The 113567-nt window shown below is 38.5% G+C and carries 132 protein-coding genes, 4 tRNA genes and 1 other RNA gene (1 of these 137 cut by a window edge); 82 read left to right on the top strand and 55 right to left on the bottom strand.

The window, feature by feature from the left end:
• Positions 1–29 precede the first annotated feature (29 nt).
• From AB8525_RS06640 to AB8525_RS06630, 3 genes are read right to left on the bottom strand one after another with little or no spacing between them, the layout of a single operon-like run.
• Positions 30–179 (bottom strand): hypothetical protein, encoded by a 150-nt coding sequence (locus AB8525_RS06640; protein ID WP_369150286.1) that lies wholly within the window; start codon positions 177–179, stop codon positions 30–32.
• 59 nt (positions 180–238) lie between these two features.
• Positions 239–838 (bottom strand): outer membrane lipoprotein carrier protein LolA, encoded by a 600-nt coding sequence (locus tag AB8525_RS06635; protein WP_369177001.1) that lies wholly within the window; start codon positions 836–838, stop codon positions 239–241.
• Positions 831–3095, bottom strand: coding sequence for a DNA translocase FtsK (locus AB8525_RS06630; RefSeq protein ID WP_369177000.1), 2265 nt, complete (start codon positions 3093–3095; stop codon positions 831–833). Before AB8525_RS06630 ends, AB8525_RS06635 begins: the two co-directional genes overlap by 8 nt.
• Before the next feature lie 65 nt (positions 3096–3160).
• Between AB8525_RS06630 and trxB the strand changes: the two genes are divergently transcribed.
• Complete coding sequence (gene trxB, locus AB8525_RS06625) at positions 3161–4105, top strand: thioredoxin-disulfide reductase (RefSeq protein WP_369176998.1); 945 nt, start codon at positions 3161–3163, stop codon at positions 4103–4105.
• Between the two features lie 31 nt (positions 4106–4136).
• Positions 4137–4212: transfer RNA gene (locus AB8525_RS06620), tRNA-Phe, on the top strand.
• A 73-nt stretch (positions 4213–4285) separates the two neighbouring features.
• On the opposite strand, the gene AB8525_RS06615 is transcribed toward AB8525_RS06620, so the two are convergent.
• The 12 genes from AB8525_RS06615 to AB8525_RS06560 form a co-directional block, all read right to left on the bottom strand.
• On the bottom strand, positions 4286–4447 hold the full coding sequence (locus tag AB8525_RS06615; RefSeq protein ID WP_369176996.1) for a hypothetical protein: 162 nt from the start codon (positions 4445–4447) through the stop codon (positions 4286–4288).
• A gap of 145 nt (positions 4448–4592) precedes the next feature.
• A complete protein-coding gene (locus AB8525_RS06610; RefSeq protein WP_369176994.1) occupies positions 4593–4877 on the bottom strand; it encodes a hypothetical protein in 285 nt (94 codons plus the stop codon).
• A 189-nt stretch (positions 4878–5066) separates the two neighbouring features.
• A tRNA-Ile gene (locus AB8525_RS06605) sits at positions 5067–5143 on the bottom strand.
• Positions 5144–5151: 8 nt separating this feature from the next.
• Positions 5152–6963, bottom strand: a complete 1812-nt coding sequence (gene rpoD, locus AB8525_RS06600; protein WP_369150271.1) for an RNA polymerase sigma factor RpoD — start codon at positions 6961–6963, stop codon at positions 5152–5154.
• A gap of 81 nt (positions 6964–7044) precedes the next feature.
• On the bottom strand, positions 7045–8007 hold the full coding sequence (locus AB8525_RS06595; RefSeq protein ID WP_369176992.1) for a ribose-phosphate pyrophosphokinase: 963 nt from the start codon (positions 8005–8007) through the stop codon (positions 7045–7047).
• A gap of 148 nt (positions 8008–8155) precedes the next feature.
• Positions 8156–8230 (bottom strand) — tRNA-Gln (locus tag AB8525_RS06590).
• Between the two features lie 8 nt (positions 8231–8238).
• Positions 8239–9042, bottom strand: coding sequence for a 4-(cytidine 5'-diphospho)-2-C-methyl-D-erythritol kinase (gene ispE / locus AB8525_RS06585; RefSeq protein WP_369176990.1), 804 nt, complete (start codon positions 9040–9042; stop codon positions 8239–8241).
• A 43-nt stretch (positions 9043–9085) separates the two neighbouring features.
• Positions 9086–9607: a hypothetical protein gene (locus AB8525_RS06580; RefSeq protein WP_369176988.1), complete on the bottom strand. Its 522-nt coding sequence runs from the start codon at positions 9605–9607 to the stop codon at positions 9086–9088.
• A gap of 6 nt (positions 9608–9613) precedes the next feature.
• Entirely contained in the window at positions 9614–9805 is a 192-nt protein-coding gene (locus tag AB8525_RS06575; protein ID WP_369176986.1) for a hypothetical protein, read from the bottom strand.
• 124 nt (positions 9806–9929) lie between these two features.
• Positions 9930–10475, bottom strand: coding sequence for an oligoribonuclease (orn, locus tag AB8525_RS06570; RefSeq protein WP_369176984.1), 546 nt, complete (start codon positions 10473–10475; stop codon positions 9930–9932).
• Positions 10476–11495 carry an anthranilate phosphoribosyltransferase gene (gene trpD / locus AB8525_RS06565; protein WP_369150265.1) on the bottom strand — a complete coding sequence of 340 codons (1020 nt, stop codon included), beginning with the start codon at positions 11493–11495 and terminating at the stop codon, positions 10476–10478.
• Between the two features lie 3 nt (positions 11496–11498).
• A complete protein-coding gene (locus AB8525_RS06560) occupies positions 11499–12716 on the bottom strand; it encodes an aminopeptidase P N-terminal domain-containing protein (protein WP_369176983.1) in 1218 nt (405 codons plus the stop codon).
• An 18-nt stretch (positions 12717–12734) separates the two neighbouring features.
• Between AB8525_RS06560 and AB8525_RS06555 the strand changes: the two genes are divergently transcribed.
• Positions 12735–13451, top strand: coding sequence for a 16S rRNA (uracil(1498)-N(3))-methyltransferase (locus AB8525_RS06555; protein WP_369176981.1), 717 nt, complete (start codon positions 12735–12737; stop codon positions 13449–13451).
• Here the strand turns inward: AB8525_RS06555 and AB8525_RS06550 are convergent.
• Genes AB8525_RS06550 through proC form a run of 3 tightly spaced genes read right to left on the bottom strand, consistent with a single transcriptional unit; the run spans position 13437 to position 15685 of the window.
• A complete protein-coding gene (locus AB8525_RS06550; RefSeq protein ID WP_369176979.1) occupies positions 13437–14477 on the bottom strand; it encodes a hypothetical protein in 1041 nt (346 codons plus the stop codon). The two genes, AB8525_RS06555 and AB8525_RS06550, sit on opposite strands and share 15 nt — an antisense overlap.
• Entirely contained in the window at positions 14464–14868 is a 405-nt protein-coding gene (locus AB8525_RS06545; protein ID WP_369150259.1) for a hypothetical protein, read from the bottom strand. Before AB8525_RS06545 ends, AB8525_RS06550 begins: the two co-directional genes overlap by 14 nt.
• Positions 14861–15685 carry a pyrroline-5-carboxylate reductase gene (proC, locus tag AB8525_RS06540; RefSeq protein WP_369176977.1) on the bottom strand — a complete coding sequence of 275 codons (825 nt, stop codon included), beginning with the start codon at positions 15683–15685 and terminating at the stop codon, positions 14861–14863. The genes AB8525_RS06545 and proC overlap by 8 nt, the downstream gene beginning before the upstream one ends.
• Positions 15686–15740: 55 nt before the next feature.
• Between proC and AB8525_RS06535 the strand changes: the two genes are divergently transcribed.
• The 8 genes from AB8525_RS06535 (at position 15741) to AB8525_RS06500 (ending at position 20528) form a co-directional block, all read left to right on the top strand.
• Positions 15741–16409, top strand: a complete 669-nt coding sequence (locus AB8525_RS06535) for a phosphoglycolate phosphatase (protein ID WP_369150257.1) — start codon at positions 15741–15743, stop codon at positions 16407–16409.
• A gap of 16 nt (positions 16410–16425) precedes the next feature.
• Positions 16426–16575, top strand: coding sequence for a hypothetical protein (locus AB8525_RS06530; protein ID WP_369150108.1), 150 nt, complete (start codon positions 16426–16428; stop codon positions 16573–16575).
• 6 nt (positions 16576–16581) lie between these two features.
• On the top strand, positions 16582–17823 hold the full coding sequence (bioA, locus tag AB8525_RS06525; protein ID WP_369176975.1) for an adenosylmethionine--8-amino-7-oxononanoate transaminase: 1242 nt from the start codon (positions 16582–16584) through the stop codon (positions 17821–17823).
• A gap of 73 nt (positions 17824–17896) precedes the next feature.
• Positions 17897–18223, top strand: coding sequence for a transposase (locus AB8525_RS06520; RefSeq protein WP_369176973.1), 327 nt, complete (start codon positions 17897–17899; stop codon positions 18221–18223).
• A gap of 59 nt (positions 18224–18282) precedes the next feature.
• Positions 18283–19260, top strand: a complete 978-nt coding sequence (locus AB8525_RS06515; protein WP_369176971.1) for an IS3 family transposase — start codon at positions 18283–18285, stop codon at positions 19258–19260.
• Entirely contained in the window at positions 19223–19633 is a 411-nt protein-coding gene (locus AB8525_RS06510; protein WP_369179077.1) for a hypothetical protein, read from the top strand. The genes AB8525_RS06515 and AB8525_RS06510 overlap by 38 nt, the downstream gene beginning before the upstream one ends.
• Positions 19569–19781 carry a S26 family signal peptidase gene (locus AB8525_RS06505; RefSeq protein ID WP_369176969.1) on the top strand — a complete coding sequence of 71 codons (213 nt, stop codon included), beginning with the start codon at positions 19569–19571 and terminating at the stop codon, positions 19779–19781. The genes AB8525_RS06510 and AB8525_RS06505 overlap by 65 nt, the downstream gene beginning before the upstream one ends.
• Positions 19782–19784: 3 nt before the next feature.
• On the top strand, positions 19785–20528 hold the full coding sequence (locus AB8525_RS06500) for a hypothetical protein (protein ID WP_369176968.1): 744 nt from the start codon (positions 19785–19787) through the stop codon (positions 20526–20528).
• Between the two features lie 27 nt (positions 20529–20555).
• Here the strand turns inward: AB8525_RS06500 and AB8525_RS06495 are convergent, their stop codons facing one another.
• Entirely contained in the window at positions 20556–20738 is a 183-nt protein-coding gene (locus AB8525_RS06495; RefSeq protein WP_369176966.1) for a hypothetical protein, read from the bottom strand.
• Positions 20739–20742: 4 nt separating this feature from the next.
• Here AB8525_RS06495 and AB8525_RS06490 point away from each other — a divergent pair, with 4 nt between their 5' ends.
• From AB8525_RS06490 to AB8525_RS06455, 8 genes are all read left to right on the top strand, one after another.
• Positions 20743–20946: a hypothetical protein gene (locus AB8525_RS06490; RefSeq protein ID WP_369176964.1), complete on the top strand. Its 204-nt coding sequence runs from the start codon at positions 20743–20745 to the stop codon at positions 20944–20946.
• A gap of 57 nt (positions 20947–21003) precedes the next feature.
• On the top strand, positions 21004–21768 hold the full coding sequence (locus AB8525_RS06485; RefSeq protein ID WP_369176963.1) for a hypothetical protein: 765 nt from the start codon (positions 21004–21006) through the stop codon (positions 21766–21768).
• 35 nt (positions 21769–21803) lie between these two features.
• The gene (locus tag AB8525_RS06480) at positions 21804–22070 is read left to right on the top strand and encodes a DNA cytosine methyltransferase (RefSeq protein WP_369176961.1); all 267 of its coding nucleotides are present in this window, start codon (positions 21804–21806) and stop codon (positions 22068–22070) included.
• A 195-nt stretch (positions 22071–22265) separates the two neighbouring features.
• A complete protein-coding gene (locus AB8525_RS06475) occupies positions 22266–22928 on the top strand; it encodes a transposase (protein WP_369149933.1) in 663 nt (220 codons plus the stop codon).
• 340 nt (positions 22929–23268) lie between these two features.
• A complete protein-coding gene (locus AB8525_RS06470; protein ID WP_369176960.1) occupies positions 23269–24285 on the top strand; it encodes a DUF4917 family protein in 1017 nt (338 codons plus the stop codon).
• Positions 24286–24413: 128 nt separating this feature from the next.
• On the top strand, positions 24414–25880 hold the full coding sequence (locus AB8525_RS06465) for a MotA/TolQ/ExbB proton channel family protein (RefSeq protein ID WP_369176958.1): 1467 nt from the start codon (positions 24414–24416) through the stop codon (positions 25878–25880).
• Positions 25880–26665 (top strand): hypothetical protein, encoded by a 786-nt coding sequence (locus AB8525_RS06460; protein ID WP_369176956.1) that lies wholly within the window; start codon positions 25880–25882, stop codon positions 26663–26665. Before AB8525_RS06465 ends, AB8525_RS06460 begins: the two co-directional genes overlap by 1 nt.
• Positions 26655–27329: an OmpA family protein gene (locus tag AB8525_RS06455; protein ID WP_369176955.1), complete on the top strand. Its 675-nt coding sequence runs from the start codon at positions 26655–26657 to the stop codon at positions 27327–27329. Before AB8525_RS06460 ends, AB8525_RS06455 begins: the two co-directional genes overlap by 11 nt.
• A gap of 162 nt (positions 27330–27491) precedes the next feature.
• Here AB8525_RS06455 and AB8525_RS06450 read toward each other — a convergent pair whose 3' ends face one another.
• From AB8525_RS06450 to priA, 5 genes are all read right to left on the bottom strand, one after another.
• Positions 27492–28352 (bottom strand): IS3 family transposase, encoded by an 861-nt coding sequence (locus AB8525_RS06450; RefSeq protein ID WP_369179028.1) that lies wholly within the window; start codon positions 28350–28352, stop codon positions 27492–27494.
• An 11-nt stretch (positions 28353–28363) separates the two neighbouring features.
• Positions 28364–28690 (bottom strand): transposase, encoded by a 327-nt coding sequence (locus AB8525_RS06445; RefSeq protein WP_369150253.1) that lies wholly within the window; start codon positions 28688–28690, stop codon positions 28364–28366.
• Between the two features lie 82 nt (positions 28691–28772).
• Entirely contained in the window at positions 28773–29264 is a 492-nt protein-coding gene (locus AB8525_RS06440) for a PIN domain-containing protein (RefSeq protein WP_369176953.1), read from the bottom strand.
• Entirely contained in the window at positions 29261–30418 is a 1158-nt protein-coding gene (locus AB8525_RS06435) for a helix-turn-helix domain-containing protein (protein WP_369176951.1), read from the bottom strand. The genes AB8525_RS06440 and AB8525_RS06435 overlap by 4 nt, the downstream gene beginning before the upstream one ends.
• 218 nt (positions 30419–30636) lie before the next feature.
• Complete coding sequence (gene priA, locus AB8525_RS06430; RefSeq protein WP_369176949.1) at positions 30637–32601, bottom strand: primosomal protein N'; 1965 nt, start codon at positions 32599–32601, stop codon at positions 30637–30639.
• A 53-nt stretch (positions 32602–32654) separates the two neighbouring features.
• Between priA and ybeY the strand changes: the two genes are divergently transcribed.
• Positions 32655–33104 carry an rRNA maturation RNase YbeY gene (ybeY, locus tag AB8525_RS06425; RefSeq protein ID WP_369176947.1) on the top strand — a complete coding sequence of 150 codons (450 nt, stop codon included), beginning with the start codon at positions 32655–32657 and terminating at the stop codon, positions 33102–33104.
• Here the strand turns inward: ybeY and tilS are convergent.
• Together tilS and AB8525_RS06415 are read right to left on the bottom strand one after the other, a co-directional pair.
• Positions 33073–34293, bottom strand: a complete 1221-nt coding sequence (gene tilS / locus AB8525_RS06420; RefSeq protein ID WP_369176945.1) for a tRNA lysidine(34) synthetase TilS — start codon at positions 34291–34293, stop codon at positions 33073–33075. The two genes, ybeY and tilS, sit on opposite strands and share 32 nt — an antisense overlap.
• Positions 34274–35224 (bottom strand): acetyl-CoA carboxylase carboxyltransferase subunit alpha, encoded by a 951-nt coding sequence (locus AB8525_RS06415; RefSeq protein WP_369176943.1) that lies wholly within the window; start codon positions 35222–35224, stop codon positions 34274–34276. Before AB8525_RS06415 ends, tilS begins: the two co-directional genes overlap by 20 nt.
• Positions 35225–35536: 312 nt before the next feature.
• Between AB8525_RS06415 and AB8525_RS06410 the strand changes: the two genes are divergently transcribed.
• The 3 genes from AB8525_RS06410 to AB8525_RS06400 are packed head-to-tail and all read left to right on the top strand — an operon-like array spanning position 35537 to position 37716.
• Positions 35537–36214, top strand: a complete 678-nt coding sequence (locus AB8525_RS06410) for a TIGR00153 family protein (RefSeq protein WP_369176941.1) — start codon at positions 35537–35539, stop codon at positions 36212–36214.
• 9 nt (positions 36215–36223) lie between these two features.
• The gene (locus AB8525_RS06405; RefSeq protein WP_369176939.1) at positions 36224–37492 is read left to right on the top strand and encodes an inorganic phosphate transporter; all 1269 of its coding nucleotides are present in this window, start codon (positions 36224–36226) and stop codon (positions 37490–37492) included.
• Complete coding sequence (locus AB8525_RS06400; protein WP_369176938.1) at positions 37489–37716, top strand: BolA family protein; 228 nt, start codon at positions 37489–37491, stop codon at positions 37714–37716. The genes AB8525_RS06405 and AB8525_RS06400 overlap by 4 nt, the downstream gene beginning before the upstream one ends.
• On the opposite strand, the gene AB8525_RS06395 is transcribed toward AB8525_RS06400, so the two are convergent.
• Complete coding sequence (locus tag AB8525_RS06395) at positions 37713–37895, bottom strand: DUF1289 domain-containing protein (RefSeq protein ID WP_369176936.1); 183 nt, start codon at positions 37893–37895, stop codon at positions 37713–37715. The genes AB8525_RS06400 and AB8525_RS06395 overlap by 4 nt on opposite strands.
• A 20-nt stretch (positions 37896–37915) precedes the next feature.
• Between AB8525_RS06395 and AB8525_RS06390 the strand changes: the two genes are divergently transcribed.
• From AB8525_RS06390 to AB8525_RS06375, 4 genes are all read left to right on the top strand, one after another.
• Positions 37916–38068, top strand: a complete 153-nt coding sequence (locus AB8525_RS06390) for a hypothetical protein (protein ID WP_369150519.1) — start codon at positions 37916–37918, stop codon at positions 38066–38068.
• A gap of 57 nt (positions 38069–38125) precedes the next feature.
• On the top strand, positions 38126–39418 hold the full coding sequence (locus tag AB8525_RS06385; RefSeq protein ID WP_369176934.1) for a DEAD/DEAH box helicase: 1293 nt from the start codon (positions 38126–38128) through the stop codon (positions 39416–39418).
• A gap of 329 nt (positions 39419–39747) precedes the next feature.
• On the top strand, positions 39748–40068 hold the full coding sequence (locus AB8525_RS06380; protein ID WP_369176932.1) for a hypothetical protein: 321 nt from the start codon (positions 39748–39750) through the stop codon (positions 40066–40068).
• A 167-nt stretch (positions 40069–40235) separates the two neighbouring features.
• The gene (locus AB8525_RS06375) at positions 40236–40382 is read left to right on the top strand and encodes a hypothetical protein (protein WP_369149988.1); all 147 of its coding nucleotides are present in this window, start codon (positions 40236–40238) and stop codon (positions 40380–40382) included.
• A 19-nt stretch (positions 40383–40401) separates the two neighbouring features.
• Here the strand turns inward: AB8525_RS06375 and ssrA are convergent.
• Positions 40402–40747, bottom strand: a transfer-messenger RNA (tmRNA) gene (ssrA, locus tag AB8525_RS06370).
• 23 nt (positions 40748–40770) lie between these two features.
• Positions 40771–41955: a tyrosine--tRNA ligase gene (tyrS, locus tag AB8525_RS06365; protein ID WP_369150234.1), complete on the bottom strand. Its 1185-nt coding sequence runs from the start codon at positions 41953–41955 to the stop codon at positions 40771–40773.
• Positions 41956–42543: 588 nt separating this feature from the next.
• Here tyrS and AB8525_RS06360 point away from each other — a divergent pair.
• Positions 42544–42753 (top strand): hypothetical protein, encoded by a 210-nt coding sequence (locus AB8525_RS06360; RefSeq protein WP_369150233.1) that lies wholly within the window; start codon positions 42544–42546, stop codon positions 42751–42753.
• Between the two features lie 192 nt (positions 42754–42945).
• On the opposite strand, the gene AB8525_RS06355 is transcribed toward AB8525_RS06360, so the two are convergent.
• Positions 42946–43587 (bottom strand): adenylate kinase, encoded by a 642-nt coding sequence (locus AB8525_RS06355; protein ID WP_369176930.1) that lies wholly within the window; start codon positions 43585–43587, stop codon positions 42946–42948.
• 166 nt (positions 43588–43753) lie between these two features.
• On the bottom strand, positions 43754–44353 hold the full coding sequence (gene grpE, locus AB8525_RS06350; protein WP_369176928.1) for a nucleotide exchange factor GrpE: 600 nt from the start codon (positions 44351–44353) through the stop codon (positions 43754–43756).
• Positions 44354–44430: 77 nt separating this feature from the next.
• Between grpE and AB8525_RS06345 the strand changes: the two genes are divergently transcribed.
• The 3 genes from AB8525_RS06345 to AB8525_RS06335 are packed head-to-tail and all read left to right on the top strand — an operon-like array spanning position 44431 to position 47084.
• The gene (locus AB8525_RS06345) at positions 44431–45246 is read left to right on the top strand and encodes an NAD(+) kinase (protein WP_369150230.1); all 816 of its coding nucleotides are present in this window, start codon (positions 44431–44433) and stop codon (positions 45244–45246) included.
• Positions 45247–46911, top strand: coding sequence for a DNA repair protein RecN (gene recN / locus AB8525_RS06340; RefSeq protein ID WP_369176926.1), 1665 nt, complete (start codon positions 45247–45249; stop codon positions 46909–46911).
• 26 nt (positions 46912–46937) lie between these two features.
• Positions 46938–47084: a hypothetical protein gene (locus AB8525_RS06335; protein ID WP_369149988.1), complete on the top strand. Its 147-nt coding sequence runs from the start codon at positions 46938–46940 to the stop codon at positions 47082–47084.
• 91 nt (positions 47085–47175) lie between these two features.
• Here AB8525_RS06335 and AB8525_RS06330 read toward each other — a convergent pair whose 3' ends face one another.
• Positions 47176–48462, bottom strand: coding sequence for an NAD(P)/FAD-dependent oxidoreductase (locus tag AB8525_RS06330; protein ID WP_369176924.1), 1287 nt, complete (start codon positions 48460–48462; stop codon positions 47176–47178).
• Positions 48463–48570: 108 nt separating this feature from the next.
• Between AB8525_RS06330 and AB8525_RS06325 the strand changes: the two genes are divergently transcribed.
• The 11 genes from AB8525_RS06325 (at position 48571) to AB8525_RS06275 (ending at position 55814) form a co-directional block, all read left to right on the top strand.
• Positions 48571–48729, top strand: a complete 159-nt coding sequence (locus AB8525_RS06325) for a hypothetical protein (RefSeq protein ID WP_369150227.1) — start codon at positions 48571–48573, stop codon at positions 48727–48729.
• Between the two features lie 97 nt (positions 48730–48826).
• A complete protein-coding gene (locus AB8525_RS06320; RefSeq protein WP_369176922.1) occupies positions 48827–49156 on the top strand; it encodes an ATP synthase subunit I in 330 nt (109 codons plus the stop codon).
• 2 nt (positions 49157–49158) lie between these two features.
• A complete protein-coding gene (atpB, locus tag AB8525_RS06315; protein WP_369150223.1) occupies positions 49159–50037 on the top strand; it encodes a F0F1 ATP synthase subunit A in 879 nt (292 codons plus the stop codon).
• Between the two features lie 25 nt (positions 50038–50062).
• The gene (atpE, locus tag AB8525_RS06310) at positions 50063–50302 is read left to right on the top strand and encodes a F0F1 ATP synthase subunit C (RefSeq protein ID WP_369176920.1); all 240 of its coding nucleotides are present in this window, start codon (positions 50063–50065) and stop codon (positions 50300–50302) included.
• 31 nt (positions 50303–50333) lie between these two features.
• Complete coding sequence (locus AB8525_RS06305; RefSeq protein WP_369176919.1) at positions 50334–50804, top strand: F0F1 ATP synthase subunit B; 471 nt, start codon at positions 50334–50336, stop codon at positions 50802–50804.
• 10 nt (positions 50805–50814) lie between these two features.
• Positions 50815–51363, top strand: coding sequence for a F0F1 ATP synthase subunit delta (locus AB8525_RS06300; protein ID WP_369176918.1), 549 nt, complete (start codon positions 50815–50817; stop codon positions 51361–51363).
• Between the two features lie 26 nt (positions 51364–51389).
• A complete protein-coding gene (gene atpA, locus AB8525_RS06295) occupies positions 51390–52931 on the top strand; it encodes a F0F1 ATP synthase subunit alpha (RefSeq protein ID WP_369176916.1) in 1542 nt (513 codons plus the stop codon).
• A 13-nt stretch (positions 52932–52944) separates the two neighbouring features.
• A complete protein-coding gene (gene atpG / locus AB8525_RS06290; RefSeq protein ID WP_369176915.1) occupies positions 52945–53808 on the top strand; it encodes a F0F1 ATP synthase subunit gamma in 864 nt (287 codons plus the stop codon).
• A 39-nt stretch (positions 53809–53847) separates the two neighbouring features.
• A complete protein-coding gene (gene atpD, locus AB8525_RS06285; protein WP_369176914.1) occupies positions 53848–55227 on the top strand; it encodes a F0F1 ATP synthase subunit beta in 1380 nt (459 codons plus the stop codon).
• Positions 55228–55641: a F0F1 ATP synthase subunit epsilon gene (locus tag AB8525_RS06280; protein WP_369176913.1), complete on the top strand. Its 414-nt coding sequence runs from the start codon at positions 55228–55230 to the stop codon at positions 55639–55641.
• Between the two features lie 23 nt (positions 55642–55664).
• Positions 55665–55814 carry a hypothetical protein gene (locus AB8525_RS06275; protein ID WP_369150368.1) on the top strand — a complete coding sequence of 50 codons (150 nt, stop codon included), beginning with the start codon at positions 55665–55667 and terminating at the stop codon, positions 55812–55814.
• Here the strand turns inward: AB8525_RS06275 and AB8525_RS06270 are convergent.
• The 9 genes from AB8525_RS06270 to rpmH form a co-directional block, all read right to left on the bottom strand.
• Positions 55811–56110, bottom strand: coding sequence for an MGMT family protein (locus AB8525_RS06270; RefSeq protein ID WP_369176911.1), 300 nt, complete (start codon positions 56108–56110; stop codon positions 55811–55813). The genes AB8525_RS06275 and AB8525_RS06270 overlap by 4 nt on opposite strands.
• Positions 56107–56628: a 3-deoxy-manno-octulosonate-8-phosphatase KdsC gene (gene kdsC / locus AB8525_RS06265; RefSeq protein WP_369176909.1), complete on the bottom strand. Its 522-nt coding sequence runs from the start codon at positions 56626–56628 to the stop codon at positions 56107–56109. Before kdsC ends, AB8525_RS06270 begins: the two co-directional genes overlap by 4 nt.
• Positions 56597–57115 carry a 1,6-anhydro-N-acetylmuramyl-L-alanine amidase AmpD gene (ampD, locus tag AB8525_RS06260; RefSeq protein WP_369176907.1) on the bottom strand — a complete coding sequence of 173 codons (519 nt, stop codon included), beginning with the start codon at positions 57113–57115 and terminating at the stop codon, positions 56597–56599. Before ampD ends, kdsC begins: the two co-directional genes overlap by 32 nt.
• Entirely contained in the window at positions 57115–58452 is a 1338-nt protein-coding gene (locus tag AB8525_RS06255) for a pentapeptide repeat-containing protein (protein WP_369176906.1), read from the bottom strand. The genes ampD and AB8525_RS06255 overlap by 1 nt, the downstream gene beginning before the upstream one ends.
• 328 nt (positions 58453–58780) lie before the next feature.
• Positions 58781–59629 carry a TauD/TfdA family dioxygenase gene (locus AB8525_RS06250; protein ID WP_369176904.1) on the bottom strand — a complete coding sequence of 283 codons (849 nt, stop codon included), beginning with the start codon at positions 59627–59629 and terminating at the stop codon, positions 58781–58783.
• Positions 59622–61247: a membrane protein insertase YidC gene (gene yidC / locus AB8525_RS06245; protein ID WP_369150187.1), complete on the bottom strand. Its 1626-nt coding sequence runs from the start codon at positions 61245–61247 to the stop codon at positions 59622–59624. Before yidC ends, AB8525_RS06250 begins: the two co-directional genes overlap by 8 nt.
• A 13-nt stretch (positions 61248–61260) precedes the next feature.
• A complete protein-coding gene (gene yidD, locus AB8525_RS06240; RefSeq protein WP_369150186.1) occupies positions 61261–61488 on the bottom strand; it encodes a membrane protein insertion efficiency factor YidD in 228 nt (75 codons plus the stop codon).
• On the bottom strand, positions 61488–61838 hold the full coding sequence (gene rnpA, locus AB8525_RS06235; protein WP_369150185.1) for a ribonuclease P protein component: 351 nt from the start codon (positions 61836–61838) through the stop codon (positions 61488–61490). Before rnpA ends, yidD begins: the two co-directional genes overlap by 1 nt.
• Positions 61838–61978, bottom strand: coding sequence for a 50S ribosomal protein L34 (gene rpmH, locus AB8525_RS06230; protein WP_369176902.1), 141 nt, complete (start codon positions 61976–61978; stop codon positions 61838–61840). Before rpmH ends, rnpA begins: the two co-directional genes overlap by 1 nt.
• Before the next feature lie 109 nt (positions 61979–62087).
• On the opposite strand from rpmH, the gene dprA reads away from it, so the two are divergent.
• From dprA to trpB, 14 genes are all read left to right on the top strand, one after another.
• Positions 62088–63155 carry a DNA-processing protein DprA gene (dprA, locus tag AB8525_RS06225; protein ID WP_369150183.1) on the top strand — a complete coding sequence of 356 codons (1068 nt, stop codon included), beginning with the start codon at positions 62088–62090 and terminating at the stop codon, positions 63153–63155.
• A 6-nt stretch (positions 63156–63161) separates the two neighbouring features.
• Positions 63162–63650, top strand: a complete 489-nt coding sequence (locus AB8525_RS06220) for a DUF494 family protein (protein WP_369176901.1) — start codon at positions 63162–63164, stop codon at positions 63648–63650.
• Positions 63650–65995: a type I DNA topoisomerase gene (topA, locus tag AB8525_RS06215; protein WP_369176899.1), complete on the top strand. Its 2346-nt coding sequence runs from the start codon at positions 63650–63652 to the stop codon at positions 65993–65995. The genes AB8525_RS06220 and topA overlap by 1 nt, the downstream gene beginning before the upstream one ends.
• A gap of 36 nt (positions 65996–66031) precedes the next feature.
• Positions 66032–66889 (top strand): DNA adenine methylase, encoded by an 858-nt coding sequence (locus AB8525_RS06210; RefSeq protein ID WP_369176898.1) that lies wholly within the window; start codon positions 66032–66034, stop codon positions 66887–66889.
• 1 nt (position 66890) lies between these two features.
• Complete coding sequence (locus tag AB8525_RS06205) at positions 66891–67496, top strand: hypothetical protein (RefSeq protein WP_369176896.1); 606 nt, start codon at positions 66891–66893, stop codon at positions 67494–67496.
• Positions 67477–68364, top strand: coding sequence for a type II restriction endonuclease (locus AB8525_RS06200; RefSeq protein WP_369176894.1), 888 nt, complete (start codon positions 67477–67479; stop codon positions 68362–68364). The genes AB8525_RS06205 and AB8525_RS06200 overlap by 20 nt, the downstream gene beginning before the upstream one ends.
• Positions 68365–68418: 54 nt before the next feature.
• Positions 68419–68649 carry a helix-turn-helix domain-containing protein gene (locus tag AB8525_RS06195; protein WP_369176893.1) on the top strand — a complete coding sequence of 77 codons (231 nt, stop codon included), beginning with the start codon at positions 68419–68421 and terminating at the stop codon, positions 68647–68649.
• A complete protein-coding gene (locus AB8525_RS06190) occupies positions 68621–69373 on the top strand; it encodes a TRM11 family methyltransferase (RefSeq protein ID WP_369176891.1) in 753 nt (250 codons plus the stop codon). The genes AB8525_RS06195 and AB8525_RS06190 overlap by 29 nt, the downstream gene beginning before the upstream one ends.
• A gap of 30 nt (positions 69374–69403) precedes the next feature.
• Complete coding sequence (locus tag AB8525_RS06185) at positions 69404–69583, top strand: hypothetical protein (RefSeq protein ID WP_369176889.1); 180 nt, start codon at positions 69404–69406, stop codon at positions 69581–69583.
• 241 nt (positions 69584–69824) lie between these two features.
• The gene (locus AB8525_RS06180; RefSeq protein ID WP_369176887.1) at positions 69825–70007 is read left to right on the top strand and encodes a sulfur relay protein DsrC; all 183 of its coding nucleotides are present in this window, start codon (positions 69825–69827) and stop codon (positions 70005–70007) included.
• A gap of 10 nt (positions 70008–70017) precedes the next feature.
• Entirely contained in the window at positions 70018–70728 is a 711-nt protein-coding gene (locus tag AB8525_RS06175; protein WP_369150172.1) for a hypothetical protein, read from the top strand.
• Positions 70728–71336: a phosphoribosylanthranilate isomerase gene (locus AB8525_RS06170; protein WP_369176886.1), complete on the top strand. Its 609-nt coding sequence runs from the start codon at positions 70728–70730 to the stop codon at positions 71334–71336. The genes AB8525_RS06175 and AB8525_RS06170 overlap by 1 nt, the downstream gene beginning before the upstream one ends.
• Positions 71337–71443: 107 nt before the next feature.
• On the top strand, positions 71444–72598 hold the full coding sequence (locus AB8525_RS06165) for a Fic family protein (RefSeq protein ID WP_369176884.1): 1155 nt from the start codon (positions 71444–71446) through the stop codon (positions 72596–72598).
• Positions 72591–73796: a tryptophan synthase subunit beta gene (trpB, locus tag AB8525_RS06160; protein WP_369176883.1), complete on the top strand. Its 1206-nt coding sequence runs from the start codon at positions 72591–72593 to the stop codon at positions 73794–73796. Before AB8525_RS06165 ends, trpB begins: the two co-directional genes overlap by 8 nt.
• Here the strand turns inward: trpB and AB8525_RS06155 are convergent.
• Complete coding sequence (locus tag AB8525_RS06155; RefSeq protein ID WP_369176881.1) at positions 73793–74959, bottom strand: MFS transporter; 1167 nt, start codon at positions 74957–74959, stop codon at positions 73793–73795. The genes trpB and AB8525_RS06155 overlap by 4 nt on opposite strands.
• On the bottom strand, positions 74959–76317 hold the full coding sequence (gene glmU / locus AB8525_RS06150) for a bifunctional UDP-N-acetylglucosamine diphosphorylase/glucosamine-1-phosphate N-acetyltransferase GlmU (protein ID WP_369176880.1): 1359 nt from the start codon (positions 76315–76317) through the stop codon (positions 74959–74961). The genes AB8525_RS06155 and glmU overlap by 1 nt, the downstream gene beginning before the upstream one ends.
• Before the next feature lie 61 nt (positions 76318–76378).
• Between glmU and rpmE the strand changes: the two genes are divergently transcribed.
• From rpmE to AB8525_RS06105, 9 genes are all read left to right on the top strand, one after another.
• Complete coding sequence (gene rpmE, locus AB8525_RS06145) at positions 76379–76591, top strand: 50S ribosomal protein L31 (protein ID WP_369150161.1); 213 nt, start codon at positions 76379–76381, stop codon at positions 76589–76591.
• 105 nt (positions 76592–76696) lie between these two features.
• Positions 76697–77731, top strand: a complete 1035-nt coding sequence (gene hemE, locus AB8525_RS06140; RefSeq protein WP_369176878.1) for a uroporphyrinogen decarboxylase — start codon at positions 76697–76699, stop codon at positions 77729–77731.
• A 2-nt stretch (positions 77732–77733) separates the two neighbouring features.
• Positions 77734–79101 carry an AAA family ATPase gene (locus AB8525_RS06135; protein WP_369176876.1) on the top strand — a complete coding sequence of 456 codons (1368 nt, stop codon included), beginning with the start codon at positions 77734–77736 and terminating at the stop codon, positions 79099–79101.
• The gene (locus tag AB8525_RS06130) at positions 79094–79585 is read left to right on the top strand and encodes a hypothetical protein (RefSeq protein ID WP_369176874.1); all 492 of its coding nucleotides are present in this window, start codon (positions 79094–79096) and stop codon (positions 79583–79585) included. Before AB8525_RS06135 ends, AB8525_RS06130 begins: the two co-directional genes overlap by 8 nt.
• On the top strand, positions 79573–80376 hold the full coding sequence (trpA, locus tag AB8525_RS06125) for a tryptophan synthase subunit alpha (protein WP_369176872.1): 804 nt from the start codon (positions 79573–79575) through the stop codon (positions 80374–80376). Before AB8525_RS06130 ends, trpA begins: the two co-directional genes overlap by 13 nt.
• Before the next feature lie 2 nt (positions 80377–80378).
• Positions 80379–81218: an acetyl-CoA carboxylase, carboxyltransferase subunit beta gene (gene accD / locus AB8525_RS06120; protein ID WP_369176870.1), complete on the top strand. Its 840-nt coding sequence runs from the start codon at positions 80379–80381 to the stop codon at positions 81216–81218.
• On the top strand, positions 81211–81630 hold the full coding sequence (locus AB8525_RS06115) for a peptidylprolyl isomerase (RefSeq protein WP_369176869.1): 420 nt from the start codon (positions 81211–81213) through the stop codon (positions 81628–81630). Before accD ends, AB8525_RS06115 begins: the two co-directional genes overlap by 8 nt.
• Positions 81627–82550, top strand: coding sequence for a 4-hydroxy-3-methylbut-2-enyl diphosphate reductase (gene ispH, locus AB8525_RS06110; protein ID WP_369176867.1), 924 nt, complete (start codon positions 81627–81629; stop codon positions 82548–82550). The genes AB8525_RS06115 and ispH overlap by 4 nt, the downstream gene beginning before the upstream one ends.
• A 46-nt stretch (positions 82551–82596) precedes the next feature.
• The gene (locus AB8525_RS06105) at positions 82597–83538 is read left to right on the top strand and encodes a carbohydrate kinase family protein (protein ID WP_369176865.1); all 942 of its coding nucleotides are present in this window, start codon (positions 82597–82599) and stop codon (positions 83536–83538) included.
• Positions 83539–83582: 44 nt separating this feature from the next.
• On the opposite strand, the gene mfd is transcribed toward AB8525_RS06105, so the two are convergent.
• Positions 83583–87023 carry a transcription-repair coupling factor gene (mfd, locus tag AB8525_RS06100; protein ID WP_369176863.1) on the bottom strand — a complete coding sequence of 1147 codons (3441 nt, stop codon included), beginning with the start codon at positions 87021–87023 and terminating at the stop codon, positions 83583–83585.
• A gap of 6 nt (positions 87024–87029) precedes the next feature.
• Positions 87030–87629: a nucleoside triphosphate pyrophosphatase gene (locus tag AB8525_RS06095; RefSeq protein WP_369176861.1), complete on the bottom strand. Its 600-nt coding sequence runs from the start codon at positions 87627–87629 to the stop codon at positions 87030–87032.
• Between the two features lie 49 nt (positions 87630–87678).
• Between AB8525_RS06095 and folA the strand changes: the two genes are divergently transcribed.
• Positions 87679–88164, top strand: a complete 486-nt coding sequence (folA, locus tag AB8525_RS06090; RefSeq protein WP_369179026.1) for a type 3 dihydrofolate reductase — start codon at positions 87679–87681, stop codon at positions 88162–88164.
• 41 nt (positions 88165–88205) lie between these two features.
• Here folA and AB8525_RS06085 read toward each other — a convergent pair.
• The 4 genes from AB8525_RS06085 to AB8525_RS06070 form a co-directional block, all read right to left on the bottom strand.
• A tRNA-Leu gene (locus tag AB8525_RS06085) sits at positions 88206–88291 on the bottom strand.
• A gap of 6 nt (positions 88292–88297) precedes the next feature.
• A complete protein-coding gene (gene secG / locus AB8525_RS06080; protein WP_369150144.1) occupies positions 88298–88639 on the bottom strand; it encodes a preprotein translocase subunit SecG in 342 nt (113 codons plus the stop codon).
• A 2-nt stretch (positions 88640–88641) separates the two neighbouring features.
• Complete coding sequence (gene tpiA, locus AB8525_RS06075) at positions 88642–89391, bottom strand: triose-phosphate isomerase (RefSeq protein ID WP_369150142.1); 750 nt, start codon at positions 89389–89391, stop codon at positions 88642–88644.
• A 56-nt stretch (positions 89392–89447) separates the two neighbouring features.
• The gene (locus AB8525_RS06070; protein ID WP_369150141.1) at positions 89448–89966 is read right to left on the bottom strand and encodes a YqhA family protein; all 519 of its coding nucleotides are present in this window, start codon (positions 89964–89966) and stop codon (positions 89448–89450) included.
• A 118-nt stretch (positions 89967–90084) separates the two neighbouring features.
• Here AB8525_RS06070 and dnaA point away from each other — a divergent pair, with 118 nt between their 5' ends.
• The 7 genes from dnaA (at position 90085) to AB8525_RS06035 (ending at position 98810) form a co-directional block, all read left to right on the top strand.
• Positions 90085–91383, top strand: coding sequence for a chromosomal replication initiator protein DnaA (dnaA, locus tag AB8525_RS06065; RefSeq protein WP_369176860.1), 1299 nt, complete (start codon positions 90085–90087; stop codon positions 91381–91383).
• 213 nt (positions 91384–91596) lie between these two features.
• Positions 91597–92700: a DNA polymerase III subunit beta gene (gene dnaN, locus AB8525_RS06060; protein WP_369176858.1), complete on the top strand. Its 1104-nt coding sequence runs from the start codon at positions 91597–91599 to the stop codon at positions 92698–92700.
• Between the two features lie 23 nt (positions 92701–92723).
• Complete coding sequence (locus AB8525_RS06055; protein WP_369176856.1) at positions 92724–93812, top strand: DNA replication/repair protein RecF; 1089 nt, start codon at positions 92724–92726, stop codon at positions 93810–93812.
• 74 nt (positions 93813–93886) lie between these two features.
• Positions 93887–96289 (top strand): DNA topoisomerase (ATP-hydrolyzing) subunit B, encoded by a 2403-nt coding sequence (gene gyrB / locus AB8525_RS06050; RefSeq protein WP_369176854.1) that lies wholly within the window; start codon positions 93887–93889, stop codon positions 96287–96289.
• 25 nt (positions 96290–96314) lie between these two features.
• The gene (locus AB8525_RS06045; RefSeq protein ID WP_369176852.1) at positions 96315–97202 is read left to right on the top strand and encodes a phosphoribulokinase; all 888 of its coding nucleotides are present in this window, start codon (positions 96315–96317) and stop codon (positions 97200–97202) included.
• 74 nt (positions 97203–97276) lie between these two features.
• Positions 97277–98587 (top strand): chromate efflux transporter, encoded by a 1311-nt coding sequence (gene chrA / locus AB8525_RS06040; RefSeq protein ID WP_369176850.1) that lies wholly within the window; start codon positions 97277–97279, stop codon positions 98585–98587.
• Positions 98588–98660: 73 nt separating this feature from the next.
• Positions 98661–98810 carry a hypothetical protein gene (locus AB8525_RS06035; RefSeq protein WP_369150108.1) on the top strand — a complete coding sequence of 50 codons (150 nt, stop codon included), beginning with the start codon at positions 98661–98663 and terminating at the stop codon, positions 98808–98810.
• Between the two features lie 206 nt (positions 98811–99016).
• On the opposite strand, the gene AB8525_RS06030 is transcribed toward AB8525_RS06035, so the two are convergent.
• The 4 genes from AB8525_RS06030 to AB8525_RS06015 are packed head-to-tail and all read right to left on the bottom strand — an operon-like array spanning position 99017 to position 102135.
• Positions 99017–99586, bottom strand: coding sequence for a UPF0149 family protein (locus tag AB8525_RS06030; RefSeq protein WP_369150130.1), 570 nt, complete (start codon positions 99584–99586; stop codon positions 99017–99019).
• Positions 99583–100539 carry an aspartate carbamoyltransferase catalytic subunit gene (locus tag AB8525_RS06025; RefSeq protein WP_369150128.1) on the bottom strand — a complete coding sequence of 319 codons (957 nt, stop codon included), beginning with the start codon at positions 100537–100539 and terminating at the stop codon, positions 99583–99585. Before AB8525_RS06025 ends, AB8525_RS06030 begins: the two co-directional genes overlap by 4 nt.
• Entirely contained in the window at positions 100539–101003 is a 465-nt protein-coding gene (ruvX, locus tag AB8525_RS06020) for a Holliday junction resolvase RuvX (protein ID WP_369150127.1), read from the bottom strand. Before ruvX ends, AB8525_RS06025 begins: the two co-directional genes overlap by 1 nt.
• Complete coding sequence (locus AB8525_RS06015; protein ID WP_369176849.1) at positions 100951–102135, bottom strand: lytic murein transglycosylase; 1185 nt, start codon at positions 102133–102135, stop codon at positions 100951–100953. Before AB8525_RS06015 ends, ruvX begins: the two co-directional genes overlap by 53 nt.
• Positions 102136–102163: 28 nt before the next feature.
• Between AB8525_RS06015 and AB8525_RS06010 the strand changes: the two genes are divergently transcribed.
• The 3 genes from AB8525_RS06010 to AB8525_RS06000 all read left to right on the top strand — a co-directional run bounded on the left by AB8525_RS06010 (position 102164) and on the right by AB8525_RS06000 (position 104290).
• Complete coding sequence (locus AB8525_RS06010) at positions 102164–103126, top strand: FAD:protein FMN transferase (protein ID WP_369176847.1); 963 nt, start codon at positions 102164–102166, stop codon at positions 103124–103126.
• Positions 103127–103265: 139 nt separating this feature from the next.
• Positions 103266–103439 carry a hypothetical protein gene (locus AB8525_RS06005; protein WP_369176845.1) on the top strand — a complete coding sequence of 58 codons (174 nt, stop codon included), beginning with the start codon at positions 103266–103268 and terminating at the stop codon, positions 103437–103439.
• Between the two features lie 200 nt (positions 103440–103639).
• Positions 103640–104290, top strand: coding sequence for a phosphatidylcholine/phosphatidylserine synthase (locus tag AB8525_RS06000; RefSeq protein ID WP_369176844.1), 651 nt, complete (start codon positions 103640–103642; stop codon positions 104288–104290).
• Positions 104291–104309: 19 nt separating this feature from the next.
• Here the strand turns inward: AB8525_RS06000 and AB8525_RS05995 are convergent, their stop codons facing one another.
• Complete coding sequence (locus AB8525_RS05995; protein ID WP_369150122.1) at positions 104310–104477, bottom strand: hypothetical protein; 168 nt, start codon at positions 104475–104477, stop codon at positions 104310–104312.
• A 54-nt stretch (positions 104478–104531) separates the two neighbouring features.
• On the opposite strand from AB8525_RS05995, the gene AB8525_RS05990 reads away from it, so the two are divergent.
• The 4 genes from AB8525_RS05990 to AB8525_RS05975 all read left to right on the top strand — a co-directional run bounded on the left by AB8525_RS05990 (position 104532) and on the right by AB8525_RS05975 (position 107074).
• Positions 104532–104957 carry an adenylyltransferase/cytidyltransferase family protein gene (locus tag AB8525_RS05990; RefSeq protein WP_369150121.1) on the top strand — a complete coding sequence of 142 codons (426 nt, stop codon included), beginning with the start codon at positions 104532–104534 and terminating at the stop codon, positions 104955–104957.
• A 211-nt stretch (positions 104958–105168) separates the two neighbouring features.
• Positions 105169–106413: a replication-associated recombination protein A gene (locus AB8525_RS05985; protein ID WP_369176842.1), complete on the top strand. Its 1245-nt coding sequence runs from the start codon at positions 105169–105171 to the stop codon at positions 106411–106413.
• Positions 106410–106802 carry a fluoride efflux transporter CrcB gene (gene crcB, locus AB8525_RS05980; RefSeq protein WP_369150118.1) on the top strand — a complete coding sequence of 131 codons (393 nt, stop codon included), beginning with the start codon at positions 106410–106412 and terminating at the stop codon, positions 106800–106802. Before AB8525_RS05985 ends, crcB begins: the two co-directional genes overlap by 4 nt.
• Positions 106803–106825: 23 nt before the next feature.
• Positions 106826–107074, top strand: coding sequence for a hypothetical protein (locus tag AB8525_RS05975; RefSeq protein WP_369176840.1), 249 nt, complete (start codon positions 106826–106828; stop codon positions 107072–107074).
• Between the two features lie 8 nt (positions 107075–107082).
• On the opposite strand, the gene gshB is transcribed toward AB8525_RS05975, so the two are convergent.
• Positions 107083–108042, bottom strand: a complete 960-nt coding sequence (gshB, locus tag AB8525_RS05970; protein WP_369176838.1) for a glutathione synthase — start codon at positions 108040–108042, stop codon at positions 107083–107085.
• Positions 108043–108434: 392 nt separating this feature from the next.
• On the opposite strand from gshB, the gene AB8525_RS05965 reads away from it, so the two are divergent.
• The gene (locus tag AB8525_RS05965) at positions 108435–113279 is read left to right on the top strand and encodes an inverse autotransporter beta domain-containing protein (protein WP_369176836.1); all 4845 of its coding nucleotides are present in this window, start codon (positions 108435–108437) and stop codon (positions 113277–113279) included.
• Between the two features lie 212 nt (positions 113280–113491).
• Positions 113492–113567 carry the 5' portion of a hypothetical protein gene (locus AB8525_RS05960; RefSeq protein ID WP_369150110.1) on the top strand. It continues 125 nt past the right edge of the window, so the window shows 76 of its 201 coding nt (coding positions 1–76); it begins with the start codon at positions 113492–113494; the stop codon falls past the right edge of the window.

Below are 113567 nucleotides of genomic sequence, written 5' to 3'. Positions count from 1 at the left end.
GAGTATATTGCTTGTTAGTAAAAAAGTAATTATTTGAGACCTTTGCATAAATAGGGATGATTAGCAAAATGACAGATTTTATTAAATTGGAAATTTTTTAAATCCACTCCTAGCAGGGCTAAGGGTGTTTTTAAAAAGTTTGTAATTTGATGAAAGATGGCGTTTTGATGATTATTCATATTTATGCAAAGGTCTCTATTTAATAAAAAACCCTGCTTTTGCAGGGTTTTTTATTGGACTATCTAATCACATCAAAGTCTGGATTAAGTCTCAACTCAAAATCTTCTGGATTAATCTTAGTGTTGACTTGCATATTATCAAATGAAATGTAAATAACCTGTTCCAGTTCGTTTTCTAATGAGATGGCGGACAGTTGGTTGCCAACAAAACCAAAACTGAGAGGTCGGGTACTTTGATTGGCGAGATACCAGTCAATACCGCCTGATGAGTAGGAATATTTAGGTGTGGTTTTAAGAGTGCTGGGTTTATTGATGAGCCAGTAGAGTGGGGTTTTTGAGAAGTCTTTTATTTTTTGCAATACGGCTTGCTCAAGTTCGGTGTCAACTAGCCATAGTTCATCATTATTGAGTATCAATATTTGTTCGCTTGGCTGGGTAGAATGCCAGCGCAGTTGTTGCGGGCGTTGAAAAGTGAATTTACCTGAGGTTTCGCTGATGAATATATCGCCAGCACTATAGGTGGTTTGGGTAAAGTTAGATTTTAGAGATTCTAATGTGTTGAAAAAATTAGAAAATTGTGTTCTCTCACTTTCAGCGAGTACGATATTACCCAACAGGATGGTTGTTAAGATAAGTGTTTTTGATAGTTTTTTAATCATTGTTAATTGGTTCTGGTGCCAACACTTGGCGGTTACCCGCATTGTTCATGCTGCTGACTACGCCAGCAGTCTCCATATCTTCGATAATACGCGCAGCACGATTATAGCCGATGCGCAATCGTCTTTGTAGGCTTGAAATAGAAGCCCTGCGTGAAGAAGTTACAATTTGGACGGCTTCATCATACAGTTCATCCATTTCACCATTGGTATTTGTGTCAGTGCCTTCGTGTGATTCAGCAGATTCACTGTGTGCATTAACAACGCTGTTCAGATAATTAGTTTCGGAATGTTCACGCAAAAATCCCACCACGCGCTCAATTTCTTCATCGCCAACAAATGCACCATGCACACGCACCGTATGTGAGATTCCTGGTGTCGTGTAAAGCATATCGCCCATGCCAAGTAATTGTTCGGCACCGCCTTGGTCAAGAATGGTACGAGAGTCTACTTTTGAAGACACCTTAAAAGCAACACGCGTTGGAATGTTGGATTTAATTAAACCCGTAATCACATCAACACTTGGGCGCTGAGTGGCAATAATAATATGAATTCCCGCTGCACGCGCTTTTTGTGCAAGGCGAATAATCAACGCTTCCACGCGTTTTGCCTTAGCACGGTCTTCTTGTGCTAAGGCACCGAGCATATCGGCATATTCATCAACCACTAACATAATCAGTGGCAACTGCTCTAATTCAGGGGCAGTTTCCCCTTCTTTAGCAGTATTTTCATTAAAGGACGGGTCTAACAATGGCCCACCTTCTTTTTTAGATTTGATGAGTTTTTCGTTAAAGCCATCGATATTACGCACTCCAAACTTGGCCAATAATAAATAACGACGCTCCATTTCATTCACACACCACCACAAAGCAGAAGCCGCCTGATTCATATCAGTAATGACTGGCGTTAGCAAGTGTGGTACATCGGCATAGCAAGATAATTCAACGATTTTAGGGTCAATCATAATCATCCGCACTTGCTCTGGCGTGGCTTTATATAACACACTTAAAATCATTGCATTCAACCCAACAGACTTACCCATTCCCGTTGCACCTGCAACTAATAGATGTGGCATTTTTGCTAAATTTGCAACGATTGGATGTCCGTTAATGTCTTTACCTAAAGCAACAGTGAGCATAGAAGTAGAATTATTAAATTCATCAGAATTGAGAATCTCTTTGAGTCCAATCATATCGCGTTCAGTATTTGGAATTTCTAAGCCTATGACAGGTTTACCAGGAATAACATCAACAATACGCACACTTTCCACCAATAAAGAACGCGCTAGGTCTTTGCTCAAATTCATAATTTGTGACACTTTTACCCCTGCTGCCAATGATAACTCAAATTGTGTAATAACAGGACCAGGTGTGACGGTGGTAATAGTGACATCAAAGCCAAAATCTTTGAGTTTTTCCTCAACTTGTCGTGACATTTCTTCCAATTCTTTGTCGGAATAGCCTTTGGAAGTGCTGTTAATTTCATCAAGTAGCGATAAATCGGGCAAACCGCTGAGTGTTTTATTTTTAAATAGATTAGAACTCGGTGGCACACTGTCAATTTTTTTAGGTTTTTTAGCCGATTTTATTTTTTTTGTCATGCTTTGTTTGGAGGCAACCATAACTTTGGAGGCTTGTTTTGCTTTTGCCCTCCTCCTATTTTCCTTAATTTTTTTCAATAATGTACCAAATATAGTGCCACTAGCAACAACAACTTTGATCCACGAAATACCACCCGCAATCGTCAGGCTAATCATAATGATACCTAAATACACAATCGCCGAGATTGAGCCAAACAGCACGCCAATATATTCGTGCACCAACTCTCCAATCCAACCCCCTGCAATTGCCCCTTCTTCAGTAAAATTTTGCGCTAATAATGCTGCAGAAAAAGCAATAAGCAAAATTACTGCAATAAATCGAATCCAAGCCACAACAGGTTTGCTCGGCATTTTTTCGGCATTTTTATGCGTTCTATAACCCGACCAAATTAACGCAATCGGTATCACATAAGCACTATAACCCAAGACTGATAAACTAATATCGCTTAAATATGCACCGATTATGCCAGCTAAATTAATCACCGAATCACCCAGTACCACACTGCTAGACCATGGATTTTCCGTTGAAGAGTGTGTCACAAGTGCCACCAGCCAAATCAGTCCAAATACTGTCAGAGTAATAAAAATGACTTCATTGGTGGTGTGTGAACGAGGTTCTTTGATGCGTTTAGGGCGAGTAGATTTGTTATTTGTTTCCAAGGCGATTTACACTTACTTTATAATAGAATGTTTAATTTGTATAAGTATATAGGATTGACATCAAAATGAGTGAAAAAAAACATTGTAAAGTATTAATTATTGGCTCAGGCCCAGCAGGTTATTCTGCGGCAGTTTATGCAGCGAGAGCAAACCTTGCTCCCGTGATTGTAAGCGGGATGGAGCAAGGTGGACAGTTGATGAGCACCACAGATGTGGATAATTGGCCTGGTGACAACGACGGCGTGCAAGGTCCCGACTTAATGATGCGAATGCAAAAACATGCCGAACGCTTTAATACTGAAATTATTAACGACTATATTAAAGAGGTTAATTTTTCCTCTCGTCCATTTGTTTTAAACGGTGCAGACGCCACTTATACAGCTGATGCCGTGATTATTGCCACGGGAGCCAGTGCGCGTTATTTAGGCTTAGAATCAGAAGAAGCCTTTAAAGGCAGAGGCGTCAGTGCGTGTGCTACTTGCGACGGCTTCTTTTATCGTGGGCAGAAAGTTGCTGTAATTGGCGGCGGTAATACGGCAGTTGAAGAAGCATTATTTTTATCAAATATCGCTGACCATGTGACGATTATTCATCGTCGAGATACATTTTCCAGTGAAAAAATTCTATCTGACCAGTTAATTGAAAAATCAAAAACAGGCAACATCACCATTGAATATAATCAAAATCTTGATGAAGTATTAGGTGATGATGCAGGAGTAACAGGTTTAAGATTAAAAAATAACGATGGTAGCACCAAAGATATTGATGTTCACGGTGTGTTTATTGCCATCGGCCACACACCTAATACAGGTATTTTTGAAAGCAGTGTAGAAATGAATCACGGCTATATCCAAGTGCAAAGTGGTACACAAGGAAACGCCACACAAACCAGCGTCGAAGGCGTATTCGCAGCAGGCGATGTTGCTGACCACATCTATCGTCAAGCCATCACCTCAGCAGGCTCAGGCTGTATGGCAGCATTAGATGCTGAAAGATTTTTAGGGGAGTAGTTATTTAATGGGTATAATTGCTGTTTTTTAAGGCCACATAGCTCAGTTGGTAGAGCAAGGGATTGAAAATCCCTGTGTCCCTAGTTCAATTCTAGGTGTGGCCACCATATTCTAAAAGAAGCTTGCAGAGATGCGAGCTTTTTTTATGCCAAGCAGATGTGTGCTTTGTCCGCTTTGATGTCAATTAGGTGCTACTATGAGACCTTTGCATAAATAGGGATGATTAGCAAAATGACAGATTTTATTAAATTGGAAATTTTTTAAATCCACTCCTAGCAGGGCTAAGGGTGTTTTTAAAAAGTTTGTAATTTGATGAAAGATGGCGTTTTGATGATTATTCATATTTATGCAAAGGTCTCACTATATTAATACACAAAGAAAATACTTATCAATGCTGCATTTAAAAACCTCATAACAATAGGGTTTTTAATCTATATTATATATATTTTATATAATAGACTTGTAATATTGTAAAGGTCTGATATAATTACTGGCATGTCGCCATTCTCCCCCAAGAATTTATCCTCTCCTCAAGAGATAAAAATGGTGACATGCTAATTTTAAAAGCACTATTAACTATCCAGTTATTAGTGCTTTTTTTATTTATCAAAAATTCAAGAAATAGCATGAGACCTTTGCATAAATAGGGATGATTAGCAAAATGACAGATTTTATTAAATTGGAAATTTTTTAAATCCACTCCTAGCAGGGCTAAGAGTGTTTTTAAAAAGTTTGTAATTTGATGAAAGATGGCGTTTTGATGATTATTCATATTTATGCAAAGGTCTCAGCATATATACTATTTCTTGTGCAACTTCCAGTAGTCTAATGGACAATAAACTTGCCTTATAATTCGGAAATGTAAGAAAGTCAAAAACACTAAGGAATAAAGCCTGTTAAATAGCAACAGGCTGTAAACAATGAAATACTATAAATAACTAGGTAAATCAATGCTTTAAAATGGTGGGCCTACTTGGACTTGAACCAAGGACCAATCGATTATGAGTCGATTGCTCTAACCAACTGAGCTATAGGCCCGTAAAGGGTTATTCTAAGAAGCTTTGCAATTTGTGTGCTCTGGATGGATGTCTGAGTTTACGCAGAGCTTTAGCTTCGATTTGACGGATACGCTCACGCGTCACATCAAATTGGCGGCCGACTTCTTCTAAGGTATGATCGGTGTTCATATCAATACCAAAGCGCATTTTTAATACTTTCGCCTCTCTTGGCGACAAGTTAGCGAGTAAGTCGCCCGTTGTTTCTCTTAGGCTTTCTTTAGTAGTAATTTCCACTGGCGAAGATAGATTGGTATCTTCAATAAAATCACCCAAATTTGAATCTTCATCGTCCCCAACAGGAGTTTCCATGGATAAAGGCTCTTTAGCAATCTTTAAAATCTTAATAATTTTACTTTCTGGTAATTCCATTTCTACTGACAACTCTTCAGGTGTAGCCTCTCTACCATATTTTTGCAACAATTGACGCTTCACACGATTGAGTTTATTAATGGTTTCAATCATATGTACTGGAATGCGAATGGTGCGTGCTTGGTCAGCGATTGAGCGGGTAATTGCTTGACGAATCCACCAAGTTGCATAGGTTGAAAATTTGTAACCACGACGATATTCAAACTTGTCAACAGCTTTCATTAAACCAACATTACCTTCTTGAATTAAATCTAAGAATTGCAAGCCACGGTTAGCGTATTTTTTAGCAATTGAAATTACCAAACGCAAGTTGGCTTCAATCATTTGTGATTTTGCTACTTTCGCACGGCGATCGCCACGGCGATATAATTTATTGATTGCTTTTAGCTCGGAAATAGTGAGTTGCATCTCTTCTTCGTGGTCGCGTAGATTTTTTTGCGCATAATAAATTTTGTCTTCACTGCTGGATAATTTTTCCTTTACTTTGGCATCTAATTTGGCTTTTTTCAACCAATCAAAATTCGTTTCATCACCCGAAAATAATTCAAAAAATTGCTTGCGTTCCATATCGGCATATAAACAAGCACTTTGGATAATTTTTTCTTGTTTTTTGACTTTGTCAACACGGTCGCAAACAACCTCTATCATCGTAGTCACCAATTTTGGTGATAGGCGTAAATCTGACAAATGCCTTGATAGTTCTGTGCGTGTGGCAACTGTTTTTTGGTCATAAGCCCCGTATTTTTTACTGGCATTTTGATATTTTTTAGAAGACTTTACAATTTTGTCAAAACGCACATACACTTGCTCCTCGTCTGGACCCGTATACTCCATCTCTTCCATATCTGCATATTCTTCATCATCGTCATACTCACCTGCATCAAAGGCTGCTTTTTTCTTGGCAAAATCTTGCGCGTCATTTTGATAACCAATAATAACATCGGTCATCTTACATTTACCTTCTTTAAGTCGTGTATGTGCTTTGAAAAAGTAGTCAGTAATGGCTGGGTAAAGTGTAATTGCTTGCATAATTTCAAAAATACCTGCTTCAATTTCTTTAGCAATACGGATTTCATCTTCCTGCTCTAGTAAATCCACTATGCCCATTTCACGCATATACATTCTAACTGGATCGGTGGTTCTGCCAAATTCTGAGTCAAGTGCAGCAAGCGCAGCAACCGCTGCTTCCGCAGAAGTAGATTGTGCTTTTGCACCTGATTCTACAACCAAAGTATCGGCATCAGGAATAGTTTCAGAAACTACAATATCCAACTCTTCCAAAATGGTCACAATTGGTTCAATTTGTTCCTGTGTCAGTAAGTCCTTCGGTAATAAATCATTCAGTTCGGAATAAGTTAAATAACCTTTGTCCTTACCAATCATAATGAGTTTTTCGAGTGTTTGTTTATGTGCTTTTGTTGTAGTTTTCATAAATGATTTTTATTTGACGATTGGGCAGAAGAAGTGATTATACATATATAGGGGGTTAAGTTTATATTTCAAGTACGATTTTTATTCCGCATCAGAGAAAATAGTGCTGATGGATTGCTCTTCGCTAATACGTTTAATGACTTCTGCCAATTTTGGTGCAAAAGATAATTGTCTAATTTTATCGCAACTGGTTGCTGAATCTGATAAAGGAATAGTATTGGTTGCCACTAGCTCATCCAATTCTGAGTTATTAATATTGTCAATTGCCTTGCCAGATAAGACGGCATGTGTCGTATAAGCAACCACTTTTTTAGCACCTCTTTCTTTGAGAATTACCGCCGCTTGACAAAGTGTACTTGCTGTATCGACCATATCGTCAATTAGCACACAAGTTTTACCTTTCACTTCACCAATCACATTCATTACTTCCACTACATTGGCTTTAGGGCGGCGTTTGTCAATAATTGCCAAATCTGCATCGTTCAATTTCTTAGCCGCTGCACGCGCACGCACCACACCGCCAACATCTGGCGACACCACAACGATATCATCATAATTTTGCGCCATAATATCGTCTAATAAAACAGGTTGAGCATAAATATTATCAATCGGAATGTTGAAAAACCCTTGAATTTGGTCAGCATGTAAATCTACTGTTAAAATTCTATCAACGCCTGCTGCTTCAATCATTTTTGCCGCTAATTTTGCCGTAATCGGTACACGCGTCAGCCGTGAACGACGGTCTTGACGAGAATAACCCAAGTAAGGCACAACCGCCGTAATTCTCGACGCAGAAGAACGCTTCAACGCGTCTACCATAATCAATAATTCCATCAAAGTCTCTGCTGGCGATGGTCCACAAGTCGGTTGCAATACAAACACATCGCAACCACGCACATTTTCTAAAATTTCAACTTGCGACTCCCCATCACTGAATTGACTAACAAGCGCCTTGCCTTGCACAACCCCAAGGTTTGAAATAATTTCGCCAGAAAGTTGTGGATTAGCATTGCCGCTAAATATTTTAATTTTGTCAAGTGACATAAACTTTAATGATAACTAAAAAGTGCCCAAATTATACTGTATTTACGGGATAAATTCTTCAATAGACGAAGAAATTTAGCCATTTAAAAATGACTAAAAAATCTTGCAAAATTAAACGAAGTCAGTAAAGACAACGCAAAAATAGAATTGGCTGGGCTGGCAGGATTTGAACCTGCGCATGACGGGATCAAAACCCGTTGCCTTACCGCTTGGCGACAGCCCAATTAAGGATTAACTTTCGTTAATAGTTGGCGAGGTATCAAGTGCTTTCGCAACAAACCCCGCCCATCGCTTTGGCACATTTTTCAGTGCTACCAAAGCATCTTTCTCATCTTTAAACTCCACAAAAACACAGCAACCTGTGCCTGTCATCCTTGGCGCATAAAGGGTATTTTTAGCTGATTTTAAATGCGTTAACGCTTCTAAAACCTCACCCTCCAATTCTATAGCAGCCTCAAGACAATCATTTCGTGGATTGATTAACTCTGAGAAAGGGTGCATTTTCCCTAGAATAGGAGTCATTGTCAATGCTTTATGCGAGAAAATTTCTTTAGTTGAAATATGTTTATTAATAGAGACGACTAAAAAAGTGTGTTTTGGTAATGCCATCGGTGTCAAAATATCACCCACACCCTCCGCCCAAGCACTATGTCCAGCAATAAAAATTGGCACATCAGCCCCTAATGACAAGCCAATTTTTGAGAGTTCCTGAGTAGAATATTGCGTGCCCCATAATTGATTGAGTGCAATTAATGTGGTTGCAGCATTTGAGCTACCCCCGCCCAATCCACCCCCTGCAGGAATTTTTTTCAACACTGAAATATTGACACCCAATGTTGTTTTTGTGGATTTTTGTAGTGCTTTGGCTGCTCGAACAATCAAATCATCCGCTTCCGACACATTTTCGTTGCCAGAAATACGAGCAATAACCCCATCTGTTCTAGTTTCAAAACACAATTCATCGTAATAATCTAACAACTGAAAAATACTTTGCAGGTTGTGATATCCATCTGAGCGTTTAGAATTGATGTGCAAAAATAAGTTAATTTTTGCAGGGGATTGCCAAATTTTAAGATTTTTATTGATTTTCTTCGGCGTGTTTATATAAGCATTTGTAAGTTAAATAGAGACCAACTTCCCCTGTTTTTTCAAACAGAATCCCATCGCGTATTAAATTGATTGTTTGTTCTGTGAGTTTAGGGCGCTTAGCATTAACCAATGTAAGTTTTACATCAAGAATGCCAATCATAACTGAAAGGATTATTCTAGAAGCGGTGGTTAAGCCACCCCTTTCTAAGAAGCTTGATAAAGTTTTTGCAAGAAAGAAAATAATTTTAAATTCATCAATAGAGCCTTTTGGCACAACTGAAAAGTCATTCAGGTAGGTATTAATTTTATCAGAAGTGGCAATAAATATTTCTTCAGAGGAGAAATTAATGCACCTTTCAAAATCAGTTTGAACTTTATCCAATGCAACGGAATCGTGCTGGATGCCTGTAATTTGTGTATAACCTTTATAGGCATGAGGCAAGGTGTTTGTAAATACTTTTAAGAATCTTTGATAATGAGGTTTATATATCGTTGTAATCGGGTCGGACATTGCTACCTAAATCGATAGAAAATCATCGTTTAAGTGTTTGCCATCTTCTAAAGAAATAAGAAAATTTTCATCAATTGAATTTGAGTTTTTTCCACTTGTGTCAAAATAAAACTTCGGCTCTGCTTTTATTGCAATGTTGCCAATTCTTTCTGCAGATTCTTGTGCGAATTTAATACTTTCTTGGGTTGGTAAATTCATTGGTTATCCTCTAATTATGTTTTGCGATAATTCTGCACTTGTATTTGCTAATTTTGTAGTAAAGCTCTAAATTCAGTGTTTCGGTGTCTAACAGTGCAAATAAAAGAATAATATTATACCAAAATTAAACTTGAATAAAAGTTTTTCTATAATGTTTAAGTTCTCTGATAGATTCATGAATATCTGCCAATGCTAAATGCTCAGATTCACCTTCTCGCACTAGGGCAGCGTCAGGCTTCCAGCGTTTAATTAACTCTTTTAAAGTGCTGACATCAATGTGGCGATAGTGAAAAAACTTTTCCAGAGTCGGCATCGTATTATACAAAAAACGCCGGTCTTGGCAAATGGTATTGCCACACATTGGCGATGCTCCTTTTTCCACCCATTCTTTTAAAAAATCTATGGTTTCAATTTCGGCTTGTTGAGTAGAAATGCGGCTTTCTTTAATGCGTTTAACCAAGCCAGACTGATTGTGATGTTCGGTATTCCACTCGTCCATTGCGTTTAAAGTTTCATCACTTTGATGAATCGCAAGTGCAGGGCCTTCTGCCAAAATATTCAAATCTTTGTCAGTTACAATGGTCGCAATTTCGATAATCACATCGCTTTCAGGTAATAAGCCCGTCATTTCCAAATCAATCCAAATTAAATTAGTTTCTCTATCTGACATTTAACACCCCGTGCTTTCTTTGACGAAGTCATCAAGTTTTTGATGTGCAGCGCCACTGTTTAAAATTTCTATCGCTTTATCGATACCCTGTTGCAATGAATCAGCCATGCCCGACACATAAATCGCTGCACCTGCATTCAAAGCAATAATATTTTTACCCGCACCATCTTTACCGTCCAATGCATTTTGAATTAACACCAATGAGCTTTCTGCATCATCTGCTTTAATTTCATTCAAATCACCAAGGGGTAATCCAAAATCTGTCGGATTAATTGTATAAGTTGTCACTTTACTGTTTTTTAATTCTGCAACAAAAGTATCGTCGGCAATTGAAATCTCATCCAGTCCATCCTTAGAATGTACCACCATTACATGTTTAGACCCTAAACTTTTCAGAACATTTGCAATTGGTTCAACCAATGTTTTATCGTAAACACCCATCACTTGATGGGGTGCTTTGGCTGGGTTAGTCAGTGGACCTAAGACATTGAAAATCGTGCGAACTGCTAAATCTTTGCGGGTATCAGCAACATGCTTCATTGCTAAATGGTGCGCAGGAGCAAACATAAAACCAACACCAATTTTCTCCACGCATTTGCCAATTTCTTCTGGTGTCATATAGAGGTTAACCCCCGCTGCTTCCAAAACATCAGCACTGCCAGATTTAGAGGAAATACTGCGATTGCCATGCTTAGCAACCTTTGCTCCTGCTGCTGCCACAACAAAAGCGCAGGCGGTTGAGATATTAAATAAACCTAACCCATCACCCCCTGTGCCACAGGTGTCAACCAAATGTGTTGTATCATGAACCTTAACTCCAGATGCCAGTGAGTGCATTACCTTTGCTGCTGCTGTTATTTCTTGAATTGTCTCACCTTTCACCGCCAAACCGACTAAAAAACCACCATTTTGAACACCTGTAGTTTTGCCCGTCATAATATCACTCATCACGCCGTGCATTTGCTTTTCGCTCAAATCTTGCTTAGCAATCACGGCTTTTATCGCTTCTTGTATATTCATTTTTTATCTCATCAATCCTTCTATCTCATCAATTTCTTTCGCCAATCCCTGCGTCAACACACGATTTCCACCTTTGGTAATCAGCACATCATCTTCAATACGAATACCAATATCCCAATATTTAGGGTTAATTTTATCACTCTTACGGATGTAAATACCAGGTTCAACTGTGGTTACCATCCCCACTTCGTATTTCCTATCCTGATTACCTTGCTGGTAACGCCCGACATCATGCACATCCATCCCAAGCCAATGCCCTGTGCCATGCATATAAAACTGTTTTAAATCGCCATTTTTTGCCAAAATCCCTAAGTTAATCAAGCCCTGTTGAATGATTTGTGAAGCAATTTTATGTGGCGTGGTAATGACTTCATTTGGTTTTATTGCAGCAATCGCTGCGAGTTGTGCATCCAATACAATCTGATAAATTTGTCGTTGTGCATTACTGAATGTGCCATTAATCGGAAAAGTGCGGGTAATATCCGCAGCATATCCTTGCACTTCACACCCTGCATCAATTAACAATAAATCGCCATCATTTAGCACCTGATTATTTTTAATATAATGCAACACACACCCATTTTTTCCCCCTGCCACAATGGGTGTATAAGCATGTTCAGCATTATATCTTCTAAAATTTCCATCAAAAATACTGCCCACTTCATACTCAAATAAATCGGGTTTAGCTTGCTGCATTGCCATTTGATGTGTTTCCACTGAAATATCTGCAGATTTTTGCATTAAGGCAATTTCATCGTCATCTTTAATAAGACGCATTTCATGTAAATATTTGCCCAACGACTGTGTTTTCGTCGTCGCCAAACATTCCATAATTGTATCGTCTAATGCACATGGTTTAAAATCATAATACACCGTAGTTGCATTTTTTATCAACTGTGGCAGTTGTGTTTTTAACGCACCAATCGGATAAGCTTGATTTACCTTCAAAATCTCTGGTGCAGCATCAACCCCCAAACGCTCTCCATCCCAAATCTCTCGTTTCTGGTCTTTTTCACGCAAAAAAATCGTATAATCCTCCTGCGAAAAAACTGCCACTGCCTCAGGCTCAGTAAACCCCGTCAAATACCAAAAATCACTATGCGGACGAAACGGATAATGTACATCGCCATTACGAAGTTGCTCTAAATTAGTCGCAACAATAACCAAAGCCCCTGCCCCTAATTGATTTAATAATTTCTGTTGTCTATGCTGATTTTTCATTTGTATAATTATAGACTGATGAAAAACCCACGACTATATCAAAACACCCAAATTAATGTTGATGAAAAATTGACATTAGATGCCTACGCATCACATCATTTGGCGAAAGTATTGCGTTTTCCGCAAGGAAAAAATATCACTTTATTCAATGGCGACGGGGCAAATTACACCGCAGAAGTGCTTCAAGCGAAGAAAGAATGTGTTGTCAAAATCTTAGAGAAAACTGAAAATTCATCCGAATCAAAACTCAATATCACCTTGGTGCAAGGTATTGCTAAAGGTGAAAAAATGGATTTTCTAATGCAAAAAGCCGTCGAACTCGGCGTCAATAAAATCATTCCCATCTTCACCGACCATTGCATCGTTCATCTAAAGGGTGATAAATTAACAAAACGCCGCCAACATTGGCAAAAAATTGTCATTAGTGCCTGCGAACAATCAGGCCGCTCCGTCATCTCAGAAGTTATTAACCCAATGAAATTAGATGACTTCTTGCAACAACCCATCACCCATGGCTTCGTCTTACATCACCGTTGTGAAAAGACTCTGTTAGATATAGAGGCAACGAATGAAGCCACCATCCTAATCGGCCCTGAAGGCGGCTTCAGCGAAATAGAAATCACTCAAGCCACCCAAGCAGGCTACCAATCTTTATCGCTTGGCTCTCGTGTACTCAGAACAGAAACGGCATCATTGGCAGCGATTGCCAATATGCAGTTGTTATGGGGTAGTTAAGAGTTTCAAAGCGTCCTGTATTGGAACTAAAGTATTAGACAATTTTTTGCGAATGGCAGAACCTGCGAGACTGTGGGCAGAGATTGTGCTGACGACTAATTGCTCGCTGACGCTTGCTAATAATAGGCGAGCTTTGATTTTTTCGTCGGTCAAGCCTAAATTTTCTGCAACTTGTTGGGCTTGATTTTGGCATTGTTCAATAGAGGCGAGGGGGCGAATCATTGGGTGGGCGACATAATTACCTAAGATTTCTAAAGTGCGGTATAAGACATGTTCTTGGTTGATTTTTTTCAAAATAATGGCAATGGTTTTTAGCATAATCTGCCCTTGTTTACTGTTGATGCAATCTAATTCTTTAATATCGCTATCCAAAGCAATCGTGTCATCACTATTGGGTAAATTATGGGTATTTCTCTCAATAAATCCGACTAAAAAAGCAGTTTTTCTTTGCCCTTGTTTCCACAATCTATCTTTTGCTTTTTGAGAGATTAAATCGCCTTGTAATAATAAGTTAGTGGTGTCAATCAGTTGTGTTGTATCATCAGTAAACGGTAGAAACTCTAATAAATAATGTGCAATTTGTTTGCCAACAGGGTGCTTAACGACAAACTTTCGAGTGAGCAAAAATCGTCCGATTTCCGCTTGTTGGTCGGTATTAGTGGCACACCACCAAACCAAATCTAATACTTCATCGTCTAAATTTTGAGAATTTGATACGGCAACTACGGCTTCGATATTGCCAATTTTTAACAATGATTTTAGATTGGCAGATTCTACTTGCCCCATTCTTGACCAGCGTTTTAGATAGGATGGGTAGCCGCCCATACCGCCCAAAATTTGAGTGACTAGTAATTTTTGCACGGCTTCAATATATTTGCTGCTGTCTCCAGTTGGAGTGAGGGCGATGGTTTGTTCTTTTTTGTCTGCAGTTAAGCCGACCACGACTAGTTTATAGACATCAATACGAATGGCATCGCAGGTTGCCATTAACACATTGAGTTTGAGTGTATCTTCAGGTGTGAGCATTGAAATATTTATTGATTTGTGAGAGAGATGCTGATGCTAAAGCATCTTTAAAAATAACGATAGAACTTTTGCCAGTGCTAATAATAGCTAAAAAATTAGATTGGTATTCAAGGTGAAAAATAGAATATTGTTGAGTGGAATTATCATTTTTTGTTACAGTCAATTTATCCACATCTAGCGATATTCCCACAACAGATTTTGGATGAGTAAGCCATAAAAATCTCGGGAAAAAATAAATTAACCACAGTGATAAAGCGATACTAACAGTAAGACTGAACCAAATATTATAAAAATAATGCCATGCTGAAAATATGCCCAATAAATAGACAACAAGACTAGAAGCCAGATAAGTTTTTGATGTTTGAATTTTAATATTTAGCGTATCACTCATTGTCTAACTCAAAGCCTATTTTTTGAGCACGGTCAAAAGCAGAGCGCATTGCGCGAGCAACCACCGCTTCAAAATCTTGATTTTGAAAAGATTCAATTGCCGCTTGTGTTGTGCCATTTTTTGAGGTTACTTTGGCACGCAGTTGATAAGGGGAGCCCTCACTTTGGTCTGCCATCATACTTGCACCTAATGCTGTTTGAATGCTGAGTTGCTTGGCAGTTTCTTCATTAAGCCCCAATGCAGTGCCAGTATGTGCCATAGCTTCAATCATCAAAAAGAAATATGCTGGACCACTGCCTGAGAGTGCTGTTACTGCATCTAGCATTTGTTCGTTTGCCACCCAAAAACACTTGCCAACAGAGCCAAGAATTTGTTCGGTTAACACCTTTTGTTCAGCACTAACTGCCTCATTTGCCATCATACCCGTTGCTCCCATACCCAATAATGCAGGGGTGTTGGGCATAGCACGCACAATAGGTGCCCAACCAAGCCAGTGGGCAATACTGGTTGATTTAGCACCAGCAACAATAGAAATTATGAGCGGCTTGTGAATAATATGTGCTTGCAACTCCTTGCAAACCGTTGCAAGGATTTGTGGCTTAACGGCAAAAACAATCACTTCACATTGATTAGCCAGTTGCGTATTATCGCTAAAGGTTTCAATACCAAAGTCTATCTCCCTCTGTGATAATAGGGTTGCGTTTTTGTCACTCACTTTGATGTTTTGTGCCGAAAATCCGCCGTCAATTAAACCAGAAATTAACGCATACGCCATATTTCCTGCACCAATAAAACCGATTGTTGTTGTCTTTTCCATTTAAAATAACTTGCTCAACTATTAAGATTGACTATTCTACCTAAAAAAGGATAATATGAAAAAATTTAACCCAAAACTAATTATGATTGATGTTGATGGCACTTTAGTTGACAGTGTGCCAGACTTGGCTTATTGCGTTGATGAACTAATGGTGGCAATGGGTAGAGAGAAATGGGGTGAGGCAAAAGTGCGTCACTGGGTCGGTAATGGTGTGCCAAAATTGGTAGAGCGTTCGTTGACGGGTGAGTTGGAAGGTGTAGCTAACAAGGATGATTATGATAAGGCTTACCCGATTTTTTTAGCGTTGTATGCAGAAAATACTTCGGGTCGTTCGTCGTTATATGCAGGGGTAAAAGAAGGTTTGGATTATTTGCAAGCACAAGGCTACACACTAGGCTGTGTAACTAATAAAGCCGAGCAATTTACCTTGCCAATTTTAAAAGATCTGGGTGTTTTTGATTATTTTGATATTGTTATTTCAGGCGATACTTTGGCTAAAAAGAAACCCGACCCATTACCACTTTTCCATGCAGCAGAATTTTTTGGCATTGACCCAAAAGACTCAATGATGTTAGGCGATTCAATCAGTGATGTTAAAGCCTCACGCGGGGCAGGGTTTGAGATTATTTGTATGTCATACGGCTATAATCACGGCAATGATATTGCTGATGCTAATCCCGATTTGGTGATTGATTCCATGGTTGAGCTCAAACAATACTTATAGAGACCTTTGCATAAATATGAATAATCATCAAAACGCCATCTTTCATCAAATTACAAACTTTTTAAAAACACCCTTAGCCCTGCTAGGAGTGGATTTAAAAAATTTCCAATTTAATAAAATCTGTCATTTTGCTAATCATCCCTATTTATGCAAAGGTCTCTTATAAATGCTTTTGCACACATTTGACCAACAACACATTTGGCATCCCTATGCCAAAGTCCCCAACAGCGTCCCCCCACATTTGGTTGAATCTGCTGATGGCGTTTATTTAACGCTGGCGGGGGGTAAACGAGTGATTGATGGGATGAGTTCGTGGTGGGCAACCATTCATGGCTATAATCATCCTGTTTTAAATCAAGCGGTTAATAAACAATTAACAAAAATGTCGCATGTGATGTTTGGTGGCTTAACCCACCAACCCGCCATCGACCTCGCTAAAACCCTCATCGAAATCACGCCCGACAACTTAACCAAAGTATTCTTCACCGACTCTGGCTCCATCGCCGTTGAAGTCGCCTTCAAAATGTCCATACAATATTGGCACAACAAACACCAGCCTAATAAGCAAAAATTCATCACCATTCGTGGCGGTTATCACGGAGATTCATTTGGTGCAATGAGCGTTTGCGACCCTGATAACGGTATGCATCATTTATTTAACGATATTTTGACACAACAATATTTTGTCAAAAGCCCTTCAATGGTGGCAATGGACGAAGCACTTGCCGATTTAGAACAAACCTTAATTAAAAACGCCCATTCAATCGCCGCCATGATTTTAGAGCCCGTAGTGCAAAGTGCCGGTGGAATGAGAATCTACAACCCACAATATTTAATCAAAGCAAAAGCACTATGTAAACAACACAAAGTGCTATTTATCTTAGATGAAATTGCCACAGGTTTTGGCAGAACAGGTGAACTATTTGCCCTAGAATATGTTGACATTGAACCCGATATTTTATGCCTTGGCAAAGCCCTAACAGGCGGCTATATGACCCTCGCCGCCACCCTCACCAGCGATAAAGTTGCCACCAGCGTCGCCACTTTAATGCACGGCCCCACCTTTATGGCAAACCCACTCGCCTGTGCCGTGGCAAATGCCAGCATTGAACTATTACTCAATCAACCATGGCAAGACAACATCGCTCGCATTGAAAAACATTTTTACACACATTTATCCCCACTTAGTCAAAATGAAAAAGTAGATAATGTCCGTATTTTAGGCGCAATCGGCGTGATTGAAATGGCAGATGAAATTGACATTCAAAAAGTCCAAAACCAACTGATTGAAAACGGCGTTTGGCTTCGACCATATGGTAAATTACTCTACACTATGCCTGCGTTTATCATCACCGATGAGGAACTTTTGACGCTTACTAAAGCGATTAAAACAGTTGTTAAGTGTTGGGAGTAACTTAGTTTTTTAAAAGGGTGGTGAAACTCCCCCAATAAACTGGACACTAAATTTTAACATTTAGGAGTCCAAAATGACAAGAAAATACACAGCCTTCACCAAAGCCTTTAAACTAGAAACCCTAGCACTAGCAAATCAACCAAATACTTGCATTGCACAGCTTGCAAGAGATTTAGGTTTACGCAGAAACATGATCTACAAATGGAGGATTGAATTGAAGCAAAAACAAGATAAAGCCTTTAAAAGAACCGCCGATACTGCCAACACAGCACATCACAAAGCAACACATTCGGCGTTATTAAAGCAAAACAAACAACTTGCAAAAGACCTTAAACTGGCTCAAATGGAGGTAGAAATCCTAAAAAAGGCTCAAGCCTTCTTCAAAGGTCAAAACAGTTAAGATTTAAGTTTATCGCCTCAGAGGCGATAAACTACCCAATCACTGTTTTGTGTCGCTGTATGCAGGTATCCAAGAGCGGATACTACTACTGGAAGCATACACCACAAAGCCCTAGAAGTAGGCAGAACGATAAAATCGTATTACAAATCATTCAAGCCTTTAAAAATAGTAGGCAAACCTATGGTTCGCCTAGGATTTATCACGAACTAAAAGCCCAAGGCGTTAAGGTTAGCCTGAATAAGGTGGCGAGGCTGATGAACAAAAACAACATATATGCCCATTTTAGTATTCGCCATAAAAAGGCAAAAATACCTAGAAACAATATTAACTTTGCTAATAGAGACCTTTGCATAAATATGAATAATCATCAAAACGCCATCTTTCATCAAATTACAAACTTTTTAAAAACACCCTTAGCCCTGCTAGGAGTGGATTTAAAAAATTTCCAATTTAATAAAATCTGTCATTTTGCTAATCATCCCTATTTATGCAAAGGTCTCAATAATATACTGAACAGGGAATTTATTGCAACAACACCCAATAGCAAATGGGTAAGCGACACTACCTTTGTTTGGACGCAGCAAGGTTGGTTGTATTTAGCAACTGTGATTGATTTATACTCACGCAAAGTTGCTGGTTGGTCAATGGGCAAGAATAATGACACAGCGCTCGTAATTGACGCCCTGAGCATGGCAATCAAAAACAAGCCAAGACAACAGCAAGTATTGCTACATTCAGATCAAGGTTCTACTTACAGGGCTTATGAGTATTTAGCATTATTTAAAGCAAATAACATTACCCAAAGCATGAGTAGAAAAGGAGAATGCTATGATAATGCAGTTGCTGAGAGCTTTTTTAACACACTCAAAACCGAGCTAGTCAATCAACAAACCTACCAAACCAGAGCGCAAGCAACAAGTGCAATCTTTGAATATATTGAAGTGTTTTACAACAAGATTAGACGACATTCAACGGTTGGTTATTATTCACCCAGTGATTATGAACAAGCGTTTTATAAGGAGAATCACCCAACTTAACAAAAGCCTTTTAGGCTTAAGTTGGGTTGGCTTCGCCAATTTGGGGGGGCAAGCCCCCAAACCCCATTGTTCAATCAAAAAGAACAAGGGTATAATTTATCAAAGTGGTGTCCAGTCAAGTGGGGGAACCGCAGCCTGTCCCCATTTATTCCCTGACTCTCACATGGGTACAGTTTTTTGGAAAAGTGATAAAAGTCCAGAGAAAAATGACTTTGTTTATTTTAATTTTCAGCACGAATTATTGCCAAAAAATTTAAAAGTTTTATCTAAAAAAATAGTCTGTATTGGAGGTGAGAGTCTAAAAATTGATGACCAATTTATTACATGCCAGGATAAAAAATATCCAATCAAACGCAATAAAAAAAACAGGTAGCGGAAAGACGATAAAACAGTTTTATTATGATGACATTGTACCTCAGAATAAAGCCATTTTATGGGGGTCAAATATTGAAAGTTTTGATAGTCGATACTGGGGATTTATTGATTATAATAAACTTAATAAAATGAAATTAATTTGGTAGAAAATGTTTATTGCAAAGTATCAAGATGAATATATTAATGCTATTATTTTTTTAGAGCGGTTCGGTGCTAATTTTAAAGAGCACAAAAGAAAAAATATAGTAGCAAAGTGCCCAAGTTGTGATTACGACCTTACTCTGTGTGCCGCTTCTAGCGATACCATAACAACTCATTTTTCTCATTCAAAACAAAATACCAACTGCCCTATTGTTAATGCCAATAAAAGAAAAATACTTCACTTAAGTAAATTTGAAAAACACCCTATATCTAATTTAAAGCTAAGACATAAAATTGCTAATGATAACGAACTATTATTAAATATTTATATTCGCTGCAATGTATTGTCTAATTGGGAAAGTGATAAGGGAAATTTAAGCGTAGATCAATTCTGCCAGTTGCTTATATTGTCAGTAGAGGCAAATATTTGGAGGTTGAAAGAAATGTCAATTATCACACTGCCTTATATTTTGGTCCAATTAAGTGATTATCCTATACAAGTTGCCAGATATGATATTCAAAAAACAGATAAAAATCAATTTAGATTTATCCTTTCGCAAAAAGACAAAAGAGATAAAACAAAGGCTTTTACTAATTATTTCCTCCATAAAAATACGCTAACTGGGGATTTCATTAAAGGCTGCAATATCCCTACTCCTCCAGTTGAGAATATTACACAAAGAACAATTGATTTTTTTAGAAAAAATATTGGAAACAAGCTGTTTAAAGTAGCACCTAAAATACTTTTTTAATATAATAATATAAAAACTATTATATTATTATGTATAATTAATACTATGAAAAATGTTAATCATATAGAGACCTTTGCATAAATAGGGATGATTAGCAAAATGACAGATTTTATTAAATTGGAAATTTTTTAAATCCACTCCTAGCAGGGCTAAGGGTGTTTTTAAAAAGTTTGTAATTTGATGAAAGATGGCGTTTTGATGATTATTCATATTTATGCAAAGGTCTCATATAGTAAATAATAAGCAACAAGCGATATTCTTGGCTAAAAAACAACTGCCAGAGCTGGTTTATGATGTTGTAAATTTAGAAGGTATTAATTACACCATCCCCGAAATAATGACCCTGCTTGACGGCATTACCGTTGGTGGTAGAAAGCAAGGAGACGAGCTTATTGCAAATATTTTTATTAGATTGTGATGGCATTACTCAAGATAAGTTGATTTACAATGCTGTTTTAAAAATAATACAATAATAATGAAAAATATTAATATAAAAACAACACTATTTACAATCTCAATGTTAAGTACATTTTTTTTACAAGGTTGTGGTGGTGCATATAATGTCAAAGATATAAGTAAATATGATTCTGCTATTAAATTAGCAGAGGTCGGAACAATGGAATTATCTAGCAAAGGCGACAATACATTTTTTAAAAGACCTAACAAGCTAGAAACACATGGCAATATAAACAGATTCTCTACTGCTTTTTTTTCAACAAAAGGGGTTTATGCTGTATATGATAGTTTTGAGAGTTATTGTCTGGGTATTAATGGTCTTTATGAAACACACTATAGCAATAGATTATGCTTAAATAAGAAAAATAAAAATGAAGGATATTTTTATCTTGATATTATTACTATTCAACACATTGGGAGTATTCCAAAAGTTCGTATTATTGTATCGGAGCCAATCAATAAAAAACCATCGACATCGATACTAGAAATTGCTAAAAACAACGCAGTTGCACAATCCTACGAAAGAGCAAAAAGAGCAAAGGAAAAAAATATGTTACTGGATAAGGAAAAATTAGAAGCTAAAAAAGATTTAGCAAGTTCAACACACGGTCGTGTTATTAAAATTGGAACCAAAATTTGTAATGTTTTTAATGATGCTCAAAAAGGCTTTACAGAAAAATTTGCCAATAACAAAATCCAAATTCGACTACTAGAAAATGGGAAAATAATTTGGGATGATACATTTAGTTGGTATGCCTGTAAAGGAAAAAATCTTGGAATTTAAAAAGGATGTTAAACTATTAATGCCTTCCAACTAAAATGCTAGTACTAAGTCTATTCACTGGTGCCGGCTTACTTGATAAAGCATTTCGTGAGCAAGGCTTCTGTGTTGTTTCAGCTGGAGATATTATTTATGGCCAAGATATTCGTGATTTTCATACTATAGCAGGCAAGTTTGACGGGGTTATCGGTGGCAGTCCGTGCCAAGATTTCAGCGGCTTAAAGCGAAACAAAACAAACTATTCTCAAGAAATGTTAGATGAATATATCCGAGTAGTTAAAGAAGCTGACCCTTCATGGAAATAATGGGGACAATAATGGGGACAGGCTACTTTTTATGATATGAAAATGATGGGGACAGCAAATGATGGGAAATGATGGGGACAGGCTACTTTTTATGATATAATTCCCCACTTTTACCCCAACACTTGAAAATGATGGAAATGATGGGGACAGGCTACTTTTTATGATATAATTCCCCACTTTTACCCCAACACTAAAATGCCACGCATACCAAGAGGTCAAACCCAAGGCGGAATCTATCATATTATCAATAGAGGAAATATGCGTATGCAAGTTTTTGATGATGAGGATGATTACGAGTTTTTCCTAAAATTATTAAAAACAGGGCTAGAAAGAGAGAATATTGAGTTACACGCCTATTGTCTAATGCCTAATCACTTTCATTTATTACTTGTACCACAAGGTGAAAATAGTCTGAGTAAATTTATGCAATGGGTGATGACTTCTCATGTGCGTTATTATCATAAGAAAAACAAAACCTCAGGACATATTTGGCAAGGTAGATTTAAAAGTTTTATTGTTGAAAAAGACAGTTATTATCTAACTTTGATGCGCTATATAGAGGCTAATGCGTTAAGGGCTGATTTAAGCAAAACAGCACAAGATTGGCAATACGGGTCATTATCAGAAAGAGTTTTTAGAAATAGAAAGATATTGAACAAGCCTTATGGAGAACTAGATAACTGGGTGGAATATGTCAATACGCCACAAACTCAAAAAGAAATAGATAAAATCAGAAACAGTATTAATAGACAAGCACCACTTGGCAATGAAAACTGGGTTATAAAAATGGCAAAGAAGCATGGTTTGCTGTCAACTCTAAAGGCTAGAGGAAGACCAAAAAATAAGAAAAAACTATGATAAAAGTAGCCTGCCCCCATTTATTTTCCATTTATTTTGAATATGTATGATTTTGAAGGCAATAGAACTGGATATGTTCCTAGCCGTTGAAATACGAAATTTAATCCCTATATATTATCTGATTATATTATTAAACAAGGATAAAAGTTATGGCTACTAAAACAAAATGCAGACCTACACGCACTACTAAAAAACCAGGGCCAAAAACGGTAAAAGTACCAGCACATACTCGCTCTAAGCCAAAGTCTTTACCGAAGTGTAAATAACACCTAACAAATCATTCCATCTGACCGCTGACGCGTCAGGTGATTTCAGGCGTTAGCACAAAATGGAGAAATAAATGCTTACATTCAAACAAGCAATGGATGAAGCTCAAAAATATAACAAAAGGCATGCACTGCTGGGCAATGGCTTTAGTATCTCCTGCCGCCCACATATTTTTGTTTATGAGAAATTATTTGAAAAGGCGGACTTTAGCAAATTATCACTAAGTGCAAAGTTGGCATTCGAAGCCCTTAAAACACAAGATTTTGAAAAAGTCATTAAAGTCCTCCGTGATGCAAACGCTGTTCTTAGTGCTTATAGTGGAGTGAAAACAAGCTTGATAGAACAGTTGAAAAAAGATGCAAATGGGCTTCGAGAAGTTCTTGTTCAAGCTATTTCATCAAGCCACCCAGAATGGCCTGGAGAAATTACTGATGAAGAATACACTTCTTGTAGAACATTCCTTTCGAGCTTTAACAATGTTTATACGCTAAATTATGATTTACTTTTATATTGGGCAGTAATGCACAATGATGATGGAGAAAAAATTAAATCAGATGATGGCTTTAGAAAACCTGAAGATGAATTTGACTCCGAGTATGTTGTTTGGGAAGCTGAAACAAGTAGAAGTCAAAATATATGGTATCTACATGGGGCTTTACATGTTTTTGATGCAGGATCAGAAATTCAAAAATATACATGGATAAATACTGGGCGACGGTTAATAGAGCAAATACGTGATGCATTGGAAAGAGATTATTTTCCTCTGTTTGTATCAGAGGGTACAAGTAATGAAAAACTAGAACGTATAATGCACAATGAATACCTTGCCAAAGGCAAGAGGAGCTTTTCGAGTATACAAGGAGCACTATTTATTCACGGGCATTCACTAGCAGAAAATGATGAGCACTTTTTGAAAGCAATAGAGAAAGGGAAGATAAAGCATCTTTATATAGGGCTATATGGAGATGAAAACAATGAGTCCAATAAAATCATTAAAACAAGGGCGAAAAGAATGATTAATAATCGAGCACAATCAAAACCCCTTCAGGTTTCATTTTATGATTCTCAATCAGCACAAGTATGGGGCTAAAGTGCTAACAAATAGCTCCAGCGGACAGTTTAAAGCGTCACTTATTTTGCATTCGCAAAAATGTGCCACTTCAAACTGCCGCTGAGCAAGGCGTTATAATTTTCTCACACAACAAACACACATAAAATATGTCCATTGAAAACATTACTGTAATTTCCATCACTTTTTTATTAATGTTTTGGCTTTTTTGGAAAGATCTTTCTAGCCATAAAGGCGACAACCATCAAGATTTTAAATCTATCCTTGTTAGTGCTGGCGTTCTAGGAACATTTATAGGTATTTTTATTGGTTTATATGGTTTTGATAGTAATAATGTTGCAGACAGTGTTCCAAAATTACTAGATGGGCTGAAAACAGCATTTATCACTTCTATTGTCGGTATGTTTTTGGCAATATTACTTTCCATTATTCAAAAAAATAAAAGTGGAGATGTTGCCGAAGATGAGATTACAGCTTTAAATAATATTGGCAAACAATTAGATAAGTTAAATTCTATTGATAGTAAATTAACATCTTTGGGTGATATTAAAAAGAATACTGAAATATTACCTCTTATCAATACAAAATTAGATTCAATTGATACCAATATAAAATCTTTATCTTCTGATATATCAAGCGTTAAAGATGAGTTAAAAATAAATCAAAAGGATTTGTTTGAATTTTTAAAAGAAAAGTTATCTGAAATTGACAACTCCTTAAAAGAAGCAGTTCAGACCTTGTCAAAAGGTGCTACTGAAGAAATTATTAAAGCACTACAAGATGTTATCAAAGATTTTAATGATAACCTTACAGAACAATTTGGTGATAATTTTGAACAGTTGAATGAGGCTGTTTTAAAAATGATTGAATGGCAAGACGCTTATAAAAATTCTGTGCAAGAATTTGAAGAACAGTTAAAAATAACTGTAAAAAACACAAATGAAAGCCATCAAAATACAACAGCATTGGTAAAAGAATTTGCTGAAACCAATTTAAAAAGTTTGCAAGATTTTGTCAATGAAAACAATCAGGTATTATTAGAAAATATAGACAAAATTAATACCACAACAACTCAGAATACTGACACGCTTATTACAAAAGTGGGGGAGTTTTCTAGTGAAATAAATAACTCTTTAAAAGAAAGCGTTGAACAAAATGAGCAAGCTAACGGAAAAATAAAAGAAAGTTTAATTCAATTATTTGAACAAACCAAAAATGCCGCCTTAACCACAGAAAATAATGCAAAAATAATTAGTGAAATGACAGGTAATTATGCCAAGATTGCAGATGTTAGCGACAAATTAGAAATTGTTATTAGCACTAATCAAAATCAAATACAGAATCTAGAAAAAAGTTTAAAGGTTTTTGCAGAAATTAGCGGTGAAGCAAAAGGCATTACCAGTGAATTAAAAAGTTTTTCCGATGAAATACAGAAATCTTTAACAAATCAATCCGAAGCACTAACGAAATTAACCGAAGAGATAGAAAGACAATTACCAGATTCATTAGACATATTAAATAAATCACTTACTTCTTTAACTACACAATTTTCCACTGATTACGAAAGCTTTTTAGAGCAGGTTTCTAAACTTATGAAAGCAAATAATATTAACTAATGAAAATTACAGGTTTTAGCGAATTGTGGCGAGCAGTCAATAAAGTAAAAATTGATATTATTGCCAAAACAGAAATAACATTGTTTGAAAATGAAGGTTTAGATACCGATTTAAGTGATGTTTATACTAGCCAAGAAGGTGAGTTATTTACAGTTTTAAAAGATGGTTCAATTAGAAAAACGATTGTACATATTTGTGATATTTCAAATTATAAAGCAGAATGGGCTTTGCCAAAATTTCATATTTTTGAATGTGAAACTTTAACAAAAATGCGAAATACAAATAGAGGGCATAGATACAAAAAGGCTTCAAGAGGCGATGGGCAGTTTTGGATGATACACTCTTCAGGAGGACAATATGAGTATTTAAACATCTGTAATTATAATTGCCTAGAACAGCATAATTCAATATATGACCGTCAAACAGTAACAAACTTTGATGTCAAGTCTTATCTAGATACGCCAATCCAACATATTCAACCGTATATTGCCAATGAGTTAGATATGACAACTATTCCAAGTAGTTATGCTGATAATTGGCAAAATATCTCAATAGAAAGAAAGCGGTATTACAAATGGATATGTCAAGAGTGTTTTTACAATTTAAATGATTGTAAAAAATATTTACATACTCATCATATAAATGCTGATATAACAAACAATAAGCACGAAAATTTAAAAGTTCTGTGTATTGAATGTCATGCAAAAGAATTTCAACACGGACATATTAAGCAAAAATCAGAATATAAACAATTTTTACAAATAAAAGAAAACTATGCAAGCTAATAGAGAATGGATAAGTATCTCAGATATGATGGCTGGGCTAATGATGGTATTTTTATTTATTGCTGTATTGTTTATGAGTGAAGTGCAGAAAGAACAAAAGGCTATTAAAGAAATAGCAGAGAGTTATCAGAATATTCAACAACAATTGTATAGGGATTTAAATCAAGAATTTAAAAAAGACCTTGAAGCTTGGGATGCTGAAATTCTAAAAGACAACACAATTCGTTTTAAATCTCCAGAGATTTTATTTGATACCAATAGCAGCAAACTCAAGACACTTTTTATCGCCGTATTAAATGACTTTTTCCCAAGATATTTAGATATTTTAACCAACAATAAGTATAAAAAACAAATTAAAGAAATTAGGGTTGAGGGTCATACATCATCTATATGGAAAAATGCTACAAGAGAGCAGTCATATATAAATAATATGTCTTTATCGCAAAATAGAGCGAAGTCTGTTTTGGTTTATAGTTATAACATTACAAATTCAGTAAATAATAAAATATTTTTAGAAAATGTTTTTCGTGCCAATGGTATGTCATTTTCTAATTTAATTAAAAAAAATGGAAAAGAAAATATACAAGCCTCTCAAAGAGTAGAATTTAGAGTAATAACCAAAGCGGAAGAAAAAATTTATGAAATCATTAACAAATTACAATAATGAAAATTATAGAATCAAAGGGGTCAGTATGCGGTTCCCCCACTTGACTGGACACCACTTCAATAAATTATACCCTTGTTCTTTTTGATTGAACAATGGGGTTTGGGGGCTTGCCCCCCCAAATTGGCGAAGCCAACCCAACTTAAGCCTAAAAGGCTTTTGTTAAGTTGGGTAATTCTCCTTATAAAACGCTTGTTCATAATCATTGGGTGAATAATAACCAATCGTTGAATGTCGTCTAATCTTGTTGTAAAACACTTCAATATATTCAAAGATTGCACTTGTTGCTTGCGCTCTGGTTTGGTAGGTTTGTTGATTGACTAGCTCGGTTTTGAGTGTGTTAAAAAAGCTCTCAGCAACTGCATTATCATAGCATTCTCCTTTTCTACTCATGCTTTGGGTAATGTTATTTGCTTTAAATAATGCTAAATACTCATAAGCCCTGTAAGTAGAACCTTGATCTGAATGCAGTAATACTTGCTGTTGTCTTGGCTTGTTTTTGATTGCCATGCTCAGAGCGTCAATTACGAGCACTGTGTCATTATTCTTGCCCATTGACCAACCAGCAACTTTGCGTGAGTATAAATCAATCACAGTTGCTAAATACAACCAACCTTGCTGCGTCCAAACAAAGGTAGTGTCGCTTACCCATTTGCTATTGGGTGTTGTTGCAATAAATTCCCTGTTCAGTATATTATTAGCAAAGTTAATATTGTTTCTAGGTATTTTTGCCTTTTTATGGCGAATACTAAAATGGGCATATATGTTGTTTTTGTTCATCAGCCTCGCCACCTTATTCAGGCTAACCTTAACGCCTTGGGCTTTTAGTTCGTGATAAATCCTAGGCGAACCATAGGTTTGCCTACTATTTTTAAAGGCTTGAATGATTTGTAATATGATTTTATCGTTCTGCCTACTTCTAGGGCTTTGTGGTGTATGCTTCCAGTAGTAGTATCCGCTCTTGGATACCTGCATACAGCGACACAAAACAGTGATTGGGTAGTTTATCGTCTCTGAGGCGATAAACTTAAATCTTAACTGTTTTGACCTTTGAAGAAGGCTTGAGCCTTTTTTAGGATTTCTACCTCCATTTGAGCCAGTTTAAGGTCTTTTGCAAGTTGTTTGTTTTGCTTTAATAACGCCGAATGTGTTGCTTTGTGATGTGCTGTGTTGGCAGTATCGGCGGTTCTTTTAAAGGCTTTATCTTGTTTTTGATTCAATTCAATCCTCCATTTGTAGATCATGTTTCTGCGTAAACCTAAATCTCTTGCAAGCTGTGCAATGCAAGTATTTGGTTGATTTGCTAGTGCTAGGGTTTCTAGTTTAAAGGCTTTGGTGAAGGCTGTGTATTTTCTTGTCATTTTGGACTCCTAAATGTTAAAATTTAGTGTCCAGTTTATTGGGGGAGTTTCAGTGTGTTATTTTTTTGTTAAAACTGATTTTTTAATTAATTACACACTGACCCCAATTATTAAATGACCAGCCCTCATCTTTCATAAATTGTTCTAAATTTACACAACAAACATTAAACTTTTGACATACATTGGGAATTTTTGCGGCATTAGATTTGAGTTTTTCTTCGGTTACAACGCAAATATCTAGTATTTTTGCTCTGGCTATTAAATAAGGGTCTGCAACTTCTTTGCCTTGCAGTCTAGCTTTCTTACTAATTAAATTCTGAAAATGCTCGATTTCAAATATTTCTGTTATAAAGTCAGTCTCATTATTAGTCGGCATATCAAAAATATTATTTGTCATAACAAAATCAGCCAATAAATCCCTGCCATTTTCTAATTCTGTTTTAACAGCTCTAACAGAGATTATTTTCCCATTATCCACATACTCGTCAAATTTTTCCCAAAAAGAAGGGAATTGATTTCTATAATAATGGTTAAAAATCTTAATTAGGGTATTGGAGTCGAAAACATAAATCATAAGCGACCCCCTTCTTCAAAAATTAAGGACTCCATTTTTGGAATACGCCAAGGCTTAATATCTAAATAATCAGCCAACTGCTGAGTGGAAATATTGTTGTTATAATATTGAGAAAACGCTGTCTCCATATAAGTTTCACCTAAATAAACCCTTTTAGTGTAATCAGAATTACCGCCTAATTTTTTGTTATTTTTTTGCTCATTAAAAGAATTTTTCCATTCTTTAACTTGTTGAGCGTAAAAATTAGCGGTTATTTTTTGATTATCTAAAAATTTCCTTAGAATTACTTCACGACTAACGGCAAATTTATTGGCAATATTTGCCAAAGTTGTATCATTTATTTGGCTATTAAGGTAGTGTTTAAACGCCTCATCTGGGACTAAAAATTTGCCAGAAAAAGCGTTACAGAATACTTCTATTCTCTTATCGGTTTCAGATAATTTATTCGGATAATCTTGATTGCTAGATAGCATTTCAATCCCGTCAATACCAAATAAAAGGTGTGCTAACTCATGAAACAAAGTGAAAACTTGCCTAGAAGGCGGCAAACTATTATTAATATAAATAATAGGAAAAATATTATCATACAAACAAAATCCAGAAAAACCTTCATCCTTAAAGGCATCCTTAAAAACAAATATTCCATATTTTTCTAAAGCATTACGCCAAGCCTTAAAAGCAACTTCTGGCCTTTTGTATGTCTTTTGCTTCTCTAAATTAATCCCTATCAATAACCTAAGCTCATTTGCAACATCATCAATTGATTTATTACTAACATCAATTGAGTGTAATAGTATTTTTTTAGCGGGATTAACGCCATTATTTAACTCAAACAAGTTCATTTGCATTACCTTTGCTTTTCTAATGATATAGCGCAAAGACGGCTGAATATAACTCGCCTCTTGTTCTGGTAAAGTTCTAAATGACTGGCTAATTGGATTCTCTTGTGGCGCCTTTGGAAAGAAAAATAATGCCGTAGGGCGTTTATACTTATTGGCTAACTTTTCTAATTGTGGAAATGAAGGGCTGGATGCACCATCCTCCCAATCTTGTATAAATTGAGGTTCTTTTCTAAAATACTTGGCAATATCATCAAGTGAGAAACCAGATTGTTCTCTTGCCCAGATCAAAATTTTTGGATTAATGCCCTGCATAATTTATTTTATTTTGAATTTTTCTCGTTCCCACGCTTTGCGTGGGAACGAGGGAATCAGTAATAATTTTTATTATGCGTATGTTACGGTAAAAATACTTTAGTGGGGAGGTTTTGACGCTTGGAAAAACGCGGGACAAGGCTGGAAAAATGTGTAACAAGGCTGGAAATGTGTGGGACGAGGTTGTTGCATGTTTTTAAAAGTGATTAAAACGGTTGTTATTCGATGGGGTTGATGTCTAGATACCAGCGTACTTTATTTTTGAGTTTTAGTGTGTTTGTGTGTTGGTTGAAGGTTGAGAGCATTTGGTGCAGTGCTTTTCTGTTGTTGGATTGTAAGTAGAGGTTGAAATAATAGTAGTCTGCTTTTTTAAAGGTGCTATTGGCGACGGGACCCCAGATTTCTACGCCTTCTATTTGAATGCGTTTGAGTAGGTTGGCGGCATCGCGGAGGAAGTTTTCTGCCATTTGTTGGTTTTTGGCATTGGCACAGAGGAGGGCTTGTTGGGAGAAGGGGGGCATCATTGCTTGGGTGCGTTGTTTGAGTAGGATGGCGGCAAATTGGGTGTAGCGATTGGAGAGGACGAAGTTAAAAATGGGGTGTTCGGGGTAGCGGGTTTGGATGGCGACTTCGCCTTGTTCGCCGCTGCGACCGGCACGACCGGAGACTTGGATGAGTAGTTGGGCTAAGTATTCTGTGCCACGGAAATTGTTGGATAATAAGCCGCCATCAATATCTAATACACCGACCATGGCGAGGTTGGAGAAATCGTGTCCTTTGGCGAGCATTTGGGTGCCGACGATGAGGCAGGGGTTGCCTGAGTTGATTTGTTCTAAATGTTGTTCAAAGGCTTTTTTGCGGCGGGTGGTATCGCGGTCAATGCGAATAATGGGGGTGTTGGGAAAGTGTGAAGAGAGGGTTTCTTCTAGGCGTTCGGTGCCATAGCCGAGTACTTCTAATGTGTGTTTTCCGCAATCGGGGCAGGCTTGTTGGGGCATTTGTTCATCGCCACAATGGTGGCATTTTAGGCGGTTAATGTGGCGATGGTAGATCATGCCTGCATCGCAGTGGTTGCATTGGGCTTTCCAATCACATTCTGTGCAGAAGTAAACGGGGGCATAGCCGCGGCGATTGATGAATAGCATCACTTGTTTGTTATTTTTTAGGTGTTGTTGCATTTTGCCGATTAATAATGCGGAGAGTGCGTTGCCGGTTTCCGTGCGCATATCGATTAAACTGACTTTGGGTAGTAAAGCACCGCTGGCGCGTTTGGTGAGTTTTAGGCGGGTAATTTTTTTGTCCATTACTTGTTTTAACATTTCTAATGATGGCGTGGCAGTGCCGAGGACGACGGGGATGTTGGCTTGCTGGGCACGCACAAAACATAAGTCTCTGGCGGAGTAGCGGAAACTGGATTGTTGTTTGAAGGAGGTGTCGTGTTCTTCGTCAATGATAATTAAACCCAAATTGGGCATGGGGGCAAAGAGGGCGCTTCGGGTGCCGAGGACGACGCCTGCTGTGCCGTTTTTTGCCATTAAATAAGCGTCTAGTTTTTGTGTTTCATTGCGTTGGGAGTGGATAGAGACGATGCAGGTGCTGAGTCTGGCTTCGAAACGAGAGACCATTTGGGGGGTGAGTCCAATTTCAGGCACTAAGACGAGGACTTGTTTGCCTTGGTTTAATACGGTTTGGGCGATACGCAAATAAACCTCAGTTTTGCCGCTGCCCGTTACCCCGTGTAGTAAAAAGCCGTGATAGATGTCTAAATGCGTTTGGATTTGATGGATGGCGTGTTGTTGTTCGTCGCTAGGTTGGAAATCAGGTTCGCTGGTTTTAAGCGGTAAGCCGATGATTTTTTTGATAATAGCTGGCTTGCCAATGCGTAGGTTTTTTGGCAGTGCAGTTGCAATCACTTCGCCGATTGGGTGATGGTAATAATTGGCTGACCAGCGTAAAAATTTGAGCATGGGCGTGTCAAGTATGGGCGTGTCGTCTAATATTTCTGTTACGCTTTTTAATTTTTCAAAGTCACTTTTATCTTTGATTGCAAGCACCACGCCGACCACTATTTTGCGTCCAAACGGCACTTTGATCCGAGTGCCAACTGCTACTATTTGATCACACAAGTAATCAAAAGTTTGGTTTAGTGGCACTGGAATGGCAACTTCAAAAATGAATGACACGATTGTAATTAGTTGATAAAATAAAACATTTTAGCAACAAACCTATTCAATATATGGTGGTTATTCAAAACAGTATTAATAAAGTGTTGATTGAGGAGCAAAATCTGCTGGATACTTTGCAAAAGGTATTGGTGGATTTGGGTAAAGGTGAGAGTGAATTGTTGATTCGGCTGGTGGATAAAAGTGAAATTCAAATGCTGAATAAAACTTATCGTGGTAAAAATCAGGCTACCAATGTGCTGTCGTTTCCGAGCGATTTGCCTGTGGAAATTGAAGAGCCTATTTTGGGTGATGTGGTGATTTGTGTTCAGGTGGTGCGGGAAGAAGCTGATGCACAAGGTAAAACTTTTGTTCATCATTTAATACATATGGCAGTTCATGGGACTTTGCATTTATTGGGTTATGACCATATTGAAGATGATGAGGCGGTAGTGATGGAAAGTTTAGAGATTAAAATTTTGGGGGCGTTGACTATTGAGAATCCTTATTTGACTTTGATTTAACTTCGTTAACAACTTGTTGAGCATAACCGATGCGTTCTATTGCTTGCAGTTGGTTATTCACATAATACATCTTTAAAGTAGGGCGTTCCCAGGGGGGGATGCCAGCTTCTTGCAGGACTTTTTTTAGAGATTGGGCATGGTTTTTATTGGGTAGTGTAATGCGTTGTCCTGCTTGACGATAGCGAATAGAAAAATTATCTTGGTCTTTAAATTCGGTGTAGTAAGTGCAATCCACTGTCCCTGCTGTTGTCTTTTTTATTGTTTGATTATTGATAAAATACAGTTGATTTTGATAGCGACGAATTTCAAATTCCCCCCAACGCACGAGTGGCGTGGCATCTTCTTTAGCGTGGAGTAAACCTAGGATTTGTTGCATTATTTTATCGGTGGGTGCTAAAAATTCTAAGTTTGATAAATGGTAGCGAAGGATATTTTTAATGCGATAAGGTTTGAGTTGCAATAAACGCGTAACATTTAGGCGTTTGTTTGTCATTAACTGTTGTTGCTTGATGTCTGATTTTGCCAAATCTTGTGTGAGTTGCAAAGATTCTGATTGGTGTTTGGCGCTGCGGGCTAAGGTGTTGTGGATATTTTGATACACCGTTTCTAATTTAGGTAGAATCGCCAGTCTTACAAAATTACGGCGAAAATTTGTATCGGTATTACTGTCATCCTCCACCCATGACAGCTGATGGTCTTGGGCATATTGAAGGATGTCGGCTTTGTTAATATTGAGTAATGGGCGGTAATGTTCGCCAGCACCTAAGGCTTTGGATTTTGGCATAGCGGACAGTCCTGCTGCGCCAGCACCACGGAATAACTGTAATAATAAGGTTTCTGCTTGGTCGTTTTTGTGGTGGGCAGTGCATAACACATCATTTTCTTTTAATTGGGAAGATAAGGCAAGATAGCGCATTTTTCTTGCGTTTTCTTCGATATTAGAGGATTTATCTAAATCTAAGTCAATATTGATACAATCAATGTTGTGTGTTTGACAGAGTGTTAAGCAGAATGCTTGCCATTTGTCACTGTGTTGTGAGAGGTGGTGGTTGCAATGCACGGCACGCAATTGGTGCGGATAATGCTGTTGTAAATAATGTAACAAGACCACGGAATCGATGCCACCACTCAACCCAAGGACAATTTTTTTACCTTCTAAAAAGGTATCTTTATCCTTGAAACTTTCCAAAACTCAGGATTTTGTCTGCGCGTTGTTGCACCAACTGGTCAATATTAATGGCTGTTACTTCTGCCAGTTGTTGTTTTAAAGCATCTTGGAGTATTTGTTTGGCTGCCTTAGGGTCTCGATGGATGCCGCCCAATGGTTCATCAATAATCGTGTCAATCAAGCCTGCTTGTTTGAGGTGGGTGCTGGTGAGTTTGAGTGATTCTGCGGCAACACTCGCCTTGGCTGCATCTTTATACAGGATAGAGGCACAACCTTCGGGCGAAATGACCGAATAAATACTGTATTCAAACATCATCATTCTATCTGCTACGCCAATTGCCAATGCACCGCCCGATCCGCCTTCGCCAATGACGACAGAAATAATTGGGGTTTTCATAGTGGACATTTCAAATAAATTTTTGGCAATGGCTTCAGATTGCCCCCGTTCCTCTGCACCGATACCCGGATAAGCCCCCGGAGTGTCAATAAAAGTGATAATGGGTAATGAGAATTTTTCTGCCATTTTCATTAGTCGTAAGGCTTTTCGATACCCTTCTGGTTTAGGCATACCAAAATTATGTTTAATTTTTTCCTGTGTTGTGCGTCCTTTTTGTTGACCAATAAACATCACAGTCGCATTTCCCAGTTTAGCAATACCGCCAATAATCGCAAGATCATCCGCATAGGCACGGTCGCCATGCAGTTCAGTAAATTCATCGAACACCGAATCAATATAATCCGCTGTGTAAAGACGCATAGGATGACGGGCTAATTGTGCCACTTGCCAATCCGACAGCGAAGAGAATATTTTTCTTGTCAATATTGCACTTTTGTCTTGTAATGCTTGTATTTCCTCGGAAATATCCACTTTATCTTTGACATTGTGTAATGCTTCAATTTTGCCTTCTAAGTCAGCAATAGGTTGTTCAAAATCAAGGTAATCTAAGTTCATGTTGGGTTAAGATTTAGTATTTTACAATACGACGAATTATATCATTAAATTATTAATTGAGACCTTTGCATAAATATTAATAATCATCAAAACGCCATCTTTCATCAAATTACAAACTTTTTAAAAACACCCTTAGCCCTGCTAGGAGTGGATTTAAAAAATTTCCAATTTAATAAAATCTGTCATTTTGCTAATCATCCCTATTTATGCAAAGGTCTCTAATTAAAAAAGACTTGACATCTGTGACTATTTGTTGAAAATTCACTCTATTCTATTAGTTTAAACTTAAATCATAAATTTAAAGGGGAAAATATGCCAAAAAGTATCATTGACGGACTGTTCGGAAAATCACCAATTAGCCCACTACAACAGCATATGACTAGCGTTCATTCGTGCATTTCTTTGCTGAAAAGTTTTATGATTGCTATCGATAAACAAGAATGGGAAAGTGCACAAGAAATTAGAAAAGAAATTGGACATAAGGAAGGAGAAGCGGATATTTTGAAGAAAAAATTGCGTGCAAAATTGCCTTCAACCTTTATGATGCCGTTTTCTCGTCGTGATTTATTGGATTTATTATTGATTCAAGATTCAATTGCTAACACCACCAAAGATGTTGCAGGATTAATCATTAATCGCAAAATGACTTTGCCAAAAGCCATTTCTGTTGATGTGATTGAGCTCACTGATGTGTGTATCCAAACTTCGGCAGCGGCATTGAAAGCGGTGAATGAATTAGATGAATTAATGGAAACCGCCTTTGGTAATAGAGAACGCAAAGTAGTGAGTTCTATTATTGATGATGTGAATGAACTGGAAAGCAAATCAGACAAAATCCAGCACGAAATCCGCACCAAATTATTCCCGATAGAAAAAGATTATCTGCCCGTTGATGTGATGTTTTATTATCGTGCTATTGAGTGGCTGGGTGAACTGGCAGATTCTGCCCAAAAAGTCGGTTCTCGTTTAGAAGTATTGCTCGCCAAATAAGAGGTTATTATGGATATTATTGCAAATTATGGCGATATTTTATTAATCCTTGCAGTTGCTTTTGGGTTATTTATGGCGTGGGGTGTGGGTGCGAATGATGTGGCAAATGCGATGGGTACTTCGGTTGGCTCAGGGGCAATCACTGTCAAACAAGCGATTATCATTGCTGTTATTTTTGAATTTGCCGGTGCAGTGTTAGCAGGGGGCGAGGTAACGGCAACGATTCGCAAAGGTATTTTAGATGCCAATATTTTTACCAATGACCCGCATTTATTGGTTTACGGTATGTTGGCATCACTATTGGCAGCTGGCGTGTGGCTGATGGTTGCCTCTTCTTTCGGCTGGCCAGTCTCAACCACGCATTCAATTGTGGGTGCAATTGTGGGTTTTGGCGCGGTAGGCGTTGGTATTGATGCGGTTGCTTGGGGTAAGGTCGGTAAGATTGCGATGAGTTGGATTGTTTCCCCAGTTTTGGCGGGTAGTATCGCTTTTGCACTGTTTAAAAGTTTGCAAAGTTTAATTATTGATACGGCACATCCCTTTGAGAACGCTAAAAAATATGTGCCGTTTTATATGTTTTTAGTGGGTTTTGTGATTTCTTTAGTAACTATTTTTAAAGGACTTAAACACATTGGTTTGGAATTTGAAACCAGCACCAGTTATATGCTGGCATTTGGATTTGGACTATTGGTTGCCTCTATCGGCACTTTGATTATTCGCCGCATCCATATTAACCCCAACGAAAATAAAGATTTTCACTTTACTTCAATGGAAAGAGTGTTTAGCGTATTAATGGTTATCACCGCCGCCGCCATGGCATTTGCACACGGATCAAATGATGTGGCAAACGCTATTGGACCACTAGCAGCAATCTATGGCGTGATTGAAAGTGGGGGCTTAATTGGCTCTAAAAGTGCCTTGCCAGTCGGTATTTTATTGGTTGGTGGTGCAGGCATTGTCCTCGGTTTAGTCACTTACGGACACAAAGTTATTGCCACAATCGGCACGGGCATTACACAATTAACCCCCTCTCGGGGCTTTGCCGCTACTTTAGCCGCTGCCGCAACCGTCGTGATTGCCTCAGGCACAGGTTTACCCGTATCCACCACGCAAGTTTTGGTCGGTGCAGTTTTGGGAGTGGGTCTAGCACGAGGAATGGCAGCACTCAATACCAGGGTGATTAACAAAATCTTTTTATCGTGGTTGATTACATTGCCAGCAGGTGCATTGATGTCAATCTTATTTTTCTTTACGCTCAAAGGAGTATTCGGCGCATGACATTAACAGAAGTCCAGGCAAAACTTGAAGCAGGCATTCAACATTCAACGGTAACAATGGAAGGTGACGGCTGTAATTGCTCAACCTTGGTAGTTTCCCCTATTTTTGAAGGTATGTCGTTATTAGCCAGACAAAAAATGGTATTGGCTGCCGTGCGTACAGAAATTGACAGTGGTGAATTGCACGCATTAAGCATTAAAGCACGCACACCAGCAGAAGTTTAGCCTTCAAAGTCGTCTATAACACGATTTTTTAGGTCTTGCATAATCGCTTTCCGCATTGCGTCTGAATAATTAACCCAGTGGCTAATTTCATCGCTATTGCGTTTACAACCGACGCAAAAATTCTGTTTGTTGTATTTACAGATACCGATGCAGGGTGATTGAATCATTTGAGTGCTCATATTGAGACCTTTGCATAAATATGAATAATCATCAAAACGCCATCTTTCATCAAATTACAAACTTTTTAAAAACACCCTTAGCCCTGCTAGGAGTGGATTTAAAAAATTTCCAATTTAATAAAATCTGTCATTTTGCTAATCATCCCTATTTATGCAAAGGTCTCATATTATAATATTATTGGGGTTTAGGTCAAGTAAAATAGCCGCTTTTATTTTATCGTATTATTCTCATGGGTTTTTCCAAATTAGGTTTATCAGATTCTATTCTTGACGCAGTGACTAAAAAAGGTTACGACCAACCATCGCCCATTCAAGAGCAGGGCATCCCTGTTATACTAGCAGGCAAAGACATTATGGCCGCCGCCCAAACAGGCACAGGAAAAACCGCAGGTTTCACCCTGCCAATTTTGCAAATTTTGTCAAAAGGCACGCCTGCAAAATCCAACCAAGTACGCACACTGATTTTAACCCCAACACGCGAACTCGCCGCCCAAGTGCAAGCCAGTGTTACCGATTACGGTAAGCAATTACCGCTTAAATCAGCCGTGGTTTTCGGTGGCGTGAAAATCAACCCACAAATGCAAAAACTCAGAAGTGGCGTGGATATTTTGGTAGCAACCCCAGGCAGATTATTAGATTTATATTCACAAAATGCCGTGAAGTTTGACCAATTAGAAATTTTTGTGATGGACGAGGCGGATAGAATGTTAGATATGGGATTTATTCACGATATTAAACGAATTTTAAAGGTTTTACCGACAAATAGACAAACTTTAATGTTTTCCGCTACCTTTTCAGATGAAATCAGAAAACTCGCCAAAACACTGGTTGATAACCCAGTAGAAATTTCAGTTACCCCAAGAAACACCACAGTGAAATCCGTCAAACAATGGATTCACCCCGTTGACAAATCCAAAAAACAAGCTTTACTAACGCACCTTATCCAAGAACACAGTTGGTATCAAGTATTGGTATTCAGTCGCACCAAACACGGTGCCAATCGCATTGCCACACAACTCGGCAAAAAAGGCATTACCGCCGCCGCCATTCACGGCAACAAATCCCAAGGTGCAAGAACGCGTGCCTTAGCAGATTTTAAAGCAGGCAAAGTCAATGTCCTAGTCGCCACCGACATCGCCGCCCGTGGCATCGACATCGTTGAACTTCCCCATGTCATCAATTTTGACCTACCCAATGTCCCCGAGGATTATGTCCATCGCATCGGCAGAACTGGTCGTGCTGGCTCAAAAGGCGAAGCCATCTCATTAGTCAGTGCCGATGAAGCCAAACAACTTTTTGACATCGAACGCCTCACCCAGAAAAAACTAGAACGCATTATGGTCGATGATTTTATCCCCAGCCATGATGTGCCTGAAACGGGTAAAAAATTACCCCCCTCTAAAAACACAAAACCCAAGAAAAACAAAGCCCGAAAAAAACCAAGATACGGCAAAGACAGTAACTCTGCTGAAAACAAAAATAAGCCAAAGAAAAGCTTTTGGAATAATAAATCTAAGTCCTAATTCAAAGATAGGACTGGTGTTAGATTTGTAGAGACCTTTGCATAAATAGGGATGATTAGCAAAATGACAGATTTTATTAAATTGGAAATTTTTTAAATCCACTCCTAGCAGGGCTAAGGGTGTTTTTAAAAAGTTTGTAATTTGATGAAAGATGGCGTTTTGATGATTATTCATATTTATGCAAAGGTCTCAAATAATCAAAATAACACTCTAACTCTAATTATTTATTGTTAAAAACAGATACGACAAAGAGTATACTATCTTAATAATTTCTGCTTTTGGATTAAGGTATTTACTTTTTGAAAGTAGCATAATAAGGGGATAAAAAAATGTATCAATTAAAGTTTGTAGTGATTTTAGCGTTAGGTTTATCGTCTATGGGAGTCAGCGCTTATGTTGGGGTTTTTTGTGCAAAAGATAAGGAATCAACGGCGGGGGATAGTTATGGATGTTGCCATAATGCGAATTGGGATAGAGGAGGTATGCTATGGGTTAATATGGCACCCTACTATGATACCTGCCCAGGAGAGAGTTTTATCAGCTTTGCATGTAAAAAAGACACGGGGGTTGTTGCATCCAATCCGCCGAATATAACCGTGGTTCAAGATTGCAATAACCACGGTTACCCGTATATAAAATTCTCAAATTAACTTTATTCAAAAGTAGATTGGAATAAAGGAAAAATAGTACCATTTTCAAAAAAAATAATTGCACTAAATAAAAGCTTAGATTAGCGGTAGTTTTATTGAAGAACTTTAGATTACGATAAAATGCTTAATTGTAAGACATTTAGAGTAGTAGAGACCTTTGCATAAATATGAATAATCATCAAAACGCCATCTTTCATCAAATTACAAACTTTTTAAAAACACCCTTAGCCCTGCTAGGAGTGGATTTAAAAAATTTCCAATTTAATAAAATCTGTCATTTTGCTAATCACCCCTATTTATGCAAAGGTCTCTAGTAAAAAAAATATATGAATTTGGTGGAGATGGCGAGAATTGAACTCGCGTCCGAAAACCTTCAAACAAGGAATCTACATGCTTAGCTTGGTCTATTGTAGTTAGCAACTTGCCACCCGACCATCAGGGATTGCAAGTGCGATCCCAGTAAGTTTTAACCGAATTATCCTGAAAAAACAATCCTAGCGAGTCTGTAATCGACCGCTGTCCAAGAAGCACAGACAACTTCAAGGGAGCGGCTAGCTATGCAGCTAGAGCGTAGTTGTTTTCGTTTGCAACTATCTTTTTTGAGAAACGGTTACGAGTTATTCTCATCCTCGGCATGCATCCTTGAGATCCAACTCCTCGTCGAAGCCATGTCATCCCCTTGGAAAAATTGGATTATACACTTTATTGAATAGTTATTCTTGCAAATTTGCGTTTGCCGACTTGATAAACGGCTATGCCTATTTCTGGGGTGAGACCTTTATCGGTTATTTTTTCACCGTTAATTTTAGCCGCACCTGCTTTAATCATTTGATAAGCATTTGAGGTGCTGGGGCAAAGTCCAGCGTCTTTGAGTAAATTGGCAATTTTGATACCTGCGTCAAAAGTGAATTCTGCCATTTCATCGGGAATTTGATTTTTAGAGAAGCGCTCGATGAAGTTTTGTTGCGCTTGTTTGGCAGCATTTTCATCGTGGAAACGGGTGATTATTTCAGCGGCTAAGATAAATTTAATATCTCTTGGATTTTTTCCACCTTCCATTTCTTGCTTTAAATTTGCGATGGTTTCTAAACTCTCAAAACTTAAGAGTTCAAAATAACGCCACATTAATTCATCCGAAATGGACATAATTTTGCCAAACATTTCATCGGCTGCATCATCAATACCGATGTAATTGTCTAAGGACTTTGACATTTTTTGCACGCCGTCTAAACCTTCTAAAATCGGCATTGTTAAGATAACCTGTTGCTCTTTGCCGTAGCGTTTTTGTAATTCTCTACCCATCAATAAATTAAACTTTTGGTCGGTACCGCCGATTTCCATATCGCTTTCAAGCACAACAGAATCGTAGCCTTGTACAAGTGGATATAGAAATTCATGGATGGCAATATCATTGCCATTTTTGTAACGAGTATCAAAATCATTGCGTTCCAACATTCTAGCAACTGTGCGCATTGATGAAAGTTTGATAAATTCCATTGGGGTTAATTTATCCATCCACTGAGAGTTAAAAATAACCGTTGTTTTTTCTTTGTCTAAGATTTTGAACACTTGTTCTGTATAACTCTTGGCATTTTCTACTACTTGCTCACGAGAAAGTGGGGGGCGAGTTTTACTTTTGCCTGTCGGGTCGCCAATCATCGCAGTGAAATCACCGATTAAAAATTGAATTTCATGCCCCAAATCTTGCAACATTTTGAGTTTATTGATTAACACTGTATGCCCTAAATGCAAATCGGGTGCCGTTGGATCAAAACCCGCTTTAATTTTTAAAACTTTTTTGCGTTTGAGTTTATCTTTAAGTTCTGCAAGTGGCAAGATTTCATCAGTGCCTCGTTGGAAAATTTCTAATTGTTGTTTTAAATCCATTTTAATCCTTGTTTTTCGTATTCGTATAATTTGCCATCGTTAAAGATGAGCGCGTGGTTGTTCTTTATACAAGCCTATTTTAATCCCTGTGTCTAATTTTTTAGGTTTTTCATACGACACAATTTTGTGCAATATTTTTTGTGTTTTCTATTGTATTCAATCACAGAGCTTTCCCCCTTTGATTACAGTGCTTATTTTAACCAAAGTTGTCAAGTTGATGATTAAACTTTGCCCTACACAACAAAAAGACAACCTTCCAATCTAAAACTAAAAACCCAACACATAACCCCCTTTCCGCCTTGACAAGGTTCGACCTTGTCAATGGTTGATAGAAATCCCAGTATATAGTGTTTTCAATGCTATTGCTACTGGCGTTGCCGTTGATGCGTTGATTGAGCCTTAATACGCTGTAACTTGATGGTGTCCCATTAAATGGTGTTGACATTACCTGTGAAGTCAGCGCCTGTGGCGGTGCGGTGTTCTTTATCTAAGCCCAGGGGTTTGGTTTATCGGAATTAAGAGACTTTTACTCTTTAAATAAACACGCATGACTGAGGTGCTGTTATTATGTGAGACCTTTGCATAAATATGAATAATCATCAAAACGCCATCTTTCATCAAATTACAAACTTTTTAAAAACACCCTTAGCCCTGCTAGGAGTGGATTTAAAAAATTTCCAATTTAATAAAATCTGTCATTTTGCTAATCATCCCTATTTATGCAAAGGTCTCTATGTAAGTTTCATAAGTTGGCTATTATCCACACAAAAATATGGATATGTGGGTTTTTGGTGTTAATTTTATTGCCTTGTTAGATTTTAATAATCAGTTTGGATAAGGCTGGGGAAACTGGTGGTTTAGTCTGTCGATGCTTGTCAAAGGGGTTGGGTTTATCACCTTAGTTCTATTGTTCTGCTCTATATCTTAAATTAAACCATAAAAAACCCAAACAGTTGTTTGGGTTTTTTGTTTTCAATAATTAAAGATTAATTAGCTATTGATTCTTTCTTGAATTGCATTAATAACTGCCTCAGATGAGGTTGCATCAACACTCAATAACAGGCCTTCTTTTTCGTAGAAACCCACTAAAGGTGCAGTTTGGTCGTTATAGACATTTAAACGATTACTGATGGCTTCTTCTGTTTCGTCGTCGCGTTGAACTACTGGCTCGCCACATTTATCACAAACGCCTTCAACTTTAGGTGGGTTGGATTTGACATTGTAAATTTCACCGCAACCTGTGCAAGTGCGTCGTGTGGTTAAACGGTCAAGAATGACATCACGAGGCACATCGATTTCAACTGCAGCATCTAATTTTTCACCCATTTTCTCAAGTAATGTTTTTAATGCTTCTGCTTGTGGAATAGTACGCGGGAAGCCGTCTAGCAAGTAGCCAGATTTACAATCGTCCTCTTTAAGGCGTTCTTCCATAATGCCCATAATTAAATCGTCAGACACTAGGTCGCCTGCTTTCATTGCTGCTTGAGCCTGTTTGCCAAGTTCAGTCCCCGCGGCAACCGCTCCACGCAAAATATCGCCTGTAGAAATTTGAACCGAGCCATCAATTTTAGTTAGTAATTTAGCAACAGTGCCTTTGCCTGCACCTGGTGCGCCTAAAAGAATTAGTTTCATAATGTTTTCCTTAAAATAATTAATAAAATTAGCCCTTTTTTATAATGTCAGGCAAAAACGAGTGGGAATTATACCATAGCACACTTTCCGAACTCTAATACAATTTACAAATGGGGTGAAGAATGATACTGTTTCTTAATCGGGGGGGGGTCTATCTTTTTGGAATCTATTGGACGACTACGACCATTGCTGGGCGGATTAGGCGACCGTTTAGTGTAAAGCCAACTTGCACTACCTCTAAAACAGTGTTGGATTTTTTATCGGGCATAGGTACCATTGTTACGGCTTCGTGGTATTCGGGATTGAATGTTTCGTCTATTGGGTTGATGGATTCAATGCTGAATTTGGCTAGGGTGGATAGGAAAACTTTGTCGGTCATTTCTAGTCCTTCAAGGATACTTTCAATGGTTGCACTTTCTTCTTTTGCAGTTTTTAAGCCCATTGTTAATGAATCTTTGACTTCGAGTAGGGCTTTGGCGAAGTTGTCTAAGGCAAATTTGTGGGCGTTTTCTAAATCAATGGCGTTGCGGCGTTTCATATTTTCCATTTCTGCTTGAGCACGGATGACTTTTTCATAACTGTCTTTGGCGGATTTTTGGGCTTCTTCTAGTTGTGCTTGTAAATCATCGTCTGTTGATATTTTGGACGCATTTAAAATGGCGTCTTCGATGTTATTTTCCTCTGTTGCTGCAGCTTCTGTTTGATTTTCAACTGTTTCATCAGCCACTTCTACTTCTTTTTGGTTTTCTGTTGCTTTTTTTGTCATAATTCTGTCCTAATTCGTGTATATTTCGTTTGCTATATAGGCACTATTTTAAATAAATCAACTGCGAATAAATAACTATGTTTAATACAATCGGAATTATCACCAAACCCAACGACCCTAATAGTGATAGAAAAGCACTAGAATTGGGGGCTTTGCTTGAGGAAAGAAGCGTTACTGTAGTGCATGGAGAGCAGATTGGCGAACAGGCAGATTTAATCATCGTGGTTGGAGGCGATGGCTCGCTACTGAATACAGCACGAACTTTTGTGGATAAAAAAATTCCGATATTAGGGATTAATTTAGGCAGACTTGGATTTTTAGCCGATGTGCCTGCGACCAAAATGCAAACTATTGTAACTGAAGTGTTAAATGGTAATTTTATTCAAGAAAAGCGTCATTTATTATCGTGCCAAATTAAACAAAACGGTAAAGTGCTGGGGCAATACTTGGCGTTGAATGATGCGGTAGTACATAGAACTGAAACTTTGAAAATGATTGAGTTTGATTTGTTGATTGACGGTAAATTTGTCAGTAATCAACGCGCTGATGGGCTGATTGTTACTACGCCCACAGGTTCAACTGCTTATGCACTTTCAAGTGGTGGTCCGATTATGCATCCTGGATTGGACGCGATTGGTTTGGTCTCTATTTGCCCGCATACTATGAGTCATCGCCCATTGTTGGTACCGGGTAAAAGCGAGGTGGTGGTGCATATTAGAGAATCTGATGTAGGGGCAACGGTTAATTTTGATGGGCAAACTTCGGTGCCGATTGTGGTGGGGCAAGCTATTCATTTGCGTCAGCATCAGAGTTTGATTCATTTATTGCATCCGCAAGATTATGATTACTTTGAGATTATTCGTTCTAAATTGCACTGGGGTGCGAAATTATAAATGTTATCTCAACTCTCGGTTAAAAATCTCGCTGTTGTTGAAACATTGGACTTGTCTTTTGAGTCTGGTATGAGTGCGGTAACGGGCGAAACAGGGGCGGGGAAATCTATCCTTTTGCAAGCTTTGAATTTAGCACTCGGTCATCGTAGCGATTCGACACTTTTGCGTCATGGTAAGGACAAGGCCGAAGTCAGTGCGGTGTTTGAGGTGGCTAATCAGCAAAAAATACAAGATTATCTCAAAGAACAATCGCTGGATGAAGATGGGGAATGTATTTTGCGTCGAATTGTGATGGCTGATGGGCGCTCAAAAGCCTTTGTGAATGGGGTAAGTGTGCCGTTATCGGTGTTGCGTGGTGTGGGCGAGTTGTTGATTGATATGCACGGGCAGAACGAACATCAATTATTATTGCGTACCGATCAACAACAAGATTTGCTTGATACTTATGCGCAAAATTCTGTGGCGTGTGCGGCATTGAATGTTATAGTGGCGGACTATACTGCGGTGAGCAAACAGATTGACGAACTCAGCAATAATCAAGAATTAAAACAGCAACAGCAAGAATTATTACAACATCAATTAGATGAATTAGACAGTGCAGTGTTGGTGCAAGATGAGTTAAATACGATTGAGCAAGATTTTAAAATGAGTGCGAATTCTGCCAGTTTAATTGAACAAACTTCGGGTGTTCTCAACCAACTTGAGCAGGAAAATGGGGCGAATGTGCAACTGATGGCACTCAGTCACTCGCTCAATCAGGTGGTAGATACTGACGAAAAATTAGCCCCAATTGCCGAGTTAATATCAAGCGCTCAGGTGCAGACTCAGGAAAGTATCTATGAACTGACGAATTATTTGAGTGGCTTGTCGTTTGATGAAGAAACAACCAAAAATTTAGAATCGCGTTTGGGTGAGTTGCACGATTTGGCGCGTAAACATTCTTGTCAGATTATGGAATTGATTGAAGTTAAGGATAAAATTGCGGGCGAATTAGAAGTGATTGGGGGTGCAGAGCTGTCGATAGACGATTTAGAGCGACAAAAGTCGACTTTGGTAGAACAATATAATGAAAAAGCCGTAGCGTTGAGCAAGGTGCGTGTTGAAAAAGCTGAACTGTTATCAAGTTTGGTGACTGACGCAATGCAAGTTTTGGGTATGCTGGGTAGTGCGTTTACCGTTGACTTGCCGAAGAAGGTGGAAGGCGTGCATTACAATGGCAATGAGAGTGTTGATTTCTTGGTAAAAACTAATATGGGTAGTGATTTTAAAGCCTTGAAAAAGGTTGCGTCGGGGGGCGAGTTATCACGGATTTCTTTGGCGATTTCAGTTGTCAGCAGCGACAGCGAATACACGCCGACTTTGATTTTTGATGAGGTCGATGTTGGTATCAGTGGTGCTGTTGCCGAAGTCGTCGGGCAAAAACTCAAACAGTTAAGCGGGCATTATCAAATCATTTGTATCACTCATTTGGCACAAGTTGCTGCCTTTGGACATCAACATTTGCGTGTGCATAAATCGCAGGAAAATGAAGGCGCACAAACAACAGTAATGCAATTATCTGATGATGAGCGTGTTGACGAGATTGCACGTATTTTAGGAGGTGCAATAATTACTGATAGCACCCGTTCTACTGCAGCAGAAATGATACAACTTAGCCTAGTTTGATTGCCTTTAGAGACCTTTGCATAAATATGAATAATCATCAAAACGCCATCTTTCATCAAATTACAAACTTTTTAAAAACACCCTTAGCCCTGCTAGGAGTGGATTTAAAAAATTTCCAATTTAATAAAATCTGTCATTTTGCTAATCATCCCTATTTATGCAAAGGTCTCTAGGTATCTCTAACAACCTAAGATGTTTAAAGGTGATTTTATACACTAGAGCAAAAAACCGCCTAAACAAGCGGCTTTTTTTAGTCGGAAAAACTTACTCCTTCTTCAAACGCTCAATCCCTAACATCTTAAAGATATATTTTTGATAAGCAGGCTCTGTGTTGCCTGTTTTCATATTACGAATAAAAAATTTCTCAAAAGCAATCTTAGCAAGATGCATCATTTTACCTTTTTTCGCCCAAGTCACATTTCTCGGTGGAATCTGTGGCATCGCAACAAACGCTGCACCCGTGTCGCCCATATCTGCGATACAAACAGCATTCCAAGTTGGAATATTTGACGGCTCTTTACCGTTAATCATATCTTCGATATTGTGGACAACAGCGGTTACCATGGATTCAATCATATAGCCCGTTTTCGGCGTACCGCACATAACAGGGGTTGCTTCAACAGGGGGGATGGCAATATTGACACCAAGTGAGAAAATATTATTTTTAACGGGGGACTGATGATATTCGTTGACGAATACAAAGCCTCGTGGGTTGACAAAGCCAGAGTCAACATCTGCTAAATTAGCAACGGTATCAACACCTTTAAAAGCAGGTAATAACATTGTGTAAGCACTTGGAATTTCTACACTTTTAACACTTTCTCCATTGTCATCGCATTCATCAATAACCACCTTATCTGCTTGTACAGAAGCCACTTTAGAGTTAATGTGCCATTTAATGTGTCGATGGCGACATTCAGCTTCTAGCAAGCCTTTAGAATCACCAACACCGCCCAAACCTAAATGACCAATATAAGGCTCGGGAGTGACAAAAGTAATGGGACACTTGTCACGAATACCGCGTTTTCTCAAATCAGTTTCCATGATGGTTGCAAATTCATACGCAGGACCAAAACAAGAAGCACCTTGTACGGCACCGACAACGATTGGACCACCACCGTTTTCACAAAAGTCTTCCCATTTTTGGTGGGCTAACTCAGCATGTGCCGTGGTACAGATGGAGACACTATGTCCATCTGGGCCTAAGCCCTCCACTTCATTAAACGCTAATTTAGGACCTGTTGCTAACACTAGATAATCATAATCAACAGTCTGATCACCAACCATCACTTGGTTTTCATTTGGTTTAATTTGGGTAGCTTCACCAACAATCAAATTAATTTTTTTGCGTTTTAATTTAGGCTCAAGCTCAAAACTAATGTCATTTTCAGAGCGCCAACCAACGGCTACCCATGGATTTGAAGGGATAAAGTTAAAGTTTGGGTTATTAGAAATAACCGTTACTTCGTGATTTTTTCCCAGTGTTTTCTTGATATCATAGGCAAAAGGTAATCCGCCCGTACTTGCTCCAATAACGACAATATGTGCCATAGTTAACTCTCCTTTTTATTTTAAAAGTGACATTATTAATTATATTGTGCTAACTGTCAAATACATTAAAACATTATTGTATTTTAATGTAGAGACCTTTGTATAAATATGAATAATCATCAAAACGCCATCTTTCATCAAATTACAAACTTTTTAAAAACACCCTTAGCCCTGCTAGGAGTGGATTTAAAAAATTTCCAATTTAATAAAATCTGTCATTTTGCTAATCATCCCTATTTATGCAAAGGTCTCGTAGTTAAAAAATGATAAATTCCTTGAAATTATCTTCAACCTTTATTATCTAAACTGTATAATTCTGAATTTTGTGAGTTTGTGGTTTTGGATTTTGGCAATAAATAAAGCAATGCCAAAGGTTCAGTTAGTCGTTATGTTGGCGTCTATTACTTACTTTTCCACAATAGATGCGGGGATTTCTGCACTTTATGGGGGCATAATTGGTTTGATTAACACAGCGTTAATTGATCGACATACAAACAAGCAAATAAAGGATATAACTATTAGTGCCCAAGCAGGGGTTGGGATGATGGCCATCAGTGTGATAATGCGAATGGCAATCGTGGTGAGTTTGACTTTAATCGGATATTTTAGTTTTGGATTGAATGCAGAGGCACTCATTATTAGTTTGGTTTCAGGATTAATTAGTTTTTTATTGGATAAGGTTTTACAAAAATAACAATGTCAGCAGGAAATGAGCTTATCGCTTCGGGCGATTATATTAAACATCACTTACAGAATTTGACTTATGGTCAAAATCCGGATACTGGTGTTTGGGAATTAGCACATACCGCAGCTGAGGCTAAGGCAATGGGCTTTATGGCATTACATTTAGACACTTTAGGGGTTTCATTCTTACTAGGTGCTGTATTTTTATTCTTTTTTTATCGTATAGGTCAAAAAATGACCACCGATACACCATCAGGTGCACAAAACTTTATTGAAAGTGTGATTGAGTTTATTGATGAAAATGTGCGGGGTTCGTTTAACGGCAAAAACCCATTGGTTGCGCCTTTGGCATTAACAGTATTTATTTGGATTGTGTTGATGAACACGATGGATTTAATCCCCGTTGATTGGGTGCCACAAATCGCTCAACATATTGGCGTGTTCTTTGGTGCTGACCCGCATCATGTCTTTTTTAAAGTCGTACCAACCACAGATCCAAATGCAACTTTCGGCTTGGCAATTGGCGTATTCTTGTTGATGTTGTTTTATAGTATTAAAATTAAAGGTTTTGGCGGCTTTACTGCAGAATTAACCTTACATCCTTTTTCGTCTGACAATATATTTCTTAAGATTTTATTGATACCGGCTAACTTTTTCTTAGAATTTGTTTCCTTAATTGCAAAGCCTGTATCGCATTCACTGCGTTTGTTTGGTAACATGTACGCTGGTGAGATGATTTTCATTTTAATTGCATTATTGCCATTTTGGATTCAATGGACATTATCATTGCCGTGGGCAATTTTCCACATTTTGATTGTATTACTACAAGCCTTTATCTTTATGACATTGGTAATTGTGTATATGGATATGGCACACGACGAAAGCCATTAATTTTTTAAAAAATAGGAGTAAGAAAATGACAGAAGTACAAGCAACATTATTTTTAGCGGGTTCAATCTTAATGGGTTTAGGTGCATTAGGTGCGGCGGTAGGTATCGGTATCTTAGGGGCAAGATTTTTAGAGGGTGCAGCGCGTCAACCAGAGCTTATCCCAATGCTTAGAACGCAAATGTTCATTGTCATGGGTCTAGTAGATGCAGTACCAATGATTGCGGTAGGTATCTCAATGTATATCTTATTTGCGGTTACCGGTTAATAACTTTTTATTTGAAAGCAAGGTTTAAGTTATGAATATTAATTTGACAATGATTGGGCAATTAATTATGTTCGCCATGTTTACATGGTTCTGCATGAAGTTCGTATGGCCGCCGATTGTTGCCGCTATGGAGGCGCGTAAAAAGCGTATCGAAAGTGGTTTGATTGCAGCGGAACGCGGTTTGTCTGAGCATAAAGAGGCACAGCAAAAAGCACAAGAAATGATTAATCAATCAAAAGACCAAGCGGCTGCCATTATTGCCAATGCAACAAAACAAGCATCGGGTATGGTTGAAGATGCCAAAGACACTGCTTCTCAAGAGGCGGAACGCATTAAAACACAGGCACATGCTGAAATTGAACAAGAGTCAAAACGCGTGCGTAACGAATTAAAAGACCAGGTGTCTATTTTGGTTATGCAAGGTGTGGGCGCAGTTTTAGACAAAGAAGTAGATGGCGAAACCCATCAGGGCATGCTGACAAAACTGTCACAAACTTTATAAGGATTAAGCAGTGGAATTAACAACAATCGCCAAGCCTTATGCCAATGCAGTTTTTGAAATTGCACAGCAGGGCAAGTCTCATTCAGACTGGAAAGCAGTGTTAGAAGTGGGTACATTGATTGCAGAAGATGCGATGATGTGTGCATTTGTGGCTTCGCCCAGTGCCAGTAAGTTAAAAAAGGCAAAAGCGGTAATTGCGGTGTTCGAATCTTCCTTAGATAGAGCATTAAGCAAAAAAGAAAAAGCCTTTATTGGTTTGTTATTAGAAAATGGGCGACTGAGTGTATTGCCAAGTATCTTAGCGTTATTCAATGCCAAGACGGGTCTTGAGAGTGATGCGAAAGTATTTCAGATAACGAGTGCCTATCAATTAAGTACAGAAGAAGAAAAGAAAATTGTTAGCGATTTAGCAGATAAATATAATACCACAGTGCGTATTAACACAATGGTAGATAAAAATTTGGTAGGTAGTATAGTGATCAAAGAAGGTGACAAAGTAATTGACTTGTCGGTCAAGGCGCGTGTAGATGCGCTGAGTTCGTGTTTGTCAATCAATTAATTTAAAATTTTAAAAGAGGAAGGGTTATGCAATTAAACGCCAGTGAAATTAGTGATTTAATTAAAAAACAAATAGAGGGCTTTGATTTTGCAGCGGAAGCACGCACAGAAGGCACAGTAATCAGCGTGAGCGACGGTATTGTTCGTATTCACGGCTTAGCTGATGTGCAGTTTGGTGAAATGCTTGAGTTTCCAGGCAACACATTCGGTATGGCACTTAACTTGGAGCAAGATTCCGTTGGTGCGGTTGTTTTAGGTGAATATCTACATATTTCTGAAGGCGACACAGTGAAGTGTACTAATCGTTTGGTAGAAGTGCCTGTTGGCGAAGCAATGTTAGGTCGTGTCGTCAATCCATTAGGCAAAGCCATCGATGGTAAAGGCGATATTAAAACCCCGCATTCGCGTCCATTGGAAGTGATTGCACCGGGTGTGATTGACCGTCAATCTGTTGACCAACCCATTCAAACGGGTGTTAAGGCGATTGATGCGATGGTGCCAGTCGGTCGGGGTCAGCGAGAGTTAATTATTGGCGACAGACAAACGGGTAAAACTGCCGTTGCAATTGATGCCATTATCAACCAAAAAAACACCGGTGTTAAGTGTGTGTATGTTGCAATTGGTCAAAAAGATTCCTCTGTAGCAGCGGTTGTGCGTAAATTAGAAGAGCATGGGGCAATGGAAAATACCATTGTCGTCAATGCAGGTGCTTCTGATTCGCCCGCATTACAATACATTGCACCGTATGCAGGTTGTTCAATGGGTGAGTATTTCCGTGATATTGGCGAAGATGCACTCATTGTATATGATGACTTAACCAAACAGGCTTGGGCTTATCGTGAAGTATCCTTGCTATTGAAGCGTCCACCGGGTCGTGAAGCCTATCCAGGGGATGTATTCTACTTGCACTCTCGCTTATTGGAACGCGCCTCGCGAATTAATGCAGATTATGTAGAACAATTAACCGATGGTAAAGTGAAAGGCAAAACAGGATCATTAACCGCTTTGCCAATCATTGAAACTCAGGGTGGCGATGTATCCGCATTCGTACCAACCAATGTAATTTCTATTACCGACGGTCAGATTTTCTTAGAAACGGACTTGTTCAACTCAGGGATTCGCCCAGCGATTAATGCTGGTTTATCCGTCTCCCGAGTCGGTGGTGCAGCACAAACTGACATCATTAAAAAATTAGGTGGCGGTATTCGTCTTGACCTTGCACAGTATCGTGAATTAGCAGCATTTGCACAGTTTGCATCTGACCTTGATGCAGAAACCAAAGCACAAATTGACCGTGGTCAGCGAGTAACAGAATTGATGAAGCAAAACCAATACTCGCCACTCTCAGTGGCTGAAATGGCGGCGTCATTATTCGCAGCAAACTCAGGTGCATTAGATGATATTGAAGCCAATAAAGTGGTTGATTTTGAAGCGGAGTTAATCGCTTATATGGGTGCAAATCAAACCCCATTAATGGATAAGATTAACGAAACAGGTGACTATAACGATGCCATTATTGCCGAGTTACAAGCAGCAATTGATGACTTTAAAACAAATCATACTTGGTAGATAGAGCAGAATAATGGCAAGCGGAAAGGAAATTAGAACGCAAATTGCGAGTATTAAAAATACGCAAAAAATTACTTCGGCAATGGAAATGGTCGCAGCGTCTAAAATGAAAAAAGCACAAAACAGAATGTTGGCATCTCGCCCTTATTCTGACAAGATTTCTCAAGTGATTGGGCATTTGGCTTACGCACATTCAGAGTTTAAGCACCCCTATATGAAAGAAGCGGGTGAAGTGAAACGAGTGGGCATCATTATTATTTCTAGTGATCGTGGTTTGTGCGGTGGTTTAAACACCAACCTATTCAGAAGTTTATTAAAGCAAGTAGTGCAATACCAAGCCCAAGGTATCGAAGTTGATATTTGCACCATTGGTAAAAAAGCCACTGCATTCTTTAAAAATACTGGATTAAGCATTAAATCAGTATTGACAGATTTAGGCGATGCCCCTCATTTTGACGACCTATTAGGCACCGTCAAAGTGATGCTAGATGCGTATGACGCTGGGGAAATTCAGCAGTTATCCGTTGCCTATAACAAGTTTGAAAACACCATGACACAAGTGCCAACAGTAACACAGTTAGTGCCAATGGTTGCAGGGGAAGTAGACGGTATGGAACATCATTGGGACTACATCTACGAGCCAGATGCAGAAGTGGCATTAAGTGCATTATTAGTGCGCTACATTGAGGCTTTAGTTTACCAAGGTTTGGTTGAAAATATCGCTTGTGAGCAGTCATCAAGAATGATTGCTATGAAAAATGCAACAGACAATGCAGGCGATATGGTGCAAGATTTAGAATTGGTTTACAACAAAGCAAGACAGGCGGCAATTACTCAAGAAATCTCCGAGATTGTAAGTGGTGCAGCTGCTGTATAAATATTAATTAGTGAAAGTTTAAAAAAGAGGAAAAGTAAAATGAGCAACGGAAAAATTACACAAGTTATTGGCGCGGTTATCGATGTCGAATTTGCAGAAGGCAGTATTCCAAATATTTACGATGCCTTATTAGTAACCGAAACAGGGTTAACCTTAGAAGTGCAGCAGCAATTAGGCGATAATACTATTCGTGCCATTGCAATGGGGACTTCTGAGGGACTAAAACGCGGATTAGAAGTAACCAATACGGGTTCAGCAATTAAAGTGCCAGTAGGCACTAAGACTTTAGGCCGTATTATGAATGTATTAGGCGAGCCGATTGATAATGCTGGCGACATCAATCCAGAAACAGAATGGGAAATTCACCGTTCTTCCCCTGCTTATGATGAATTAGCCCCTGCAGCAGAATTATTAGAAACTGGCATTAAAGTAATCGACTTAGTTTGTCCATTCGCTAAGGGTGGTAAAGTGGGCTTGTTCGGTGGTGCTGGTGTTGGTAAAACTGTTAATATGATGGAACTTATCCGTAACATTGCGATTGAGCATTCAGGTTACTCTGTATTTGCTGGTGTTGGCGAGCGAACTCGCGAAGGTAACGACTTCTATCACGAAATGAAAGAATCAAATGTCCTAGACAAAGTGTCGCTAGTTTATGGACAGATGAATGAGCCTCCGGGAAATAGATTGCGTGTTGCTTTAACAGGTTTAACAATGGCTGAATATTTCCGTGATGAAGGTCGTGATGTGTTATTATTCATTGACAACATTTATCGTTACACATTAGCAGGTACGGAAGTCTCCGCACTCCTAGGTCGTATGCCTTCGGCAGTAGGCTATCAACCAACACTAGCATCAGAAATGGGCGCATTGCAAGAGCGTATTACTTCCACCAAAAAAGGCTCAATTACTTCAATCCAAGCAGTCTATGTGCCAGCAGATGACTTAACTGACCCATCGCCAGCAACAACTTTTGCGCATTTAGATGCCACGGTTGTTCTGTCTCGTCAAGTAGCGGAATTGGGTATTTACCCTGCAGTAGATCCATTAGACTCTACCTCTCGCCAACTAGACCCACTTATCGTTGGAGAAGAACATTACAATGTCGCTCGTGGCGTTCAAGGTGTGTTGCAACGCTATAAGGAACTAAAAGACATTATTGCGATCTTAGGTATGGATGAATTATCTGAGGAAGACAAGCAATCCGTTTCTCGTGCTCGTAAAATTCAGCGTTTCCTGTCTCAGCCATTTTTCGTAGCAGAAGTATTTACAGGTGCAGCAGGTAAATATGTATCGCTCAAAGATACTATCTCTGGCTTTAAAGCAATTCTTGATGGCGAAATGGACGACTTACCAGAACAAGCTTTCTATATGATGGGCTCTATTGACGAAGTGCGCGAAAAAGCGGCGGAGAGTGCGTAAATGACTATCCATGTTGATGTTGTCAGTGCAACGGAATCACTCTATTCGGGTGCAGCAAATTGTGTATTTGCCCCCGCATCAACGGGTGAGTTAGGTATCTATCCAAAACATGTCGCCCTGCTATCAACATTAAAACCAGGTGAAGTTCGCATTGAAACTGACAAAGGCATAGAATCTATTTATGTTTCTGGTGGTATCGTTGAAGTGCAGCCTGATATAGTCACCATCTTCTCTGACACGGCAATCCGTGCTGGAGATTTGGATGAAACCAAAGCCTTAGAAGCCAAACAACGAGCAGAAGAAGCAATGTCTGATGCCGAAGGCAGTCAAGATATTTCTTCAACCCAAGCGGCACTTGCTGAGTCAATGGCACAATTACAAATGATTGGTAAAATGCGTGGTAAAAAAGTTTAATAATTAGAGACCTTTGCATAAATATGAATAATCATCAAAACGCCATCTTTCATCAAATTACAAACTTTTTAAAAACACCCTTAGCCCTGCTAGGAGTGGATTTAAAAAATTTCCAATTTAATAAAATCTGTCATTTTGCTAATCATCCCTATTTATGCAAAGGTCTCAATTAGACACAGATTTTCTTAAAATCTACAATTTTCCCTTTCTTCACAAAAACGCCTTCTTCTTGAAGGCGTTTTATTTTTAGGTTAATGTCATAAGCGAAACCGCCCAAATCTCCGTTTACACTCACGACACGATGACAAGGCACTTCGGGTGCGAATGGGTTTTTGTTCATGGCACTACCAACGGCACGATACGCATTAGGGCGGTTAATGAGTTTGGCTAGTTTTCCATAGGTCGTTACTTTACCGGCAGGGACTTTTTCTGTTAAGGTGGTGTAGCACAGTTGTTGAAATTCGGTCATTGTAGATATTTTGCCATTGCTTGGTCAAAATTTCCTTGTGCTTTAAGGATAAAATCACAAATTTCCCGCACTGCACCGTTGCCGCCTGATTTTTCCGTGGTTAAGTCGGCGTGTTGTTTTACCAAATCGTGTGCATTGGCAACGGCAACGGCAAAACCCACTTTAGTCATCACGGGCAAATCAATCACATCATCGCCTACATACGCCACCTCAGTGGCAGATAAATTCAGTTTTTGCAATAAATCATTAAATGCCACGACTTTGTCTGCTTGCCCTTGATAAAAATGCACAATGCCTAAATTTTCCATTCGATGTTTAACGGCATTTGATGTTCTGGCAGAAATCACAGCAGGTTCAACGCCATTGTCTTTGAGCATTTTAATGCCATGTCCATCGAGTGCATTAAAGCGTTTGAATTCGGTGCCATCTTCGGTGAAATACAAACCGCCATCGGTCAAAACACCATCGACATCAAAGATAATGAGTTTAATTTTTTTTGCTAATTTGTCTGTGCTCATCTATTTTGCTCCAATTAAATGCACGCCCTGGGTCGGTTTTTCTGCCGGGGGCAATATCGCTATGTCCAACAATGTATTTTATGGGATATTGCTGGCATAAATCCGCTAAAATTTTATTCAATTGCTGATATTGTGCCTCAGTATAGGCAATATCATCCGCCCCTTCGAGTTCAATGCCAATAGAAAAATCATTGCAATTGTCCCGTCCACGATAAGAGGATACCCCAGCGTGCCAAGCTTTATCGGCAAAATCTACAAACTGAATGCACTCGCCATTGCGTTTAATTAATAGGTGACTGGATACTTTGAGATGCTGGATACTGGCAAAATATGGATGTGCAGAAGGGTCGAGTTGGTTTTGGAAAAAATCTTCAATATAACGACCGCCAAACTCACCGGGTGGCAAACTGATATTGTGAATCACCAGCATATCAATCTCAGCCGTCCGCTTGCTGAAATTGGGTGAGTGAATGTGTTTAAATGTCATTATTTTTTCATTGCCTTATGATAACAATTTAGCCACTCGTCTGCATCTTGTTGGCTGTATTTTCCTGTGCTTGCTCCTGATAAATCTAGTGTTTCTGAGGCAGATTTAATGCGTTCAATTGCCTCAGTAGCACACATACTACTAACTGCCTTTAACTCAGCAATAAGTTGCGATTTTTGCGTGTCATCAAGTGCTTTGTACATTAGACCTCGGATTTCTTTAGTAGTGTCTTGATCGATTTGTTGCTCTATTCTTTGTTTAAAATCGACGTAATGTACATTTGTATGAGCCCCTTGTAATCGTGCATTATTCAAATTCGCCCCTTGTAATTGTGCCTCCCTCAAATCTGCCCCTTGTAATTGTGCGTCCCTCAAATTCGCCTTTTGTAATCGTGCATTATTCAAACATGCCCCTTGTAATTGTGCAAACCTCAAATTCGCCCCTTGTAATTGTGCAAACCTCAAATCCGCCCCTTGTAATCGTGCATTCAACAAATCCACCCCTTGTAATTGTGCACATACTAAACCTGCTCCTTGTAATTGTGCCTCCCTCAAATCTGCCCCTTGTAATTGTGCATTACTCAAATTCGCCCCTTGTAATTGTGCCCCCCTCAAATCTGCCCCTTGTAATTGTGCATTATTCAAACATGCCCCTTGTAATCGTGCATTATTCAAACATGCCCCTTGTAATTGTGCATCCCTCAAATTCGCCTTTTGTAATTGTGCACCCCCCAAATCTAATGTTTTGCCATAAGTGCAGTGGTGTAGATAGGTTTTACTTAAATTTACGCCTAACAGACTGATGTTATTGGTGGGAAAATTATGATTAATCAGTAAATTAAACCACTCTTCGCTGGCAATAATATTAAGTTGCTTGGTGAATTGGCAACTGTTTATCGCAATTGTTATATTTTCAAATTCACCCTCGTTTACTTGCTTTAGAATTTTTTGATGTTGAGTTGCTAAACTGGCACGAAAAATCTCGTATGCACCCCGTCTCAAGCTGTCACCATATTCGCCTTTGAGATAAGCACGCAAGGAGTGCAGAGCGGATATTTGCAGGGCGATTTTGTTGCCTTGATTGTCTTTATCACCCTCAATATTGCCCGTTGCCCAGCGTTGTAGTTGTTGAAACTCTTTGAGATTGGTGTCTTTTCTGGCATTTTCTAATTCTAATAATTTATTTTTGTCACGGAATGCCCAAATAATAAAAGCAATAGGTGCTGTTATTATGAGAGTAGTGATAGAAATAATACTTTTTACACCTATTGTGATGTTTTTGAGAATTTCCCACTCATAAGGATTTTCGTAAATAAACCAAAAAAATACAAGTGACAATACAGTGAACAATATAACCAAGAGTATTCTTATTCCAGTGGAAGGTAAATTTGTGTATTTATTATGTTTTTGTTGTAATTTTTTGATTTTTGTGTTGTGTACTATTAAACTTCTAAACCCGTAAACAAGAAAACACAGACTTCCAAAAAGAACTATGAAAATCGATATAAGACATTCAGGAAAAAACTTAAGTAATATTGGAAAAAATACACTAATTAATGTTAATAAGAATAAAAAAACCACTTCAGTAGTTGACTTATTAAAGCGTTCTGCAAATAAGTATAAATGGTCTTGAATAAACTCAAAGAATGGTTTTTTTATGCTGTTTTTAGATTCGTTCAAAATACCGCCCCCTTAAAAGTAACCGTGGACTGCGTTCATCATCAACAAACCCACTGCGTTTGTGAATCACATTATTACATATAATCCCTTGATTTTGCGTTATTAAATGTTGAAAATGATAAGGACTACCTTGCGCTAAAATCTCATCTAACAATGCCACCGCTGCACGCACTTCATCGGCAAATTGCACATTTTTTTTGCGTTGCGTATAACGCAAATACAGTCGCTTATTGTCCTGCATAAAAATCGCACCCGTTGACTCAGGGCGTAAAATTTTGCCTTTTTCACTGTGTGCGGGGATGGTCATTGCATTGGTTCGGGTCAGTAGTGCGGCGGCTTCTGGGCTTTGTTGGCGTAACAAAATATAGAGTATTTCATTGTCCAGCCAGCTATTTTCTCCGCCACTGCTAGCAGGATTGACACAGAATAAACTAAAACTGCGAATGCGTTGCTCAGGCGGGTTGTAATAGCCGTCGGTATGCCAGCCGATGGCTTTGTTTGTATAGGGGATAAATTCGCCTTGTTGTGGGTTGCTGGTGGGGGTGATGTGTGCTAAGGTGTCGTTATTCACAAATAGGTGGCGGTCATATGCTTTTAAGCCCAGTTGTTGATTTAAGTGGACGATTGCGTGGCTGTAATCTGCTTGGGTTTGGGTTTGAATGAGGGCGAAATTATTTTGCTGGCAAAGGCTTTGGATTTTGCTTTTTTCTGCTGTCGTTAGTGTCAGCGGATTGTGTATATCAACAATACAGGGGTCAAGTTTGCTGGCTGCCTTGGCTAATTTTTCATCTCGCCAAAACTGATAATCGGATAAATTGGTTAAAACATTAGCCATTCATACGCTTGTTAATGGTCCATTGTTGTGCAATAGAGAGCGTATTGTTAAATACCCAATAAAGTACCAAACCTGATGGGAACCATAAAAACATAACGGTAAACACGAGAGGCAATGCCATCATAATCTTGGCTTGCATTGGGTCAGGTGGTGGCGGGTTGAGTTTTTGTTGCACAAACATTGAGATGCCCATAACGATGGGGAGGATGTAGTAGGGATCCATAGCGGATAAGTCTGATAGCCACCAGAATGCGGTTTGGCGTAATTCAACTGTGTCCAGTAGCATCCAGTAAAAGGCAATGAATACGGGGATTTGCACCATAATCGGCAAGCAACCTGAGGCAGGATTAATTTTTTCTTTTTTATACAGTTCCATGGTTTTTTGCCCCATTTTCTGTTTGTCATCGCCATAGGTTTCTTTGAGTTTTGCCAATCTGGGTGCGAGTTTTCGCATGCCTGCCATTGAGCGATAAGATTTTTCACTGAGTGGATAAAACACCAGTTTAAGCAATAGCGTAATAATAATAATTGACCAGCCCCAACTGCCAATAAAATCGTTAATCTTATGTATGCTCCAAGATAAAGGATCTGCTAAGATGTCTAGCCAACCGTAGTCTAGTGTGTAGTGTAAGCCTGTTGCTACTTTTTCAATCTGACCATATGTCTTAGGTCCGATATACAATTTGTTGGTATCCAGCGTTAGGGTAGTGCCAGCGGCGACATTGGTTTGTTGGTTGGCATTGGTGAGTTTGTAAACTTGGTTGCTGGTGCTAGCAGAAAAATGTTGGACCTGGGTTTGGTCGGGAATCCACGCTGCCATAAAGTATTGTTGCACCATTGATATCCAGCCACCTTCGGCTTGTTGTGGCTTGAAATCTCCCCAGTCTTCAAAATCATTTTTTTGCACGCTGTCGGCTACTTTGTCATACACAATACCGCCACTAAAGGTAGGCATCATTAGATTGGATTTGTCAATGGCATTGCGACTCAAACGCACATAGGATTTAACGGGGATGGCTTGGCTGGAATGGTTGCTGATTTGATAATCGACGCCCACAACATAACTGCCTTTTTTGAAATGATAATTTTTTACCACTTGGATGCCGTCTTTACCCTGCCATGTGAGTGGCACTACCAATTCATCGGTATGCATTTGATAGTGGGTATTAGTAGAATTAAAGCGAGATAAGTGGGTCGGTAACAAATTATTACTGGACGCTAAGCCACTTTGTGCTTGGAATAATTGCCCTGCTTTGTCGCTTAATAGCTGGAATTTGTCTTCACCGCCTATTTTGATAGGATAATCGTTTAAGAAGGCATTTTGAATGGTGCCGCCCTTATGGCTAATCTCTACTGTCAACAAATCCGTTGTTACCGTGGTAAACCCGCCTTTTTGGGTGACGCTTGGTGCAGTGGGCAAGTCAATTTCTGCTGTTTGCTGTATGTCCATCGTCGGCACATCGGTCTTGGTTGCAGTTGTCGTTGCATCTAAATGGGTTTCGGTTTTATAGACTGTGTTGCCATTTGCATCTTTAGTTTGCACAATCTGCCATTTATCCCAAAGAATAAAAACCGTCAGAAAAATAGCAAAGCCTAAAAATAATTTTTGATTGTTCATAATAATATTACCTTTAATGTAAATGTTTTTTATCTGGCACTGGGTCAAAACCGCCTTGATGCCAGGGATGGCATTTGCCAATGCGTTGAATACTCAGACGCAACCCTTTGAAAAATCCGTGTGTTTGCACAGCCTCATAAGCATATTGCGAACAAGTGGGGTCAAAACGGCAATTAGAGCCCAATAAAGGGCTGATGAATAATTGGTAAAATTTAATCGGAAGTAATAATAAATATTTCATCAGTCTTGTGTTACCTTTTTCATTAAATCCAATAATTCTGCAGATAAAATAGCATTTTTTACCGACTTTGAACGCCTTGCCATCACCACAAAATCCCAGTGTTCCAACTGCTGTTTTTGCACTCTAAAAGTTTCTCGTGCAATGCGTTTATATCGGTTTCTATCGACTGCCAAACGATGCACCTTCTTCGAAATAGCCAGCCCTAAACGGGGTGTATATGCATTAATAGGTTTTGCAACAATTTGCCAATATTTTCCTTTTGCGAATTTACCGCCTTTAAAAACAGTGGCATATTCATTGGCTTTAAGAATTTTGGCTTCTTGCCCTAACCCAAAAGACCGAAAAGACATTAGGCAGTTAAACGCTTGCGTCCTTTCCTTCTACGGGCGTTAATCACTGCACGACCCGCTTTGGTACTCATTCTTGATCTAAAACCGTGGGTGCGTTTGCGTTTAATAACACTCGGTTGGAAGGTTCTTTTTTGTTTCATAATTATATACAGTCAAATAAAAATGGGCAATTTTACCATAAACACGGTGTTACAATAAAAATATAGCAATTTTTAGAGCAAGTGGAAAATGGATTTAGTTTATTGGTTAATGCTATTAAAAGCACCCCATGTTGGCACACGCACTTTTTATAAGGCCTTGCAAATTTTTGAAACCCCTGAGCAAGTATTCTCAGTCACCCACTCTGCCCGTAAAGAGAGTGGTGTATTTCGTCAAGATGCACTGGATTTTTTAACAACAAACGACACCACCTTGGTGCAAGCCGATCTCGACTGGGCAAAAGCGGGCGATTGTCATATTCTGACTTTAATTGACAAAAACTACCCGGAACAACTGAAAACCATTTCCGATCCACCGCCCTTGCTCTATGTCAGAGGCGATATTGCTTGTTTATCATTGCCACAACTCGCCATTGTCGGCTCTCGTAATCCCAGTTCTGGTGGTCAGGAAAATGCCCAAACCTTTGCCAGTACCTTGGCAAAATTGGGCCTGGTAATTACCTCTGGGATGGCAAGTGGTATTGATGCCAGCGCACATATTGGTGCGTTAGAAGCCAATCAACCAACTATTGCCGTGTGTGGCACGGGGCTGGATAGAATTTATCCCGCAAAGCACAAATCTTTGGCACACCAAATTGCCAAAAAAGGCGCGTTAATTTCTGAATTTTGTATCGGCACTTCACCCATTGCCAATAATTTTCCAAGACGAAATCGCATTATTAGTGGGCTGAGTTTAGGCACTTTGGTGGTTGAAGCCAGTGTTAAAAGTGGCACGATGATTACTGCAAAACTAGCAGCCGAACAAGGCAAAGAAGTGTTTGCCATCCCGAGCTCTATCCACAATCTTTTAGCAAAAGGCTGCCATCAACTCATCAAAAATGGGGCAAAATTGGTGGAAAATATTGATGATATTTTGGATGAATTACAATTTGAGCCATTAAACATCCTACAAAAAAATAATCCAACTATTTCTAAAAAAGAGATAGACAGCACCCCCTTTATACTATTAAAATACCTGAGTTACGATGCAATGAGCATTGACGAAATAGTAGAAAAAAGCGGACTTAGTCCCCAAATCATTACCCAAGAGTTGCTTTTATTAGAACTCGACAATGTAGTGGCAAAGGTTAATGGCTCTAGTTATGCGCTAACTAAATGAGGTTTTATGACAAATAATAATATTCTTGATGTGCTAACTTATATGTTTGATTATCTGTTTGAGATCGCAGACGAATCAATCAATGAAATCGACGACATCGCCTTAAAAGCACACCTTTCAGACGCTGGTTTTGAAGTAACCCGCATTGACAATGCACTTGACTGGTTAGAAAATATTGCCACCTCACAAGACGGCAAAGTGCAAGTATTTCCAAATACTCAAGGTGGTATGCGTATTTATAGCAGTGCAGAAAAAATCAGATTAGACGCTAAATCTCGTGGTTTTCTATTATTTATGGAAAATATAGGGCAAATTACCGCCATCCAACGCGAAATTGTCATTGAGCAAGTAATGTCATTAGATGAAAATTCCATTCACCTTGACGACCTAAAATGGATAGTGATGATGGTCATCGGCAACAGCAATGTGGACGAAGTTTCAGCAGAATGGCTCGAATCTATTGTTTTTCTTGACGACAATAGGATCGTGCAATAATGTCAAAAAATCTGGTCATCGTCGAGTCCCCTGCCAAAGCCAAAACCATTGAAAAATTTTTAGGCAAAGATTTTACCGTTAAATCCAGTATCGGTCACATCCGCGATATGCCTAAAAAAGGAATGGGCATTGACATTGAAAACAACTTTGAACCTACCTATGAAATCACCAGTGATAAGAAAAAAGTCGTTGCTGATTTACGCAAATCCGTCAAAATTGCTGAGAAAGTTTATCTCGCAACAGACGAAGACCGTGAAGGGGAGGCAATCGCTTGGCACCTGCTCAAAGCCCTTAATTTACCCGATAACACACCCAGAATTGTTTTCCATGAAATCACCAAGGGGGCAATTACTAGCGCCATCACCCAGCCTAGAATTGTTGACCAAAATATCGTTGACGCTCAACAAGCCCGTCGCATCATCGACCGCCTAGTCGGTTTTGAAATCTCTCCCGTCTTATGGCGTAAGGTTGCAGGCGCTCGCTCCGCAGGTCGTGTGCAATCGCCAGTGATGCGTTTGGTCGTTGAAAGAGAAAGGGAAATCACAGAACATATTGCTAAAAATACCTATAAAGTCAAAGCCGAATTAGTCAACAATGCTGGCGAAATTATCGATGTTAAACTCAGTAAAGACTTTACCAGCAAAGACGAAGCATTGACCTTTGCCAACGCACTTTTAAAGAGTGATTTCAGCGTTGCCTCTATTGAAAAAAAACCCTCAAAGCGCTCACCAAAGCAACCTTTCATCACCTCTACCCTGCAACAAGAAGCCTCGCAAAAACTAGGCTTTTCAGTCAAACAAACGATGACACTCGCACAAAATCTCTACCGAGAAGGTGCAATTACCTATATGAGAACCGACTCATTCACTCTATCAGAAGAGGCAATTTCGGCCGCCGAAAAAGTGATTAAGCAAGAATTTGGCGAGCAATATCATCATGCCAGACGCTATAAAACCAAAGACGCTGGTGCCCAAGAAGCTCACGAAGCCATTCGCCCGACCGACTTAACCAAGCCCAGTATTTTTGGCATTGAAGACCAGGCTGCCAAACTCTACAGCCTAATCTACAAACGCACTCTAGCCTCGCAAATGAGTGATGCACAATTAGAAAGAACGCAAATAAAAATCAACCTTTCAAATCGCGATGAGCAATTTTTAGCCAACGGTGAAGTGCTGGCATTCCCAGGCTTCCTACGCGTCTATGACTACCTATCATCAGAGGACAAATTATTGCCAAACCTCGCCCAAGGCGATAATTTAAAGTTAACCAGTTTTACCGCCAGAGAAAGTTTCTCAAAAGCAAAACCGCGTTACACCGAAGCCTCGTTGGTGAAAAAAGTCGAAGAAATGGGCATTGGCAGACCCTCAACTTTTGCTACGATGGTTTCCACTGTGCAAGAGCGAAATTATGTTACCAAAGAAACCAGAGAAGGTGTCAAACGCGAATACCAACTGATTGAAATCAACGACGGCATTATTGCCCAATCTACCCCCGTTGAAACAACAGGTGCAGAAAAAAACAAACTGTTTCCCACCAGTGTTGCCTATTTGCTTACCGATTTCTTAGTCAAATATTTTGACGATATCATCGACTATCAATTTACCGCAAAATTAGAAAGCGACTTTGACACCATTGCCACCAAAAACACTCCATGGCAAGGTGTGGTCAAAAATTTCTACACCCCTTTCCACAAAAAAATTGAAGGCGCCGAAGACATTTCCAGAGAAGAAGTCAGCGGTATGCGTGAACTCGGCACCGACCCAAAAAGCGGCAAACCCGTCAGCGTTCGTTTCGGCAGATACGGTGCATTCGCCCAAATCGGTCACAAAGACGACGAAGACAAACCCTTATTTGCCTCACTTCGCGGCTCACTCAATATTGAAACCATCACTTTTGACGAAGCCATAGAACTCTTCAATATGCCCCGCACCGTTGGCGAAACCAACGACTTCGGCATCATCAAAGCCAACTACGGCCGCTTCGGTCCCTACCTACAATACGGCAAAAAATATGTCTCCCTCAAAGAACTCACCCCCGAAGAAGTTACCCTAGAAGAAGCCCTAATCCTCATCAAAGCTAAAGAAAAATTCGACGCCGAACGCATCATCAAAACCTTCCCCAACTCCGAAATCCAAATCCTCAACGGTCGCTTCGGTCCCTACATCTGGAACGGCAAGAAAAAAGGCAAAGGTCAAAAAAACATCACCATCAAAAAAGTCTTCGGCGAAAAAGAACCTGCCGACCTTACTCTAGAGGAGTGTAAAAAAGCGGTTGCTGGTAAACTCAAGCCTAAAGCCAAACCTACAAAGAAAAAGGCAGTTAAGAAAAAAGTTGTTAAAAAATAGACTAAAATTTAAGGAAGTTTTCTCGATGTTTATCTTATGTCAAAGTTTAAAAACAATCAACCCCAAGCCAAGCCATTTTTAAAATGGGCAGGCGGCAAGCGTGGCTTGATAAAACAACTGTTTGCTAAATTTCCAACAGAGTTTAATAATTACCATGAGCCATTTTTAGGGGGTGGCGCAGTGTTCTTTGAACTTTATTCAAGGGGAATGTTAGAAGGTAAAAAAGCCTATCTTTCTGATATAAATTCAGAACTTATTAACACTTATCAAATTGTAAAAAATAACCCTGAAAAACTCATAACCGAGTTAGTGCATTATAAAAATAATCACGATAAAGAACTTTACTACAAAACCAGAGAGTTAGACAGGTCAAACAACTTTAAAACATTGCCAAAACTAGAAAGAGCAGCACGATTTATTTACCTTAATAAAACTTGCTTTAATGGGTTGTATCGGGTTAATTCTAAGGGCTATTTCAACACCCCAATCGGCAGTTATAAAAATCCAAACATTGCCGATAAAGAGGTGATTTTAAATGCCAGTGAAGCGCTACAAAGTGCAATCATTTCTAATCAGACTTTTGATAAAACATTAAACGATGCCAATCAAAATGATTTTGTTTATCTTGATCCACCTTACTACCCACTTACTGAAACCACCTCTTTTACTGCTTATGATAAAAATGTCTTTTTAGATGAGAAACAAAAGCAGTTATTTAATATGTTTCAAAAACTACATCAAAAAAAATGTATTGTCATGAAAAGCAATTCAGATACAGATTTTATTAAAGATTTATATCAAGGGTATGTAATTGACTTTGTGCAAGCCAATCGTTTTATAAATAGCAAAGGCAATGGGCGTAGTAAAATTAATGAAGTTTTAATAAGGTGCTAGTGTGAATTGTGATGACTTAAAAAATGGCTTTAAACTAATTGATAAAGTAGATTTTTTTGTTCAAACAAATACTGGGAATTGGGAACAAGACAGAAAAAACATTAGAGATAGTGTTATTGAGTTATTTAAGTCTGAAGAGGTGGGGACAGGAAGAGGGGAAAAATCTGTAAGAGTTATATATTGCGTAGAGAAAACACATAATAATGAAATTGTATATTTACAACGACCTGCCTACTTAAATAAAGGCTTTGACTTTACTGTCAATGTCAAAACATACAAATTTAAAGCACCAACAGAAAAAAACCCTAAAAGAGAAACAAAAACCCCAAGACATGATAGCGTGTATTTAGAATTGCAAGCTATCAATAAAAAAGACAAAAAGTTAATGGGAGAAGCTATAAAGAAAATTTACAATTGCGAAGATCCTAGAAAAATTTTGAAAGATAAAAAATTTGCGCCATTAAAAAATGGTTATATTGGCAATGTTGAGTATGAAACACTATTAAAAACTATAAAATGGCTATTTATAGAGCAAGATATAACTTATTGGAGTTTCTCTGGAAGAGCGATGTTTAAAAATGGAATAGATGAAAATGTACAATTTTAATGATTTAAAAACGACATTCCAAAAATCAATATTCACATGGGGTTACTTTACCGATTTTGAAAAAGTTAAACTAAATATCAAGAAAGTTGAGATTGAGCTTAATATTTTAAACAGTTTGATTGGGAAAGACGACATAGAGAGTGCCTTTATATCGCTAATCAAGCAATACCCAAATATCAGAACAGCACTGCCACTTTTAATTGCCACTAGAAAAATTAAACTCAAAGACACGCCAATTGTTTCAGATGTAAATACACTGATTTCTGAAAATAAGTCTTATATTTTCTACGACACTCTTAATGCAAAAGTAGAGCAAGAATTGGGCATATTTTTTGATGAAAGCGGGATAAAAGATATTTTTCAGAATCGACATATTAAAAACCTAATTGATTATTGCTTTGGTGTTGAAGTTGGGCTTGATTCTAACGGGAGAAAAAATAGAACGGGCATATTAATGGAAAATATTGTTTCCAGTTATTTGGCTGGTTTTTGTGGTGTAAATAGAAACTTTAGTTTTATAGAGCAAGCAACACAGATGAGTATTAAAGACAACTTCAATTATGATATTCAGACTGATAAAAATAGCAGAAGGTTTGATTTTGCCTTATATAACAATCAGACTGACAAACTATATTTAATTGAAGTTAATTATTACGGCGGTGGTGGTTCTAAATTAAAAGCAACAGCTGGCGAATATCAAACATTAAATGATTTTGTTAAATCACAGGGTATAGATTTTATTTGGATTACTGATGGACAAGGTTGGCTAACTGCCTTAAATCCTTTGGAAGAAACTTTTAATCATAACGACCATGTTATTAACCTCAGTATGCTGAAAAGCAACGCTTTAAATGATATTTGTAAATAAATTAGTATCTTTTGTATATTATTATGTTTACAAAATAAAAAATAGGTTATAATTGTGTTAGAAAAGGATATTAAGATTGAATTGATAAAGAGAGGTGTGAAGCCTAGTGATGTTTATAAGGCATTAGGACTTGAGAGGGCACATTTTTATCAGGCAATCAAAAGTTACAACATGAATAACAAAACTTTGAAGAAAATTTTGGATTACTTGGGGCTTGAAATATCTTTTGTTTTAAAACAAAAAGGTGGCTTGAATAATGCAAAAAATAAAAAAACTGAATCCTGAGCAATTTGAACAAGAATGTGCCACAGTGTGGAGTTTTCCTCGGCGTGGTAATTGGGCAACCCATAAAAGCACCTATAGAGGGAATTGGGCACCAGAAGTTGTTAGGAATTTAATCGTAAGGTATTCAAAGCAAGGGGATTATTTACTTGACCCTATGGTTGGTGGTGGGACAACTGCGATTGAATGCAAATTATTAAACAGAAATCTTTTGGCACTTGATATAAATCCGAATGCAATCAAAATTACAGAAATTGCACTTGATTTTGAGAGTGAATTTAGCCCAATTATAAAAACAAAAATTAATGACAGTAGAGACCTGTCTATATTGAAAGACGATAGCATTGATTTTGTACTTAACCACCCGCCTTATGCCGATATTATTAAATATTCTGATAAGAAAATAGAACAGGATTTGTCTAATATTCATGATTTAGATATGTTTTGCAATGAAATGGAAAAGGTGGCAGAAGAGTTTTACCGGATATTAAAGCCTGGTAAATATTGTGCTATTTTAATTGGCGATACTAGGCGTAATAAAATGTATCAGCCTTTGGCATTTAAAGTAATGCAAAGGTTTTTTAATGTTGGATTTGAATTAAAAGAAGATATTATTAAACATCAACATAATTGCAAGGCGACTGGCTTTTGGGTTAATAAAAGTAAAGATTATAATTTTTTGTTAATTAAGCATGAGCATTTGTTTGTATTTAAGAAAGTAAGGTAGTTTTGAAAAATAATAAAAAAGGAGTGTGTTATGTATGATTATCAAATTGTTTGCTTAAATGGAGCCAACAGAACAAAAGACGAAGAAACTACAGATGCAACAGCAATTCATCCAATAAGTGAAGCGTGTGAAGTGTTTATTGAGAAATTTTGTCAAGAAAATAGTATTGTGTGTTTAGGGGGGGTGTTGCGTTTGGTAAAGGTTTGTTGAGAAATTTAACTTATGCACTAGAAGAAAATGATTTTAAAGAAAATTGGACATTTTTTAGCGACACATATTGACTTCTTTGGATGTTTTAACTTATACCATTTATAAAAAATAATGCTATAAAAACACTAATATTTATCTGTTTTAGCGTGCTAAAACAAACAATTATCAGCACTTTTTAGTGTCATTACTTTTTGAAAATGGTATGAGGTAAAATGGTGTTTTTAGAATACAACAAGAAATTATGTTATTAATTAGCGAAGTGATGATTGCAAATCCAGGTTTGGATACTTTTGAGGATTTGGTGTTGGTGTTGAAAACGATTGCCGAGGGGTCGGATGAGCGATTTTTTCAGATGGATGTGAAGCCAGATTATGGTGATACGCCTGAGAATTGGGAAGATCGCTTGGAAGCGGCTTTTTACTAGGAGGTGGTGTGTGGGATTTAAATATTTGAATAAAGGTGAGGATATTTTCGATGGGGATGATGGCGAGGATGTTTATGCTAACGAAGAGCAGTTGACGGCACGACTTCACTATTTTGAGGGGCAACTTGCTGAGATGAATGAGGGGACGCTGGTTGAAGAACGGATTAAGGCGTTGTTGGAAATTGGACGGATTCAGGTTGAACGATATAAGGGGGCAGATGCTTGGGAAAAGGCATTTACCGCATTTAGCCTTGCACAGGAAGACGAGTTGTGGGAGTTGGCAGTTGAGGCTTGTGATGTGATGTTTTTATCAGAAGGGCCTGATGCGTTGGTGGCACTTGGGCATGCGTTGTGGTTGGGGATTACTTTTCCGATTGACCCTGAGATTACGGTGGCAATGTTACAGCATTTGGTGGAAGAATCTCCTGAAGAGGCGGATACACGGGCGGTGGCGGCAACAGTGGCACATTATATTACCTCAATGCGTTGTGGCGAGGACGATGATTTGACTTTTTTCACCTCGCAAATGTTGGCGAGTGTGGCAGACAAGCATTCACATGTGACAGACCAATCGACCTTTGATTTATGGCGTAGAACTTTGGAACTAGATAAACCAGAGGTATTTTTAAAGAAATTATCAGGGGCAATCGACCAGTTAGTGGATGACAAATGGTGGATTGATAGGGACAAAATTAGAGACAAATTAGATAGTGAGGCTTAATGAAGCCAAAAATTAAAGTTTGTGGATTTACTCAAGCTGGTAATGCACGAGAGGCTTCGCTTCTTGGTATAGATGCTGTCGGTTTAGTGTTTTATGACAAATCGCCACGCTATGTTGAAGTGAAAACTGCCTTAGAAATTGTCAATACACTGCCACCATTTATTAATCGTGTGGGTTTATTTGTGAATGCAAATTCTAGTTTTATTGATGAGGTATTGTGCGAAGTGCCGTTGGATACTTTGCAATTTCATGGTGATGAATCGCCCATAGAGTGCGGTCAATACGCCATGCCATTTATTAAGGCTGTGCGTGTTCATCAAGACACTGACCTTGTCAAAATGGCGGATGATTATCACCAATCTTGTGGCTTGTTGCTAGATGCTTTTAATAAAAACACCTATGGCGGCACAGGTGAAGTTTTTGATTGGGGCTTGGCAAAAGTAGAACTTGATTTACCGATTATCTTGGCAGGGGGGCTAGACTCTAATACGGTTGCTGATGCCGTCAAGCAAGTTAATCCTTATGCAGTGGATGTGTCTAGCGGTGTGGAAAGTGCAAAAGGCGTAAAAGATATTGATAAAATAAAGCAGTTTATAGCAGAATGCTAATGCCTTTTATTTCTTTTTTAGATAAAATAAAGAAATATAACTATTCTTATTTCTTTTTTAGATAAAATAAAGAAATATAACTATTCTTATTTCTTTTTAGAAAAGATATGAAAATAACAAATTTTAAGGCAGGCAACATAGAAAGCATTTACTCTTATGATTATGAGTACTTTGTGCCAGAAAAAATAAATCATAGCTTTGAGATTGACAATAGCAAGGTCAATGTTAAATTTGAAACAGCTGCAAGGCTTATTGGCGAACTTAATGCAATGGCACGATTAGTGCCAAATATTGATATTTTTATTTTAAGTTTTATAGGTAATGAAGCAACATTGTCTAGCAAAATAGAAGGTACAAAAACTGAAATAGATGATATTTTTAAAACTAAGGAAGACATAAAACTAGAAGATAAAGACGACTTAGAAGAGGTTATGTTGTATATACAAGCCGTTAATTCTGCTATTGAAGGTTTAGACAAAACTCCAATTAGCACTAGATTAATTAAACAGGCGCATAAAACATTATTGTCTTCTGGTCGTGGAAAAAATAAAATGCCAGGTGAATTTAGAACAACACAGAATTGGCTAGGACCATCTTTAAAAAATGCAGAGTTTATTCCTGCCCACCAAAGTCTTGTTAATGAATTAATGTCAGATTTAGAGAAATTTTTACATAATCAAGATATTTTGGTACCTGATTTAATAAAAGTTGCAGTCGCTCATTACCAATTCGAAACCATACATCCTTTTTGTGATGGCAACGGTAGAATCGGTAGAATGTTGATACCCTTGTATTTAGTTGATAAACAATTATTGTCCAAACCATTACTTTATATGTCTGTATTTTTTGAGAAAAATAAAACTTTATATTGTCAAAAATTAATGCGGGTTAGGCATTTCAATGATTTATCAGGGTGGCTTTTGTTTTTTTTAACAGGTGTAGAACAAACCGCAAAACACAGCATTAAGGTTTTGACTAATATATTAAATCTTAAGGAAAAATTAACCAGTAAAATAAGTAGTAAAACCAACAGAGTAACTAACAATTTAAAATTATTAGAAAAGTTATTTCAAGAGCCTTTTATCAGAGTTAAAGATGTTGAAATTGGTCTTGAAGTATCTTCTTCTGTTGCCAAAAATATAGTTGATGACTTAGTTAGAGTTGAGGTTTTAAAAGAGTTAACAGGCAATAAGCGTAATCGTATATTTGTTTTTTCGTCTTATTTAGAATTATTAAAAACACCATTTCCAGAATATGAATAGTTACAACTTACCAGATGATAAAGGCCACTTTGCACAATATGGCGGTGTTTTTATCGCAGAAACTTTAATGACCGCAGTTACCGAATTAAAAGATGCTTATGAAAAATACAAAAATGATGCGGACTTTTTGGCGGACTTTAAAGACGATTTGAAGCATTATGTAGGACGCGAAACACCACTTTATCATGCGAAAAATCTCAGCGAAAAACTTGGCGGTGCGCAGATTTATCTCAAACGAGAAGACCTCAATCACACTGGCGCACATAAGGTCAATAATGCCATTGGTCAGGCACTATTAGCAAAACGCATGGGTAAAACTCGCATCATTGCTGAGACAGGTGCTGGTCAGCATGGCGTGGCAACGGCAACAGTTGCGGCTCGCTTAGGGCTGGAATGCGTGGTTTATATGGGCGAAGTTGATGTGGCGCGTCAGGCTCTCAATGTCTATCGCATGAAGCTTCTGGGTGCAACTGTTGTGCCTGTAACTTCTGGCTCCAAGACTTTAAAAGATGCACTAAACGAAGCGATGCGTGACTGGGTAACCAACATTGATAACACCTTTTATATTATTGGTACAGTTGCAGGGCCACATCCTTACCCAATGATGGTGCGTGACTTCCAAAGCGTGATTGGCTGTGAAGCCAAAGCACAATTTGCCGAGCAAGTTGGCGGTTTGCCTGATGCACTCGTTGCTTGTGTGGGTGGCGGCTCAAATGCAATTGGTTTATTCCACCCATTTATTGACGATGAATCGGTTGAGATTTATGGCGTTGAAGCGGCGGGTCATGGCATGGAAAAAGGGCCAAGCGCACATGCGGCACCACTTTGTGCAGGTAGTGTGGGTGTATTACACGGCAATCGCACCTATTTAATGGAAGACAAAAATGGTCAAATCATTGAAGGACATTCAATTTCAGCAGGTTTGGATTATCCCGGTGTTGGTCCAGAACACGCTTATTTAAAAGACTCAGGTCGTGCTCAATATGTAGCAATTACCGATAAAGAAGCGCTTGATGCTTTCCACACACTGACTAAAGTTGAAGGTATTTTGCCAGCATTAGAGTCTTCTCATGCAATAGCATACAGCATCAAACTTGCTAAAGAACTTGACAAAAATAAAAATATTATTGTCAACCTTTCGGGGCGTGGCGATAAGGACATTCACACCATTGCTGAAATCGAAGGGATTGAGTTTTAATACTTTACCTTTAAAGAATGCCATAAAATGATTAGTTGTATAACCAGTAAAGGCACAGTTGATAGCAATACCACTTCCCAACCAAAGTCAAATACCAACCATCCAGCCGATAGTGATGCCAGTGCTTGCAAACTGAAAATTAAAAAGTCATTTGCCGATTGTACTTTTAATTTTTCCGCTTCATTGTAGGACTGTGGTAATAAACTAGTGCCGCCAATGAATAAGAAATTCCAACCTAAACCCAACAGAATGAGTGCCGTCCAATAGTTCGTAAATGCGTGTGATGAAAAGGCGATTGCAACGCAAATAAAGAAAAATAGAACACCTATCATCATCATTTTTCTGAGTCCGACTAATTTGACTACAATTGGCGTGAATAATGAAGGCAAAAACATCGCAATCACATGTGATTGAATCACGAATTTGGTGTGTTCCAAAGAAAAACCATCTATCACATGCATACTCATTGGCGTGGCTGTCATTAGGTAACTCATCACCACATAGCCCACCGCAGCACTTGACATTGCCACAATAAAAATCGGCTGTCTCATAATTTCTAATAGACTTCTACCCGCTGTATTTTGCTTTTCACCAATAATATTAATGGGTTGATAAAACCACAATATAAAAAAAGCGATGCCAAAACACCCACTAAGCAAAACAAAAGAGCCAACAAAGTCAGTGGAGAATAAATCCATTCCTGCCGTTGCCAATTCTGGGCCGAGAAAAGCAGAAACCAATCCGCCACTCAACACAACGGAAGTAGCTGTGACGCTCAAATTTTTATCCACACTTTCAATAGCGGCAAATCTAAACTGATTAGCTGTTGCAGTAGTAGTGCCAAATAAAAAACTGGATAAACAAAATAAATAAAAAGACTGCATTTGCAACGCAACGATTGCCAAATAAATATTTAAAATAGTGAAAATGCAGACACCAAGAAAGGTTTTATATCTGCCAATAATGAACATAATGCGATTAATAGGCACGATACCGCTGGCGGTGCCTATGACTAATAATGCTACGGGTAGCGTTGATAAACTCTTGACAGGTGTTAAGGCGCTGCCGATGATGCCGCCTAAAAAAATCATAAATACATTCAGCGACATAAATAATGCCAAACTGCCTGCCAATAGCCAAACATTGCGGGGCAGTGAATACATTACTTCTTGCCAGGTTTATTCCAGTTTTTAAGACTCATTTGCTTAGAGCGACTGAGTGTTAATTGTCCCGCTGGGGCATTTTTACTAATGGTTGAGCCAGCACCAATAGTAGCATTTTTGCCGATATTGACGGGGGCAATGAGTTGTGAATCTGAACCAACGAATGCACCCTCTTCAATAATAGTTTGATGTTTGTTAACACCATCATAGTTGCAAGTGATGACACCAGCACCAATATTGACTGCCTCACCCATCAGCGTATCACCCACATAACTGAGATGTGAAATCTTTGCATTTTTGCCAATACTAGATTTTTTGACTTCAACAAAATTACCGATTTTAGCATTTTCACCAATAGTTGTTTCGGGGCGAATACGGGCAAATGGACCGATAGATGCACCATCATTAATCACTGCATTTTCAATAACAGAGTTTGACAAGATTACTACATTATTGCCAATTTTAGCGTTTTTTATGATGCAATTCGGTGCAATTGTCGTATTATATCCCAAAGATACATCACCTTCAACCAGGACATTGACATCAATTTCACAGTCTTGTCCAAAACTGAGCAAGCCACGACAATCAAAACGCGATGGATCTTTTAAAGTCAAGCCATCTTGCATAAATTGAATAGCTTGATTTTGTTGAAAAGTTCGTTCTAATTTTGCTAATTGTATTTTATCATTCACGCCTGCTACCTCAAATTCGTTTTCTGCAATGACTGACGCAATAATTTTGCCATCATTCACAGCCATTGCGATAATATCGGTTAAATAAAATTCACTTTGGGCATTGTTTGTGCCTAATTCGCCCAAATATATCCTTAATAAGCCACTATTGACCGCCATAATACCTGTATTCACCTCAGAAATAGCAAGTTGCTCATTATTAGCGTCTTTTTGCTCAATAATGGCTTGAATTTGGTCGTTTTTACGCAAAATTCGTCCATAACCCGTTGGATTTTCCAAAATAATGGATAATAATGCTACGCCACTTTCTTGCGCATGGGCAATTAATTTTTTTAGAGTGGATTGTTCAATTAAAGGCACATCGCCATATAAAATCAAAGAAATTGAGTCATCGTCAATCTGTGGCATTGCCTGTGCAACGGCATGTCCTGTGCCTAATTGTTCAACTTGTTCAACCCAATTGATTGATGCATCATTAATCGTCTGTTGCACTTGCTCGCCACCAAACCCATACACTACATATACTTTTGAGCAAAGTTGCTGTGCTTGAATCAGCACATGTTCAAGCAAAGTTTTATCCGACAGAGTTTGCAAAACCTTGGGTTTAGTGGAATTCATGCGCGTGCCTTTGCCGGCAGCGAGAATGATTGCGTTAATATTGTTCATAATTGTATTTTATAGTATATAATATGCTCTCTTTGAGATTTACGATAAAACCGTTATAGATATGAAAACAGATATTCACCCAAATTATGAAGCAGTAAAAATAGTATGTTCTTGTGGCAATACTTTTGAATCGCGTTCAACCATCGGTAAAGAAGAGCTACATTTAGATGTGTGCTCTTCTTGCCATCCTTTTTACACAGGTAAGCAAAAAATTATGGACAGTGCAGGTCGTGTTGAGAAGTTTAAATCTCGTTACGGTGCGTTCAAGCGATAAACAAAAATCATTCAATAAAAAGCCACCTATTTGTGGCTTTTTTTATGCCCGAACACTGAGCAAAATCGCTATAATTACACACCAATTAATCCATTTACCTAGAACATGTCATTTGATTATATAAACGCCTTACAAAAAAAGCCAACTTCCCGCACCCCAATTTGGGTGATGCGCCAAGCAGGACGCTACTTGCCAGAGTATCGTGCCACACGCAAACAAGCAGGTGATTTTATGTCATTATGCAAAAATAAAGAGTTGGCGTGTGAAGTAACGATGCAGCCGATTGATAGATTTGACCTAGATGCAGCAATTTTATTCTCAGATATTTTGACAATTCCTGATGCGATGGGTTTGGGCTTATATTTTTCAAAGGGCGAAGGCCCGAAATTTAGCAACCCAATTAAAACTCTAAAAGACATTGAGAATTTGCCAATTGATGTGAATGATGATTTAAGCTATGTATTTGATGCGGTTTCGACCATTAAAACAGCGCTCAATAACCGCGTACCATTGATTGGCTTTAGCGGCAGTCCATGGACTTTAGCCACTTATATGATTGAAGGTGGTAGCAGCAAAACCTTCGCCAATACTAAAAAAATGCTATTTAACGAGCCAAAAGCACTGCACTTGCTGTTAGATAAATTAGCCGACAGCGTCATCGTCTACCTTAACCAACAAATTTTATCTGGTGCTGATAGCGTGATGGTTTTCGACACTTGGGGCGGTGTATTGTCCAAGCAAAATTACCTAGATTTTTCATTAAATTATATGGCAAAAATTGTTAAAGGTGTCAAAGCACAACATCCTAACACCCCAATCACCCTATTCAGCAAAAACGGCGGCAAACATTTAACCCACATTGCCGATACTGGCTGTGATGGTATTGGCATTGATTGGACAGTTGAACTCAATGTCGTGCAAGCAGAAGTAGGCGATAAAGTTGCTATTCAAGGCAACCTTGATCCTGCCGTGATGTATGCCACACCCGAAATTATCGAACAAGAAGTGAAAAAAGTTTTATCTCAATTTAAAGGCAATACAGGGCATATTTTTAACCTCGGTCATGGCATTACCCCTGATGTTGACCCTGAAAATATGCAAGTATTGGTGGATTGTGTGCATCAATTTAGCAAGAGGTAACAATGAAATTAGATATTGAAGTTAAAAATTTAGGTAAATTAAAAAAGGGCACAGTAAAAGTTCGCCCTTTGACTGTGCTAACTGGCGAAAATGGTACGGGTAAGAGTTTTTTTACTAAAGTGCTTTATTCGGCGTTCAACACACTCAATACCAATGTTTTACATAGAGATATTACCCTTGATATGTCGTTAATTGATAGTAAGTTAACCGTACTGAAATTGTCAATTCAGCGTATCAGTCAAAATGACAGGCGACAAATTAACAACTTGAGCAAGTCTTTGTCAATATTACAAGATGACTTGAATAAATTTAAAGATGAAAGTGCAACCGTTTATTTTTTAAATACGATTGCCTTATACGAGCAAACAGATAAATTTTTAGCAGAGTTTGAAAGTTATTTAAAAGAGATAGAAAAAAAACCTATCAAAATAAAATTAGCAAAAAAAACCATTCAAGAATTAGAGCACGCCTTCGAACTGTTAAGAGAAAAGTTAAAAAATAGTCAAAGTAGCCATATTACTGCCTTAAACAATGCACTTTGCGATGAAATTAGAGATAATTTTCAAATTACAGACCTATCAGAATTAATTTCTTTTGGTGAAAAAGAATGCAAAATCCAATCTACAGAAAAAGATTTTACTTTAACTCTTCGTAGTAACAGTATTGTTAGTAATGTTAGTGATAATTTTATCGCACAAATCAATCAGTTCTCAAGGGTAGTTTTTTTTGAATCTCCCGCCTATTGGAGTGTCAGAGATGCACTCAATAAGTCGAAAGAAGTGGAACAAAAAAATGATTTAACAGGTGTCTCAAAATATTTTTATGATTTGGACAAAATCCTTAACACCAAATCAAAAAATCCACCGATAGAAGAAGTTTCAGAATTAGCGACTGAGTTAAAAACAGAAATTGGTGGCGAATTTATTTTTGATAATGGTCACTTGTCATTTGAAGATGACAATGGCAACACAATTGATAAAAATCTCATTTCCTTTGGTATGACCAATTTAGGCATGATTCAAGCACTCTTAAAAAATAATGTCATCAGCAAAGGCTCATTTGTGTTTTTTGATGAGCCAGAGACAAATTTACACCCTGCTTGGCAAGTTTTATTAACCAAGGTTTTGATTAAGTTGGCAGAAAGCGGTGTTAATGTGGTGATGGCAACGCACAGTTTAGACATGATTAAGTCTTTAGAAGTTCACACTAAAAGCAAAGATGGTGATTTTATTGCGGTCAATCATTTCACCAAAGAGGGTGGTTTATTTGGATTTGACTCTGATGATATTACTGAAAATTTAATAGAGTCTAGAGAAGAATTGTCATCTTCATACAAAGACCTATATATAGAAGACGCAAAGAATGGCTGATTTAACCGACTATTGCAAAACAATTCAGCACGCTGAAAAAGACGGAAATAGAGAAGCAGCAGATTGTAAAGCGATATTATTTGATAGGCATGATGGCGGATTTGTTGTTTCCTTGGATAAAAAATACAGCCAAATATGCCAAGTTGATTATATTGAAATAATAGAAAATGGGGTTATTCTAATTGAATTAAAAGATTTAAAAGAACAATTAAAATCAAAGACGCCAAGGGATATATTAAAAAATCTTGGCAAAAAGTACACGGAATCTATTAAGATTATTCGGAAACATATTAATCAACTCGTCATTCCTATTCTCTATTGTGTAGTAGTTAAGAATGATACCGATATTGTTATTTTGGATAATTTTTTTCCAATTAAAAAAATAAAAATAAAGTTTAAAAGACCAGAATATTTCGTTATTTGCAAAACAAATGAGATTTGTGCTAAATTAGCAACATTAGATACCAGATTATGTCAAGAATAAAAAATACCTTTCAGAACCTAAAAAAACAAGGGCAAAAAGCCTTTATCCCCTTTATTACCGCAGGCGATAGCGGCTTAGATAATACTTTTGAACTCATGCAAACATTGGTTGCAAATGGCGCAGATGTGATTGAACTCGGTGTGCCGTTTTCTGATCCAATGGCAGATGGTCCAGTGATTGCAAAATCGCACGAGCGAGCAGTGGTAGATGGGGTAAGTTTGCGTGATGTTTTGGCGTTGGTTGCGAAATTTAGACAAACTAACAACACAACGGCGATTGTATTGATGGGCTATCTGAATCCAATTGAAGTATTTGGTTATCAAGCATTTGCTGATATGGCAAGTGAAAGTGGTGTGGATGGTGTATTGGTAGTGGATATGCCACCTGAAGAAGCACGGGATTTAAAGGCGTGTTTGGATGGTGCGAATATTGACTTTATTTTCTTAGTAGCGCCAACCACGACTAATGAGCGCTTGGCAGCTTTAGCCAATATTGCTTCTGGCTTTGTTTATTTTGTTTCACTCAAAGGCGTTACTGGTGCTGGGCATTTGGATATTGATGCTGTGAATACAAACATAGATAGAATCCGCCAGTTCATCAACTTGCCTGTTGGTGTTGGCTTTGGGATTAAAGATGCAGCAACTGCCAAAATGGTTTCCAAATCAGCAGATGCGGTAATTGTGGGCTCATCATTGGTATCATTTGTTGAAAAATATAGTGAGAATAAGGATAAAATGTTGGCAAATGTTGGTGCGTTGGCAAACGAGATTTCAAAAGCAATTAAGGAGTAACGATGAGTTGGTTAGAAAAAATATTACCCTCGATTACCAGTGTGGTGAAGAAAAATATTCCTGAGGGTTTATGGAGTAAGTGCCCTAAATGTGAAGCCACGCTTTATGCAGAGGAATTAAAAGGCTTAAATTATGTTTGTCCAAAATGCGACCATCATATGCGCATCTCTGCCCGTGTGCGGCTCGATAGTTTTTTAGATGAACAGGGGCAAACAGAAATTGCACCTGATTTGGTTGCAGTTGACCCTTTAAAATTTAAAGACCAAAAGAAATATAAAGAACGCCTTCTTCAGGCACAAAAAATCACCAATGAAAAAGACGCTTTAGTGGTAAAAAGTGGCACACTATATGGAATGGACATTGTTGTGACTGCCTTTGATTTTAAATTTATGGGCGGCTCAATGGGTTCTGTGGTGGGCGAAAAATTTGTCCGTGCAGCACAACTTAGTATGGACACTGGTGCACCGCTGGTTTGTTTTTCGGCGTCAGGTGGTGCGCGTATGCAAGAAGGCTTATTTTCGCTTATGCAAATGAGCAAAACGGCACTAGCACTAAAATTACTGAGCAACAAAAAAATTCCATTTATCTCAATTTTAACCGACCCCACCATGGGCGGTGTTTCTGCTAGTTTTGCTATGCTTGGCGATATTCACATTGCTGAGCCAAATGCACTGATTGGTTTTGCTGGTCCCAGAGTAGTGGAACAAACAGTGCGAGAGGAATTGCCATCTGGCTTTCAACGCAGCGAATTTTTGCTTGAAAAAGGGGCGATTGATATGATTGTCCATCGCAAGGACTTACGCAATAAAGTACACCAACTGCTACAAGCATTACATGGCTAAATACAAAATCCTCTACAAACTTACCCACGCAAACGGTGAATTGGTCGATGCCTCGCTTGACATCCCTTTTGAATTTGAAGTTGGTGATGGGCAACTTGACCCTTGCCTAGAATCTTGCATTGAAGAAGCACAAGTGGACAAATTACAAACCTTCTTATTAAGCGCTAGTGAGGCCTTTGGTCAAGCTGACGACAGTGCCATTCAAGTTATGAATCGTGCTGAATTTCCTGAGGAACTAGACATCAAGCTTAACAATGGCGTTGAATTTAAAACGCCCACAGGGGATTCCTATGCGGGTTGCATTGATAAAATTGAGGGTAATGACATTACCGTAAACTTCAACCACCCCTTAGCGGGATGCAATGTTTCCTTTCAAGTAGAAATACTTGAAAAATCTGAAAGCTCTCAATGAAAGTCCTACTTGCCAATCCACGAGGCTTTTGCGCAGGAGTTGAGCGTGCCATTGAAATCGTTGAGCGTGCATTAGAGTTACATGGTTCGCCTATTTATGTGCGTCATGAAGTAGTACATAACAAGTTTGTTGTCAATAATTTAAAGGCGAAAGGTGCTATTTTTGTGGAAGAAATCGATGAAGTGCCAACAGGAAAAGTGGTGATTTTTAGTGCGCATGGCGTGTCAAAAGCAGTGCGCAAACAGGCCCTAAAGATTGGCGCCATTATTTATGACGCTACCTGTCCACTAGTCACCAAAGTCCATAAAGAAGTAGTGCGCAAACAAAAACAGAACCATCAGGTCGTCTTAATTGGACACGAAGGGCATCCCGAAGTAGAAGGCACACTTGGGCAGTCAAATCAAGGTGCAAATATTGCGCTGATTGAAACTGTTGCAGATGTGGATAAGTTAAATTTGGACAACAAACAACTTTCTTATACAACACAAACCACCCTATCCATTGACGATACCCAGCAAATTGTCAATGCACTTAAAGACAAGTTCCCTGAGATTAAATCACCACAAAAAGACGATATCTGCTACGCCACACAAAACCGACAAGATGCCGTTAAAATACTCATGCAGGATGCTGATGTGCTATTGGTATTAGGCTCTAGCAACTCCAGCAACTCAAACCGCTTGAGAGAAATTGCTGAAAAAATGCAAAAAAATGCCTATCTTATCGATGACGCAAACGAAATTCACTCAGACTGGCTAACAGGTGTCAACACTATCGGTGTAACAGCTGGTGCATCAGCGCCTGAAATATTAGTACAAGAAGTCATTGATTATTTGCGCGGCCATGGTGCGCAAGAAGTGGTTGAAGTCGATGGCGTAAAAGAAAATACACACTTTCCAATACCGGAACAGCTAAGATAACCCTTGACAAGGTCGAACCTTGTCAAATAAAAAAAGGAGAAATACTATGTCAAAAACAGCACTCATTTGTGGCTCTTACGCCTTTGATTCTATTATGGTTTTTCACGACCAATTCAAAAACCACATCTTGCCCGACAAGGTGCATATGCTCAATGTCTCATTCTTAGTGCCAACGATGCGCAAAGAGTTTGGTGGTTGTGGTGGCAATATCGCCTATAACTTACATTTACTCGGTGCCAGCTCCATACCAATGGCAACCGTAGGCGAAGATTTTGCACCCTATATGAACTGGATGGAATCTCATCATATGAATACCGCGCATATAAAAGCAATTAAAGACGCTTATACAGGCCAAGCCTTTATCACCACCGATATGGATGACAACCAAATTACCGCCTTCCACCCAGGGGCAATGAGCGAATCACACCAAAACAAAGTCAGCGATGTTTCTGTGGCTGATATTGGCATCGTCTCGCCTGATGGGCGCGATGGCATGATTCAGCACGCCCAGCAATTTAGCGATGCACACATCCCTTTTATCTTTGACCCAGGTCAAGGAATGCCGATGTTCTCAGGCGCAGAATTAATCACCTTTATTAAACAAGCAAACTATGTAGCGGTCAATGACTATGAATCACAAATGCTACAAGAAAAAACAGGCTTAGATTTAACAACCGTCGCCTCAATGGTAAATGCGCTCATCATCACCAAAGGTGGTGAAGGCAGCGAGATTCACACAGGCAACGAAGTGATTAACATTGCCCCAGCAAAAACGCAATCCACTCAAGACCCAACAGGCTGTGGCGATGCTTATCGTGCTGGGCTGTTATACGGCTTAATGAACGATATGGACTGGAAAACCACAGGTCAACTCGCTGGACTTTTAGGTGCAATTAAAATTGCACATTTAGGCACGCAAAATCATCAGTTTGATTTGACAGAAATTGAACACTTATATCAACAAAATTATGGCGAACCTTTGTTTTGAATTATAATAATCGCTTAAAGACACTCCGCCTGACCGCTAACTCGCTAGGTTTCTAAAGTTTTTAACAGGTCTTCAATTAACTCAATCCGCTCAATGGTTTCAGGCATCTCGCGCTTAAAAATTAACTGATTTTGTCCTTTGAGTTGATAGTTGTTGGGCTGGGTTTGCACCAAGTTGATGATTTTAATGGGTTCAATGTTAATTTTGTCTGAAAAAACAATGTGTGCTTTGTCGCCATAGATTGAAATTTTATCAACGCCAATTCTTTCACAAAAGAGTTTAAGTCGAGTAGCAGCAAATAGGTTTTTAGTGGGATCTGGCAATAAGCCAAAACGGTCAATCATTTCAATGGTTAAGTCTTTGAGCTCGTCATTGTCTTTGCCATTGGCGATGCGTTTATATAAAACCAAGCGCTCATGCACATCACCCAAATAAGTATCGGGAATAATGCAAGCAAGCCCAGTATCAATATTAACTTCATGGTTGATGGGGTCATTTAGGTTGATTTTTTTGCCTGCACGCATCGCATCAACTGTGCGTTTAAGCAAGTCATGATAAAGGTTAAAGCCAATCTCGCTAATTTTTCCCGACTGGTTGTCGCCCAGTAAATCGCCTGCACCACGAATCTCTAAGTCATGGTTGGCAAGCATAAATCCAGCGCCCAATTCTTCCAAAGATTCCACCGCTTCTAAGCGTTTTCTAGCGTTATTGCTGAGTGATTGGTGGGATTTGATGACTAGATAAGCATAGGCTCTATGGTGTGAACGACCTACCCTGCCACGCAACTGGTGCAATTGTGCCAAACCAAAGTTTTGTGCGTTGTTAATGATGATGGTATTAGCATTTGGAATATCAATACCCGTTTCAATGATGGTGGTGCAGACCAAAATCTGAAAGCGACCGTGATAAAAATCACTCATAATTTGCTCTAATTCACGGCTGGGCATTTGCCCATGAGCGATACGGATATGTACATTTTTCATTAATGTCTTGAGTTTCTCTGCCATATTATCAATGGTGTCAATGTCATTGTGCAAAACAAATATTTGACCGCCACGGTGCATCTCGCGAGAGCAAGCCTCTTTAATCGCATCATCGTCCCATTCTTTAACAAAGGTTTGAATCGCACTTCGCCCTTGTGGTGGCGTAGCAATAATTGAGAGCTCTCTAAGCGATCCAAGTGCCATATTCAGCGTGCGTGGAATTGGGGTGGCAGTCATGGTGAGAATGTCGCTGCGTCCACGCATTTTTTTCAATGTTTCTTTCTGTTTAACGCCAAATCGGTGTTCTTCATCAATAATCACCAAACCCAGTTGTTTGTATTTGATACTGCCCTGAATCAACTTGTGTGTGCCGATAACAATATCGCAAGTGCCAGCGAGCAGTTTTTGCTTGATTTGCGTTTGTTCTTTGGTGCTTTGAAAGCGTGACAAGGCAGCGATTTCAACAGGATAGTTAATAAATCTATCTTTGAAAGAGGCATAATGCTGGTTGGCGAGTAGCGTGGTCGGCACCAAAATGGCGACTTGCTTGCCAGATTCAACCGCTAAGAATGCAGCACGCATGGCAATCTCAGTTTTACCAAAGCCGACATCGCCACATACCAGCCTGTCCATTGGCTTATGTGATTGCATATCCGCCAATACCTCGCCCATGGTTTTGAGCTGGTCGGGGGTCTCCTCAAAAGGAAAACTGGCAACAAACGAGTTGTAAGCATCGTCTGGCGCAGGAAAGGCAAAGCCTCTTTGCGACGCGCGTTTGGCATAGATTTCTAGTAATTCAGCGGCAATGTCATACAGGGCTTCATGTGCTTTTTGCTTGGCTTTAGTCCATTGGTTGGTGCCGAGTTTGTGCAGTGGTGCAGTCTCTGACGATGCACCAGAATAACGAGAAATTAAGTTAAGCGAGGTCATTGGCACCATCAGTTTTGAGCCTTTGGCATATTCCAACATTAAGAAGTCTTGCGTTAAACCGTCAAAAGTTTGTGTTTTTAGCCCTAAGTACCGTCCCACACCATAACTTTCATGCACAATAGGATCGCCAATTTGAATTTCCACCAAAGATTTAATCGCTTCATCAAAATCCTTGTGTTTGGCTCGCCGCCGTCTTTGCTGTTTGACCACATCGGCACCGAACAAATTAACTTCGGTAATAATGGCAATATCTTCGGTTAGCAAGCCCTCACTAAGTTCATCGTTGGTGATACAAAGTTTTTTATCGCTATTCAAAAAGCCTTGCCAGCCCTCAACTGGATTGGGATTGAGTTGGTGACTAATAAGCAAGTCACTCAGCACGCTTTGTCGCCCCTTGGATTCACAAACAATCAAAATCTTGCCACTAAATTTTTTCTCAAAAACTAGAAATTTATTTAGTGGCACTTTGTTTTGTGCGTTGATATTCAGCGGTGGCAACAACCTGCTGTCAAAATTCAAATGACCTAACTTTTCCTCGCTTTTTGAACTGCCAATCAATAATTGTTGTCGTTGTTTGACTTGACTAAATAACTGCTGCTGCTCAATAAAAACTTGCTTAACAGGCAGTGGCAGTCTGTCAAAATTCTCACTGGCTTGTTGGTATCGGCTGTCGATTTCATCGTAAATTAACGCTACCCGTGAACTGAAACCTTCGTTGGTAGCAATAATGCTGTCGTTTGGTAGATAATCAAATAAGGTATTGGTGCGGGTAAAAAATAACGAAAGATAAAACTCAATGCCGATTGGTAGGCGTGATTCAGTAACTTCATCAAAAATAAAGCCGTTAGTATGTCCGAAAGTCTTTTGATAGTTTTCTTTAAAAATCTTGATACTATTTTGGTCAGTGGAAAATTCTCTGGCGGGCAATAAAGAAATTTCTTGCGTTACTTCGGTAGAACGCTGTGTTGAAACATCAAACAGGCGAATAGATTCAATTTCTTGGTCAAACAAGTCTAAGCGACACGGCAGTTTTGCACCCATCGGATACAGGTCTATCAGAGAGCCTTTGATACTAAACTCGCCATGCTCCATTACCTTCGTTACTCGGTTATAGCCGATTTTAAATAAGCGTTGGACGAAAGTTTGCAACTCTAGTGTGTCGCCAACTTTCAGGCTAAAACTGTATGCTTTGCTAAACGCTAGCGGACATAATTGCTGTGTTAGCGATTCTAGCGTAGTAATGACAATACCGTGTTTAAGATTAGGTAGTTTTGATAAGGTATTGAGTCGGCTTGAAGTAATATCTGGATGCGGGGAAAAATGGTCAAAAGCCAACACCTCCCAATTATCAAACCTCAGAATCTCCAAATCAGTATTATAAAAATGTAGTGATTTAAACAACTGGTCAAAATGACTGATGTCGTTTGCCACTACCAAAATAACTTGCTCTTGGTGTTGTGCAAATTCAATCAACGCCAACGCCTGTGCACTGCCGTGGAGCGCGCCCCAATAGAACTTTTGTCCAAATTCAAAGGGAGTGATATTTTGCTCTTGTGGATAGAGATAGGACATAGGAAGCTAGCCTTTTATGCCATTAATGCCTTCGTTTTTCAGCATTTTGGTTAGTTGAATAAGTGGCAGACCAACGATTGCATCGGCATCCTCTGCCTCAATGCGTTCAAAAAGACTGACACCCAAAGGCGTTTCAGATTTAAAACTACCTGCACACTGATAAGGCTGATCTATACGCAGATAATTTTCAATTGTTTCTGCATCCAACACCTTGAAAAATACCTTGGATATATGGACAATTGTTTGCATTCTATCCGTTTTTGTATTTAAAAGCATCAAACTGGTTAAAAAAGTAACCACATTCCCAGAACTTTTTTCAAGTTGCCGAACAGCGTTTTCGTGGGTATGTGGCTTGGTCAAAACCACATCATCAACCCCCGTGCCATCAGCCAGCGTTGCCACCTGATCTGAAGCAATAATAAGCCCACTATGTGTTTTTGCCACTTTGCGTGCTTTTTCCTGTGCCAAGCGAAATACCAACTGCTCAGGCGTTTCATTCTCTTGCCTAGATTCATCAATATCAGGAACAACAATAGCAAACACTACCCCCAATTGATTAAGCAATGTTTTCCTAAACGGCGAAGAAGAAGCAAGAATTAACGACACAGTAGGCAAAGTGTTTGTAAAATGAATGCTATTTTACTTTATTTATATTATGCGCTTATCAATTATCGTCGCAATGGACGACAACCAACTCATTGGCAAAAACAATGCTTTACCTTGGCATCTGCCAGCAGATTTAGCGTATTTTAAAAAAACCACCACCGGTAAAACCGTGCTAATGGGGCGTAAAACCCACGAATCCATTGGCTTCCCCCTCCCTAATCGTCGCAATATCATCGTCAGTCGCAACCCCAATTTCCAAGCCGATGGCTGCGAAGTCGTCCCCAGCATCAACGACGCATTATCCCTCGCCAAAAATGACGATGAAGTTATGATTATGGGCGGCGCCTCATTCTATCAACAAATACTCCCCAGTGTTAATCGCCTCTATATCACCCAAATAGAGGGGAAATACGACGGCGATGCCTATTTCCCTGAATTCGATCGCAATGACTTTGCTGAAACCTTCAAAGAGTCTCATGCTCCTGACGAAAAAAATAAACACACCTATCACTTCACTATTTTAGATAGGAAATAATAAGTTATAACATAGTTCGTTTGTAATACAAAGTCAAAAAATGGTGCCGATGGCGAGAGTCGAACTCGCACGAGCGTAGCTCACTACCCCCTCAAGGTAGCGTGTCTACCAATTCCACCACATCGGCAATAATTTATTTAGGAATGTCGCTGTCCTGAGTGTCCATTATTGGCACATCAAGTTCTAGTGCTGGAAGCACTTTTTCCATAACGCTCTGAGGCTTTTCTGTTTCACCAGTATTTTCATTAGTGGCTAAATAAGCTAATGATAAACTGGTGATAAAAAAGCCAACCGCAACGCCAGCAGTTAGCTTGTAAATAAATGAATTTGCACCACGAGCACCGAATACAGAGCCTGACGCGCCTGCACCAAAAGCTGCACCTGCATCAGCGCCTTTGCCGTGTTGCATTAGAATAAGTGCGATTAAGCCTAAAGCCAATAGCACATGAATAATTAAAATAACTTGAAATGACATAATTAACCTGCTTTACAAATACTTAGAAAATCTTCTGGTTTGAGAGATGCGCCGCCAATCAAACCACCATCAATGTCTTCACAAGCAATTAATTCTTCTGCATTGGCAGAGTTCATGCTGCCGCCATAAAGAATAGGGGTTGATTGTGCGATGTCTGCATCATTTTCAGCCAATAGGCTACGAATAAATGCGTGTGTGTCTTGCGCTTGTTGTGGTGTGGCAGTAACACCCGTGCCAATCGCCCAAACAGGTTCATAAGCAATAATAATATTTTTAAAGGCTTTGATACCCACTTTGGCAATAACTGCGTTGATTTGACGGGCAACCACGACTTCGGTTTTGCCAGATTCTCTTTCTTCTAACAATTCGCCGATGCAAAATAATGGGGTTAGTTCATTATCAAGTGCCACTTGAACTTTATCAGCAACGATTTCATCGGTTTCACCATATAGACTTCTACGCTCTGAATGTCCAACAACGACATATTTAACGCCAAAATCTTTAATCATATCTGCACTCACTTCGCCCGTGAAAGCACCCGAAGCATTAACATTTAAATCTTGTGCACCGAGATTTAATTGAGAATGTGTGGCTAATGCCTCAACTTGGGACAAGTAAGGGAAAGGTGCACAAACAATTACCTTTGAATTTTTTACCTCAGGTAAGCCTTCAAGAATGCCCAATACCAAAGTATTAACGCTTTCTTTTGAGGCATTCATTTTCCAGTTGCCGGCTACGATTGTTTGACGCATAATGATTATATGTTGTAAAAATGAGTAATGTTACGCTAAATAGCGTTAAAAATCAATTAATGCGATGATTTTGAACTGAAATAAAGTGCCAAAGAAACCATCAAAATACCGAAGGCAAAATATACTAAATCAAGTGCCTCCACAAAGGTCATCGACAGCGAAACTTCAAAAAAGGTAACAACTAAAATCATTAAAATAACTTTTGCCAATTTTGATTTCAAGTCATCTAATGAATTAATCACCAATACCTTGGAAGACCTGTCACTCTCTTTGGCATCGTCAATATCGCTAATAAATAACTCATACAAGCCCAGTGAAAATATCAATAAAATAGTTGCCAATAAGAATCCATCAATCGCACCAACGGTATGTGCCACCATTTCTATTTTTAAAGTTTTTCTAACCTCAACAGTTGCCTCCAAATAATCGCCAATATGCACCAGTAGTGTGCCAGCATCAACCGCAGTAACAACAAATAACAATAATGACAACAACAGTGAAGAAATAACAGCGACAAGCACCATTAAGCGTGAATTCCATAATATTTTTTCAAAAAATTTTTCAAGTAATTCCATTTTCATTAAACCTTAAAAATCAATAGCGGTAAAGTATATCAGTATTTGTTCCAATTTACATCAAAACTTTGTAGTGACAACGACTAAAATAGTTACCTTAATCAGTTTAAAAATTAATATGCCAACAGCTTGGAAAAATTGCCTTAAAATTCTAAAAGACACTGTACCTCTTACAGAATATAGCGTTTGGATTCAGCCGTTAAAGGTATCAGAGAAAGAAGGGGTTTTAACCATATTAGCGCCCAATGTTTCAGCAGTAGATTATCTTAAAAAAAATTTAAAACAGAAAATTAAGGTCGCTGTCGCACAATACGACAAAAATCTTAAAATTGAGATTGGCATTGAAACACAAAAAATCAAAAAAAATACAAAACACGCAACACCTTTATTTTCAGAATACACTTTTGATAATTTAGTAATGGGTACTGCCAATCAAATTGCCTACGGCGCTATTCGACAAATCGCTGAAAACCTTAAAAAATCTCCTTACAATCCTTGTATTATTTACGGTGGCTCTGGATTGGGGAAAACTCATTTAATGCAAGCAGCAGGGCATTTAGTAAAATCACAAGACCCAAAAATCAAAGTAATTTACGCGCCTGTTATGGATTTTGTTAGAAACATTACTACCAGCTTGCGCCACAAGACTATTGAAAATATCAAAACCTATTACCAATCTGCTGATTTATTATTGGTAGATGATATCCACTTAATTGCCGGTAAAGAAAAATCACAAGAAGAGTTTTTTCATATTTTTAACTTTTTATTTACTACTAAGAAGCAAATTATTTTCACTTGCGATCAGCCACCAACCAACATTAGGTCCTTAGAGGATCGCTTAAAAACAAGATTTGCACAAGGATTAAATTTATCTCTCGCTCCGCCTGAGTTGGAAATGCGCGCTGCTATATTGCTAAAAAAAGCAGAAAATAAAATCATTAACATCAATCTAAATGAGGATACAGCACTTTATATTGCCAGTAATATCACTTCAAATGTACGTGACCTAGAAGGAGCACTGCTCAAACTTAAAGCATTTGTTAACTTCTCTAAACAGAACAATTTGATTATTACCAAAGAAGTTATCGATATAGCACTTGAGGATTTAATTAAGCCAAAAATTAACAATATTGATATTAATGATATTCAAAAAGAAAGTGCCAAACATTATACTGTCACTGTCTCTGATTTAAGTTCTCAAACTCGAAAACATCATATTGTTTTGGCTAGACAAATGGCGATTTTCATCACCCACGAAATGACCAACTTTTCACTATCTAAAATTGGAAAACATTTTGGAAATAGAGATCATTCCACAATTTTACACTCCATTAAAAAAATTAAAGAAAAAGTGGAAAATGACACTGAAATAAGAAATGAATACGAGTTACTCAAACTAAAATTAGCCAACTTATAAACAATATCCCCAAAGTGTTTTCCAATTCATTGTGAATAACTTTAATAACTTAACAAATAATTTAAAATTATGCACATTTGTTATCGTTTTTACATAAAATAAGACATTATTATCAACCATTTAATTATTTGTTTTTTCAAGAAAATAATTAGTTTTCAACAGAAAACAGGTTAACTAATATTAATAATAACTATTTAATTAAGAGAAACTTTTATGAATATACAACTTACCGTCAAAGAATTATTAGGACCCTTGCAATCTGTTATTAGTGTTGTTGAAAAAAATCAAACACTTCCTATTCTCTCCCATGTACTTATTCAATTAAAAGATGGGAAGTTAACATTAACTACAACCGATATGGAAATTGAATTGCGTGCATCAAAAAAAATCCAAGCCAAAGAAGAAGCTTGTTTTACAATTTTTGCAAAAGATTTAATTGATATTGTTCGTAAACTTACAGAAGAAACAATCATTGAATTTATAATTGAAGAAACTAAAATTTATATCAAAGTCAATAACAATTCATTTGAATTAAATACTTTTAACACAAAAGATTTCCCTTCATTACCAAAAATTAAAGACAGCGAAATTATTCATATTAAACGACTTGTTTTAAAAGAACTTATTGAAAATACAGCATTTTCAATGGGTAATCAAGATATTCGTGCTTATTTAAACGGTTTATATTTTGAAGTAACAAAAGATAATATCATTGTCGTTGCTACTGATGGTCATCGTTTAGCTATTGGTGAGATTAAACAAGAGAATGAATTAACCAATAAAAAAACTGTTATTTTGCCAAGAAAAGCAGTATTAGAATTAATTAAAATCCTTAGTAAAGATGAAAATGCCAATGTAGATATTCATCTTTCAGACAATTACTTTTACTTAACCAGTGATAGTATCACTATTATCAGTCGTTTAATTGATGGTAATTTTCCTAATTATTTACAAGTTATTCCAACAGATTATGAAAATACTGTTGTTATTAACCGTCAAAGCTTCTTAGATAATCTGCAACAAGCCTCTATTTTTGCTGATGAACGCACTAAAGGTGTTAAATTAGCATTTAAAGGCAATCAAATTAATATATTCTCACATTCAGAGCGAGGCCAAGCAAAAACTAAAATTGATATTGATAACTTTAATAAAGAAATAGAAATTACTTTTAATATCCATTATCTTATTTCTATTTTAGAAAACCTTACTTCTGATAATGTAAATATGGTTATACCTAATGGTGAAAACCAATCTTGTTTATTAAGTAGTATTGGTGATGATACTTATCAATATGTAGTTATGCCAATGCGGGTTTAACTCATTAACACTTAAAATTTTGTATGGCTATTATTAACAAATTATCCATTCATCAATTTCGTAATTTAAATACTCAATTTATCACCCCTTGTAAAGGAATTAATTTATTCATTAGTGATAATGCTCAAGGGAAAACTAATCTAATTGAAGCCATTTATTACTTAGGCCATAACCGTTCATTTAAAACAAAAAATCTGAAAGACATTATTAATTTTGAATCTAAATTATTTCAACTTAGTGCCGAGGTGGATAAAAATAAAATAAAATTAGAAAAATCAAAAATCAAAACCAGCGTTATCATCAATCAACAAAAAGTAGGTAACGCATCAAAACTCAGTCGTTTATTACCCATTCAAATTATCACCCCGGATAAAGGATTTATTGTCAACGGTACCCCTAAAAATAAGCGTTCTTATTTAGATTGGGGAGTGTTCCACGTGAAACCAGAAACTATTAAAACCTTTAAAGCTTATAATAAAATCTTAAAAAATATCAATTCATTATTAAGTAAAAATCAAACCAATGAATTGGATTTTTGGTTTTTAGAGTTGGCAAAATTTTCTGCTGTAATTAATAAAAGCCGATTGGATTATTTACAACAACTTAAAGAAACTTTATTTTCTAATAAAGTCAAAATTCTAGATACATTGATTGACTCAAAAGAACAATTTAATTATGTATTTTCATCGGGTTGGCCTAAAGAAGTTGACGCCCTTAATGAGAATAATATTTATCAATATTTACAGAAAAATACTGCTTTATTATTACGTATAAAATATTTAAATTATGGTTCACATAAAGCTAATATTAATTTTACCTTTGACAATAGAAATGAATGCTTTTTTTCAAGAGGTGAGCAAAAAACTTTATCTATTATTTTTTGGCTAACACAAGTGGTATTGCTTATTAATTTAGGTATAAAACCGATTGTTTTAATTGATGATTTATCTTCTGAATTGGATAATACTAAAGTTAATATTATTTTACAATATTTAAAAATACTCAAAGTACAAACCTTTATAACTGATATCAGTCACAACTTAACCACTATTAAACATATAAATCCCACTATTTTTAAGATTAATCAAGGTGAAATTACACTACAAAAATAAACAAGAATAAGATGATAAAAATTCCTATCATGGTATAATCAACTTCATTATTTTATAAGTGTATTTAGGTAACTATGTCCGAACAACAAGCATATGAAGCATCAAGTATTAAGGTTTTAAAGGGTCTTGATGCCGTTAGAAAACGCCCAGGAATGTATATTGGCGATACTGATGATGGAACAGGTTTACATCACATGGTATTTGAAGTTGTTGATAATGCGATTGATGAAGCATTAGCTGGACACTGTTCTAAAATCAATATTACTATTCACGAGGACCAGTCAGTTTCTGTGACTGATGATGGTCGGGGTATTCCAACCGATATTCATCCAGAAGAAGGTATTAGTGCAGCAGAAGTTATTATGACTATTTTGCACGCTGGTGGTAAATTTGATGATAATTCTTATAAAGTTTCTGGCGGTTTACACGGTGTCGGTGTGTCGGTGGTGAATGCACTTTCTGAAACAGTCAAATTAATTGTACACCGTAATGGCGAAATCCATGAGCAAAATTATTCATTAGGTGTGCCAGATGCACCAATGAGAGTAACAGGTAAAACAGATACAACAGGAACAACAATCCACTTTAAACCCAGCCCTGAAATTTTTGCCATTACTGAATTCAAATATGATATTTTGGCCAACCGTGTGCGTGAATTATCATTCTTAAATTCAGGTGTGCATATTGAAATTCAAGAATTAGCCACTGATCGTAAAGATGTATTTGAATATGACGGTGGTATCACTGCTTTTGTTGAGCATTTAAACAAAGCAAAAACCCCTATCCATAATGACATTATTGCCATTTCAGCAGAACGCGATGACATTCAAATTGATGTAGCATTGCAATGGAGTGATTCATACCAAGAAAGTATTTATTGCTTTACTAATAACATTCCGCAACGAGATGGCGGCGCTCACTTAGCAGGTTTTAGAGGTGCGTTAACCAGAACGCTGAATAATTATATTGATAATTCGGGTTTAGCAAAAAAAGAAAAAGCTAATATTACTGGTGAAGACACACGCGAAGGATTGACAGCAATTGTTTCCGTTAAAGTGCCAGACCCTAAATTCTCATCACAAACAAAAGACAAATTAGTATCTAGTGAAGTGCGTGCACCAGTTGAATCAGCGCTGAATGAAAAATTAGGTGAATACCTATTAGAAAATCCAACTGAAGCAAAAATTATCATTGGTAAAATTTTAGAGGCTTCAAGAGCGCGCGATGCGGCACGAAAAGCCAGAGAGATGACTCGTCGTAAAGGGGCGTTAGATATCGCCGGCTTACCGGGAAAATTGAGCGATTGCCAAACAAAAGACCCTGCCGAAAGTGAAATTTTTCTTGTGGAAGGAGATTCTGCAGGAGGATCTGCTAAGCAAGGTCGTGATCGTCGCACGCAAGCAATTTTGCCACTTAAAGGTAAAATCTTAAATGTTGAAAAAGCTCGCTTTGAAAAAATGTTGGGTTCTGCCGAAGTGGGGACTTTAATTACCGCACTTGGTTGTGGTATTGGTAAAGAAGAATACAATATTGAAAAATTGCGTTATCATAAAATTGTGATTATGACCGATGCAGATGTTGATGGCGCACATATTCGTACTTTACTATTAACTTTCTTTTATCGCTATTTACCTGAGTTGATTGAAAATGGGTATTTGTATATCGCCCAACCACCTTTGTATAAAATCAAAAAAGGTAAGCAAGAACAATATTTGAAAGATGATGCGGAATTAAATGAATATTTGTTGCAAGAAGCAATCAGAGGCGCTAATGTATTTAGTAACAAGCAAGCACCTGCAATTTCGGGGCTTGCCTTAGAATCAGCGGTGAAAGAGTTTTATCAAATTAACAACATAATTGAAAAATTATCAAAAAAAATCAATCCTATTTTATTGCGTGCTATTGCAAAAACAAATCCGCTTAAAGACTTAAAAGATAAGAAAAAAGTTAATAATTGGGTAACAGAATTACAACAAATATTAGCATACGACTTGTCACCAGCACATAAACACATCGTTGTTTTTAATGAGAAAACAGATGAAATTGAACACACCTTGTCTGTATATGGTGTAGATACTGATGTCGATAAACTTGGTGTAGGTTTTTTTGATTCAACAGATTATGATGCGATTAGAAAATTCTCAGAAGAAATTGAAAATATGATTACTGATGAGTCTTTTGTAGAGAAAAAAGAAAAAATTATATCGGTAAAAAGTTTTTCAGAAGTGGTAACTTTCTTAATGGACGATGCAAAGAAAGGGCAAAGTTTCCAGCGTTATAAAGGCTTAGGTGAAATGAATCCAGAACAATTATGGGAGACCACAATGAATCAAGAAAATAGAATTTTATTAAAAGTGAAGATTGAAGATGCGATGGTTGCAGATGAAGTTTTTACTACATTAATGGGCGATGAGGTAGAGCCACGAAGGAATTTTATTGAAGAAAATGCGTTGTCTGTCGATAATTTAGATTTTTAAACTTATCCATACATAGGAGAATAATATGTCAAAGAAACACCCTGTAGTAGTAGTTACTGGTTCGTCAGGTGCAGGAACTACTTTTGTAAAGCGTGCGTTTGAGCACATTTTTGAGAAAGAAAACATTAAACCATTGATTGTTGAAGGTGACAGTTTTCATAAATATGACCGTGTAGCGATGAAAGCAGCGGTGGCAGAACAAAAAGCACAAGGTAATAACTTCTTTTCACACTTTGGACCGAATACCAATTTATTCAAAAAAATTGAACAATCTTTTAAAGATTATGGCACCACAGGTGAATGCGACCGTCGCTACTACATCCATTCTGATGAAGAAGCAACTGAACATAATACAAGATTAAGTTCAGACCTTAACCCAGGTCAATTTACCCCATGGGAAAAAGTCGGTGCAGGTACCGATTTATTATTTTATGAAGGTTTACATGGTGCTGTAGTGGCAGATGGCGTAGATATGGCACAATATGGCGACCTAAAAATCGGTGTTGTCCCCAGTATCAATCTTGAATGGATTCAAAAAATTCATCGTGATAATGCTGAGCGAGGCTATTCTGCCGAGGAAACAGTCGATACAATTTTAAGTAGAATGCCTGATTATATCAACTATATCACCCCACAATTTTCACAAACGGACATTAATTTCCAGCGTATTGCAACGGTAGATACTTCCAATCCTTTTATTGCACGTGACATCCCCACACCTGATGAATCACTTGTGGTAATTCATTTTAATAATTTAGAAAAAACCCCAGCTGATTTCACTCAAGTAAAAACCTTAATTGAAGGTTCGTTTATGTCCAGACGCAATACAATTGTTGTTCCGGGTAACAAAATGGGCTTAGCGATGGAAGTTATTTTATATCCAATTATTCATAAGATGATTGAAGATAAATAACTCAAGTCACGCCTTTAAAAACCCCATCTATTCGATGGGGTTTTTTAGTTAAAGAATTCAAAAAATACGCTATTATGAGTATAAAAAAAGTGCCAAAAAAACCCAGTTTCTTCCAATTCTTTTTATATTGGTTAAAACTTGGTTTCATTAGTTTTGGGGGTCCTGCAGGACAAATTTCAATGATGCATCAAGAGTTAGTAGAAAAACGCCGTTGGATTTCCGAACATCGTTTTCTACATGCACTCAATTACACAATGATATTACCTGGTCCAGAAGCACAACAATTGGCGACTTATATCGGCTGGCTAATGTTTGGTGTTGGCGGTGGACTGGTTGCTGGTATTTTGTTCGTGTTACCTTCTTTGTTTATTCTCAGTGCCTTGACTTGGGTCTATCTCGCCTATGGCGATATAAGTGCAGTATCGGGCATCTTATATGGCATCAAACCCGCAGTCACCGCCATTGTCTTATTCGCTGCTTATCGTATTGGTAGAAAAGCCCTATCAAACAATGTATTAAGAATTTTGGCAGTCTTAGCATTTATTGCCATATACCAATTCAGTATCCCTTTCCCTTATATTGTTTTAAGTGCGGTTATTATCGGCTATATAGGTGCAAAACTCTCACCTAATACTTTTAAAAGCGGTACACATCATGGCAATACAAAAGATAACCTCGCTCCTGCACTCATTGACGATGACACCCCTATCCCCAATTACGCCAAATTTAAATGGTCGCGCTTAATTGGCTTTGCCGTGATTGGTATTGGACTCGGTTTCTTAGTAATGAGTCAATTAGATAGCAAGGTATTACAAACAATGGGCATTTTTTTTACCAAAGCTGCTGTAGTCACTTTTGGTGGTGCTTACGCAGTCTTGCCTTATATTTATCAAGGCGGCGTTGATCAGTATCAATGGCTAACCGCTCACCAAATGATGGATGGATTAGCACTCGGTGAAACCACACCTGGACCCCTAATTATGGTGGTTGCCTTTGTTGGCTTTGTCGGTGCCACTGTTAAAGAAATCTTTGGTCCAGAACAAATACTAATAGCGGGTTTTGTCGGTGCGTTAGTTGCCACTTTTTTCACCTTTCTACCTTCATTTTTATTTATATTTTTAGGTGGTCCAGGCATTGAAGCTACCCGGGGTAACTTAAAATTCAGCGCCCCCTTGTCAGCCGTAACAGCTTCTGTAGTCGGTGTGATTGTTAATTTGGCTGTATTTTTCGCCTTGGCTACACTCTATCAAAACCAACAAATCAATTGGGTATCCCTCGCCATCACTGGGGCAGCATTCATTGCACTATTTCGTTTCAAGATTAGTATTATGAGTGTGATTGCTGTGAGTGCGTTGATCGGTTTTGGATTGACAATCTTGGCCTGATATCAAAAATATATTAAACATCGCAGATAAACCCATAAAAAATAAAGGTTTCTTTAGAGACCTTTGCATAAATATGAATAATCATCAAAACGCCATCTTTCATCAAATTACAAACTTTTTAAAAACACCCTTAGCCCTGCTAGGAGTGGATTTAAAAAATTTCCAATTTAATAAAATCTGTCATTTTGCTAATCATCCCTATTTATGCAAAGGTCTCCTTTAATTATTAAAACTATATCACTAAATTATTATATCAATGTATAATAATACTTAGAAGATTGTGTTTTAACTCTGAAGTTTTTCGTGATTTTCTAACAGGTGGTCGTTTTTTTATTTATTCTCCCACAGTTTATGTTTTGACGGCTACCTACTTTATTTAAAAATACCTATAAGTTGAGTTGATTTGTAGGTATTTTTTTTGGAATTGAATTAATGTAGGGTGTTTGTGGCGACATAGTCTTGCTTGGAAGGTTGCAAGGTTTCTTGGATGAACAAAGTACCCATACGCACGAATTCTATGATTTCGCTTAAATCATTGGCATTTTCTTCATTGTCTAAAACATTGCCATCGAGCTGTGCTATTTCACTGAAATCTTTAATCATTTCCAAGACATCTTCGTCGTGTGTGGATATTTTTTGCAAGCCTAGACCAACTAAAAATCCTTGACACCATTGAATTAATGTATCAGCTTGCTCTCTGAGGGTGCAATTTTCATCGGCAATTAATAATTGAAAGTTGAGTGTGGCATCGTCAAGTTGTGAGAGTGTGGTGTTATAGATTTGGGCTAATTTTTCGTGGGCTTCTTTTTCGTTAAGGTTGTTGAGGTCAATGCTGACCAGCACTTCATTGAGCCAGTCGTCTAATTTTACCTCTGGTCTGATGCAGGAAAATCCACACAAAATCCCATGTGCGCTAGCAATAGTATCATCGGTATTGAGTTTATGCAGCACATTTTTTACTTCGTCATAGTCCAGCGTATTGTTTGCCATTTTTATCATAGTTTGCCTGCCAAAATTGCCATCACCGCCATACGCACTGCGATGCCGTTGGTAACCTGTTGGAGAATAACGGATTGCTCGCTATCGGCAACTGATGAATCAATTTCAACACCACGATTAATCGGGCCGGGGTGCATAACAATCGCATCAGGTTTTGCCAGTGCCAAGCGTTCAGGGGTTAAGCCGTAATGCTCAAAATAATCTTGCTCATTGGGAATATCTAACATACGCTCTTTTTGCAAACGCAACATCATCACTACATCGCATCCTTCAAGCCCCGCTTGAATAGTATCAAAACATTGCACTGCTTCACAGGGTTTGGCATTGTATTGCAGCCCTTTAGGCGCAACTAAGCGAATGTCCTTTGTGCCTAAGGTTTTTAATGCTTGAATGCCCGAATGTGCCACACGAGAATGTAGAATATCACCAACAATAGCCACCGACAAGCCTTTAAAATGATGTTTGTGCTGGCGAATAGTGAGCATATCCAATAACGCCTGTGTCGGGTGAGCATTAACCCCATCACCGGCATTAAGAATAGCGGTATTACCAATATTTTCAGCGACATAATGAGGTAAACCGCTTTGTTTGTGGCGAATCACAAACATATCAATTTGCATCGCTTTGAGCGTGTGCATAGTATCAAGTAGCGACTCATTTTTTTTAGTCGCTGAGTTGGCTAAATCGACATTAATAATATTTGCACTAGTACGCTTGCCTGCAATTTCAAAGGTATTTCGAGTCCGAGTTGAGGGTTCGAAAAACAAGTTGGCAATACTCATATCGTCAAGTGCTTTGGATTTTTTTAGATTTCCTTTATCATCAATCAGCCCATCGGCGACATCAAGAATATGCGTTAAATGTTGTTTAGAAAGCCCTTCAAGCCCCAATAAATGAATTAATTTACCAGAGGAATCTAACTGTATGTCGTTACTAATTAATTCTTTTTGCATTAAAGATTTTCCTCTATCCAAGTTTGCAAAATCAGAGCAGCAGAGCGTTTATCTACTTCCCCGCGTTTAGCGTTAGGGTGATAATGGCAGTATTTTAATTGTTTTTTAGCCTCAAATGAAGATAAATGTTCATCAATAAATACCGTCTCAACGCTATATCTGTCAGTTAATTTGCGTCCAAAAGATTGGGCAATAAACGACATTTCTTGTTTTTCTCCATCTTTGCCTAGTGGCAATCCAACCACAAATAAACGCACATTATGTGCCTTAACAATCTTATCATATTGCTCAAAATCTATCGAACCATCCTTATTATTAGTTACCACTTGAATACCATTCGCCGTATTGGTCAGGCTATTGGCAATGGCAACCCCAGTGCGTTTTGTACCGACATCAAAACCCAAATAAGTGTCAATGTCCACGGCGTTGCTTGTGTAAGTTTTGTAATAACTGATAACCCACATAACCATCAATAGGCAAGCCATTTGCACGCTGATAATCACGCACCGCCGCCCGAGTTTTAGACCCAGGAATGCCATCAGCATCGCCTGCATCAAAACCCAATTGCTTAAGCGCAGTCTGAATAAGTTTAATATCGTCACGATTTAAAGAGGGCTCAGTAATCGGTTTGGCAATCAAAGTGCGTTTTTCCTGCAAACGGTCAGACAAATGCCCAACCGACAAGGCGTAAAGAATGGAGCGATTCCACCTAAGAATGGTGCGAAAGTTTCTATATACCAAAAAAGCAGGGCCTTTATGCCCCATCGGCAAAATTAACGAGGCTTTGCGTTTGAGCAACGAGGCGGAAAAACCTTTCCCATCCGCCCGAACAACCCCCAAATTTTGCCATGCTTGAACGGTTTTTTTAATCTTTAAATTCGCCAATGACGACTTAAAATCCACAGCAACTTTAACCTCGTCTCCCCAGCGCTCCCCTCTATGCCAACCAATATTTTTGAGAAAATTAGAGCCCGAATGAAAAATATCTTTGAGCCCACCCCACAAATTTAATATCCCATTTTCATCCGCATCAATCGCATAAGCAGCCACATTGCTCGGCATAAACTGCAAGTTCCCCATTGCCCCTGCCCACGAACCTTTGACACTTAGTGGCAGTTTGCCTTGGTCAATGAGCTCAAGTAAAATCAACAATTCCCGAGTAAAAAATCCTCGCCTGCGTAAATCAAAACTTAAAGTTGCCAGTGAACGCACTAAATTCATTTTGCCGACATTTTTGCCGTAATTCGTCTCCAGCCCCCAAAACGCCACTAAAATTGACGGCGGCACCCCATACTTTTGATACACATTGTTAAGTAATATTTGGTTTTCTTCAAGCTTAACTCGACCTTTGGTTAAGCGTTTTTCACTCACTCTGGAATTTATATAACGCCAAAAATTCAAAGTAAACTCTGCCTGATTGCGGTCAAACTTAATAATTTTTGGGTCAGGGGTCAGTCCTTTGAAGGCGCGATCAAGTGTTGCTGAGGAAATTCCTTTTTTGATTGCTTTAACCCGAATCGTGCCTAAGAATGTTTTAAAGCTTTGCGCATTGTCGGCGTCAAGGGTATCATCTGTGTGAAATGCAAAGGCCGGCAACGCTGAAATAGTGAGAATAAAGAATAATATGAATCGAAACATAGCAAAATTATACCTTATCAGCCTTGTGTTTTTAGTGCTTGGTGCTTGTGGTAAAAGTGAGCGAACTCAGTCCTTTTCTGGGGTAACAATGGGGACTGCCTACACGGTTAAAATCGCTGACGATACCGACATTTCACAGCAAAAAATTGATGACAGATTGATGCAAATTAACCAAATATTTTCAACTTGGGATGTTGAATCTGAATTGTCTTTGCTCAACAAACAGCCGATTAACCAGTGGATTTCAGTCTCTGATGAATTGTTTTATGTTTTAAAAGCATCCAAAGAAATTGAGCAAGAAACGAATGGATATTTTGATTCAGGCATTGGGCGTTTAATTGATGTATGGGGTTTTGGGGTGAAAAAAATCACACAAAAACCAATTCAAAAAAATATAGACCGAGCATTTAAAAATAGTTCCATCCGTTATTTAACTCTTAAAGACGGGCAACATAAAGCTATTATAAAAACTAGAAATATCCACATCAACTTATCCGCCATTGCCAAAGGCTACGCCGTGGATGCTATTGCTACCCTACTCAAGACCTCAAACTATTTAGTAGAAATCGGTGGCGAGGTTCGAACCCACGGCACCAGCCACGGCAAACAATGGACAATCGGTATTGAGCAACCGAATAACACCCAGCCAATCGCAATCACACTTAACGATCAAGCCATTGCCACCTCAGGTGACTACCGCAACTATTCCATTTGGAATGGCACTCGCTATCATCATATCCTCAACCCAAACACTGGACGCCCTGCCAACAGCAATTTAGCCTCCGTCAGTGTTATTCATCCGCAAACAATGATAGCTGACGCTTACGCCACCGCCATGCTAGCAATGGGCAGTCACAATGCGGCGATACTGGCAAAACGATTGGGATTGTCAGTGATTTTGATTTTGAATCAACAGCATAATTTTGAGGTAATTAAGATAAACCATTAAATGCCATCCCTCACCCCTTACATCCATGCTTTCAGCTACCATACCCCAGTTTTATCCTTATTGACTATCTACGCAACGCACCCAAAGACGACACAGGCGATTGGCTAATCACCCTCAATAAAGAGACCTTTGCATAAATATGAATAATCATCAAAACGCCATCTTTCATCAAATTACAAACTTTTTAAAAACACCCTTAGCCCTGCTAGGAGTGGATTTAAAAAATTTCCAATTTAATAAAATCTGTCATTTTGCTAATCATCCCTATTTATGCAAAGGTCTCTACTGCAATATCAGGAAAAATGTTGAATAAATTACACCCCAACCCTAATTATTGATTATTGTGTTAGTGCTACTCAGTGGTTCCACGGTGATCTTTTGGAAATGCTGTGGTGGCAAGAGTTGGTATCAGATTTGCATTTTCTATTTTTGGATTAGGGATATGTATTTACAACGAATTAAACACTATGTGTGTACAATAATGACACCAAAAATAGTTAGGACACCCTTATAATGGCAGACAACGAAAAACTTCAAGAATCACAACCCAGTATTATTTCTTTTGTAAAAGATTTACCTAATTTATGTTCGCTTACTGGTTTGGCTTGCACAATATTAGCCATTTACTTTAGTATTTTAGGTATTTATTATGCAGCAATGATAGGGATGATTTGGGCGGTTGCATTTGACTGGGCAGATGGACTTATTGCACGAAAGATGAAAGGCAGAACCAGTAAACAGGGATTCTTTGGTGGACAACTCGATTCATTAATAGACATTGTAAACTATGGTGTATCTCCAGCCATACTGCTTTTAAGTTATGGAAAATTTGACCCCATATTCTTACCCGGAATGTTTATTATTATTTCTGCCAGTGCTATTAGATTGAGTTATTTCAATACTTTCGGTCTTGCCAATGGAAAAAAATACACAGGAATGGCGCTTGATAATAACAATATGATTCTTGTTTTTATATTTCTCTTTGAGGGTGTTTTTAGTGCAGAAATATTTACAGTTATCTTGTATATTAGTTGTTTAGGGCTTGCCACTTTAAATGTTTCACAAATCCAAACACCAAAACTTTCTGGGCAAACTATTAATGTTATCATCCTTGCTATTTATACACTTGTAATAACTGCTATTTATAGCTGGAAACTTTTATAGGGTGCCCTTAAAGAATCCATCACAATTTTAGTAAAATATAATAGAGACCTTTGCATAAATAGGGATGATTAGCAAAATGACAGATTTTATTAAATTGGAAATTTTTTAAATCCACTCCTAGCAGGGCTAAGGGTGTTTTTAAAAAGTTTGTAATTTGATGAAAGATGGCGTTTTGATGATTATTCATATTTATGCAAAGGTCTCAATAATAAAATTCATTTTAATTTAGGAGTTAAACATAATGATTGTATATACCGTAGGTACCTTTGATTTATTGCATGTAGGTCATTTGGCTTTGTTAGAATATTGCGCCACGATAGGTGATACAGTTGCTGTTGGAATAGCCTCTGATGAAGTCGTCAAACTCTACAAACCTAATACCCCCGCTATCCCCCTTGAGCAACGCATTGAAATGCTTAAAGCACTTCGCTGTGTGGATATTGTGCTTCCATACCATGAACTAGATTATCTTACTGTTTGTAAAAAAATTAAAGCAGATATTTTTGTTATTGGACAGGATTGGGGTAGAAAGCCCCATAACCAAGATGTAGAAAATTATTTTGATGAACAAGAAAAAAAGGTGATTCAAATTAAGTATAGTCCAAGAAATTCCTCTACTAAAATAAAGCAAAATATTATACATCAGTATAATAAAACAAGAAAATAAAGGCATATGAGACCTTTGCATAAATATGAATAATCATCAAAACGCCATCTTTCATCAAATTACAAACTTTTTAAAAACACCCTTAGCCCTCTAGGAGTGGATTTAAAAAATTTCCAATTTAATAAAATCTGTCATTTTGCTAATCATCCCTATTTATGCAAAGGTCTCAGATAAAATATTAAATAAAAACTTCCTACGCAACTTTAAATATATGAAGCCACTTGCAGAAAATTTAAGACCACAAAATTTGGATGAATTCTTTGGGCAGTCACATTTGTTGAATGAGACGCATCCACTAAGGCAGGCGTTGGATAAAAAGCAGTTGCATTCAATGATTTTATGGGGGCCGTCGGGGGTGGGGAAGACGACACTGGCACAGATTATTGCTAATCAGGTGGATGGGCATTTTGAGCAAATTAGTGCGGTCTTAGATGGGGTTAAGGAATTGCGAGCGGTGGTTGAAAATGCGAAGAAATTCCAGAATATCGGGCAGAAAACGGTTTTATTTGTTGATGAAATTCATCGTTTTAATAAGGCACAGCAGGACGGATTTTTGCCTCATATTGAGTCGGGGTTGATAACACTGATTGGGGCAACGACTGAAAATCCATCGTTTGAGTTAAATCGTGCATTGTTATCAAGAGTGAGCGTGTATGTGCTGGAAGTGTTGAACGCTTCGGCGTTAGCACAAATTTTGCAACGGGCATTGGCACACGAAAAATTAGAGGCAATGGACGAGGATGCACGGCTCAGCGTGATAAATTCAAGTGGGGGCGATGCACGCCGATTGATTAATATTGTTGAACAGATTGCTTTGGCGAAATTGGACAAATTGGATGGCGTATCGGTGGGGAATTTGTTGCAGAAAAAAATTAGTGCATTTGATAAAGGCGGGGATATTTTTTATCAGCAACTCTCGGCATTTCATAAGTCGATACGAGGGTCGTCGCCTGACGGGGCATTATATTGGATGGCGAGAATGTTGGTAGCAGGATGCGATGCGAAAACGATTGCCCGACGATTATTGGCAATTGCCTCGGAAGACATTGGCAATGCTGACCCTCGTGCCTTAGAAATTACACTGAATGCTTGGCAAATTTTTGAACGAGTGGGGGCAAAAGAAGGCAATCGTGCCATCGCTCAAGCTGCAGTATATTGTGCAGTCGCGCCTAAATCTAATGCGGTTTATAGTGCTTTTAATCAAGCGATGAGTGCAGCCCAAGACAGTGCTGATTTGAATGTTCCAAAGCATTTGTGCAACGCGCCAACTGCATTGATGAATGAATTGGGCTATGGTAAAGGCTATCGCTATGCGCATAACGAGCAAGGCGGATTTGCCAAAGGGCAAACTTACTTCCCCGAAGAATTAGGCGAACAAGTATATTATCAGCCCGTTGATAGGGGCTTAGAGATTAAAATTAGTGAAAAATTAAAACAACTCAGGGGTAACAAATGACCTTTTTCCCAACAGTTTTTGCCATCGGCATTGGTGCAACAATCGGCGCTAGCCTGCGTTATTATTTAACGATATTGATTAATTCAATTTTTGGATATGGATTTCCTTATGGCACTTTAAGTGCGAATCTCATCGGCTCATTTTTTGCAGGTATTTTGGTGGTGATTGTTTTGGAAAAAGCAATGTTGAATGAAGCTTACCGATTGTTACTTTTGGTTGGTTTCACTGGTTCTTTAACCACAATGTCAACACTTTCATGGGAATCGGTTGAGATGATTAGTATGGGACATTACGCGCAAGCCAGTCTTAATATTTTATTGAATATTACACTGTCTCTGTCGGCAGTGGGCGTAGGGGTTGTGCTTGCGCGTTATTTATTGGGAAACTAGTACTGAGAGACCTTTGCATAAATATGAATAATCATCAAAACGCCATCTTTCATCAAATTACAAACTTTTTAAAAACACCCTTAGCCCTGCTAGGAGTGGATTTAAAAAATTTCCAATTTAATAAAATCTGTCATTTTGCTAATCATCCCTATTTATGCAAAGGTCTCAGCATGGCAAAATTTAAAACTACCTTGATTATTGATGATGCAGTTGAATCTGGTGCCAGTATTAACCAAATTGCTTGCAAGTTACATTACTGGCAGTTTGAATGATTTTGAGGTTATTTCCGGGGTTTGATTTGTTGCTCAATTGCATCAAATAGCACACCAGCAATATTAAGGTTAAATTGCGTATCTAGTTCACGAATGCAGGTTGGACTGGTGACATTAATTTCAGTGATGAAATCACCAATCACATCTAATCCGACAAACATTAAGTCTTTAGCTTTTAAAGTAGGCGCTATTTGTTCGCACAGCCAATAGTCGCGTTTATTTAAGGGCTGTCCAACACCTGTTGCGCCAGCAGCGAGATTACCTTTGAAATTGCCTTTTGCGGGGATGCGGGCTAAGGCATAATCAATCGGTTTGCCGTTGATGATAAGAATGCGCTTATCACCTTTGACGATGTCGGGCAAGAATTCTTGCGCCATAATCGGGCGATTACCGTTGTCGGTGAGGCGTTTTAGAGTGGTGTCAATGTTACTATCACCTATGCTAAATTTGAAAATATCATGACCACCCATTCCATCTAGTGGCTTGACCACAGCGGTTTTTTGAGATTTAATGAAGGCTTTGATTTGTGTTTGACTGCTACTGACTAAAGTATTTGGCAAGCAATTTGGAAAATTCAAAGCGAAAAGTTTTTCATTCGCATCTCGCAATGACTGGGCTTTATTAACAACCAACACCCCTTGTTTTTCCGCCTGCTCTAAAAAATAAGTGGCGTAAATATAATTCATATCGAACGGCGGGTCTTTACGCATCAAAATCACCTTAAAGTCACTAAGAGGTATTTTTTCTACGGGTTGTTTTTCAAACCAAGATGTCAAATCATCCCTTACCTTAGTTAGCGAGGCATTGGCGTAAACCACCCCTGCTTCTGCAAATAAATCGTTGCTATCAAAGGTGTAAATCGTATGCGAACGGCGTGAAGCCTCCAACATCATAGCCAGAGAAGAGTCTTTTTTCGGATTGATATTAGCGATATCATCCATTAATACTGCGATTTTCATAGTAGACATTATAGAGGCTTTTGGCAGTATAGTAGTTCTTGTAGATAAGGTGGATTATTATAAAAACTTCATCAGAGTTTTTAAAGACACTCTTATTTACCCTGGCACCAGCCAATTAATTAAAATTCTCTGAGACCTTTGCATAAATAGGGATGATTAGCAAAATGACAGATTTTATTAAATTGGAAATTTTTTAAATCCACTCCTAGCAGGGCTCTAGCAGGGCTAAGGGTGTTTTTAAAAAGTTTGTAATTTGATGAAAGATGGCGTTTTGATGATTATTCATATTTATGCAAAGGTCTCTCAAAGGTCTCTCTCTAATAAAAAAGATAAAAAAATTTGCACAGGGGGGAGGTCAATGGTATAATTTTTGAAAATTTTAAATTAAACAGGTGCCAAGCATGACAAATACTATAATAAAAATCAAATTAATTCACTTCCTTAAAAACACCTTTACCAAAAACCCAGCCCAAGCCGTAAATATCGCGGGGGGCTCTACTGCATTAACCAAACTAAAATACCTTTTCAGTGTTAGTTTACTTACCCTATCTCTTAATGTAGTCTCAGACACTCAGCAATTCAACAAAGCCGCCTACCTAGATTTTAGCAAACCTTACACCTACAACTGGAACAACACCCAAGCCGTTAATAAAAAAGACAACCAAGCCACCACCTTACTCAAAGAAGTCGCGAGCACTGTGCGTAATACCCTAGGCGGCACTGACTCAAACAATGCCAACCAATTTGGCAAAACTCTAAGCACCAATGTAGCAAACCAACTCAAAAACAAAGCCATCAGCACCACTGAGGGTTTTATTAATGACAAAGCCAATGAATATGCTAACAGCATTGGCTCTGGTCGCAGCGAGATTAGTATTTACGGCATTGACTCACAAGCATTGGATTATAGTATTAAAACCATCCAACCTTTAACAACGCTTGATAAAGACAGTAAGAAATTAACCTTCTTCCAAGGTCGGCTTAACTCAGGCGAGAATCATGGCGAACGCCGTAACACCCTCAATTTAGGTATTGGACAACGATTCTTACTTGAAAACGATAAATCCATTGTAGGCATCAACCTATTTACCGACTATGAGACTAAGTCTAAACACAAACGCCTCAGTCTTGGTTTAGAATACCAACGCACAAACTTTAAAGCCAATATCAATAAGTATTATCCACTCACAGACAAAAAAGTCATTGGTGCTTTCACCGAAGAAGTTTTACCTGGTTATGATGTTAAGCTCGAAGGTCAAGCACCTTACCTACCTTGGGCAAAAATCAAAGGATCGCGTTATTATTGGGATGGACAACAAGGTCCCGATATCAAAGGCACCATCTTAGGCGTGGAAGTTAAACTCACCCCATCACTTGAGCTTGAGATTGGCACTGAGAAATCTAACACAGTAGAACGCGCCAGTTATGCACGCCTAACAGCACAATTACCCTTTAAAGACAACGAGCGTTTCACTGACTTTAGTATTAGCGATACCCCTTTCAAAAACGAAGGCATTGTTCACTTAACAGACCTAAGCCCAGTAGAACGAAGCAACAAAATCCGTATTGAAAAACTTCTAAATGGCGTAAGTAATGGCGTAAGTGTTGTATTGGGTGAATACAACGCCACCACTGTGGGTGCCCGTTGTGTGGTTTACAGTGCTTCAAATGTTGCTATTGCAGGCGGCTCAGGTGTCACAGATGCCAAAGGTCTCGTTGATTTATCCAGCGTAGTTATCCCAGCAGGTTTGGTTACCATGACTTGTACAGGCGGTAGCTATACCGATGAGGCAACAGGTAGTACTATTCCAGCGCCAACGTTTCGTGCAGCTACAATATATTCAGGTACAGGCGAGTTAACATTAATAACCTCACCGTTATCTGAAATTGCTTATCGATTGGCTACTGCTGCCGGTAATTTAGCGGCTAACATCGCTGATCAAAATACTGTGGTTGCCACCGCCTTCGGTTTGTCCGGCATTAATATAACTAACATTATCCCTACGGATTTGAATAATGAAGCAGCAGGTGATAGCCCTAAGGGTAAATTTGGCTTAGTGCTTGCAGGCATCTCACAAATGCAAGAGAGTAGTCCTGCAGTTACGATTGCTACTTTAGCCGCAGATATTAGTGATGATGGCACTTTAAACGATGCAAATCAAGATTTGGCAACCGCTATCAACCGCTGTGCAACTGGTGGTATGGGTTTAGGAGATGGCACAGCTTGTGCTACAGGCTCAGGAAGAACAGGTAGTGCCGCTAGCGCAACGGGCGAAGGCACTATCAAAGGTAATCTAGCCATTGTTAAAATTAGTAACTATGACGGCACCAACGTAGTACCAACACTGAAAGACTATATCGGTGCAGGGGTTACTGGGGTTACTGCTGGTAACCTAGCAGCTGTTAATGCAGATATTGCTACAGCAACCACCACTGACTCTGATACCACTGCTGAGATTCAAGCAATAGTGAATGCAATAGTTGCTGCTGCTGCTGCCTCAAGCAGCGTTCTAAAAGACATCGGCACCGATGCCAACACTGCTAGCACTTCTGATACCACTATCGCTGAGTTTGGTGCAATTCTGCCAGCACTCACGAGTTTTGTTGATGCTAATTTAGCTGCTTACCAAGCCTACATTGATGCCAATTCAGGTAGTTTTGCCTATCATCCGACTCAGGCAGAGGTGCAAGTAATGGTTACTGTGGTGAATGCAACAGTTGCTGCTGCTGCTGCTGCCGCTGCCTCAAACAGCGTTCTAGAAGACATCGGCACCGATGCCAACACTGCTAGCACTTCTGATACCACTATCGCTGAGTTTGGTGCAATTCTGCCAGCACTCACGGATTTTGTTGATGCTAATTTAACTGATTACCAAACCTACATTGATGCCAATTCAGGTAGTTTTGCCTCTCCTGCGACTCGGACAGAGGTACAAGCAATGGTTGATGCGGTGAATGCAACAGTTACTGCTGCCGCTGCCTCAAACAGCGTTCTAGAAGACATCGGCACCGATGCCAACACTGCTAGCACTTCTGATACCACTATCGCTGAGTTTGGTGCAATTCTGCCAGCACTCACGGATTTTGTTGATGCTAATTTAACTTATTACCAAACCTACATTGATGCCAATTCAGGTAGTTTTGCCTCTCCTGCGACTCGGACAGAGGTACAAGCAATGGTTGATGCGGTGAATGCAATAGTTGCTGCTACTGTTACCTCAAGCAGCGTTCTAGCAGACATCGGCAACGATGCCAACACTGCTAGCACTTCTGATACCACTATCGCTGAGTTTGGTGCAATTCTGCCAGCACTCACGGGTTTTGTTGATGCTAATTTAACTGATTACCAAACCTACATTGATGCCAATTCAGGTAGTTTTTCCTATCCTGCAACTCGGACAGAGGTACAAGCAATGGTTGATGCGGTGAATGCAACAGTTACTGCTGCTGCTGCTGCCTCAAGCAGCGTTCTAAAAGACATCGGCACCGATGCCAACACTGCTAGCACTTCTGATACCACTATCGCTGAGTTTGGTGCAATTCTGCCAGCACTCACGGGTTTTGTTAGTGCTAATTTAACTTATTACCAAACCTACATTGATGCCAATTCAGGTAGTTTTGCCTCTCCTGCGACTCGGACAGAGGTACAAGCAATGGTTGATGCGGTGAATGCAACAGTTACTGCTGCCGCTGCCTCAAGCAGAGTTCTAAAAGACATCGGCACCGATGCCAACACTGCTAGCACTTCTGATACCACTATCGCTGAGTTTGGTGCAATTCTGCCAGCACTCACGAGTTTTGTTGATGCTAATTTAACTGATTACCAAACCTACATTGATGCCAATTCAGGTAGTTTTGCCTCTCCTGCGACTCAGACAGAGGTACAAGCAATGGTTGATGCGGTGAATGCAACAGTTACTGCTGCCGCTGCCTCAAGCAGAGTTCTAAAAGACATCGGCACCGATGCCAACACTGCTAGCACTTCTGATACCACTATCGCTGAGTTTGGTGCAATTCTGCCAGCACTCACGAGTTTTGTTGATGCTAATTTAACTGATTACCAAACCTACATTGATGCCAATTCAGGTAGTTTTGCCTCTCCTGCGACTCGGACAGAGGTACAAGCAATGGTTGATGCGGTGAATGCAACAGTTACTGCTGCCGCTGCCTCAAGCAGAGTTCTAAAAGACATCGGCACCGATGCCAACACTGCTAGCACTTCTGATACCACTATCGCTGAGTTTGGTGCAATTCTGCCAGCACTCACGAGTTTTGTTGATGCTAATTTAACTGATTACCAAACCTACATTGATGCCAATCCAGGTAGTTTTGCCTCTCATGCGACTCAGGCAGAGGTACAAGCAATGGTTGATGCGGTGAATGCCTCAAGCAGAGTTCTAAAAGACATCGGCACCGATGCCAACACTGCTAGCACTTCTGATACCACTATCGCTGAGTTTGGTGCAATTCTGCCAGCACTCACGGGTTTTGTTGATGCTAATTTAGCTGCTTACCAAGCCTACATTAATGACAATCCAGGTAGTTTTTCCTCTCCTGCGACTCAGGCAGAGGTGAAAGCAATGATTACTGCGGTGAATCCTTCTGTTGCAGCTGGAACCATTACCTTTAAGAACTTAACTTATATGATAGTGAAATCTCCTGACACAAACAAAATGTGGCTCGATAGAAACCTCGGTGCCACTAAAGTTTGTGCCTCATCTACAGATTCTGCTTGTTATGGCAATCTCTACCAATGGGGTAGAAATGATGATGGGCACGAATCTAGAACTTCAGGCATAACAGCAAAATTGGCAACTACCATCACCCCAGCAATAAATAAATTTATTACCTCTTCTACCCTTTCTACCTCTTCAGGCGACTGGAGCGATGCAGACTCAACTGGTAGCAGTAGAATCAGTGCTTGGACAGATGGCGGAGCAAATGACATTTGCCCAACAGGCTTTAGTGTGCCAACAGAGGAAGAGCTAACAGCAGATACCACCAGTGCCACTACCACGGATGTTATTAACAGCGCCACAGCCTTATCCAGCTTCCTCAAAATCCCAGTTGCTGGCATCCGCGATCATAGGAGTGGCGCGCTTTACTCTGTTGGCTCTGACGCCTACTTGTGGAGTCGCTCTGCTGATGGGTTGCGTGGCCGCCTTTTGGGCTTCAGCAGTGGCAGTGCGAATTTCTACACTGATAATCGTGCCTTCGGTTTTACCGTTCGTTGCATTAAGGATTAAGCGTAGCGTGATACTTTGATTTATTTGCACACTTCGTCCCTTGACCCAGACATCCCGCAGGGTGGCTGGGTGCTTTTGGTTTTTTGTGCCTTTGGCGCAAGTTTTTTTTAGATTTTAAAATGAAAAACAATAAAGATTATGAAAATTTGGCTTACCAGTTGTATTTGGCTTATTATGATGCGCGCAAAAACAAGCGCAATACCTAAAATCAGTTGGAATTTGAGTTTGATTATGAATCAAAATTGATTGAATTGGCAACACAGATTAATAATCGAACTTACCAACCTA

This window comes from Candidatus Thiodubiliella endoseptemdiera (genome assembly GCF_964212635.1).
GTDB lineage: Bacteria > Pseudomonadota > Gammaproteobacteria > PS1 > Pseudothioglobaceae > Thiodubiliella > Thiodubiliella endoseptemdiera.
This window is presented reverse-complemented; position numbering and strand designations above follow the sequence as displayed.

Coding starts and splice junctions, on each gene's coding strand:
- AB8525_RS06640 (WP_369150286.1), bottom strand. CDS start 179: ATGAATAATCATCAAAACGCCATCTTTCATCAAATTACAAACTTTTTA.
- AB8525_RS06635 (WP_369177001.1), bottom strand. CDS start 838: ATGATTAAAAAACTATCAAAAACACTTATCTTAACAACCATCCTGTTG.
- trxB (WP_369176998.1), top strand. CDS start 3,161: ATGAGTGAAAAAAAACATTGTAAAGTATTAATTATTGGCTCAGGCCCA.
- AB8525_RS06615 (WP_369176996.1), bottom strand. CDS start 4,447: ATGAATAATCATCAAAACGCCATCTTTCATCAAATTACAAACTTTTTA.
- AB8525_RS06610 (WP_369176994.1), bottom strand. CDS start 4,877: ATGAATAATCATCAAAACGCCATCTTTCATCAAATTACAAACTTTTTA.
- rpoD (WP_369150271.1), bottom strand. CDS start 6,963: ATGAAAACTACAACAAAAGCACATAAACAAACACTCGAAAAACTCATT.
- AB8525_RS06595 (WP_369176992.1), bottom strand. CDS start 8,007: ATGTCACTTGACAAAATTAAAATATTTAGCGGCAATGCTAATCCACAA.
- AB8525_RS06580 (WP_369176988.1), bottom strand. CDS start 9,607: ATGTCCGACCCGATTACAACGATATATAAACCTCATTATCAAAGATTC.
- AB8525_RS06575 (WP_369176986.1), bottom strand. CDS start 9,805: ATGAATTTACCAACCCAAGAAAGTATTAAATTCGCACAAGAATCTGCA.
- orn (WP_369176984.1), bottom strand. CDS start 10,475: ATGTCAGATAGAGAAACTAATTTAATTTGGATTGATTTGGAAATGACG.
- trpD (WP_369150265.1), bottom strand. CDS start 11,495: ATGAATATACAAGAAGCGATAAAAGCCGTGATTGCTAAGCAAGATTTG.
- AB8525_RS06560 (WP_369176983.1), bottom strand. CDS start 12,716: ATGAAAAATCAGCATAGACAACAGAAATTATTAAATCAATTAGGGGCA.
- AB8525_RS06555 (WP_369176981.1), top strand. CDS start 12,735: ATGAAAAACCCACGACTATATCAAAACACCCAAATTAATGTTGATGAA.
- AB8525_RS06550 (WP_369176979.1), bottom strand. CDS start 14,477: ATGCTCACACCTGAAGATACACTCAAACTCAATGTGTTAATGGCAACC.
- AB8525_RS06545 (WP_369150259.1), bottom strand. CDS start 14,868: ATGAGTGATACGCTAAATATTAAAATTCAAACATCAAAAACTTATCTG.
- proC (WP_369176977.1), bottom strand. CDS start 15,685: ATGGAAAAGACAACAACAATCGGTTTTATTGGTGCAGGAAATATGGCG.
- AB8525_RS06535 (WP_369150257.1), top strand. CDS start 15,741: ATGAAAAAATTTAACCCAAAACTAATTATGATTGATGTTGATGGCACT.
- AB8525_RS06530 (WP_369150108.1), top strand. CDS start 16,426: ATGAATAATCATCAAAACGCCATCTTTCATCAAATTACAAACTTTTTA.
- AB8525_RS06520 (WP_369176973.1), top strand. CDS start 17,897: ATGACAAGAAAATACACAGCCTTCACCAAAGCCTTTAAACTAGAAACC.
- AB8525_RS06515 (WP_369176971.1), top strand. CDS start 18,283: ATGCAGGTATCCAAGAGCGGATACTACTACTGGAAGCATACACCACAA.
- AB8525_RS06510 (WP_369179077.1), top strand. CDS start 19,223: ATGAACAAGCGTTTTATAAGGAGAATCACCCAACTTAACAAAAGCCTT.
- AB8525_RS06505 (WP_369176969.1), top strand. CDS start 19,569: ATGACCAATTTATTACATGCCAGGATAAAAAATATCCAATCAAACGCA.
- AB8525_RS06500 (WP_369176968.1), top strand. CDS start 19,785: ATGTTTATTGCAAAGTATCAAGATGAATATATTAATGCTATTATTTTT.
- AB8525_RS06495 (WP_369176966.1), bottom strand. CDS start 20,738: ATGAATAATCATCAAAACGCCATCTTTCATCAAATTACAAACTTTTTA.
- AB8525_RS06490 (WP_369176964.1), top strand. CDS start 20,743: ATGCAAAGGTCTCATATAGTAAATAATAAGCAACAAGCGATATTCTTG.
- AB8525_RS06485 (WP_369176963.1), top strand. CDS start 21,004: ATGAAAAATATTAATATAAAAACAACACTATTTACAATCTCAATGTTA.
- AB8525_RS06480 (WP_369176961.1), top strand. CDS start 21,804: ATGCTAGTACTAAGTCTATTCACTGGTGCCGGCTTACTTGATAAAGCA.
- AB8525_RS06475 (WP_369149933.1), top strand. CDS start 22,266: ATGCCACGCATACCAAGAGGTCAAACCCAAGGCGGAATCTATCATATT.
- AB8525_RS06470 (WP_369176960.1), top strand. CDS start 23,269: ATGCTTACATTCAAACAAGCAATGGATGAAGCTCAAAAATATAACAAA.
- AB8525_RS06465 (WP_369176958.1), top strand. CDS start 24,414: ATGTCCATTGAAAACATTACTGTAATTTCCATCACTTTTTTATTAATG.
- AB8525_RS06460 (WP_369176956.1), top strand. CDS start 25,880: ATGAAAATTACAGGTTTTAGCGAATTGTGGCGAGCAGTCAATAAAGTA.
- AB8525_RS06455 (WP_369176955.1), top strand. CDS start 26,655: ATGCAAGCTAATAGAGAATGGATAAGTATCTCAGATATGATGGCTGGG.
- AB8525_RS06445 (WP_369150253.1), bottom strand. CDS start 28,690: ATGACAAGAAAATACACAGCCTTCACCAAAGCCTTTAAACTAGAAACC.
- AB8525_RS06440 (WP_369176953.1), bottom strand. CDS start 29,264: ATGATTTATGTTTTCGACTCCAATACCCTAATTAAGATTTTTAACCAT.
- AB8525_RS06435 (WP_369176951.1), bottom strand. CDS start 30,418: ATGCAGGGCATTAATCCAAAAATTTTGATCTGGGCAAGAGAACAATCT.
- ybeY (WP_369176947.1), top strand. CDS start 32,655: ATGGTGGTTATTCAAAACAGTATTAATAAAGTGTTGATTGAGGAGCAA.
- AB8525_RS06415 (WP_369176943.1), bottom strand. CDS start 35,224: ATGAACTTAGATTACCTTGATTTTGAACAACCTATTGCTGACTTAGAA.
- AB8525_RS06410 (WP_369176941.1), top strand. CDS start 35,537: ATGCCAAAAAGTATCATTGACGGACTGTTCGGAAAATCACCAATTAGC.
- AB8525_RS06405 (WP_369176939.1), top strand. CDS start 36,224: ATGGATATTATTGCAAATTATGGCGATATTTTATTAATCCTTGCAGTT.
- AB8525_RS06400 (WP_369176938.1), top strand. CDS start 37,489: ATGACATTAACAGAAGTCCAGGCAAAACTTGAAGCAGGCATTCAACAT.
- AB8525_RS06395 (WP_369176936.1), bottom strand. CDS start 37,895: ATGAGCACTCAAATGATTCAATCACCCTGCATCGGTATCTGTAAATAC.
- AB8525_RS06390 (WP_369150519.1), top strand. CDS start 37,916: ATGAATAATCATCAAAACGCCATCTTTCATCAAATTACAAACTTTTTA.
- AB8525_RS06385 (WP_369176934.1), top strand. CDS start 38,126: ATGGGTTTTTCCAAATTAGGTTTATCAGATTCTATTCTTGACGCAGTG.
- AB8525_RS06380 (WP_369176932.1), top strand. CDS start 39,748: ATGTATCAATTAAAGTTTGTAGTGATTTTAGCGTTAGGTTTATCGTCT.
- AB8525_RS06375 (WP_369149988.1), top strand. CDS start 40,236: ATGAATAATCATCAAAACGCCATCTTTCATCAAATTACAAACTTTTTA.
- tyrS (WP_369150234.1), bottom strand. CDS start 41,955: ATGGATTTAAAACAACAATTAGAAATTTTCCAACGAGGCACTGATGAA.
- AB8525_RS06360 (WP_369150233.1), top strand. CDS start 42,544: ATGAATAATCATCAAAACGCCATCTTTCATCAAATTACAAACTTTTTA.
- AB8525_RS06355 (WP_369176930.1), bottom strand. CDS start 43,587: ATGAAACTAATTCTTTTAGGCGCACCAGGTGCAGGCAAAGGCACTGTT.
- grpE (WP_369176928.1), bottom strand. CDS start 44,353: ATGACAAAAAAAGCAACAGAAAACCAAAAAGAAGTAGAAGTGGCTGAT.
- AB8525_RS06345 (WP_369150230.1), top strand. CDS start 44,431: ATGTTTAATACAATCGGAATTATCACCAAACCCAACGACCCTAATAGT.
- recN (WP_369176926.1), top strand. CDS start 45,247: ATGTTATCTCAACTCTCGGTTAAAAATCTCGCTGTTGTTGAAACATTG.
- AB8525_RS06335 (WP_369149988.1), top strand. CDS start 46,938: ATGAATAATCATCAAAACGCCATCTTTCATCAAATTACAAACTTTTTA.
- AB8525_RS06330 (WP_369176924.1), bottom strand. CDS start 48,462: ATGGCACATATTGTCGTTATTGGAGCAAGTACGGGCGGATTACCTTTT.
- AB8525_RS06325 (WP_369150227.1), top strand. CDS start 48,571: ATGAATAATCATCAAAACGCCATCTTTCATCAAATTACAAACTTTTTA.
- AB8525_RS06320 (WP_369176922.1), top strand. CDS start 48,827: ATGCCAAAGGTTCAGTTAGTCGTTATGTTGGCGTCTATTACTTACTTT.
- atpB (WP_369150223.1), top strand. CDS start 49,159: ATGTCAGCAGGAAATGAGCTTATCGCTTCGGGCGATTATATTAAACAT.
- atpE (WP_369176920.1), top strand. CDS start 50,063: ATGACAGAAGTACAAGCAACATTATTTTTAGCGGGTTCAATCTTAATG.
- AB8525_RS06305 (WP_369176919.1), top strand. CDS start 50,334: ATGAATATTAATTTGACAATGATTGGGCAATTAATTATGTTCGCCATG.
- atpA (WP_369176916.1), top strand. CDS start 51,390: ATGCAATTAAACGCCAGTGAAATTAGTGATTTAATTAAAAAACAAATA.
- atpG (WP_369176915.1), top strand. CDS start 52,945: ATGGCAAGCGGAAAGGAAATTAGAACGCAAATTGCGAGTATTAAAAAT.
- atpD (WP_369176914.1), top strand. CDS start 53,848: ATGAGCAACGGAAAAATTACACAAGTTATTGGCGCGGTTATCGATGTC.
- AB8525_RS06280 (WP_369176913.1), top strand. CDS start 55,228: ATGACTATCCATGTTGATGTTGTCAGTGCAACGGAATCACTCTATTCG.
- AB8525_RS06275 (WP_369150368.1), top strand. CDS start 55,665: ATGAATAATCATCAAAACGCCATCTTTCATCAAATTACAAACTTTTTA.
- AB8525_RS06270 (WP_369176911.1), bottom strand. CDS start 56,110: ATGACCGAATTTCAACAACTGTGCTACACCACCTTAACAGAAAAAGTC.
- kdsC (WP_369176909.1), bottom strand. CDS start 56,628: ATGAGCACAGACAAATTAGCAAAAAAAATTAAACTCATTATCTTTGAT.
- ampD (WP_369176907.1), bottom strand. CDS start 57,115: ATGACATTTAAACACATTCACTCACCCAATTTCAGCAAGCGGACGGCT.
- AB8525_RS06250 (WP_369176904.1), bottom strand. CDS start 59,629: ATGGCTAATGTTTTAACCAATTTATCCGATTATCAGTTTTGGCGAGAT.
- yidC (WP_369150187.1), bottom strand. CDS start 61,247: ATGAACAATCAAAAATTATTTTTAGGCTTTGCTATTTTTCTGACGGTT.
- yidD (WP_369150186.1), bottom strand. CDS start 61,488: ATGAAATATTTATTATTACTTCCGATTAAATTTTACCAATTATTCATC.
- rnpA (WP_369150185.1), bottom strand. CDS start 61,838: ATGTCTTTTCGGTCTTTTGGGTTAGGGCAAGAAGCCAAAATTCTTAAA.
- rpmH (WP_369176902.1), bottom strand. CDS start 61,978: ATGAAACAAAAAAGAACCTTCCAACCGAGTGTTATTAAACGCAAACGC.
- dprA (WP_369150183.1), top strand. CDS start 62,088: ATGCTATTAAAAGCACCCCATGTTGGCACACGCACTTTTTATAAGGCC.
- AB8525_RS06220 (WP_369176901.1), top strand. CDS start 63,162: ATGACAAATAATAATATTCTTGATGTGCTAACTTATATGTTTGATTAT.
- topA (WP_369176899.1), top strand. CDS start 63,650: ATGTCAAAAAATCTGGTCATCGTCGAGTCCCCTGCCAAAGCCAAAACC.
- AB8525_RS06210 (WP_369176898.1), top strand. CDS start 66,032: ATGTCAAAGTTTAAAAACAATCAACCCCAAGCCAAGCCATTTTTAAAA.
- AB8525_RS06200 (WP_369176894.1), top strand. CDS start 67,477: ATGAAAATGTACAATTTTAATGATTTAAAAACGACATTCCAAAAATCA.
- AB8525_RS06190 (WP_369176891.1), top strand. CDS start 68,621: ATGCAAAAAATAAAAAAACTGAATCCTGAGCAATTTGAACAAGAATGT.
- AB8525_RS06185 (WP_369176889.1), top strand. CDS start 69,404: ATGTATGATTATCAAATTGTTTGCTTAAATGGAGCCAACAGAACAAAA.
- AB8525_RS06180 (WP_369176887.1), top strand. CDS start 69,825: ATGTTATTAATTAGCGAAGTGATGATTGCAAATCCAGGTTTGGATACT.
- AB8525_RS06170 (WP_369176886.1), top strand. CDS start 70,728: ATGAAGCCAAAAATTAAAGTTTGTGGATTTACTCAAGCTGGTAATGCA.
- AB8525_RS06165 (WP_369176884.1), top strand. CDS start 71,444: ATGAAAATAACAAATTTTAAGGCAGGCAACATAGAAAGCATTTACTCT.
- trpB (WP_369176883.1), top strand. CDS start 72,591: ATGAATAGTTACAACTTACCAGATGATAAAGGCCACTTTGCACAATAT.
- AB8525_RS06155 (WP_369176881.1), bottom strand. CDS start 74,959: ATGTATTCACTGCCCCGCAATGTTTGGCTATTGGCAGGCAGTTTGGCA.
- glmU (WP_369176880.1), bottom strand. CDS start 76,317: ATGAACAATATTAACGCAATCATTCTCGCTGCCGGCAAAGGCACGCGC.
- rpmE (WP_369150161.1), top strand. CDS start 76,379: ATGAAAACAGATATTCACCCAAATTATGAAGCAGTAAAAATAGTATGT.
- hemE (WP_369176878.1), top strand. CDS start 76,697: ATGTCATTTGATTATATAAACGCCTTACAAAAAAAGCCAACTTCCCGC.
- AB8525_RS06135 (WP_369176876.1), top strand. CDS start 77,734: ATGAAATTAGATATTGAAGTTAAAAATTTAGGTAAATTAAAAAAGGGC.
- AB8525_RS06130 (WP_369176874.1), top strand. CDS start 79,094: ATGGCTGATTTAACCGACTATTGCAAAACAATTCAGCACGCTGAAAAA.
- trpA (WP_369176872.1), top strand. CDS start 79,573: ATGTCAAGAATAAAAAATACCTTTCAGAACCTAAAAAAACAAGGGCAA.
- accD (WP_369176870.1), top strand. CDS start 80,379: ATGAGTTGGTTAGAAAAAATATTACCCTCGATTACCAGTGTGGTGAAG.
- AB8525_RS06115 (WP_369176869.1), top strand. CDS start 81,211: ATGGCTAAATACAAAATCCTCTACAAACTTACCCACGCAAACGGTGAA.
- ispH (WP_369176867.1), top strand. CDS start 81,627: ATGAAAGTCCTACTTGCCAATCCACGAGGCTTTTGCGCAGGAGTTGAG.
- AB8525_RS06105 (WP_369176865.1), top strand. CDS start 82,597: ATGTCAAAAACAGCACTCATTTGTGGCTCTTACGCCTTTGATTCTATT.
- mfd (WP_369176863.1), bottom strand. CDS start 87,023: ATGTCCTATCTCTATCCACAAGAGCAAAATATCACTCCCTTTGAATTT.
- folA (WP_369179026.1), top strand. CDS start 87,679: ATGCGCTTATCAATTATCGTCGCAATGGACGACAACCAACTCATTGGC.
- secG (WP_369150144.1), bottom strand. CDS start 88,639: ATGTCATTTCAAGTTATTTTAATTATTCATGTGCTATTGGCTTTAGGC.
- tpiA (WP_369150142.1), bottom strand. CDS start 89,391: ATGCGTCAAACAATCGTAGCCGGCAACTGGAAAATGAATGCCTCAAAA.
- AB8525_RS06070 (WP_369150141.1), bottom strand. CDS start 89,966: ATGGAATTACTTGAAAAATTTTTTGAAAAAATATTATGGAATTCACGC.
- dnaA (WP_369176860.1), top strand. CDS start 90,085: ATGCCAACAGCTTGGAAAAATTGCCTTAAAATTCTAAAAGACACTGTA.
- dnaN (WP_369176858.1), top strand. CDS start 91,597: ATGAATATACAACTTACCGTCAAAGAATTATTAGGACCCTTGCAATCT.
- AB8525_RS06055 (WP_369176856.1), top strand. CDS start 92,724: ATGGCTATTATTAACAAATTATCCATTCATCAATTTCGTAATTTAAAT.
- gyrB (WP_369176854.1), top strand. CDS start 93,887: ATGTCCGAACAACAAGCATATGAAGCATCAAGTATTAAGGTTTTAAAG.
- AB8525_RS06045 (WP_369176852.1), top strand. CDS start 96,315: ATGTCAAAGAAACACCCTGTAGTAGTAGTTACTGGTTCGTCAGGTGCA.
- chrA (WP_369176850.1), top strand. CDS start 97,277: ATGAGTATAAAAAAAGTGCCAAAAAAACCCAGTTTCTTCCAATTCTTT.
- AB8525_RS06035 (WP_369150108.1), top strand. CDS start 98,661: ATGAATAATCATCAAAACGCCATCTTTCATCAAATTACAAACTTTTTA.
- AB8525_RS06030 (WP_369150130.1), bottom strand. CDS start 99,586: ATGATAAAAATGGCAAACAATACGCTGGACTATGACGAAGTAAAAAAT.
- AB8525_RS06025 (WP_369150128.1), bottom strand. CDS start 100,539: ATGCAAAAAGAATTAATTAGTAACGACATACAGTTAGATTCCTCTGGT.
- ruvX (WP_369150127.1), bottom strand. CDS start 101,003: ATGTGGGTTATCAGTTATTACAAAACTTACACAAGCAACGCCGTGGAC.
- AB8525_RS06010 (WP_369176847.1), top strand. CDS start 102,164: ATGAATCGAAACATAGCAAAATTATACCTTATCAGCCTTGTGTTTTTA.
- AB8525_RS06005 (WP_369176845.1), top strand. CDS start 103,266: ATGAATAATCATCAAAACGCCATCTTTCATCAAATTACAAACTTTTTA.
- AB8525_RS06000 (WP_369176844.1), top strand. CDS start 103,640: ATGGCAGACAACGAAAAACTTCAAGAATCACAACCCAGTATTATTTCT.
- AB8525_RS05995 (WP_369150122.1), bottom strand. CDS start 104,477: ATGAATAATCATCAAAACGCCATCTTTCATCAAATTACAAACTTTTTA.
- AB8525_RS05990 (WP_369150121.1), top strand. CDS start 104,532: ATGATTGTATATACCGTAGGTACCTTTGATTTATTGCATGTAGGTCAT.
- AB8525_RS05985 (WP_369176842.1), top strand. CDS start 105,169: ATGAAGCCACTTGCAGAAAATTTAAGACCACAAAATTTGGATGAATTC.
- crcB (WP_369150118.1), top strand. CDS start 106,410: ATGACCTTTTTCCCAACAGTTTTTGCCATCGGCATTGGTGCAACAATC.
- AB8525_RS05975 (WP_369176840.1), top strand. CDS start 106,826: ATGAATAATCATCAAAACGCCATCTTTCATCAAATTACAAACTTTTTA.
- gshB (WP_369176838.1), bottom strand. CDS start 108,042: ATGTCTACTATGAAAATCGCAGTATTAATGGATGATATCGCTAATATC.
- AB8525_RS05965 (WP_369176836.1), top strand. CDS start 108,435: ATGACAAATACTATAATAAAAATCAAATTAATTCACTTCCTTAAAAAC.